The sequence below is a fragment of the Labrys sp. ALF-8 genome (assembly GCF_059699065.1).
In genome coordinates this window covers 1,178,682-1,292,403 of the sequence record NZ_AP048538.1, presented here as the reverse complement: position 1 = coordinate 1,292,403, position 113,722 = coordinate 1,178,682, and the positions used below count along the sequence as shown (strand labels likewise).

Sequence of the window (113,722 nt, the reverse complement as noted above, 5' to 3'; positions counted from 1 at the left end):
GGCGAGATCGCGATGGAGCAGGCCCATCACCGCTATCCGACGGTCGACGACGCCAAGAAGGCGGCGTGGGATTCGGATCTGCTGCATTAGCCCGGCCCGGGCCGCGTTCCCGCCGAAGGCAAGGGGACGTATGGCCGCCCATGGCGGAAATCGTTCGTGAGAGTCCGTGTCTTGCGGCCCATTTTGCCGCGAGAGAGCTTGGGACTTCGGTACGCGGGCGCAGTCCACCTGTGGACGCGGCGACCATCGGCTTGCGGATGTCTTCTCATTCGGGATACCCAGCCGGCGTCATAAGTGTCAGGCGGTGGACTGCGTGCGTAAAGTCGTCAGAATTCTGATCGTTGCAATCGCTGCCGCAATCGGCATCGGGTATTTCACGGTCGGCCCAAACTTCTTTCTTGGCGGTCCCAAGACGAGTGACATCATTGCATTCACACGCTCGGTGATAGCCGCGAGCACGCCATCGACTGCGGGAAAGGTGGAGATATCCCCGCGAGGCCTGTGCAGTCACAATGAAGATGGAAGCTATGCCTGCATCGTCGAGACCTCCATCGACGGTGCGGACGCAAAGCTCTTCGTAGCGGTGATGAAGAGAGGCCACAACGGCGATTGGGTTCCAGCCGAGTAGGTGTTGCAGCCGATTCCGCGGCGCGCTTCGGCGAGAATTCAGCGTGGGATCATTGCTTTTGCCTGTTCGCGCGGCCCTCAGGCCCCGCAAGCGGCCATTGCGTCGCCGATGGCCTTGGCCACGCCCGTCGTGGGAACGGTGGCGGAGCGGCCGACAGGTTCGCCCGCCTTGTTGAGCACCGTAAAGGTAAGGGCGTCGCTCGAAGGAAAGTCTTTCACATCCTGCAGCGCCAGGGATGCCATGACGCTCTGCTCGCCGTTTTCGGGTGCCGCAACGGAGTCGATCGCAACCTCGCGTCCGCCGATCTTGAGAGCCTTGGCAGAGAAAGCGGCGGCCCGGAGCCTCTCGATGTCCAGGGGGGACAGTTCCTTGAAGGAGACGTCCAACTGGGCCGTCTTGCCGTCCCGGCAGGCGAGGGCGACTCTGTATTCGGGGTTGGCGAATTCCGCGGTGACCGGCGCGCCGGTGGCATGAATCACCGTCCAGCTCCCTGCCGAGGCCCTGGGGGAGGCAACGTCGGGGGCCTTGAGGCCGACGCTCGGCTTTGAAATCGAGGAAGTGAGATCGTTCCGCTCCGAGGCGTCGAGGATGACGGACAGCGGCATGGCGCCTTCGGCATCGGGCAGCAAGGCCGTGGCGACGCCGGTGGTGATCCACTGATCCTGGGGGAGTACGTCGAGACTGCTGAAGGGGGTCCGCAGGGTGGTAGTGAAGAAGGCTTCCGTCACGCCCATGGCATGGACGAAATCGTAGACGCTGACCACCTCTCGGCCATAGTCCCGCACGATCTGGTTCATCTCCTGTGCGTCGAAAGTCTCCCCATCCGTGAACTGCGGCGAAAACTGGTGGACGCCCACCTTGGAAAGCGGCACCACGAAACGGCTGGTGCCACCGAGCATCACCATGGTGCAGGCCGAATAGCAGCCCGCGCTCTCGAAGACCGGCTTGCCGGCCGCCAGATGGGCCTGGCCGATCACGGTGGTCCAGCCCGCCTTGCGGATGCGGCGGCCGATGATCAGGGCCGATTGCACCTTCCCGCCGATCGATTCGAAGGCGATGACGACCTTGGGCGAACCAGCCGGCGGCGGCTGTCCGTCGCCGGGCTCGGGCGGCAGGACACCGTCAAGGCGATTTTGCGAAAGGAAGGCGGCGAAACTGCGCGATGTCTCGTCGATGATCTGGCCCGAGGCATTGACCACGACGCAGCCGGGACAGTTCTTGCCGGCCGCGACGATGGTGAAATGCATCGGCGTCTCGTCGTCATCGGCAAGGGCGCTTCCGGTAAAAGGTGCCGCGAGAAACACCGCAACCGCGCAAAGAAGCGTTGCAGATCGCGAGAAAACCTTTCTTCCAATGCTGGCTGCCTGGCTCAAATCCACGGCCCCTTTTTAGTCCCAACGCAATACTCAGATAGGTCTTCATGGCCGGAAGCGCAGTTGCCTTGCAAGTGTGAAATCAGCCGAATTGCCTAGATTCATGAGACAGTTGGAAGACGTGGCAAAGCTGCCACAGATGTGCCGACCAGACCGCAGAAACGGTGAAGATTTCGTGCACATCGGCGCATCGTGGCGCCACATGTGTGTTTTCGCGCGTTCGATGTGGTAACTAGGGGCAATATTCTCGCCCTATGTTCAACAACCGGCCGAGCCACGACAATGCGACGCTCTCTCTGGTGTTTTTTCCTGCTGCTGGGCCTGTTTGCGGCGGGGTGGGCGGAAGCCGCGTCGCGGGCTGCGCTTGTGATCGGGAACGGTGCGTATCGGTCTGTGACGCCGCTGGTGAACCCGCCGAACGATGCGAACGACATGGCGCTGGCGCTGGGGCGGATCGGCTATGCGGTGACGTTGGTGAAGGATGGCGACCTGCAGGCGATGAATGACGGGCTTCGGGCGTTTTTGCGGGATGCGGACCATGCGGACAGCGTGGTGGTGTTCTATTCGGGGCATGGCGTGCAGGTGAAGGGTCGGAACTATCTGATCCCGGTGTCGGCGAAGATCTCGGACGAGCTGGACCTGGACACGCAGGCGCTTTCGCTGGACAAGCTTCTGGAGCTTGTGGACGGGGCGTCGCCGAAGGTGAAGGTGGTGATCCTGGATTCGTGCCGGGACAATCCGTTGACGCGCACGCTGGTGCGGGGTGCGGGGACACGGGGTCTGGCGCGCATCGACCTCGACGCGTCCTCGGCCAAGGGGACGCTGATTGCGTTTTCGACGGCGCCCGGATCGGTGGCGCAGGACGGGACGGGGCGCAATTCGCCGTTCACGACGGCGCTTCTGGCGCATATGGAGACGCCGGGGCTGGACATCCGCCAGATGTTCGGACAGGTGCGGGCGGACGTGGACCAGGAGACGCAGGGCGCGCAGACGCCGTGGGTGAACGAGGCGATCATCGGCTCCTTCGCCATGACCGGCACGGTGAGCGCTCCCCAGCCGGTGAAGACCATCGCCGTGGAACCCCAGCCGCAACCCCAACCTCAGTTCCAGCCCCAGCCGCAACAGGACTTCCAGCAGCAGGCTTCCACCGAACCGCCGCCCGAGCCGAGCCGGCCGGAATTCATCCTGCCCGACTCCGGCACCAGGCGGCTGAACTGGAACGACATCGCCAATCTCAGCGGCCAGCAACTGCGCCTTGCGCGCAACGAGATCTACGCCCGCCGCGGCCGCTACATGAAGGACGCACAGCTGCGCGCCTATTTCTCGCAGTTCTCCTGGTATCGGCCCTGGACATGGGACATCGAGCTCAGCGCCGTCGAGAAGGCCAACGTCGCCCTGATCCAGCGCGCCGAGGCCGGTCAATGAGGGCAATCCTCCGCCTCGCTTTCATGGCGATCGCGACGTCCGGCGCCCTGATCACCACGGCGCAGGCAGATCCGGCGCTCGATGCTCTCGTGGCGGCCTATCCCGACGTGATTGCGGCCTATGACGCCACGGATCTCATCCTGAAGAACGGCAATCACATTCCGCTCTCCAACGGCGTCGCGAACAAGACGCCGGAACAGCGCGTCATCAATTCCGACATCATGGACATGTTCGCGATGCCCTATACGCTGGGCGCGAACTATCCCATTCCGAAGACGCCGGCCGACGATCCCGGCAGAGCGCGTAGCCAGGCGCTCTTCGATGCTCTCTATGGCGACTGCACCAAGGGGCAGGTGAAGATGAAGACGGTTCAGTGGCTGCCCACTCTCAAGGGCGGCACGCTGAAGGTCGCAGCCGTAAACGGCGTGGCAGAGCATCTGGAGGCGGTTTCCCGCGACCTGGAGGCGCTGCCTGCCAGGTTCCAAGTCTATCTCAAGCCATCAGCGGGCACCTACAACTGCCGGGTGATCGCCGGCACCTCGCGCATGAGCATGCATGCCTATGCCGCCGCAATCGACATCAATGTGAAGTATACGGACTATTGGCGCTGGAGCGGCGCGCGGAAGGAAACCGACACCGTCACCTACAAGAACAGGATCCCGATGGAGATCGTCGAGGTGTTCGAGAAGCACGGCTTCATCTGGGGTGGAAAATGGTATCACTACGATACCATGCACTTTGAATATCGACCTGAAATCATTGCCTTGGCCAGGAAATCTCAAGTGAATCAGCAATGAAGAGACTGATGCTGCTGCGCCATGCCAAATCCGACTATCCCGCCGGGGTGTCGGATCATGAACGGCCGCTTGCCCCGCGCGGGCGCCGCGATGCGCCGCGCATGGGCCAGCAGATGGCGCGGCGCGCCCTGCTACCCGACCACGTCGTGGCGTCGACCGCTTCCCGCACGCGCGAGACCCTGATGCTGGTCGAACCCCATCTCGGTCCGCACACGCTGCGCTACGAACGCGCGATCTACGAGGCCTCGCCGGAAGCGATCCTGCGCGTCATCCGCGCCGTGGACGCGGCGGTCAAGAGCCTGCTGGTCGTCGGACATAATCCGGGCCTCGAGCAGACGGCAACCTTCCTGGTCAAGGGCGGTGGCACGGCAGCGGACCCGCTGGATGAGAAGTTTCCCACCGCGGCACTCGCCGTTCTCGATTTCGACATAGACGATTGGGCGGCGATTGCCGGCCATCAGGGCGAATTGGCGCTTTTCCTCACGCCCCGGATGCTCGATCACCACTAGAGCAAAGCGCGTTTAGGTAGAAACGCCGTTTTTCTCTAGCTCTTTGTTTTTCGACGCGTCTTTGCGTTTTGCCGATTCCGTCAAAATACAAAACGCTCTAGCCGGATTTAGCTTATAGGTCCGGCTCGCAATGGCGGGCAGAGTTCCTATCTATAGGCTGGAACTGCACATCAGGAGAGCGTTTCGGTGCGCGCAATCGGCAACTTGATCTGGTTCATCCTCGGCGGGGTGTTCATGGGCCTGGCTTGGTGGCTGCTCGGGCTCATCGCCTTCATCACCATCGTCGGGATCCCGTGGGGACGGGCCTGCTTCGTCATCGGCAATTTCTGCTTCTTTCCCTTCGGCCGGGAAGCAGTAAGCCGGGGGGATCTGCACCAGCGGGAGGATCTCGGCACGGGGCCGCTCGGCCTGATCGGCAATGTCATCTGGTTCGTCTTCGCAGGGCTTTGGCTGGCGCTCGGCCATGTCATCTCGGCCGTCGCCTGCTTCCTCACCATCATCGGCATTCCTTTCGGCATCCAGCACCTCAAGCTCGCGGAGATCGCGCTCGCTCCCATCGGCAAGACGGTGGTGTCGAAGGAGGTTGCGGCAGCGATGCGCCGGGCGAATGCGGAAGCCACGGTGACGGCCATGAGGAACAGGTAGGTCGCCGTGGTGGGGCGCCGGATCAGGCTTCACGCAGGAAGTCGCTGATCCGCGCCAATCCTTCCTGCAGGATCCCGGCGCCGTTCGCATAGCCGATGCGCAGGTACCCCTCCATATCCATGGCGCTGCCCGGCACGAGCAGCACACCTGTTCTCTTCAATAACTCGATGCAGAATGTCTCTGAAGGCATTGTAAAATCATACTTAAGTAGAGCTGTGGTGCCCGAGCGCGGCTTCAGGTAGCTGATCGTCGGTTCCTGCCGGATCCACGCATCGAGGATGGCGAGGTTCTCGCGGACGATCGACCGGCTACGCGCGAGGACCTTGTCGCGGTTTTCCAGCGCCATGGCGGCGAAATGGTCGTCCAGCATGCCAACGCTGATGGTGTTGTAGTCACGATGGATGGAAACGGCCCCTATCAGTGCTTCGGGTCCGGCGATCCAGCCCAGCCGCAACCCGGCCAGGGAATAGGCCTTGGACATGCTGCCGGTACTGATGCCCTTCTCGTAGATGTCGGCCATCGAAGCGGTGAAGCCGTCACCTTCCTGGTCTATGCCGCGATACACCTCGTCGCAGAGGACCCAGGCGCCGCGGGCCCTGGCGATCTCGGCTATTCCGGCAAGCATGGCTTCGTCCATCAGTGAGCCAGTCGGATTGTTGGGATTGTTGATGGCGATCAGCCGGGTGCCGGGAATGGCGAGGCGACTCAGTTCCTGGAGATCCGGGAGGAAGCCGTTCTCTTCCCGCAGCTTCAGGATCTGGACATCCGCGCCGTAACTCGCGGGAATGGAATAGTGCTGCTGGTAGGTCGGCAGCACCGAGATCACACGGTCGCCGGGCTCGACGAGCGCCTGGTGCACGAGCGCATTGGCGCCTATCGCACCGTGCGTGACGACGACGTTGCCGGCTTCCTGCTTCGCATAGGTTGCCGCAATGGCGCGGCGGAGCCTCTCGCTGCCCTCGATGGCGCCGTAGGTCATCTTCAGGGGGAGCAGTTCCGCAAGCGCGCCTTCGGGCAGGCCGGCTATGTCGAGCAATTGCGCGACGGTCAGTGATTCGACGCAGGTTTCGGCCAGGTTGTGCGAGCACCGGGTCTCATAGCCGTTCATCCAGATCTCGACGCCGAAATTGCGGATCTTCATGTGTTGTCCTGATTGTCGCCCTGTGGGATGTGCATTATATTGCTCATCTGTATGTGCATTATATTGCGCAGTCAAGCGACGGAGGTGATGTGGGAGAGGTTCTCGGACATGTCGGCGCCAATGTGCGGCGCCTCCGGTCGGCTGCCGGCTTGAGCCAGTCTGCGCTCGCTGGCGCCACGGGCCTGAGCCGGCGGCTGATCGTGGCGGTGGAGGCGGGCGATGCCAATATTTCCCTTGCCAATCTCGACCGGCTCGCCACCGCGCTGGGCGTCGATTTCGGCACGGTCGTGCGACCGCCTGACATGATCGATAATCGGCGCGTCGACCAGCCCGGATGGCGCGGCCGGCATCCCGACAGCAGGGCCTCCTTCCTGGGGGCGGTCCCCGCGCACGGCTCGGCCGAATTATGGGTATGGAGCCTTGGTCCGGGCGATCGCTACGATGCCTTGCCCGACAGCGAGGGGTGGCGCGAGATGCTCTTTGTGATCGAGGGAGCGCTGCTGGTCGAATCGGCCTCGGGGCAGCATCGCGTCGCCACAGGCGACTTCCTGATCTTCGACAGCGCGCAGAGCTACAGCTACGCGAACGCGGGCGAGGGCACGGTGCGCTTTACGCGGAACGTTGTGTCGTAGCCTTCCCGGGCTCTTTCCAAGCCGCCGCTGGAATTTTGCCCACTTTCCCCCTAAGTGTGCCGCATCATGCCGCCACCGCCCCCTTCCTGGATGTCCGTGTTCGACGAAGCGCTGATTGCGGCCAGGAGTCTGGCTGGTTTTGCGTCTTCCACCTTCAATCCGACCGTCCGGCTAGGCGTCACAGGCCTGTCCCGCGCCGGCAAGACGGTATTCATCACCGCGCTGGTGCAGGCACTGATCGAGGGAGGGCGCCTGCCGGTGTTCCGCGCTCAGGCGGAAGGACGCGTGGCGGGAGCCTATCTTTCTCCCCAGCCTGACGACACGGTGCCGCGTTTCGACTACGAGACCCATCTGGCCGACCTCAGCGGCACCGATCGACACTGGCCGGATTCGACGCGCCAGATATCCGAATTGCGCCTTGTGATCGACTTCCAGTCCAACCGTCGTTTTGCATCGGGCATGTCGCGCCTCACGCTCGACATCGTGGACTATCCCGGCGAATGGCTGCTGGACCTGCCGCTCCTCAACATGAGCTATGCCGAATGGTCCGCGCAGACACTGGCCGCGAGCCGGGAAGGGTCGCGCCTCGCCATTGCCGGTCCCTGGCACGCGTTCCTGTCCTCCCTCGATCCGTCGGCCGCCGAGAGCGAGGCTCTGGCACGCGAAGCCGCCGCGCTGTTCACCGCCTACCTCCGCGCCGGTCGCGATGAGCGATTCGCGCTCTCCACGCTGCCGCCGGGACGCTTCCTCATGCCGGGCGACCTCGAAGGCTCCCCGGCCCTGACCTTTTCGCCGCTCGACCTTTCGCAGGCGGGCGAAGCCCGGCCGGGTTCGTTGCAGGCCATGATGGAGCGGCGTTACGAGGCCTACAAGCACAAGATCGTGCGGCCTTTCTTCACCCAGCATTTCGCTCAGCTCGACCGCCAGATCGTGCTGGTCGATGCGCTGTCGGCCCTCAACGCCGGTCCTCAGGCCGTGCATGATCTCGAAACGGCCCTGACCTCGGTGCTGTCCGCCTTCCGGGTGGGCTCCAATAGCTGGTGGTCGGCGATCTTTCGCCCGCGCATCCAGAAGATCCTGTTCGCCGCCACCAAAGCCGATCACCTTCATCACACCAGCCATGATCGGCTGGAGGCCATTCTGCGCAAGATGGCCGACGGCGCCATAAAGCGTGCCTCTTTTTCGGGCGCTGCGGTCGATGTGGTGGCACTGGCTTCGGTCAGGGCGACTCGGGAAGCCACGGTCAAGCAGGGAAGGCAGGCGCTGCCCTGCATCATCGGCACGCCGCTCGCCGGTGAACGCTCCGCGGATGAAGTGTTCGACGGCGAGTCGGAAATCGCGGTCTTTCCCGGCGAATTGCCGGAAAATCCCAATGCGGTGTTTGCCGGCGGTACCTTCGCGGGCCTCGAAAACGGACAGCGGGACGGAGTCGACTACCGTTTCATCCGCTTTCGACCGCCCAAGCTGGAAGACGGGCAGATCTTTCCCCATATTCGCCTGGACCGCGCTCTCCAATTCCTGATCGGTGACAAGCTGGCTTGAGACAATGACCACGGATCCCCGCAAACCGCGCGCCTTCCGGCTCGACGATCCCAATGTGGTCATGGCCGACACGCCGGTGGCTGCAGTGGCCAGGCGCGACCACGTCGTGGTGACGCCGGAACCCGAGATCTTCGACGACGTGCCAGAGGTGACGCCTCCCCGCCCACGGCGCAGCCGCTGGGCCACGATCTTCTGGTCGGCGGTCGGAGGCCTGGTTTCTCTGGCGTTGGGTCTTTCCGTAACCCGGCTGATCGACGATCTCTTCTCCTACGCCGACTGGCTCGGCTGGGTCGGTGCGGGGCTGGCCGGCATTGCGGCGCTTGCTTTTCTCGTCATTGCCATCCGGGAGACCGTCAGTCTCATGCGGCTGTCGCGCATCGAGCATCTGCACGACAGGGCGACCACCATCATCGCGCGAGATGACCGCGATGCTGCCCGCAGCCTCTCGCGCGATCTGGTGAAGCTCTACAGCGCCAATCCCCGCATGGCCCGGGCTCGAGCCGCCGTGGAGTCCGCCGCGGGCGATATCGTCGACGGGGCAGATCTCATTCGCGTGGCCGAGCGCGAGTTGATGGGGCCGCTCGACGCCGAGGCTCGCCTGATTATCGCCGACGCAGCCAAGCGGGTCTCCCTCGTCACCGCCGTCAGCCCGCGCGCGCTGGTCGACATGTTCTTCGTCGGAGCGGAGACCCTGCGGGTCATCCGCCGTCTCGCGACGCTCTATGGGGGTAGGCCGGGCGGCCTCGGCATGGTCCGCTTGCTGCGCCATGCGCTGGGCAACCTCGCCATCACCGGCGGCATGGCGGCTGGCGATTCCATTCTCAGCCAGGCGCTCGGGCACGGCCTGGCATCGCGGATTTCCGCCAAGCTCGGGGAGGGTGTGCTGAATGGCATCCTAATTGCACGTCTGGGTCTTGCGGCGATGATGGCGACGCGGCCGATGCCGTTCGACGTTCTGCCGCGACCCGGCGTGACGGATGTCGCGGGCGGGCTGATCGCGAAGGACAAGGCCAAGGAGGACTGAGACGACCAATGCCGTGCACAGCTTTCTGTTTTTAGACGAAATGGTGACAACGAAGAATATTGTCGTAGCGCGCCACTACGACTATAGACCTCTCGCCCAGTAGCGGAGTGTTGGGATTCTTACATGCCTTCAATGAGTGTAGATACCAATTATCGGCCGACTGACGACGAGCCCTTCATGAACGAGCGCCAGCGGGATTATTTCCGCCGCAAGCTCAATGCATGGAAGCTCGATATCCTGCGTGAAGCCCAGGATACCATCGCCAATCTGCAAGCCGAGAACGAAAACCATCCCGACCTGGCTGATCGCGCCTCTTCGGAAACGGACCGTGCCATCGAACTGCGCGCCCGTGATCGTCAGCGCAAGCTGATCTCGAAGATAGACGCCGCTCTAGCCCGGATCGACGATGGCTCATATGGTTTTTGCGAAGAGACGGGAGAGCCGATATCGCTCAAGCGTCTCGACGCCAGACCGATCGCTACCCTTTCGCTCGAGGCGCAGGAGCGGCATGAACGCCGTGAGCGCGTCTATCGGGACGATTGATCGACGCCCCGGATGTGCTTGCGCCAAGCCCGCACATCCTCGGCTCTGCGGTCTGCCGCCGCCTTGACTTTCGGCGGCGGCTCCGTTGCATAGGGGTCATGGTCCGGTTCTGCCACGCCCCGCTGCCGCGTTTTTGCCTTGCTGTGCTGATCGCTCTTGCGCTCATGCTCAACGGCATGGGTCGTGTTGTGGCAGCGGCCCAGGACGACGGCGTCGGCAATACCGTCGTCATTGCCGGTACGGTCGTCACGCTCTGTCAGTTCGGCAATGATGCGGACGGCAAGAATGGCATTCATCCCGGCCACGCCTGCGATCAATGCGCGCTGCGGCTCATGCCGCTGTTGCCGCAGACCGGCGCCACTCCAAGCGTCATCCGATTCCCGAATGTCCTGAGGCCTCGCCCGGCTCCGTCCGAAACGGCAGGAGCCGCGCCGGCCTGGAGTGCGGCATGGCCGCGCGGCCCGCCGGCCGCCTGAACGGTCCTCTCATCATCTCTCCCTTTTGCGGGCGTTTCCGTCCGCGTGATTCCGTTCAGGTTCATCATGAAGCTCGTCACCCTTTTCGGCGCCCTGGCGCTTTCCGTCTCGCTCGCCGCTCCTCTCGCCGCGCACGAATACAAGGCCGGCACGCTGGTCATCCATCATCCCTGGGCGAGGGCGACGCCCCAGGGCGCCCCCGTGGGCGGCGGCTATGTCGTCATCGAGAACACCGGCGACCAGCCCGATAAGCTCACCGGCGGAAGCTTTGCCGCTTCTTCCGGCTTTGCGATCCACCAGATGTCGATGAAGGACGGCGTGATGTCGATGGCACCCGTCGAAGGCGGGCTCGACATTCCGGCCCATGGCAAGGTCGAACTCAGCCCGTCCGCCATCCACCTGATGTTCACGGGGCTGAAGCAGCAGCTCAAGAAGGACGACAGGATCGATGGCACGCTGGTGTTCGAGAAGGCGGGCACCGTGGCGGTCCAGTACAAGGTGGAAGCCCTGGGCGCCAAGGAGCCCGGCCATGAAGGACACTGAGGGGGAGGCGAGCATGACGGTTCAGACAAACCGACGCCAGATCATCATCCTTGCCGCGCTGTTCTGCGTCCTCGCGGCCGCATGCGTCACGCTGGCGCTGAGCCTGGGCATCGGCGGGCGGGAACCCCAGCAGACCAGCCTGATCGGCGGGAGCTTCAACCTGGTCGATCAGGACGGCAAGCCGGTCACGGAGAAGACCTTCCTCGGCAAGCCCACGGCCTATTTCTTCGGCTATACCAACTGCCCCGATGCCTGCCCGACGACCCTGACCGACATGACGGACAGGCTGAAGGCGCTCGGTCCTGATGGCGACAAGTTCAATGTCGTCTTCATCACGGTGGATCCGGCGCGCGATACGCCGCAACTCCTCAAATCCTATCTGGAGAGCTTCGATCCGCGCATCACCGCCGCCACCGGCACACCGGAGCAGATCGCCGACGTCGTCAAGAAATTCCGCGTTTATGTGAAGAAGGTTGGGGAGGGTGACAGCTATACCTTCGATCATTCCACCGCCGTCTACATGATGGACGCCAAGGGCAACCTTGTGACGCTGATCGACTACCAGGCGCCGCGCGACGAGGCGATCGAGAAGATGCGCCGGGCACTCACGTCGTGAGCCGGATCATCTGGTTCGGCATGGCGGCGGTGCTCGCGGGGGCGGCGGTCGGGGGGGGCATCGCCGTCCGGACACAGGAGCAGGGGGCGGCCATGCCTCCTCCCGACGGGCCGGCCGTGGTGAATGCCCGCCCACCCGATGCGACCTTCGACCCGGTTTTCGAGCCCTGCGCCCATTGTCACCAGATCGGCTCGGGTGCCCGCATGGCGACGGGACCAGCGCTGGAGAATCTGATCGGGCGGAAGGCAGGGACCTTCGACGGTTATCCCTTCTCGGACGCGATGCGCAGCAGCGGCCTGACCTGGGACAGGGGCACCCTCGATCGCTTCATCGCCAGCCCCCAATCCGTGGTGCCCGGAACCCGCATGATCTATGCCGGCATGGACGATCCCGGGCAGCGCCAGGGACTGATCGAGTTCATCGCCAAGGCCGGAACTGGCCCTTGAGCTCCCATTTCGTAAATCGATTCAATATTGCGCCGCGTTCAACCTGTGCTTGCGCGGCGCAGCCGCAGGAGCCATCATTCCCTTTCAGGGGATGACCGTCCCTCGCCAGGGCTCTCCCCCAAGACCAAGACGCGGCAAGCGCAATGCAGTCGGAGGAGAGTGCTTATGACCGTTGCACATATTCTGAAGGGCAAGGGCAGGGATATTTTCACCCTGTCGCCGGATCACACCATCGCTGAAGCGGCCAGGACATTGGCCGAGAGGCGGATCGGCGCGGTGCTGATCACCAAGAAAGACGGCTCCATCGCCGGTATCCTGTCGGAACGAGACATTGTCCGCGCCTTGGCGAAGAACGCGGCTGAAGGATTCGAGCACAAGGTCAAGGTACACATGACGGCCCGGGTAGAGACGGTACGCGAGAGCGATACCATTCCCTCCATCATGGAACGGATGACCAATGGCAAGTTCCGTCATATGCCGGTGGTCGAGAACGGCAAGCTGGTCGGCATCGTTTCGATTGGCGACGTGGTGAAATTCCGTCTGGCCGAGATGGAAGCGGAAACGCAGGCCATGCGGGACTACATCACCGCCTGACGAGATTGCTCCGGGGGGAAAGGCGAGGGTGGCCTCGCATTTCTCCCCGGCATCGGGAAGCATGGAGCGACAATCGCCCCGGGTCAGGCCGCGCGCTTGCGGAGCGTGGGTTGCCGTAGGCTCTCGCGCATGATCTCGCTGAGCCTGTCGGTGGCCGAGGTCTGCTGGGCCTGCGTGCGATGCAGCAGCAAGGGAACCGAAGGCAGGGCCCCAGGCAGGGCGTTGTCGGCGTCGAGCGTAGCGAGATGGCCGGGCAGGCCGATCTCCGTGCGAAGGGTAACGCCGAGGCCCCCCGCCGCGGCGGCCCAAAGACCCGACAGGCTGGAACTGGTGACTGCGATGCGCCAGGGCATGCTCGCCCGGTCCAGCGCCTCGGTCGCGGCCGTGCGAAAAAGGCAGGGCGCCTCGAACATCACCAGCGGTACCGGTTCGCCCTTCCTCACCACATCTTCGAGCAGGAGGTGATCCGCCGGCCCGATCCACCGCATCGGCACGTCCGTGAGATGCTCGCCGCTGACCCCCGTCAGCGTGGCTCCCGTCGCGTCGCCCCAGGTGATGGCAAGGTCGAGCTCGGCCAGGGCGAGTCTGCGCAGGAGGTCGGCATTGCGGGAAAGGCGGGCTTCGATCTGAGTCTTGGGATGAGCGCGTGCAAAGCGACCGAGTATTTCGGGGAGAAGGGTTTCGCCGAGATCTTCCTGCACGCCGAAACGGATGTTGCCGGCGACATCGCCGCCGCCGAGCGCCGACATGGCTTCATCGTTGAGATCCAGCAGCCGTCGGGCATAGGCGAGGAGGATTTCGCCGGCATCCGTGAGGGCAAGGCCCCGGCCTGCCTTGCGAAAGACCGCGGTGCCGGCCTGGTCTTCCAGTTTCTTCAACTGGGCGCTTATGGCGGAGGTCGAGCGTCCCAGGTGATCGGCGGCCCGCGCGAAGCTGCCGAGCTCCATGCCCGTCACGAAACTGCGCAGGACATCGAGGTCGAGATTGGTATGGCGCATGATAATTGTCCCATTTTATGGGATTGATGATCAAAAATTTCCTGATTTTAAGTACGATTATGGAGGGGCATGATGGGAGGGTCAAGGCAATAGGCCTTTCACCCTCTCGGAGGAACCCATCATGCCTCTCGCCAGAATCTCTCTCACCAAGGGAAAGTCGCCGGACTATCGGCACGCACTTGCCGACAATGTGCACCGCGCCTTGGTCGAGGCCTTCGATGTGCCCGCCAACGACCGCTTCCAGATCATCGACGAACTTGAACCGGGCGCATTGATCTATGATCGCAGCTATTTCGCCGGCCATCGCTCCGATGACTTCGTCTATATCGCGATCATCGCCGGTCGCCCGCGCAGCACCTCGATGAAGAAGCAGTTCTACCAGCGCCTGGCAACGCTCCTGGCGGATGCGCCCGGGTTGCGTCCTGACGACATCATGGTGACGATCACCACCACGGAGCGCGACGGTTGGTCGTTCAGCAACGGCCTGGCCCAGATGGCGCTGGAGGAAGCGGCGTGATGACGGCTCCGACATCGTTGATCCGCGCAGGCTCGGCCATCGAGCGGGCACCGGAGGGCATCGCCTCCGGGCCGTTTTGGGTGGAACATCTCTTCACCGGAGAGCAGGATGGCGACCTCACGGCGATGCGCGCCACCTTCGATCCCGGCATCCGCACGCATTGGCACAGCCATCCGCGCGGGCAGTTGCTTCTCGCCGTCAGCGGCGTTGGCCTGCTGCAGCGGCGAGGCGGGGAGATCGTCGAAATCCGGGCCGGGGACGCAATCTGGTTCCATCCCGGCGAGGAACATTGGCATGGCGCTTCCGAGCGAAGCGTCCTGATCTACGCGAGCATCCAGCCGATGCAGGACGGTGCGGCCGTGCATTGGCTGGAGCCCAGCTGACGCATCCTGCCTTCAAGCCGGATTGTTGTGAATCTTGAAATGCTTGTGATTTCCGTATGTTAGGTCTGGACCCATTCGGGCCGCCTGGCTTTGTCCAGAGGCTGTTACCAATCATGTACGCCATGCATTACGCCATCACGCTCCCGGCCGATTACGACATGGATAACATCCGAGAGCGTATCGCCACCAAGGGCCCGCTCCTGGACGATCTTCCGGGTCTGGGGGTGAAGGCCTATCTGGTCCGCGAAAAAGGAGTCGCCGGCTCCGCCGTCAACCAATACGCCACCTTCTATCTCTGGGCTTCAGCGCAGGGGATGGGAGGGTTCCTTTGGGGTGGGCGCGGCTTTGGCGGCATCGTCTCTTCCTTCGGCAGGCCGCCAGTGCGGCACTGGGCGGGAGCTGCATGCCACCTGGGCAGGCAGGCGCTGTCTGCGGCCAGGAACGCGACGATCAAGGAGGTGGACATCGAGCCCGATGCCGATCCTGCGGCGGCGGTGTCATCCGCTCTTGCTTCTACCGTGCAACGGGCGGGTCAGCCGGAGGTCTGTCTTGCGGCCGTGGCTGTCGATCCCCAGTCCTGGAAGATCGTGACCTTTACGCTATGGGCCGGCGAGCCCTCGGCCGAAAACGAGGCGCGCTATGAGGTCGGGCATATCTCGATGCCGGAGCTCGACGCGATCCTGGGATAGCGGCGGATCGTCCTCAGGCCAGCGCCTCCATCGTCTCCCTGATCGAATCGAGCGACTTAACCGTCGCGTCGGCACCGAGTTCTATGATCTCAGCCGCCTTGTGAAAGTCGAAGGGAGAGATGCGGCCGAGCCGCGGGCCGATCGAGACGTCCGGCGGGTCCCCGGCGAGGCGCGAGCGCGAGATGCGGTCCTGCGTGATGTTGAAGGCTTCCATCATGACCGTATGGATACCGGGCGAGTTGCGCGTCCGCCGCACGGCCGGTTGTGCCGTAAAGCCGAAGCGCCCCCGTACCAGTGATTTCGCCGCGCCGAGTGCTCGGGCGCCGCGGGTGCGACGGCCTGGTATCGGCGGATCGTCATGTTCGGAATCGGCTCCAAACGTATGGATGACGCCGCCGCGGCCGGTGAGCTCGCCATTGAGGTTGACGGCGATCACTGCACGCGCGCCGAGGGCACGAGCGGCCGAGACGGGCACTGGATTGACGAGGGCGCCGTCCATGAGCCAGCGGCCGCCGATGCGAACCGGCTCGAAGATGCCGGGCAGGGCGTAGGAGGCGCGCAGGGCGGTGACGAGATTGCCGCGCGTCAGCCAGATCTCGTGTCCTGGCCCGATCTCCGTCGCGATGGCCGCGAAAGGCATGCGGAGATTCTCGATCTGGATCCCGCTGAGGCCATCCTGCAGCATGCGCGCCAGCTTGGCACCGGAGATCAGCCCGCTGCCGCCGAAGTTGAAATCCAGGAAATTGAGGACCCGGCGCTTGGTCAGGCTGCGCGCCCATTCCTCGATCTCGTCGAGCTTGCCGGCAATGTAGCAGCCGCCGACGACGGCACCGATCGAGGTCCCGGCGATCACATCGACGTCATATCCGGCTTCGCTCAGGACGCGTAGCACACCGATATGGGCAAAGCCGCGCGCGGCGCCCCCGCCCAGCGCCAGGCCGATCACCGGACGCGGAGGCTTGGCAATCTCGTCTTCGGACGGCGGCGGCAGTTCCACGACATTTCCCTGACCCCTCCATGGTAAAGCCTGAAACATGATGAATTCCTGACCGTACAGACGCTGAAAAGAACTAGAGACTATCCAGTCGGTATGAAGCACGCCCGCCTTGTCGAAATGGTGACCGACACCATCATCCACACACAATATCACGTCATTGCCTGGCCGGCTGTTCATCCTAAGGGCTATGGCTTGCCCCGAATCACCTCTTTTTTGTAAGTCAACCGCATGGATGAGACGGAAGATCCGCCGGCGGGCGACGGGATTGAAGCGGTCAACCTGCGCGATGCGCTGGAAGAGCGCTACCTTGCCTATGCGCTCTCCACCATCATGGGCCGGGCCTTGCCGGATGCGCGCGACGGACTCAAGCCCGTGCACCGGCGCATCCTGCACGCAATGCGCCTGCTGCGCCTCGACCCCGACCAGGCCTTCAAGAAATGCGCCCGCGTCGTCGGCGACGTCATCGGTAAGTACCACCCGCATGGCGACCAGGCCGTCTATGATGCGCTGGTGCGCCTCGCGCAGGGGTTTGCGCAGCGCTATCCGCTCGTCGACGGACAGGGCAATTTCGGCAATATCGACGGCGACAACGCCGCTGCCTATCGCTACACCGAAGCACGCCTGACCGATACGGCCATGCTGATCCTGGAGGGGATCAACGAGGACGCGGTGGATTTTCGCGCCACCTACAATGGCGAGGACGAGGAGCCGGTGGTGATGCCCGGCGCCTTTCCGAACCTGCTCGCCAACGGCGCACAGGGCATCGCGGTGGGCATGGCGACCTCGATCCCCCCGCACAATGCCTATGAGCTCTGCCAGGCGGCGCTGCATCTCATCGACAATCCCAAGGCCTCGACCTCCGATCTCCTGCAATTCGTCAAGGGTCCGGATTTTCCTACCGGCGGCATCTGCATCGAGAGCGCGGGCTCGATCGAGGAAAGCTATCGCAGCGGCCGCGGCGGCTTTCGCGTGCGTGCCCGCTGGCACAAGGAGGACCTGGGGCGCGGGACCTGGGTGATCGTCATCACCGAAATTCCGTGGCTCGTGCAGAAAAGCCGGCTTATCGAGAAGCTCGCCGAGCTTCTGGAGGAGCGCAAGCTGCCGCTGGTGGGCGACATCCGGGATGAATCGGCCGAGGATGTGCGCATCGTCATCGAGCCGAAGTCGCGCAATGTCGACGAAGCCGTGCTGATGGAGTCGGTGTTCAAGCTCTCGGAACTCGAGAGCCGTATCCCCCTCAACATGAATGTGCTGGTCGATGGCCAGGTGCCGAGGGTGCTCTCGCTTGGCGAGGCTCTGCAGCAATGGCTGAGCCACCGTCGTGTCGTGCTGATCCGTCGTTCGAAGCATCGCCTGGCCGCCGTCGAAAGGCGCATGGAGGTGCTGGCCGGCTATATCATCGCCTATCTCAACCTCGACGAGGTGATCCGCATCATCCGCTACGAGGACGAGCCCAAGGAAGAGCTCATCAAGGCCTTCGAACTCACCGATGTGCAGGCCGAGGCCATCCTCAACATGCGGCTGCGGAACTTGCGCAAGCTCGAGGAGATGGAGCTTAAGCGGGAGCACGAGGAACTTGCAAAGGAGAAAGAGGGGATCGAAAAGCTCCTCGCCTCCGAAGCTCTTCAATGGAAGACGGTGGGCTGGCAGATCGGCGAGGTCGCCAAGAAGTACGGGCCGGACACGCCGCTCGGCAAGCGCCGGACCGAGATAGATGCATCCAAGGCCGGCAATATCGACCTCTCCACCGTGACGGAGGCGATGGTCGAGCGCGAGCCGATTACCGTCATCGTGTCGGAAAAGGGCTGGATTCGCGCGATGAAGGGCCATCTGAGTGACCTGTCCGGCCTCAGTTTCAAGGCGGACGACCGGCTCAAGCTAGGCTTCCAAACCGAGACCACGGCCAAGCTCCTCGTCATCGCCACCAACGGCAAGGTCTATACGCTCGAGGCTTCCAAGCTGCCTGGTGGACGCAGCATGGGCGAGCCCATCCGTCTGATGGTGGATATCGACGAGGGGGCCGACGTACTCGACGTCTTCGCCTACCAGGGAGGCCGCAAGCTGCTAATCTCGGCGACGGACGGGCGGGGTTTCGTGGTGCTGGAGGACGACATCCTCGCCAATACGCGCAAGGGCAAGTCCGTTCTCAATGTCGATGCGCTGGCCGAAGCCAAGGTCATCGTGCCGGTGGTGGGAGACATGGTGGCCGTTATCGGCGAGAACCGGAAAATGCTGGTCTTCCCGCTGCACCAAATACCGGAGATGTCGAGGGGCAGGGGCGTCCGGCTTCAGAAGTACAAGGATGGCGGTCTTTCCGACATTCGCGTTTTCGACAAGGCCCAGGGATTGACCTGGACCGATTCCTCCGACCGCACCTGGACGGTGACGGACCTCGTGGAATGGACCGGGAACCGTGCCGACGCCGGCCGCCTTCCGCCAAAGGGCTTCCCGAAGAACAACAGGTTCACGGGCAAGTAAGGGTTGCCGTGACACTCGTTGTCGCCTCGGCCGGCTGGCAGCACGTGAGGGCCAGACAGCAGGGAATCACGTTCATCCTGAACCCATGGTGAATAAGTCGTAAAAAAATAGCGGCTTTGTGCCGCTGTCTCTGCCACAATTATGCCCGTCGTCTCCAAGATCGTATTCACACTCTGCCTTGTTTGCGCAAGGGCAACCGGACGCTGGCGCCGGGAAATATGGATTGCATGATGACGGTCAGACTGAAGTTCTTGTTGCCCCTGGCGGCATTGCTCGCGCTGGGTGGGGCGGCGCAGGCCCAGGATTGGGCGTATCCGCGCGGTTATGTCGATATTCCCGACGATGGCGGAGTTTACCAGCCGCGTGGGTCGCATTATTGGCAGGAGCCGCCGGCGGATTATCGCGCGGACCGCCAACTGGACTATCCCTACGACTATCGCGACGATCCCAACGGCTATTACGGCGATGAGGATGGCGATTTCCAGGGTAGGCGTCGGTCCAGCCAACAGCAGAACGCGTCGATCGATCCCGATCAGATCGCTCCGAATTTCGATTCCGGCACCAAGGATGACGAGCAGGCCTCGCTCCTTAAATCGCCGATCCAGCGTACCGTCGTGCCCTTTTCCGGCTATGCGCCCGGTACGATCGTGATTTCCACCAAGGAGCGGCGGCTTTACTACGTGCTCGATGACGGCACGTCGGCGCTGAAATACGGGATCGGAGTCGGCAAGCAGGGATTCTCCTGGAAGGGCACGCAGACCGTCAGCCGCAAGCGCGAGTGGCCGGACTGGACGCCGCCCAAGGAGATGATCGCGCGCCGCCCGGAACTGCCCGATCACATGGACGGCGGGCTCAATAATCCGCTCGGAGCCAGGGCGCTCTATCTCGGCGATACGCTCTATCGCATTCACGGAACCAATGAGCCGAAGTCCATCGGCAAGGCCGTCTCGTCCGGCTGCATCCGCATGGCCAATCCCGACGTGATGGACCTTTACAACCGGGTCGGCGTCGGCACGACCGTGGTCGTGCTGTAGCCGGGAAAGCGGGCGCCGCTCCATCCCCGAAGCGGTATGGCTCCCGGAGGGCGCGCGTTATATCCTCATTCGGTGCTGTTTCAAGGGCGGGCCATGTGTCCGCGCTCCCAGGATGACGATACCGAACCTGATCACCATCTTCCGACTCTGTCTCGTGCCGCTGGCGGTGTGGTGCATCGGCGCGGGCGCGTGGGGCTGGGCGTTCGCCGCTTTCCTGATCGCCGGCCTGTCCGACGGAATCGACGGCTACATCGCCAAGCATTTCAACATGCGTAGCGAACTAGGGGCCGTGCTGGATCCTCTTGCGGACAAGGCGCTACTGGTTTCCGTTTTCGTGACGTTGGGCATCGTCGGCGTCGTGCCGCTCTGGCTCGTGATCCTGGCCGTCTTCCGCGACCTGATGATCATCGGCGCGGTTCTCGTCGCCTGGGTCATGGACCGGCCGATGACGATCGCTCCCCTGCGGCTTTCCAAGGTCAACACGGCCGCGCAGATCGCCTTCGTCGTTTTGGTGCTCTTCGCCAAGGGGACGGGCTGGGCCTTTCCCTTCCTCGTCGAGGTGGGCAGCATCGTCGTCGCGGCCTTGACCATTGCCTCCGCTGCCGCCTATGTGCGCCAGTGGCTCAACCATATGGCGAGCTGACGGCGGATCGGGTTGAAGGTTCGGGGAGTATGGCATGAGCTTTCAACGGCAGATCTATTTCTGGTTGGGTGCGCTGGCGCTGTTCATCGCGCTGGTCTGGCTGCTGCAGAGCATGCTCTTTCCCTTCATAGGCGGATTGGCGATCGCTTATTTTCTCGATCCCATCGCCGACAGGCTGGAGCGCCTTGGCCTGCCGCGCTGGGCCGCCGCCTCCGTGATCCTGCTGTGCTTCATCCTGATCTTCGTGCTCGCGATACTCCTGCTCGTGCCGGTGCTGGGCAGCCAGTTCAACGGCCTGCGCGAGCGCCTGCCGACCTATGTCTCCTCCCTGCAGCGTATTCTGGCCGAGCTCAATCAAGGATGGCTCGGCAGCCTGGTGGGAGACCGGATCCAGGATATCCAGAAGTCCCTGGGCGATTATGTGGGGCAGGGCGCCGCCCTTCTCGGCAGTTTCCTCTCCTCGATCTGGTCCGGCGGGCAGGCGGTGATCGGCGTGGTCAGCGCCTTGATCGTCACGCCGGTGGTGGCCTTCTACATCCTGCTCGACTGGGACCATATGATCGCCAGGGTCGACAGCTGGCTGCCGCGCGACCATGCCGAGTCCATCCGCGGCATCTTCCGCGATATCGATCGCGCGATCGCGGGCTTCGTGCGCGGGCAGGCCACCGTCTGCGTGCTGCTCGGCCTGTTCTACGGCTCCTGCCTGACCTTCATAGGCGTGAGCTTCGGCTTCCTGATCGGGCTGTGCACGGGCCTGGCCTCCTTCATTCCCTATGTCGGATCCATTCTCGGCTTCGTCGTCACGGTCGCGGTGGCGTTGGTGCAGGTCTGGCCGGATTGGCACCTGCCCGTCTATGTCGCCATCATCTTCGGCCTCGGCCAGGTGCTGGAGGGCTACGTGCTTTCCCCGCGCCTGGTGGGCGGATCGGTCGGCCTGCATCCGGTCTGGCTGATGTTCTCGCTGCTGGCGGCCGGTAGCCTTTTCGGCTTCATCGGCCTGCTCGTGGCCGTGCCGGTCGCTGCCGCGATCGGCGTGCTCGTGCGCTTCGCGCTTGGCCGCTATCTCGCAAGCCCCTATTATACCGGTCACATCGCTTCGCCGCCGCCGGAACATCCGCGATGACCGCTCCTCGGCAATTGGCGCTCGACCTGCCGCCGCTGACCTCGTTCAGCCGCGAGGACTTTCTTGTCTCGCCATCCAACGAGGCAGCCTATGCCTTCATCGAGCGCTGGCCCGATTGGCCCGCCAGGCGCACGCTCCTGATCGGACCGAGAGGTTCGGGCAAAAGCCATCTTGCCGCGATCTGGTCGGACATGGCCGGCGCCATTACGATGCCGGCCGGCATGCTGGCCGAGGCGAGTGTGCCGGGACTGGTGGCCCGGAAGGCTGTCGTGATCGAGGATGCCGGAGCCGGCATTGATGAGAGGGCGCTCTTCCATCTCCTCAACCTCGTCGGCGAGACGGGATCCTCACTGCTGGTTACCGCCAACCAGCCGCCCGACCGCTGGTCCCTGAGCCTGCCCGATCTCGTATCCCGCCTTCGAGCCATGACGGTGCTCACCATCGACACGCCGGACGACGACCTGTTCCGCATGCTGCTGGTGAAACTCTTCCTCGACCGCCAGCTCATCGTCGACTCAAGCGTGGTGGATTTCCTGGTCAGGCGCATCGAGCGTTCCTTCGAGGCGGCACGGAGCGCCGTCGCGGTGCTCGATCGCGAGGGCCTGTCGCGCGGGCGGCGCATCACCCGCGCGCTGGCCGGAGAGCTGCTGGAGGAAGTTCTTGCACAATCGAATGAAAATGAGTGACCCTGCGCCGTCCCGTTTGTGACAGTACTGTCACAAAGGCGGCGTAGAGCGACAGCGAACGGCGCGGGCCATGATCAGCGAGACAGATTCGGCAGAGGAAGTTGTGATGCGGACCGAGGAGACGCAGGACGAGCTACGTGAGGTCGCGATCGAGAACGCGATCGCCCTGCGGACCAGCCCGGATCGCTTCATCAACCGCGAACTGTCCTGGCTGCAGTTCAATCGCCGGGTTCTCGAAGAGGCATCGAACAAGAGCCATCCGCTGCTGGAGCAACTGCGTTTCCTGTCGATCTCCGCCAACAACCTTGACGAGTTCTTCATGGTGCGTGTCGCGGGCCTGATCGGCCAGGTTCGCGAAGGCGTGACTGCGCGCAGCCCCGACGGGCTGTCGCCCGCCGAACAGCTCGTGAAGATCGGCGAGGGTGTGTCGCGTCTCGCCTCCGACCAGCAGAAGCGCTGGAACGAGTTGCGCGACGACCTGCTGCTCGAAGGCATCGTGATCACCGAGCCGAAGGATCTCTCGAAGGCGGAGCGAGCTTGGCTCGACGATTATTTCCTCAGCTATATCTTCCCTATCCTCACGCCGCTGGCGGTCGATCCCGCCCATCCGTTCCCCTTCATTCCCAATCTCGGCTTTACCATCGCCCTGCAGCTCAAGCGCGTAAGCGACGGCCGGGTACTGAATGCGTTGATCCGCGCGCCGAACAAGGTCGAACGCTTCATCCGCCTGCCGGATTTCGCGGAGACGGGCGCCGCCCGCTACATCACGCTCGAAAACCTCGCGGTGCTGTTCATCGGCAAGCTCTTCCCCGGTTATACGGTCAAGGGGCAGGGTTCGTTCCGTGTCGTCCGCGACTCCGATCTCGAGGTGGAGGAAGAGGCGGAAGACCTCGTCCTGCTGTTCGAAACCGCCCTCAAACAGCGGCGGCGCGGCGTGGTGATCCGCCTCGAGATCGAGGCCGGCATGCCCGAAAGCATCCGCCAGTTCGTTACCGAGGAGCTCGATGTCGCCGACGATGCGGTCTTCCAGGTCGAGGGTATGCTGGCGCTCAACGAGCTCTCGCAACTGGTGGCCCTGGATCGGCCTGACCTGAAGTTCAAGCCCTACACGCCGCGTTCGCCCGAACGTATCCGGGATCACGGCTCGGACGCATTCGCTGCCATCCGGCAGAAGGACATCGTGGTGCATCACCCCTACGAATCCTTCGATGTGGTGGTCCAGTTTCTCTACCAGGCGGCGCGGGATCCCAATGTGGTCGCCATCAAGCAGACGCTCTACCGCACATCCTCGAACAGTCCGATCGTCAAGGCGCTGGCGGAAGCGGCCGAGGCCGGCAAGTCCGTCACCGCCTTGGTGGAACTGAAGGCCCGCTTCGACGAAGAGGCGAATATCCGCTGGGCGCGGGATTTGGAGCGGGCGGGCGTACAGGTGGTGTTCGGCTTCATCGAGTTGAAGACGCATGCCAAGCTCTCCCTGGTGGTCCGCCGCGAGATGGGACAGCTCGTTTCCTATTGCCATGTGGGGACCGGCAACTATCATCCGATCACGGCGCGCATCTACACGGACCTGTCGTTCTTCACGGCCGATCCGGTGATCGGCCGGGACGTCTCCCGCATCTTCAACTTCATCACCGGCTACGCCGAGCCGGCTGCGCTGGAGCGCATGGCGGTATCGCCGGTTTCGTTGAAGCAGCGTATCCTCGACCATATTTCCGCCGAGATGGAGCATGCCAAGGCCGGGCGTCCTGCCGCGATCTGGTTTAAATGCAATGCGCTCGTCGATCCGATGATCGTCGACGCGCTTTACGCGGCGAGCCAGGCCGGTGTGCAGATCGATCTCGTCGTGCGCGGCATCTGCTGCCTGAGGCCGGGCGTCCCCGGGCTTTCGGACAATATCCGGGTAAAGTCGATCGTAGGGCGCTTCCTCGAGCATGGCCGCATCTATGCATTCGGGGGAGGGCACGGGTTGCCGCACCAGAAAGCGGTAATTTATATTTCCTCCGCCGATCTGATGGAGCGCAATCTGGACCGCCGCGTCGAGGCGCTCTGTCCGATTTTGAATCCCACCGTGCACGAGCAGGTGCTGGATCAGATCATGATCGCCAATCTTATCGACAACCAACAGAGCTGGCGCATCTTGCCCGACGGTTCCGCGGAACGCATAGTTCCCCTACCGGATGAGGAACCGTTCAATGCGCATAAGTATTTCATGACAAATCCCAGCCTATCGGGACGAGGCAAGTCTCTTGAACATAATTCACCCAGAACTCTCCTCAGCCGGCGGCGCTGACATGCCGGATACCGCGGCTACCCAGGCACGGCCTTCGGGCACGCAGATGGCCAGGCCGGGCCAGCCGGGCTTTGCCCAGGGACGCATCTGCCAGGGGCCGCCGATCGCCACGATCGACATCGGCTCCAATTCGGTGCGTCTCGTCGTGTACGAGGGGCTGACGCGCAGCCCGACATCGATCTTCAACGAGAAGGTCCTCGCCGGCCTTGGCCGCGGCGTCATGATGACCCGGCGTCTCGATCCGGCGGCCGTCGCCAAGGCCTATGCAGCGCTGGTGCGTTTCCGGGCGCTCTGCGATACCATGGGCGTCAAGGAGCTCTATGTCCTCGCCACTGCCGCCGCGCGCGATGCCGATGACGGCGAGGAGTTCATCGCCCGCGCCAGCGAGATCTGCCGCACGCAGATCGAGGTCATCTCCGGCAAGAGGGAAGCGCGCCTTTCGGCCTATGGCGTGATTTCCGGCTTCCATATGCCGGATGGCGTCGTCGGCGACATGGGCGGCGGTTCGCTGGAACTGATCGACGTGCATGGCCACCGGGCCGGTGCCGGCATGACGACGCCCCTCGGCGGCCTGGCCCTGCAGGACGCCTCGGTCCAGAACATCCGCAAGGCCTCGAAAATCGCGCAGGATTGGCTGGAAAAGGCCGAGCCGCTGCGGATGCTGAAGGATCGCAGCTTCTACGCGGTCGGCGGCACCTGGCGCTCGCTCGCCAAGCTTCACATGATGCAGCTCGGCTATCCCCTCCATATCATGCACGGCTACAGCGTCCCCGCCAGGGAGATGCTCGACTTCTGCAAGCTGGTCATGCGCGTGGACAATACGACGCTGATCGGTAACGAGACGGTATCGGCGGGCCGCCTGCCGCTGCTCGCCTACGGCGCGGCTGTGCTCGCGGAGATCATCAAGATCGGCAAGCCCCGCGAGATCGTCATCTCGGCCCAGGGTGTGCGGGAGGGCCTGCTTTATTCGCTGCTGAGCGAGGAGGATCGCAAGCTCGATCCGCTCATCACAGCGGCTCGCGAGCTGAATATACTGCGTTCGCGCTCGCCCCAGCACGGCGAGGAACTCGTGCGTTGGGGCGATCGCTTCATGTCGTCGACCAATATCGACGAAACGGCGGACGAGCGGCGCCAGCGCCATGCTGCCTGCCTGGTCGCCGACATAGGCTGGCGCGCCCATCCCGATTATCGAGGCGAGCAGAGCCTCAACATTATCGCCAACGCGGCCTTCGTGGGCATCGACCATCGGGGTCGTGCCTATATGGCGGTTGCCAATTTCTTCCGCCATGTCGGCCTGAACGACGACGAGCTTTCGCCGCGTATCCGCGAGATCGCGACGACGCGCATCCTCGACCGGGCGCGCATCCTCGGCGGCCTGCTGCGGGTGGGCTACATCCTCTCGGCCTCGATGCCAGGCGTGCTGCCGCGCGCTCCGCTCCATGTCAGCCACGGCAAGCTGCTGCTCGACATTCCCAGGGACCTCGAGGGTCTTGCGGGCGAGCGCCTTGCAACCCGCCTGAAGGCTCTCGGCCGCCTGATCGGCCGCGAGCCGCTTGTGCGCATCACGGATCCCGTGGACGTGGCGGCGGAATAGGGCCTCGAGCGCCGACGCACTCGCCCGCTCTTGAAGCGATGGCAACGGCGCGTTCAATTTTCGGACGAAATCGTCGCGAAATGCCGGAAGTTGCCGTGTGTCCGGCTGGGCTAACTGCCCGGCGCGGCGGTTTTTCGGTCAGTTGTAACGGCTCAGTGCGAGGTCGCCGACCTCGATGTCCGGCTTGCGGCCGCTGGCGATGTCGGCGATCACCTGGCCCGAGCCGCAGGCCATGGTCCAGCCGAGCGTACCGTGGCCGGTATTAAGCAGCAGGTTGGAAAAGCGCGTCTTGCCGATCACCGGGGTTCCGTCGGGTGTCATCGGGCGGAGCCCAGACCAGAAGGTCGCCGCGTCCAGATTGCCCGCGCCGCCAAAGAGGTCCGTCACCGATTGCGCCAGCGTATCGCGGCGAGGCGGCGGCAGATCCTTGCTGAAGCCGGAGATCTCTGCCATGCCGCCGACACGGATACGGTCGCCAAGGCGAGTGATGGCGATCTTGTAGGTCTCATCCATGATGGTGGATACGGGCGCCCGGCTCTCGTCGACGATGGGGATCGTGAGCGAGTAGCCCTTTACCGGGTAGACGGGCACCTGCAGGCCGAGCGGCTTCACGAGCGCCGGCGTGTAGCTACCGAAGGCGGCGATGTAGATATCGGCCTGCTCGAGACCTGCTGCCGTCTGCACACCTTCGATGCGATCTGACGTGAAGCGCAACTGCTGCACATGCGTATCGTACCGGAACTGTACGCCGAGCTCCTTCGCCAGCTCCGTAAGGGCGACGGTGAACTTGTAGCAGTCACCGGTCTCGTCATTGGGCAGGCGCAGGCCGCCGCAGATCAACTCCCGCACTTTGGCCAGGGCCGGCTCGGACGCGATGCAGCCGTCGGGATCGAGCACCTCGAAGGGGACGCCGTCGCGTTTCAGGACCTCGACATCCTTGCCGATGCCGTCGAGTTGCTTCTGGGTGCGGAAGAGCTGGAGCGTACCCTGCATGCGCTCGTCATAGCGAAGGCCGGTCGCGGCGCGCAGTTCGATGAGCTTGTCGCGGCTGTATTCGGCGAGGCGAACCATTCGCCCCTTGTTCACGGCGTAGCGCTCCGCCGTGCAGTTCAGCAGCATCTGCCAGACCCATGCCACCATCGCCGGGTCGGCCTTGGGGCGCAGGATCAGCGGCGCATGTTTCATAAGGAGCCAGCGTATCGCCTTCTGTGGAATGCCCGGCGCCGCCCACGGAGAAGCATAGCCCGGCGAAACCTCGCCGGCATTGGCGAAGCTGGTTTCTAGGGCAGGACCGCTCTGGCGGTCCAAGACCACGACCTCGTGCCCGGCCTTGGCGAGATAATAGGCGGAGGTAACCCCGATTACGCCGCTTCCGAGAATCGCGACCTTCATGAAGACCTCAAATTCCTAATGCCCACCGAATGCCTTGCCGCCGAATCTGTTGCACTGCAGCATTCCAGGCATCGGTATCACAAACGGGTACGGTGCCGCTATCGGTTGATCGCGGTCACCTTGCCTCTTTCGATCGCCAGCGCGAGCTTGCCCTGCTTGAGCGCGAGTGCCTTTTCCCCGAAAAGCTCGCGGCGCCAGCCATGGAGGGCAGGGACTTCGGCCTCGTCGTTGTCGGCGATGAGGTCCAGGTCGTCGGTGGTGGCGATGACCTTGGCGGCCACGCCCTGGCTTTCCGCGACCATCTTCAGCAGGACCTTGAGGAGCTCGACCGTGGCGCCGGCGCCGTTGCTGGCGATGCGGGGAGGAGCGACACGGGGGAGGGTGGATGGATCGCGTGCCAATCCCGCCTTCACGGCCTCGATCAGTTCGAGGCCGGGGCGCGAACGCTCCCATCCCTTGGGAATCATGCGGATCGAAGAGAGTTTCTCAGGCGTGTCGGGCGCCTGGAGCGCGACCTCGGTGAGGGCGTCGTCCTTGAGCACGCGCGAGCGCGGCACGTTCTTCGACTGCGCCTCGCGTTCGCGCCACGCCGCCGCCTCGATGAGCACCGCGAGATCGCGTGGCTTGCGTACCCGGCCGCCGACGCGTCGCCATGCATCTTCAGGCGCCTGTCGATAGGTATCGGGCGATGTCAGCACCGACATCTCGTCGAGCACCCAATGCGTTCTCTTGCGCTTTTCCAACTGGGCGGCAAGCTTGAGGTAGACGTCACGAAGATGAGTGACGTCGGAGACCGCATAGTTGACCTGCGCCACCGTGAGAGGTCGCTTCGACCAGTCCGTGAAGCGGGACGACTTGTCGATATGCGCGTTGGTCACGCGCTGGACCAACTGGTCGTAGGCGATGGAGTCGCCATAGCCGAGCACCATGGCGGCGACCTGCGTGTCGAAGACAGGCGTTGGAATGAAGCCGGCAAGATGCCAGACGATCTCAATGTCCTGACGGGCGGCGTGGAAGACCTTGAGCACCTTTTCGTTGCGCAGGAGCTCGAAGAGCGGCACGAGCTCGATTCCGTCGGCGAGCGCATCGATGACAACGGCCTCCTCGCGGCTTGCAACCTGTACGACGCAGAGTTTCGGCCAGAACGTCGTCTCGCGCAGGAATTCGGTATCGACGGTCACGAAGTCATGCGAAGCGAAGCGGCTGCAGGCTTCGGAAAGCGCTTCGGTGGTGGTGATGATGGGAACGGACGCTGATGAAGATTGTGGCATAATCATGCTTATCGACCAGCGGAGGCGCCAACGCAAGGTTGGGCAGCACACAACCCCTTGATACAAGGGCGGATGCTCGGGAATTTCACATCCGTTCCTGTCCGCGGGGCGGTGAATTCTTCCCCGAGCCTTGACGGCGGTGGGGGCGTTGGGGTCTATGGCCGGAAACATGACCCTGAAAGATACTTCGATGCACCGTTACCGCTCGCATACCTGCGCCGATCTTCGCTCCGAGCACGTCGGGCAGGACGTGAGGCTCTCCGGCTGGTGCCACCGCATTCGCGACCATGGCGGCCTGCTTTTCATCGACCTGCGCGATCACTATGGCCTGACGCAATGCGTGGTGGACCCCGATTCCCCGGCGTTCAAGACGGCCGAAACCCTGCGCTCCGAATGGGTGGTGCGCATCGACGGCGGTGCGCGCAGGCGGCCCGAGGGCACCGAGAATCCTGAAATGCCGACCGGCCTCGTCGAGGTCTATGTCCGGGAGATCGAGGTGCTGGGCCAGGCAGCGGAATTGCCCCTGCCGGTGTTCGGCGAGCAGGACTACCCCGAGGAGACGCGGCTCAAGTATCGCTTCCTCGATCTGCGCCGCGAACGCATCCATAACAACATCATGCTGCGCGGCAAGGTCGTCGATTCCATGCGCACCCGCATGAAGGCGGCGGGCTTCAACGAATTCCAGACGCCGATCCTCACGGCTTCCTCGCCCGAAGGCGCGCGCGACTTCCTCGTGCCCTCGCGCATCCATCCCGGCAAGTTCTACGCCCTGCCGCAGGCGCCGCAGCAATACAAGCAGCTCCTGATGATGGCCGGCTTCGACCGCTACTTCCAGATCGCGCCCTGCTTCCGTGACGAAGATCCCCGCGCCGATCGGCTTCCGGGCGAATTCTACCAGCTCGACCTCGAAATGAGCTTCGTCACCCAGGAAGACGTCTTCGAGACGATGGAGCCGGTGATCACGGGCGTGTTCGAGGAATTCGCCAAGGGCAAGAAGGTCACCAAAGGCTGGCCGCGTATTCCCTATGCCGAGGCGATCCGCAAATACGGTTCCGACAAGCCGGACCTGCGCAACCCCTTGGTGATGCAGGACGTTTCCGAGCATTATCGCGGTTCGGGCTTCAAGGTTTTCGCGCGCCTTCTGGAAGATCCCGCCAACCAGGTCTGGGCGATCCCGGCGCCGGGCGGCGGGCAGCGCACCTTCGCGGACCGCATGAACTCCTGGGCGCAGAGCGAGGGCCAGCCCGGCCTCGGCTATATCCTGTTCTTCGACAAGGCTGCTGACGAGACAACCCAGAAGGCCACTCCTGGCGCGACGGGTATCGGAGCGCGCGGGCCGATCGCCAACAATATCGGGCCGGAGCGGGCCGAGGCGATCCGCACGCAGCTTGGCCTGACGGCGGGCGATGCGGCCTTCTTCGTCGCCGGTGCCCCGGACAAGTTCTACAAATTCGCCGGCATGGCGCGCACCAAGGTTGGCACCGACCTCAAGCTGATCGACGAGAACGCGATCGAACTCGCCTGGATCGTCGATTTCCCGATGTATGAGTGGAACGAGGACGAGAAGAAGGTCGACTTCTCCCACAATCCGTTCTCCATGCCGCAGGGCGGGCTGGAAGCACTCAAGAGCCAGGACCCGCTGACGCTCAAGGCTTTCCAGTACGATATCGCCTGCAACGGCTTCGAGATCGCCTCGGGCGGCATCCGCAATCACAAGCCGGAAGCGATGGTGAAGGCTTTCGAGATCGCCGGCTACGGCGAGGAAACCGTGATCGAGCGTTTCGGCGGCATGTATCGCGCCTTCCAGTATGGCGCGCCGCCCCATGGCGGCATGGCGGCCGGCGTCGATCGCATCGTCATGCTGCTGGCGGGCGAGCAGAACCTGCGTGAGGTTGCCCTGTTCCCGATGAACCAGCGCGCCGAGGACATTCTGATGGGCGCTCCTTCGGAAGCAACCCCCAAGCAGTTGCGCGAACTGCATATTCGTTTGAATGTGCAGGAAAAATAGGTCTCTCGCCTCCACCGGGACTATGGCGTGTGACAGCGAGACGAGCATAAGAAGACGTGGCGGGTTCCCCTCAGGGAGCCCGCTCGCACAACAGGATGGAAAACTCCATGTCCGATGGCCAGTCCGGCGCGACGTCTCCCGCAACGCCAAGCGCCTCGACCATGTCCGAGGATCTGCGCACGGGGGCGCTGATCTACCACCGCCACCCGCGGCCCGGCAAGCTGGAGATCCAGGCCACCAAGCCTCTCGGCAACCAGCGCGACCTGGCCCTGGCCTATTCGCCGGGCGTGGCCGCGGCCTGTGAGGCGATCCATGCCGATGCGCGGGAGGCCGCGAACCTCACGGCCCGCGCCAATCTCGTCGCCGTCGTATCGAACGGCACGGCCGTGCTCGGCCTTGGCGACATCGGCCCGCTGGCCTCGAAGCCGGTGATGGAGGGCAAGGCCGTCCTGTTCAAGAAATTCGCCGGCATCGACGTCTTCGACATCGAGATCGCGCCGAAGAACGTCGATGAGATCGTCACGGTGGTAGCGGCTCTCGAACCTACCTTCGGCGGCATCAATCTCGAAGACATCAAGGCGCCTGAGTGTTTCGAGGTCGAGCGCCTGCTTCGCGAGCGCATGTCGATCCCGGTCTTCCACGACGACCAGCATGGCACGGCGATCATCGTCGGCGCAGCGGTGCGCAACGGGTTAGAACTGGCCGGCAAGTCGATCGCCGATGTGAAGATCGTGGCATCGGGAGCGGGGGCGGCGGCGCTTGCCTGCCTCAACCTCCTGGTTTCGCTCGGCGCCAGGCGCGAGAACATCTACGTCTCGGACATCAAGGGCGTGGTCTACAAGGGTCGCACCGAGCTGATGGACCCCTGGAAGGAACCCTACGCGCAGGAGACCTCGGCCCGAACCCTTGGCGAGATCATCGAGGGTGCGGATGTCTTCCTCGGCCTGTCGGCCGGCGGCGTGCTGAAGCCTGAAATGGTGGCCAGCATGGCGCCACGCCCGCTGATCATGGCGCTCGCCAATCCTTTCCCGGAGATCATGCCGGAACTCGCCAAGCAGGTGCGCCCCGATGCGATGATCTGCACCGGCCGGTCCGATTTCGCGAACCAGGTCAACAACGTCCTTTGCTTCCCCTACATCTTCCGGGGAGCGCTGGATTGCGGCGCCACGACCATCAACGAGGAAATGAAGCACGCAGCTGTCGAAGCGATCGCGGCGCTCGCCCGGGAGACGCCGTCCGATGTGGTCGCCCGTGCCTACGGAGGCGAGACGCGCCGCTTCGGCGCGGAGTCGCTCATTCCCTCGCCCTTCGATCCCCGCCTGATCCTGCGCATCGCGCCAGCCGTGGCGCGCGCCGCCAACGAGACGGGCGTCGCCACCCGGCCGATCATCGATCTCGAGGCCTATGCCGAGAGCCTGACACGCTTCGTCTTCCGCTCCGGTTTCCTGATGAAGCCTCTCTTCACGGCGGCCAAGGCCGATCCGAAGCGCGTGGTCTATGCAGAGGGCGAGGATGAGCGTGTGTTGCGTGCGGCGCAGGTCGTCCTGGAGGAGGGGCTCGCCAAGCCGATCCTGATCGGTCGTCCTTCGGTCATCGAGACACGCATCCAGCGCTTCGGGCTCACCATCCGGGCCGGGCGGGACTTCGAGGTCATCGATCCCGCGGACGATCCTCGCTACAAGGATTACTGGTCGCTCTACCACCATCTCGCCGGCCGCGGCGGCGTCACGCCCGATACGGCCCGCACCATCGTGCGCTCCAACACCTCGGTCATCGCCTCGCTGGCGCTGCATCGCGGCGATGCCGATGCGATGATCTGCGGCCTGGAAGGCGCCTATATGCGGCACCTGCGCTATGTCAGGCAGATCATCGGCCTGGCGCCCGGCGTGCGCGATTATTCGGCCCTGTCGCTCGCGCTGACGGCGAAGGGAGCGTATTTCATCTGCGATACGCAGGTGAAGCCCGATCCCTGTCCCGAGGAAATCGCGGAGATGGCCATCCTGGCGGCGGAGCATGTGCGCCGTTTCGGTCTCGATCCCAAGATCGCGCTGCTGTCGCATTCCGATTTCGGCACCTACGATACCGAGTCCGCCCGCAAGATGCGCGGAGCGCTCGACATCATTACTCAATTGCGGCCGGACCTCGAGGCGGATGGCGAGATGCAGGCGGATACGGCGCTGTCGGAATCCCTGCGTGACCTCAAGCTGAGTTCCTCCCGCCTGCGCGGCGAGGCCAATGTGCTGGTGATGCCCAATCTCGACGCCGCCAACATTGCCTTCCAGCTCACCCGCATGCTCGCCGATGCCCTGCCCGTGGGGCCGATCCTGATCGGCGCCGCCAAGCCGGCCCACATTCTCAACCGTGCCATCACGGTACGGGGGGTGGTGAACATGACGGCGGTCGCTGTTGCGGAAGCACAGGCCGCCCAGGGCTGAGATCGGCGCCTCGTCTCCGGTAGCGCTTCCTGCGCGGGCAATCAGTCTGCCCGCGCGTCCACGGTGACGTTGTTCCTGATCTGGTCGAGCAGCCGGTCGGCCCCGCCGAGCACCAAGGGGGCAAGGGAGATCGGCCTCTTCGCATGCATGTCGATCCGCAGGCGAGCAGGATCGGCGAGGAACAGTTCGAGCGCGGCCGATATTTTCTCCGCATTCACGGCGCCGAGCAGCCCCGTCATCCTGGCAGACGCTAGCGCGGCGAGTCCCTTCGGCAGTTGCTGAACATCCACATTGTTTTCGTGGGCTGAAATGTCGAGCATCTTGCGGACGCTGCCCCGCTCATCCAGCCCGAGCGAAAGGCTGCGGATATCGGCGGACAGCAGCGCCGCATAAGAGCCGGCTGGATCCAGAAATACACTCTTAGGCACATTTCCGAGCCTGCCGTCGACGGACAGCTTCGCGAATTGCTCGATCTCTGCCGATGTTGGCCCCAAGGCAAGGGTTCCGTCTGCCTCGTTCCATGCAAGATCGGCATCGGCATTGATGACGATCGTATCGATGCCGAGCTTCCTGAAGGTTTCCCGTCCTCCCGCATCGTTCAAGGTCCGTGCCTGCCCCGAGAGGCCCTTGAGATGGAGGCTCAGCCGGGAGGGCAGCAGGCCCGTCCATTGTGGAGCGTCCAGAGTAAAGCCTTCGATGCGGATCGGCCCCTGATCGGCGGTCTCGCCGCTGAAATCGCTCAAGGCGAAGCCGGCTGCGCGCAATTGAGGATAGTCCGCCAGGGAGATTGCCTTCGGAGGCGTGCCGGCCTCGATGGCGTCGAGGAACTTGTCGAGGTTCCCGACATTGAGGCCCCGCAGGGATACGGATCCCATCGTGAAGGGCTGGTTGTCATCTTTCGACACGCCCGCGAGATCACCGAGGCGGATCTCGCCGACGCCGCTTGCCGAGATGGATTCGATCCGCATCAAGCCGGCGGAGACGGGCTGCTCCTCGTTGCTCCTTATGTCCAGGCCTTCGAGCATGATGCTGTCCAGGGAAAAGGCTGGCGCAACGGCCCTGATGAGGCGGACGATTTCCGCGGGATGTCCGTCCGCATAGGAGGGGTTGGCGCCCAATTGCCCGAGCGTGGCAGCTATTTCCGACGGCTTGCCGCCGGGAGGCGCAAGCTTCAAGCCGGAAATGGTGACTTTCCTGACATCGCTGGTGCCGTCGGGCTCGACGAAATGAAGATCCCCGATCTCGAAGGTATCCCACACCGTCTTCAGGCCGGGCGCCGCCTTCGCCGCGCGTATATCGTCGAGCCAGTTCGCATAGGGGCGGAAGTCCGCACCCGTGACAAGCAGGCGGCTCAGCGCAAGCTGCACGCGGCCGTCGCGAAGACCGGTGATACGTCCGGTCGCGACGCTGTCGAGCTTGCCGCTGTCCAGGCCCGTCAACACGACGTCGCGGTATTCGGCATTGCGGTCATCGGTCTTGAACCGGATCTCGGGAATCTCGATACGTCCGGCCTTGATCGCCAGAAGCATGTCGACAATCGGCGGAAGTCTGCCAGGGGCACCGGCAGCCGATAGCGATGCTTCGTCCGGGACGAAGCCGGTTATGGCATGGAGCGAGGCATGGGGAATCTCAATTGCGGCGTGGTCGCTGCCTGCCAAATTGAGAGTAGCTCCCTCGATCTCAGCGTCGCTAGCCGCAAATTGGCCGTTCCCGCGCTTGACGGCCTTCAGGGTGAGATGCGCGACATGGATGGACAAGCCGTTGGAGGAAATGTCGACATTGTCGAGGACGCTCGTTCCCGAAGCTTCGTCCGAGGACGTCGTGCCGATGACAAGGCCTGGCTCTCGGGCAGGGCCGGTATCCTGAGCATGGGCGCCGCCAGCCACGGCCAGGGAGAGCAGGGCGGGAACGATCCGCTTTCGCAATGCCGTATGAAAGGAAGGCGAACCGGCGAGGCGCGGCAGGCGAATCATCTGTTGTCCTTGTCGAGGCGGAGAAGGCGATCGAGCCGGCTGTAGATCGAAATTTGCGCCGCGCGAGTCAACCCGCGAACCTGCACTCCGATCCGCGATCGCTCACCTCAACCCAGCATCTCGGCCAGACCACGAACCGTATTCCAGTTTCGGAGCGTTCCCGCGCCCAGCCGCCGGGTGGATAGGGCACCAAGCAGGCGGGATTGGCTGGGGCGGTCGTGGAAGGAGACCCACAGGTCGCCGTTTACGATCTGGAGCAGTTCCGCCGGTGCGCGATAGGGTTCCAATATCCCGCTCGCCTCGGCGGGCAACGGCGTCCGCATGACGCGCAGCAAGACGAGGCTGCCGTCACGCTCGGACGCTTCGGAAAAGGGATTGGCAGCCGCGGTCGCGCCCCATGAACGGGCTTCGCGAACCAGGATATCGACGTGCTTGCCGAAGCGCATCCGGAAAGCCGTTTCGAGCCGGTCTTCCAGCGAGTGCACACTGGCCGCCGATGTTTCGAAGACGAGATTACCCGTGGATGCCAGCGTTCGCGGCGCGGCGAGGCCCATCTCGCCTGCCATCGCGCGCAGATCGCTCATGACGACCCGGCGCTGCGGCGTCAGCACGACGCTATGCAGAAGCGCGACATAGGCGGCCATAGGCTCCCCGGCAGCGCTTGCGGTGGCCCGTTCTCACGCCACCGGCACCGGCTGGAACCGCGTCTCGATGGATTCGATGTCGGCGCGGGTCGGCAGCTTGGCTTCGTTGCCCAGATACTGAATCGCGTGGGTGGACGCGGCACGCGCAAAACGGAAGTGCTCCTCCCAGCGCGAGAGCGGGCGGCTGAGATAGGAATACATATAGGCACCATGGAAGATGTCGCCGGCACCGTTGGTATCGACCACGGCGGCCTTGGGTACGTTCAGGGCCGGCAGATGCTGCACCTTGCCGCTCTCGTCATACCAGAGCATGCCGCGTTCACCCGCAGTCACCCCGGCGATCTTGCATCCCTTGTTCTTGAGATAGGCGAGCATCTCGGTCTCGGTGAGATGCATCTGCTCGCACAGGCGCTCGGCCACCACCGCCACGTCTACGAAATTTAGCAGTTCGTCCGTGTTCGAACGCAGGCCACCGCCATCGAGCGATACCAGCCGGCCGAGCTTCCTGAATTCCTTGGCATAGTAGAGCGCCGCGTCGGCGAGATGGCCGTCCAGATGCAGCGCCCGGCAATTGCCGAGATTGAGGTGGGGGTAGGGGTGTAGATACTCGTCGTCGCGTGCGCGCACGATGGCGCGCTTGCCATCCTTCGGCATGATGAAGGAAAGCGAGGAGCGCCGCACCTTGCGCGGATGGACGGAGATGCCGTACTTGGCGGCCATGTCCATGAACATGCGGCCGAGCCAGTCGTTCGAGTTGGTCGTGATGAGATCGGGAATCACGCCCAGCTTGGCGCAGCAGAAGGCAGCCGTCGTAGCGTTGCCACCGAAGGCGACGGCGTAGTCCTTGGCGACGGACTTGTCGTCGCCCTGAGGCATATCGTCCGCGATGAAGGTAACGTCGATATAGGCATGGCCGATGAAGAGCGCTTCCATCGCTTGTCGCTCCGAACGAGATCACACAACCATTCCCGCTTAATGGTCATGGCCCTCCGGCGCAAGCGGCCTCTTCGCAGTTGCGAAGGCAGTTTTGCCGCGAGAAATCCTCTTACAAATAGGGGAAACCGCTGCTGGAACTTGTTTTCGTCGGGGAAGTTTGTATGTCGGTGTCATTCAGCTTGGGTTGAGTCGGTAAGGGAAACCGCCGGCGGGGGCTGGGTGTGGCTACGACGGAAGCAAGGGCAAAGCTTACATCGTCATTCATCTCCGGTTCATGATGTGCATGATGTAAGAATTGGGCTTTGCTCGCAGTTGTATCTGTATATGGTTGATGCGGATCGGCGTTCACGGAGGAACTCTCATGAAGAAGCTTTTGGTCGTAGCAGCTGCGGGACTCCTGCTCGCTGGTTGCTCGGAATATTCGCGGTCTGACCGCGCGCTCGGTGGCGCTGCCATCGGGGCCGGCGGCGGCGCTCTGATCGGTGGCCTGGCTACGCATTCCGCGGGCGGTGCCGTGGTCGGCGGTGTGCTCGGTGGTGCTGCCGGCGCCATCGTCGGCGCTGAGACGACCCCTCGCGCCTGCACCCGCCGTTACTATGACTACTACGGCAACGTGCGTTATCGCCGTGTGCAGTGCCCGTAAGGATACTGGCTTTCAGGCCATCGTCTGACTAGATTACACCCGCGCGGCATGCCTGCGTGGGTGTTTTTGTTTGGAAAGGCCCGTATATCTTGCCGCTGCCGGACTTCAGCGCTCTGACCTGGGCCTATTTCTATTCCGAATGGGCTATCCGGATCATCATGATCGTGGTCGTGCCCTTCCGGCGCACGTCCGAGGCCGCGCGAAGCTGGCTGCTGCTGGTGATGTTCCTTCCCTGGCCCGCGCTCGCGCTCTATCTGCTGATCGGCCGGGCTACCTATCCGCGCTGGCGGCGCAAGCGCTTCGATCGCCTGCCGATCATCCTCAAGCTGTCGGCCGACAAGATCCTGGAACTCACGGAGGTTGCCAGCGAGAAGCTGCCGCGGCGTTTCAGCCGCGCCGCTATCCTGATCGAGAAACTGGGCAAGCTGCCTGTCCTGGAAGGGACCAAGGCTGAGTTCCTGGCGGATTATTCCCACATGGTGGATCGCCTCGTGGCCGATATCGATGCCGCGGAACGCCATGTCCACCTGCTGTTCTACATCTTCGCCAGCGATGCGGTCGGCCAGAGGGTCATGGAGGCGTTGGGGCGGGCGCAAGAGCGAGGCGTCACCTGCCGTGTCCTCGTCGATGCGCTCGGCTCGCGGCCGTGGGTGCGGGAGGTTCGGGCCAAGCTCATGGACTATGGGGTCGAGGTTCATCCCATCCTGCCCATTACCTTCTTCCGCCGGAAGTCGGCGCGTGCCGACCTGCGCAACCATCGTAAGATCGCGGTGATCGATGGACAGATCGCCTATGCGGGTTCGCAGAACATCATTGCCGCCCGCACGCTCATCGATGCCGGTAACCAGGAACTGATGCTGCGGCTTGAAGGGCCCATCGTCCTCGAACTGCAGGCGGTCTTCCTGGCCGACTGGTTCCTGGAGACGGATGAGGCACTGCCGGTCGACAGCGTGATGTCGCCGATGCCCGCCGCCGGGACCGTAACGGCACAGGTCCTGCCGAGCGGTCCCGACTACCGGGTCGGCGGCATAGAAAGCCTCATCGTCACCGCCATCCACTCGGCTCTGCAGCATGTGGTCGTCGTCACGCCTTACTTCGTGCCGAGCGAGCCGGTGCAGAAGGCCATGCAGATCGCTGTTCTGCGCGGTGTCGACGTCCATCTGGTGGTGCCGAAGGTATCAGACCACAAGCTGGTTCGCTTCGCGCAGGAGTCCTACTACACTGGCCTGCTGGCCGTCGGCGTGAAGATCCACCTGTTCCGGGACAAATTCCTGCACGCCAAGAATGTCTCGATCGACACCGATCTTTCCCTGATCGGCTCCAGCAACATGGACATGCGGTCCTTCGTGCTGAATTCCGAGATCACGGTGGTGATCTACGACCGCGAGATCGGCCAGCAGCTGCGGCGGATGCAGGAAAGCTACATCGCCCACAGCGATCTGCTCCAACTGGACGTCTGGCGCCGGCGGCCCTGGATCCGCAAGGTTGCGGAGAATCTCGCACGCCTCGTCAGCCCGCTTCTGTAACCCTGCGCGCGGCGCTCGCGCCCTGTGCGCAGGTCCAGGCCAGTGCCGCGATGATGATCGTTGCCGCCGCCGCGACATAGAAGATGCCGGCGAGCGAGGTTGCATGTGCGACGACGCCCAGCAATGGCGGTGCGGCCAGGAGGCCGGCATAGCCCATTGTGGAAACGGCGGCGATCTGGACTTCGGGGCGAGGCATGGCGCCTGCCGCGCTGAACAGGACCGGCACGACATTGGAGAAGCCTATGCCGGTGAGGGCATAGCCGAGAATGCCGATATATGCATTGCCGGACAGCGGTCCCAGGAGCAGGCCGACAAAGGCGAGGACGCATCCCCAACGAACCAGCGTGACGCCGTCGATATGCCTGCGGATGGCATCGCCGAAGAAGCGCATGGTTGCCATAGAACCGGCAAAGGCCTGGTAGCCGACATTGGCCAGCGCGGGATCGGCGCCGATATGCTCGCGCAGGAAGATGGCGGCCCAGTCGAGCACCACGCCCTCGCCGCTGAAGGTAAGAGCGGCCATCAGGCCTATGAGGATTGCGAGGTAGGCCGGCCTCAGCGAGCCCGAGCGGTGTCCGCCGGCGGCTACGGTGACCCGGCCCGCCCCGAGCCCCCTCTGGCCCCAGGCAAAGATGATGAAGAGGAAGGTCGCCATCACCAGGGCCTGGACGGAGCCGTCGGTCCACTTCAACAGCAGGGTGGCAAGGCCCGCGCCCACGAAGCCGCCCAGGCTCCACATGCCGTGGAAGGAAGACATGTAGGGTCGTGCCGCTTCCTTCTCCACCCGGGCTGCGTCTGCGTTCATGGCCACATCCATGCAGCCGCCGCTGGCGCCGAAGAAGAAGACGATGGCACAGAGGAGCGGAGCATCGGGCGCGAGCGGGATCAGGGGCATGAGGGCGCAGAATATGAGACCGCTCATGCGGATCAGGGCTGCCGTGCCGAGGCGCTGGATGATCCAGCCGCTGCCGGTCATGGCGATGACCGCGCCGGCGCCGAGCATCAGCAACGCCGTGCTCAGCACGATGGGGTCGAGGCCGAGCCGGATCTGCGCGAGCGGGATCTGCGTGGCCCAGACGCCGTAGAGCGCGCCGTTGACGAAGAAGATGGCGGCGGTCGGATGCCAGACCGGCCAGCCGGTGAGGGGACGCGTGGTATCAGGCAAGGTGGATCTCCACGCCGCTGTTCGAGTAGCGCTGCAGGATGGTGTCGGAAACCCCGCGCTCCGTGATCATGTGGTCGAGGCGGCTGAATGGGGCGACCTTGTAGGCCGAACTGGTGTCGAGCTTGTCCGCCGTGATCAAGGCAATCACGGAGCGGGAAGCGGCGACCATGGCCCGCTTCAGGCAGGTATCCTCATAGTCCACGGCTGTCACCCCATCGATGAGGTCGACGGCGCAGGCGCCGAGGAAGCAGAGGTCCGGCTTCATTCCGGCCACCTGTTCGAGGGCTCCAGCGCCGCTTGCGCTTCGCGAGGAAGGGTCGATCATGCCTCCGATCAGCATGAGCCTGGTCCTGGTCAAGCCCCGGTCCAGCGCCGCAACCGCGATATCGGGAGAGGGCGTGATGACGGTAAGGCCAGCATCGATGGGCAATTGCCGGGCGAGCATCAGGTTACTGGTGCTCTGGTCGAGCAGAACGACCATGTCCGGTGCAACGAAAGGGAGTGCGCGAGCCGCAAGCTGGGTCTTCTGGGACTCGTTGGTGACCACCCGTCTGTCAAAGCGATGGGAAGCTTTCGATTTTCGCAGGGCGCCGCCATGGACCCGGTCGACGAGACCGGCATCGGCGAGTTCGCGCATGTCGCGGCGAATCGTGTCCTCGGAAACGCCGAAGTCGAGGGCTGCCTGCGCGGATGCAATGCGGCCGTCCTGCTCGATCCGTTCGAGCAGCAGGCGCTGTCTTTCGGCGGGGATAAGGCCGCCATCGAGGAGGATGTCGGAATCCATGGGCGATCAACCTTCCGTGTGTGCTTGCCTTATGTCGCGTCATGTTGCGTGAATCAAGTGCAATCGTGCAAATAAACGCAAAAACAAGCGCGCCTTCCTGCGCAAGTTTACGGCGTGGCCATGCCTGCCTGCATGCTTGAGGATGACTCTCGACAATGACCGGCTATAGTCGCGGCGGAGAGTGATTCATGGTTGCACAATCCGGCGGGCCTCCTGCCGACGAGCCGAGCAACGAACCCGACAAGGCCGGGCAGTCCGAACAATCCATGGGTGGGCTGCTGTTGCAGCTCAACATGATGGCCCGTGCCTTCATAAACTCGCCCCATCGCAACCAGTTGCTCCTCCTGATCGTCGGCGTCTTCCTGGTCATCGCCGTCACCGCCTATTTCCAGATCCTGCTCAATGCCTGGAACCAGCCCTTCTACGATGCGCTGGCGCGCAAGGACCTGTCCGAGTTCCTCCAGCAGATCCTCGTCTTCCTGGCCATCGCCGGCGGGCTGCTGATCCTGAACGTGACGCAGACCTGGCTGAACTACATGGTCAAGCTCAAGCTCCGACAGGGGCTTGTGGAAGATCTCATCAACCAATGGATGAAGCCTCGTCGGGCCTTTCGTCTCGCCAACTCCAGCAAGATCGGCGTCAACCCCGACCAGCGCCTGCATGAGGATGCCCGTCATCTGACGGAATTGTCGACGGACCTCGGCATCGGCCTTCTGTCGGCCTCCATCCTGCTGGTCAGTTTCATCGCGGTGCTCTGGAACGCTTCGAGCGGCTTCGTCTTCGAGGTCTATGGCTACAGTATCGCCATCCCCGGTTACATGGTCTGGGCGGCCGTCTTCTATGCCATCACCGCTTCGCTGCTGTCGTGGCATGTCGGCGGCCCGCTGATCAGCCTCAACGCCGACCGCTATGCCCGCGAGGCGGAGTTTCGCTTCTCGCTGGTGCGCGTCAGCGAGCATGTCGACGCCATCTCGCTCAACAACGGCGAGAAGGATGAGGAGCGCCAGCTCAACCTCGACCTCAAGGCGGTGCTGATGGCGATGCGGCGCCTTGTCACCGCCACCACGAAGCTTGCCTGGGTGACATCCGGCTATGGCTGGTTCACCAACCTTGCCCCCTTTCTGGTGGCTGCACCGATCTATTTCGCCGGCAACCTGACCTTTGGTGGCCTGATGCTGGCCGTCGGGGCCTTCAACCAGGTTCAGTCTCAGCTTCGCTGGTTCGTCGACAATTTCAGCCAGATCGCCGACTGGCGCGCCACGCTGCTCCGCGTCGCCAATTTCCGCCATGCGGTCACCGAGGTCGACAAGCTGCAATCCAATGTCAGCCGCATCGAATTCTCCGAATCCGAGGACAGCGAGATCAAGCTCGACGGTCTTATGATCGAATCTCCAACGGGGCGGACCAGGCTTCAGGAGCAGAAAATCGAGCTCAAGAGCGGGGAGAGGATGCTGGTCGTGAGCGAGCCTGGAACCAACAAGACGCTGTTGTTCCGGACCATCGCGGGCCTGTGGCCGTTCGGTGAGGGGAGTGTCAGCATGCCCAAGGGTGAGCAGGTCACCTTCATGCCGCGCCGTCCCTATCTCCCGCAAGGCAGCCTGCGACAGGTGCTTTCCTATCCCCAGCCCGTCGCCAAGTTCGAGCAGGACGATTTCAAGAACGCCCTGACGGCGATCGGCCTCGGGCATCTGACATCCGATCTTGACCGCAATATCCGCTGGGACAAGGATCTCGGCGACGAGGAGCAGCAGGCACTTGCCTTCGCACGCCTCGCCCTGCAGAAGCCGGCGTGGATCGTCATCGACGAGGCACTTGAAGGACTGGATGAGGAAACACGGGAAAAGGCCTACAGGATCATTCAGAACGATCTGGCCAAGTCCGCGATCATGCATATTGGCCGGGTGGGCGCGAAAGCCGAGGTGTTTCCCCGGACAGTGCATCTGGTCAACGACCGCGGAGATGTCGAGGCCGAGGAACCGGAACCGGCCGAGGACACCCGACAGTCCTTCTGGGGATTTGGAAATGACATATGATTTCAAAATGAAATCATGACTTCTTGAACTGAAACATCAAAAACACAACGCTGACGGGCGGAAGCATCGACATGGCGAAAGACAAGAGCACGAAGAAGAAGGCTCCCAAGGGTGGCAAGGACGGCGGAAAAGCCGTCTCCAAGGCGGCAGAGGGCAAGGGCGTGAAGTCCGGCCTCTACACCGCTGCCGATCTTGCCGATCTGACGGACGATGATTTGCTGGAGGCGGTGCAACGTCAGACCTTCCGCTTCTTCTGGGAGGGGGCGGAGCCTGTCAGCGGCATGGCCCGGGACCGCACCACCCGCACGGCCGATACGCCCGGCGACCTGGTCACGACCGGTGGCACCGGCTTCGGGATCATGTCGATGATCGTGGCGATGGAACGTGGCTGGATTTCCCGGGAGGAGGGGCTGGCCCGGCTTGTCCGCATCATCGACATCATCGAACCCACCACCTGCTTCCACGGCGCCTATTCACATTTCATGCATGGCGAGACCGGCAAGGTGTGGCCGTTCAGCCGCAAGGATGATGGCGGAGACCTGGTCGAGACGGCGTTCCTGTTCCAGGGGCTGCTTTGCGCGCGCCAATATTTCGTTGCTGATACCCCCGCTGAAAGGCGCCTGCGCGAGCGCATAACGGGGCTTTGGGGCGAGATCGAGTGGAACTGGTACACCCAGGGGCGGCATTCGCTCTACTGGCACTGGAGCCCCAACAACGGCTTCGTGCTGGATCATGACATCCATGGCTGGAATGAGTGCCTGATCGTCTATCTGATGGCGGTATCGGCGCCGCGCTACCCTATCGATCCCGCTGCCTATCACCGTGGCTTCGTCCAGGCGCGCGACTATGGTGCGCCACGCAGCTATTACGGCATCGAATTGCCGATCGGCCCCGATCGCGGCGGGCCGCTGTTCTGGGCGCATTATTCCTTCCTCGGCCTCGATCCGCGCGGCCTGAAGGACGCCTATGCGGACTATTGGCGGCAGAATGTGGCGCATACGCTGATCAATTATCAGCACTGCGTCATCAATCCGCACGGTCACGCGGGTTATGGTCCGGACTGCTGGGGACTGACGGCGAGCGACGATCCCGCCGGCTACGACGCCCACATGCCCAGCAACGACAATGGCGTGATCAGCCCGACGGCCGCCCTGTCCAGCTTTCCCTACGCCCCCAGGGAGGCCATGGCCGCACTGCGGCATTTCCTGAGGAAATATGGCGACAAGATCTGGGGCCGCTTCGGCTTCGTGGACGCGTTCTGCGAGGGAAAGGACTGGTTCGCCGATACCTTCCTCTCCATCGACCAGGGGCCGATCGTCGTGATGATCGAGAATTATCGCACCGGCCTGATCTGGGATCTTTTCATGAAGATACCGGAGATTCAGGCCGGCCTGCGGAAACTCGGCTTCGAAAGCCCGCATTTGAAATAACCGGGGAAGAGCTCCAGGCTAAGCCTTGCCGCCGAGATTGCGCACCAGGACGGCTGCCAGGATGATCATGCCCGTCAAGATGTCCTGAAGATAATTGGGCACGCCGAGGACGGTGAGCCCGTTGGCCACGACCGTGATGATGACTGCGCCCAGCAACGTGCCGAGCGCATTGGCGTCGCCGCCGCGAAAGGCGGTCATCCCCAGGAACGCCGCCGCGTAAGCCTGCAGGAGGAAGCCGTTTCCGCCCGTCGGTTGGGCGCTGCCGAGCCTGGCGGTCAGCAGCAGACCCACCACGCCGGCGAAAAGGGTACAGGCGCCGAACCCGAGGACCGTGGTGGAGATCATCGGCACTCCGGTGAGGCGTGCAGCCTCGCGGTTGCCGCCGATCGCGGCCATGCGCCTGCCGGCCTCGGTATAGTCCAGCACGAAGATCGACAGGAGGGTCATGGCTATCGCCCATATCGTCGGCACCGGAATGCCCGCAAGCGTTCCGCGCCCCATGTCACGGAAGGCGATCGGGATATTGCCGAACAGCGTCGCACCGTCACTGATCCAGAAGGTCGCGCCTCCGACGATGGTGCCGATGGCCAGGGTGGCGATGAAGCTGGGCACCCGAAGGCGCGATACGAAATAGCCGTTCACGCAACCGACAGCGGCGGAGGAAGCAAGGGTGAGGGCAATCGTCTCGGGCATTCCCCAGCCCAGCTTGAACAGGCTGACGCAGAGGATCGCTGCCCAGGATACCACCGCCCCGACCGACAGGTCGAACTCCGACAGCACCATCACATAGGTGGCACCCAGCGCCACGATGGCGAGGAGCGACGATTGCTGGGTGATATTGACGAGGTTGGAGGCCTTGGCAAAGGAGTCCGGCGAGAGAATCGCAAAGGCCGCCATGATGGCGGCAAGCCCGAAAAGCGTGCCGAAACGGGCAGGGGAACTCATGCGCTCCTCCGGTTGCTGTGGGACAGGTCCCCGAAGGTCGCTCCCAGCACCTGCTTGCGGTCGAGGGCCGCTGCAGGGGCGTCGAGCACGATTGCGCCGCCGGCCATCGCCACGATGCGGCCGGCCAGGGCAAACAGTTCCTCGATATCGCTGGTGGCGAAGATGACAGTCGTGCCGTTCCTGGCCAGCGTGCGGCACAGATCGTGAATTTCCGCCTTGGACCGAACATCGACGCCACGCGTGGGCTCATCGAGCAGGTAGAGATGCACCTTGTCGCTGAACCAGCGCCCAACCAGGATTTTTTGCTGGTTGCCGCCGGAAAGCGTGCCGATGCGATCAGCGAGGCGGCCATATTTGACGTTCAGCCGCGCGAGCATGCCACCGACGCGCAGGCGCGCCTTGGACCAGGACAGGATCGGCAGGCGAGGCACGGCGCGGGCCATGCCGAGGCGGGGCAGGAGCGTATTGTCGAGGATGGACTGGTGCAGCATCAGACCCGCATTGCGCCGGTCCTCGGGCGCAAAGGCCACACCGGCCCTGATACGTGGGGCGATGCCCCGGGTCGGCAGGGACACGCCGTTCAATATCATCCGGCCGCTTGCCTGGGGCCGTGCTCCCCAGATTGCCTGGAGCAGGCTGGATCGCCCGCTGCCGACCATGCCGTAGAGGCCGATGATCTCGCCTTTCGCCGCCGCGAGGTCGACTGGCCTGCGGTGACGACCGGCCGAGAAGGCCTGCAGTTCCAGCATTGTCCCGCCTTGCACTGCCGGGGCGCCGGCGGGGATATGGCTGAAGGCTTCACCCGCCATCCGGGCGACTACCTCCTGCGGGGTCGTCTGGGAGAGCTTGCCCGTGCCGACGGTAAGGCCGTTTCTCAGGATCGTATAATCCTGCGCGAGTTCGAAGACCTCTTCCATGCGATGGGAGACGAAGATGACGGCGCATCCCGAGGCGGCGAGATCGGACACCACCTTGCGCAGCGTTCGTGCCTCCTTTTCGCTGAGGGAGGCCGTGGGCTCGTCGAGCACGAGGATGCGGGCATTGTCGACCAGTGCACGCAGGATCTCGACAAGCTGGCACTGAGCGACCGACAGGTGACGAACCGGCACGTCCAGCGGCAGTTCGATGCCGAGCCGTTCCCGAGCCGCCGCCAGTTTCCGATGCATGCCCTTCCAGTCGATGAGGCCGAAACGCCGAGGGTATCGTCGTCCGACGAACGCATTCTCGTAGGCCGTGAAGGCGGGCACGAGGTTGAGTTCCTGATGGACGAAACGCAGCCCCGCCGCCTCGGCCTGGCGCGGAGTCTGCGGTGCATAGATCTCACCGGCGAGCCGGATTTCGCCGCCGTCCGGGCGGTAGACGCCGCAAAGCACTTTCAGGAGGCTCGACTTGCCGGCCCCGTTCTCGCCAAGCAGGGCATGGACGCGGCCGGCCGCAACCGACATGTCCACGCCGTCTAGGGCGCGCACGCCGTCGAAGTGCTTCCTCACCCCGGTAATCTCAAGCATGCGCGTGCTCGCTCAGGGGCAGTGCACGCCGAGACTGTCTCGATCGATCACCTTCGCGTCGACCTGGATCTCCTGCTTGCTCACGGGCTTGCCAGCCAGCGCGTTCCCGATCTCCGCGACGGCGGCATGGGCTATGCCGGGGAAGTCCTGGCGTACCGTGGCGACCAGGTTGCTGCATTGCTTGATGAGGTCCACTGCCTGCGGATTGCCGTCGATCCCGGCGATGATCATCCGGGAATCGGGGGCATCGGCCTGCTGTGCCAGAACTGCGCCGATGGCCGGTTCGTCCCAGGCAGCCCAGACACCGTCTATCTTGTCGCCATACTGGCGAATGAAGGTCTCCATCGCCTTCCGGCTATCATCGATCGGGCCCGGTACCTGGACGTAATGATCGGCGATGACCTTGATGCCTGGATTGGCGGCGAGGGCCTTGTCGAGCGCGAGTTCACGCTGGTGAACGCCGGGATGAGCGGAGTAGTAGAACTTGACGATGTTGCCCTTGCCGCCAAGCTGCTTGAACAACTTATCCGAGAGGATTGTTCCCAAAGAGAAATTGTCCGTCGCAATGCTCGCGGAGATGCCCGGGGCGAGGGCGCCGTCAAGCGCGAAGACCGGGATCTTCTTGGCTGCGGCAGCCGCTACCTGGTCAGCGATCTGGTTGGGATCGACGCTCACCAATACGATGGCTTTCACCCCCGCATTGGTGACGTCTTCCACGCGGCTCGCCAATTGCTGCATGTCGCCTCGCGTATCGACGACGTTGACGCTCCAGCCCTTGGCTTCCGCGTCCTTCCTGAAGGTGTCGACGATCTCATTCGTGGCAACGGAGGAGATGTAGGGCGTAAGCACCGCGACATCCTCGGCCTGGGCAGTGGAGGCGAGAAGGCCGGCGAAAGTCGCGGCCAGAACGGAAATGCCAAGTTTCACGAGGTCCTCTCCAGTTTGAATCCTGTCAGCTCAGGTCTTGCGCGATGCTCCGCGCGAATCCTGACGCCGAGAGATAGGTCTGATAGCGCCGTTCGGCGCGGGCGACATGGGAAATTCGCGGATTGACGGTCGCGCCTTCCTCAAAGTCCTGGACAGGTGCGAGATCGGCACCGAGCGTCAACATCCGATAGGTGCCGAGCGCCGGCATGTCCTGGCTGGCGGTGGGAGCACGGACCGGTCGGTTGAGCGCATCCGCGATCAATTGGAGTTGCAGGGTGCCGCGGGCACCGCCACCGATCACGGTAAGGGGTATAGGCGGAAGATTGGCGGCCTCGAGATTATGGCGGACGGCGAACGCGATGCCTTCCAGCACCGAGCGGCAGAGCGCACCAGGGCCGTGACTTTTGTCCAGGCCGATGAACGCACCGCGGACGGCCTGATCTTCGAAGGGGGAGCGCTCACCGAGAAGGTAGGGAAGGAAGATCGGTGCCGCGCCAACCTCGCCCGCTTGCAGCAGCAGTTCCCCGAGAGGGAGATTCGTGAGTTCAGCAAGCCAGTCGAGCGCCGAGCCGGCATTGAGCATCGGCGCGATCACGATGGCCCGCTCTGCATGGCAGGGATCGGACAGGGTGTAGGTATCGCGCGGGGGCCTGGCATCTTCGAGCCTCATGGTGGCTGCCACCCAGCCCGTGGTCCCCAGATAGACATAGGCCGAATTCAACTCGTCTGCGAAGGCGCCCCATGTGGCGGCAGCCCCGTCGCCGGCTCCGTGGTAGACGGGAACCCCGGCCGGCAGGCCGAGTTCGTGTGCCGGCTGCGGGAGCAGGACGCCGGCGGAGACGAAGGCCTCGCCGATGGTGGGCAGTTGCGTCGGGCCGATGCCGGCGGCCGCCACGAGGTCTGGATCCCAACGGCCGGCACGGATATTGTAGAGACCGGTCGTCGTCGCCGTGGTCGGATCGATGACGGCCTTGCCTGTCATTCGATGGATTACTGCGTCCTTTGCGCCGAACAGAACGGTGCCGGCTTCGGCGAGGCCGCGCCCCGGGAAGAAGCGATCCAAGTGCATCAGTTTCAGGATGCAATGCGCGGGATCGAGCTGATTGCCTGTACGGTCGCCATAATCGGCGGGCAGGCGCGAGCGCACGGCTTCTATGTCGTCGGCACTGAGACGTCGGTCGGAATAAAGGATGGCCGGCCCTAGCGGGCGGCCGTCTTGCGCGAGTGCGATCACGTTCTGCATCGAGCCCGTGAGTCCCACGGATCCGACCGCCTCGCGATGAGGCAGCCTGGCGACGGCGAGGCAGGCAGCCTGCCACCAGTCCTCGACATTCTGCTCCACGGAGCGGTCGGCGTCGGTCTGGGTTGCAAGAGGTTCTGAGGCAGAGCCGACCACAGTGCCGCCATCGCCGAACAACACCGCCTTCAGGGCGGAAGTGCCGACATCGAGGATCAGAACATGTTGGCGCACACCATTGCCCTTCGTCTGCCTGAAACACGGGCAACGCAGCCGATCGGCAAATTCATAGCCAGCGCAAATCAGTGTTTCAACCGTTGGATGGCGACCCGCATTCGAAGGCAGCCGGGGCTGTGCGCCCCTTGCGGGTCCTCTATCGCAAGCCGCCGTCCACGGTGAGACATTGCTTGGTGATCATGAAGCTGTCGTCGGCCGCGAGGAACAGGACTGCTCGTGCGATATCTTCCGGCAACAGGGAGCGCTTCATGCATTGGCGGTCGATGAAATTCTTCATGTCCTCCTCGCTTACCCATAGCCGTCTTTGCCGTTGGGTGATGACGGCACCGGGCGCAATGGCATTGACGCGGATGTTCGAGGGACCCAGTTCGCGGGCGAGCGAGTTGGTGAGACCGATGACGGCAGCCTTGGCGGTGGTATAGGTCGTCATCGGTCCGGATCCTTCCATCCAGGCGACGGAGGAGAAGTTGATGATCGATCCCGCGCCCAGTTCTCGCATCTGCCGGCCCGCTGCCTGGGCGGCGAAGAACTGATGCTTGACGTTGAGGCCCATGGTGCGCTCCCAATCCGCCTCGGTCACTTCGTCGACGGGCTGGCGCATGTCGTTGGCGGCATTGTTCACCAGCACCTGGATGGGCCCGAGCCTGTTTCGGACTTCGAGAATGGCTGCGTCGAGCGCGTGGACATCGAGCAGGTCGCACGAAATGAAGAGAGGTTTTTCACCTTTGACAGCAAGGCGTTCGGCAAGATTTCTCGACTCATCTTCGAGGATGTCGACGAAGGCGACTTTCGCGCCTTGATCGACAAAGGCCTCGACCATGCCGGCTCCGATGCCTGAGCCGCCGCCGGTGATGAAGGTGACGCGATTTCGAAGACTTGGGAAACGGGCAGACGGCACGAGAGCGAACCTTGCTGAAATGACCATTGGAGCCGGGGCGGGATCGCCCGCGACCTGTCTTCTGATCAGGCAATGGCCTGACGATTGGCATCGAGCGATTGGCGCGAGCCTGTAGCCAACAGTTCCAGATCCGAGGTCGTCGTCAGGATCAGGACGCCACGTTCGATCAGTGCGCGCTGGTCCGCCGGCCTGGTGTTGATGCCGAGGCTAACCGGCACGCCTGCCTCCCGGGCTCGATCGATTATCAGGTCGATCGCGTTCTTGTTGGTGGGATGCAGGTGCTGGCGGAAGAGCCCGGTCGTGCCCGACAGGTCGTTTGGACCGATCGCCACTGCGTCGATGCCCGGCACCGCCAGGAACTCGTCGAGTACGTCGAGCGTGGCGATGTCCTCGATCTGCGGCATCACGAATAGCGCCTCGTTGGCGACGGCAACATAATCCTCGATGTTGCGATAGTAGTTGGAAGCCCGACGCGGCCCGAAGCCGCGCGTGCCGACCGGCGGGTAGCGGCAGGCGCGTACCAGGGCCCGGCATTCCTCCACGGTGCGCACCATGGGGGCCATGATGCCCTCGACGCCCATGTCGAGCACCTGCTTGATGCGGACATGATCGTTCCAGGGCACGCGCACCATCGGGACGGTTTCAGTGCCGTTGAAGCCCATCAGCGTGTGCTGCAGCGTCACCAGGTCCCAGGGGCCATGCTCCATGTCGATGAGGAGGAAGTCGAAGCCGGTACGGGCGAGGATCTCGGCGGCTACCGGGTCGTTCAAGCCCAGCCAGGCACCGAACACCGGCCGCCCGGCCCTGAGGCGTTCCTTCATCGCCCTGACCCGCGCGAGCGTTCCCCAGCCGCCGCTGACCGGAGCGCTCGTCGCCTGCAGTCCCTCTGCTTCAGACACGGACTTCTTCCTCGCGTTCGATCTTGGCCGGGTCGATTTCCATGTCGACGCCGGGCGCATGGGGCAGGTTGATGTCGCCATTCACCGGCCAGAGCGGGTTCTTCAGGAAATGCATGTTCACGGCGTTCCACTTCACCAGGAACTCCTGGTACGGGGTATGAATCGGCGACTGCGTAACGCTGAAGTGGATACCGATCGGCGTGGAATGACCATGCGGGATGGTGATGAGGTCGTGCACCGTGGCGTAGGCGGCGATCTTCAGTGTCTCGCTCAACCCGCCGCACCAATAGATGTCGGGCTGGTAGATATCGAGCGCCTCCTTTTCGATGAAGCGCTTGAAACCCCAGCGCGTATATTCGTGCTCGGCGCCCGAGAGCGGAATCCTGGTCTTGGCTTTCAGCTTGGCATGGCTGTCGATGCGGTCCGGCATGAAGCACTCTTCGATCCAGCGCGGGCGGAATTCCTCGATGCGGGAGCAGAAGTCGATGGCATAGTCGAGGTTGAGGCTCTGCCAGCAGTCGATCATGATGTCGTAGTCGTCTCCGAGCGTCTCCCGCAGCGTGCGCACGAGGGCGACGTTCTGCATGAGGCCATCATGGCCCGCCATCGGTCCGTGCCGGATGAACCATTTCTGGGCCTTGTATCCCTTCGCCTTGTATTCGAGCGCCCGCTCGCGCACCTTGCCGGGGTCGAGCACGGCGTAGCCGAGCATCGAGGCATAGGCGGGGATGCTCTCCCGCGTCGGCCCGCCGAGAATGCGCCAAAGGGGCTGGTTGAAGACCTTTCCCTTCAAATCCCATAGCGCGCAGTCGATCGCCGATATCGCCACCATCGGAATCCCCTGGCGTCCATGCACCTGCAGGCGGTGCATCTGATCCCAGAGCAGCTCGATCGCTAGTGGGTCCTTGCCCATGACGATGGGTTTCAACTGGGTGAGGATGAGATGCGAGCAGTCCTGCCAGATCGGTCCGGCCGTACCCACGACGCCCTCGTCGGTGTGGATCTCGAGGAAGTCCTGAACCAGCCGGAGGCCGCCGTCGTCGATCTGTTCGCCGCCTTCCCAGGGGCCCTGGTCACGATATTCGGGATAGATATCGATGGGGCGGACGAGGCGTTCCTCCCAGAACCTCCCTTCCGTCGCCATGGTGCCGTGAACGCGGCGGATCCTTATGCCGGTAATCTTCATTGCTGCCGATCTCCCTGAGGCTTCGGTTCGAAATCGAACGCAGACCGGCAATATCGAGGGCCCGCGCCTAGGCTTGGCCCTCCACGCTTCCGCCCTTCAGTTCGCCCATGCGGCGGAAGAGTTCGTAGGGATTGTAGACATGCAGGCCCAGGCTCGTGACGGCCTCGGCATCGCGTCCGGCTCTTATGGCCTCGACGATCTCGCGATGGCTTGCGCGCGAGTCCGCAAGCTGTTGCGGGGTACGCGTCAGGCGATAGCGAATGGTGCGCACCCGGCCGGAAATGCGGGCATAGGCCTCGATCAGTTCCCTGTTCTCGCTGGCCTTGACCAGGGCCTCGTGGAAGGCGTTATCCAGTGACTGATAATCAGCCAGGTTCGGCGTGGATTCGGTTTCGCTGAGACTGGCTACCTTGTCGAGCTGGCTTACCAGCGCCTCGCGGTTGCGTGATATCGCGATGCGAAGAGCGCCCGTCTCCAGCACCTCGCGCAGTTCGCAGATATCTCGCAGCTGGGCCTCGTTGTACTGGAAAACGAAGGTGCCGCGCTGCGGACGCACCTCGACCAGATGCTCCGTTTCGAGACGCAGGAAGGCCTCCCGTACCGGCGTCCGGCTGACGCCCAGTTGCTCGGCCAGCACGCTCTCCGAGAGCTGCTCGCCCGGCCCCAGCCGTCCGGAGACGATGAGCTCTCGGATCTCGTGGATCACCAGTTCGGCGAGGGAACGCGGACGGGCCAGGCGTTCGAGCGGGGTGAGAGCTGCCGGATTGGATATGATCACGGGCGCTCCTCAGGTTACCGAGGTGAGGGCGCCTCGTCCGGAAAACCAGCTGACGAGGTTGTCTATGACGCAGGCCCCCATGGCCCGCATCGTTTCTTCCGTCGAGGAGGCGATATGCGGCGTGAGCACGGCATTGTCGAGCTGCCTCAGTGCGGCCGGCACGCGCGGTTCGTCGTAGAAGACATCGAGGCCCGCTGCCCCGAGACGCTTTTCTTGCAAGGCCTTTATCAATTCGGGCTCGTTCACCAGCCAGCCGCGGGCAATGTTGACGAAGATGCCGCGCGGCCCGAGTGCATCGAAGATCTCGCGGCCTATCATCGGCGGCGCGCCCCTGGGATTGCCGGCCGCGCAGAGGAAGAAGATGTCGACGGTCGAGGCCAGCGTGCTCGCATCCGCCACCCGCGTATAGGGAACGTCCGTACGTTCGACGGGGTCGGCATAGAATATCTGGGTCTTGAAGGCCTCCAGGCGCCGTGCGACCTCAAGGCCGATGCGGCCGAGGCCCAGGATCCCCACGCGTGAGCCGGTGAGCTTGCGACCGAGCGGCAGGCGTTCCTTTTCCCATTCCTGGCTGCGTACGAAACGATCGGCGAGGGGGATCTGCCGACAGCAGGAGAGGGCGAGGCTGACGGCCAGGTCGGCGACATCATCGAAGAGGACCGGCGTCGTGGTAAGCTTGATGCCGCGCTTGCGAATGGCCGGAAGGTCGCTGGTTTCCAGGCCGACGCCGTTCAGCGCACAGATCTCCAGTCGAGGCATCAGCTCGATGTGGCGCCGCGTCAATCCCGCCATGCCGTGGCTGACGGCGCCGCGAATAGAGCTGCCTATGCGGTCCAGGGCAGCAAACGGGTCGGCTTCCGCGTAGACGAGGTGGATCTTGAAGCGTCTCTTCAGCTCCTCGATCACGAAGGGCTGCTGCCCCCCGATCAAGGCGAGTTCGACATCGGGAAACGACGCTGCCGAAGTCATGGCACCCACCTTGTTTCCGTCCCGAAAGCGGCCGGCTATCGCGGCCTTGCATCTGGTATGTAACATATCAGTCGGGAGGGCGACAAGGGGTGAAACCCCTCGCGATGCGCCTCAGAAGGCTGGAGTGCTGGCCATACATGCGAGCCGGCTTGAGGCACGACGCAACATCCGAGGAGCGCGGGGCTGCTCTTGCCGCCGCACTCTCCACATTTGCCCGATCGCCTTCCAGCGAAAAGCAGCCTGGGATTATTCCGCCTGGAAGAACGCCACGCAGGTCGGCGTGCCCGTCTGCACCTCAATGCCGGTCGGCGTCAGTTCGCCGGTGTCGCGGCTCACCGCGAACACTACGAGCTTGTCGTTGTTCTGACCCGCCACCACCATGAAATTGCCGGAAGGGTCGATGGCGAAGTGGCGCGGGAACTGGGCGATCGAGGGCACGTTGTGCTCGAGCGTCAGGCCGCCCTCGCTGTCGACTGCAAAGACTGCGATGCTGTCATGCCCGCGATTGGCGACGTAGAGATAGGCGCCGTCGGCCGAAATGGCGATTTCCGCACAATAGCTTTCGGTGCCGGCCGATTCCGGCAGGGTCGAGACCGTCGCAATGGCCGTGAGCTTGGCCTGCTCGGGCTCGAAGGTGAAGGACGTGACGCTCGATCCCATTTCGTTGGCAACGAACAGGAACTGACCGCGGGGGTGGAAGACGAAATGGCGTGGGCCGGCACCAGGAGGGAGGGAGGCGGCCCCCGCCCGGCTGATGCCGCCGGTCTGGCTATCGAAGCGGTAGATCACCAGGAGGTCGAGGCCGAGATCCGATACGACGACGTAACGATTGTCGGGGGTGGTCCTCACGCAATGCGGGTGCGGGCGTTCCTGGCGTTCAGGGTCCGGGCCGGTGCCTGAATGGGTGGCATCGCTCACCGGAGGCTTCAGGCCGCCATCCTCCCTGATCGGGAGAATGGCGATGGCCTTGTTGGGGAGTTCGCTCTCCGGCATCAGGCTGTAGTTGGCGACCAGCAGGAAATTGCCGGTGCGATCGCGGCTGTCATGGGCTGCAATACTGCCGAGCGTGGGCTGCTTGTTGATGTAGCTGAGGTTGCCGGTGGCGGGATCGATCGCATAGGCGGAGACCGTGCCCTCGTTCCAGCCCACCACCTCGCTCGTGACGTGGAGTGCCTTGTGCTTGGCATCCACGCCGATCCAGGTGGGATTGTCGATGCCCTCGATCAGGCCGATCGAGGCGATCGCACCTGTCGCCGGGTCGAACGTAAAGGCGGAAATACCCTTGGCATTGTTGGTGGGGTAGTAGGGAGTGGGACGCGTCGCGCCGCCGACATAAAGATAGGTACGCTGTCCGGACATGAAACCCCGCCTGTAGACTCGATCGCTTTTGCAGGCCGACCATATTGGACGGGGAAAGCCCGGGCAACCGCGGGGCCGGAAAAGCTGCGCAGAGGCATGACGTCGCGCTGCTGATCAGGGTTTGAATTATTCATACAAAAGCCGTTATCAGTTCATGATGACAATCCAGAAAATCGAGAACGGAGAGCGAGATGTCCCATTCCCTGCAAGGCAAGACGGCGCTGGTGACGGCGGCGGCCCAAGGCATAGGCCGGGCCTCGGCCGAAGCGTTGGCAGCGGCCGGCGCGCGCGTGATCGCCACCGATATCGCCGTGGACAAGATGACTGACCTCGCCTCGGACCGAATCACGGTCGAGCGCCTGGATGTGTTGTCCCCGGATGCCATCGCGGCCATCGCCGAACGCCATGGAGCGGCGGTGGACATTCTCTTCAATTGCGCCGGTGTGGTACACGCCGGCACCATCCTCGACTGCAGCGAGAAGGATTGGACCTTCGCCTTCGACCTCAACGCGACGGCGATGTTCCGCATGATCCGGGCGTTCCTCCCGCACATGCTGGAAAAGGGCGATGGTGCCATCATCAACATGTCATCGGTCGCCTCCAGCGTGAAGGGCATCTCCAATCGCTTTGCCTACCAGGCTTCCAAGGCCGCAGTGGTCGGGATCACCAAGTCGGTGGCGGCGGACTATGTCGGCAAGGGCATCCGCTGCAACGCCATCGCGCCTGGCACGGTGGAGAGCCCGTCCTTGCGCGATCGTTTGGCGGCGACGGGCGACTATGAGGCGGCACGGGCCGCATTCACCGCCCGTCAGCCGATCGGCCGCATCGGCCAGCCCGAGGAAATCGCCGATCTCGTCGTCTACCTGGCGGGAGCCACTTACACGACCGGCCAGGTGCACATCATCGACGGCGGCTGGACGGGCTGACGACGCTGTTCTCCGAACAGGTGTGATCAAAGCCCTCTTCGATTTTCGAGGAGGGCTTTTTTGCATGAATTGCGATCGATCTCGCTTTGCAATGGCTCAATTTTGCAAGGGACAATCCTCCGAATTGCCCGTGAGGTCGGTAGAATATGACAATTTCATCTGCCATAGGTCCAGAATGTCATCAAAGTGTCACTCGGGAGATTCCTCCGCCGTAAGGTGGAGTGGCGTGGAGTAAAATTGTGGAAACAGGCAGTAAAAATGATTTGGGTGCACCGGCCACGGGGGCGTTGCTGCCACCTCCCGCGGCAAATCGCGAAATCGAGCTGAAGCTTCTTGTACCCGAAGGTGGGCTGGACGCCCTATCGAATGTTCCGATCATTGCCCAGCACGCTCGCAATCGGGGCATTTTTCGCAATTTCGAAAGCGCTTATTTCGATACCCCGGATCGTCAACTTTATCGCAACAAGATAGCGCTCCGGGTTCGCAAGAGCGGGAAGACCTTCATCCAGACCCTCAAGCGGCCCGTGGATGGCGCAAATCCGCTTGTGCGCCACGAGTGGGAAGTTCCCGTGGCGGGCCTGGCGCCGGATCTGGAGAGCCTGCCGCCCGAGGCGCGGGAGATCGGCCTGGAGGGCATCACCGATGCGGTGCTCGAAACGGTGTTCGTCACCAAATTCCGCCGTCGCATCCAGGCGCTGGACCTGCCGGCGGCGAATCTCGAGCTTGCTTATGACAATGGCGGCATAGTTGCCGGCGATCGCCGCGAACCCATCAACGAGATCGAGCTCGAACTGAAGGCCGGAGATGCGGCTACGCTCTACGATGTGGCCCTGGCGCTGCTCGATTCGGCGCCCCTGCGCGTCGGGACGCTTGCCAAGGCCGACCGGGGCTATCATCTGGCCTATGAGCCGCCGGGAGAGGGGGTTCGCGCATCCAAGGCCGTGATCGACGCGCAGGACAATGTCGACGAGATCGTGGTCAAGCTGCTCGGCGATTGCTGCCAGCACATGGTCGCCAACCAGGCAGTGGTAGAGGCGGGCCGGACGCCGGAGGGAGTGCACCAGATGAGGGTCGCCCTTCGCCGCATGCGCACCGCGATTTCCATCCTGCAGCGCCAGATCGGTTCTCCGGCGCTTGCCCTCGTGGCGAACGAGGCGAAATGGCTGGCCTCGACGCTCGGTTCCGTGCGCAACTGGGATGTGCTGGATGTCGATACCATCGCCGGCATCGAGGCGCAGTGCCCCGATCATCAGGCTTTCGCCGCCTTGCGGGAGAGTATCCAACCCAGGCGAAGCAGCAATTACAGCCATCTGCGGGAAGTCTTCGCCGGCCCGCGTTACAATCGGTTTCTGCTCACGCTTGGGCGCACGATCGAGCGCCGCGCCTGGCGCAACGATATTGCCAGCGCCTCGTTGGGCATCCTTGCCGAGACGGCGGACAGCTTCGCCCGGCAGGCCCTGGAGCGGCTCCACCGACGTGCTCTCAAGGGCGGTGCCCACTTCAGCCGCCTGCAGCCCGAAGCCCAGCACGAACTGCGCCTCAAGTTGAAGAAGCTGCGCTATGGCGTGGAGTTCTTCCGCAGTGTCTTCGGCGCCAAGGAGGAGGCGCAGCGCTATCTCGTTCGCCTGGCCGAGTTGCAGGAAAGCCTGGGCCTTGCCAACGATGTCGCCACCACGGGCGGCCTGCTTCTCGAACTGACGGAAAGCTCCGCCAGTCCGGCAGTTCACAGAGGCGCCGGACTGATCACCGGCTGGCAGGCCAGGGACAAGCAGGTTGCCTCCGCCAAGCTGCACAAGGTCTGGAAGCGCTTCAGGGAGGGGGCGCCATTCTGGCAACAATAGGCGGGTGAGACGATCCTTCAGGTTGTCAGGCGCGTAAATCTGCGGCAAACCGGTTCTTGCAAACTCCCCACGCCCTTCCTATTGCCTGAGCTGGAATTCCGATGAGCCGCATCGCCTATGTCAATGGACTCTATACGCCGCTTCGCGATGCATGCGTCCATGTGGAGGATCGTGGCTTCCAGTTCGCCGATGGCGTCTATGAGGTCTGCGAGATCTTCAACGGCGATATCATCGACGAGACCCGGCATCTGGTCCGACTGAAGCGGTCGCTGTCGGAACTCGGCATCCGCATGCCGGTGGAGGAGGGCGCCCTCAAGGTCATCCTCCGCGAGACCGTCCGGCGCAATCGCGTGCGCAACGGACTTGTCTATTTCCAGGTCACGCGTGGCGCCGCCAAGCGCGACTTCGTCTTTCCTGCCGCGGATACGCCACCCACCCTCGTCGTCATCGCTCGTTCGGTCGATAGGACCAAGGTGGAAGCGGGGGCCGCGGCCGGTATTTCCGTCATCACCGTACCCGACAATCGGTGGGAGCGCGTCGACATCAAGTCGACGGGCTTGTTGCCCAATGCGCTGGCCCGCCAGAAGGCGAAGTTGCAGGGTGCGAAGGAAGCCTGGTTCTTCGACGAGGAGGGCTATGTGACCGAGGGAGCCGCCAGCAACGCCTGGATCGTCACCAAGGAAAACACGCTGATCACGCGTCCGGCCGAAACGGGAATTCTGCGCGGCGTCACACGCACCACGCTGATCGACCTCGCCCGGCGGGACAATATCATCGTCTCGGAACGCCCCTTCACCGTGGCCGAGGCCAAGGCGGCGAAGGAGGCCTTCATCACGGCCGCCACAGCGCTGATCACGCCCGTGGTCAAGATCGACGATGTCGTGCTGGGGGACGGCAGGCCCGGCGCCTTTGCCACGAAGCTGCGGGCTCATTTCCATAGCGTGGCAGAACATTCGGCATAAGTTGCCCTCGATTGCGTTTTTTGCCGCAATCACGCCGTTGTTATGTTCCTTAAACGATACAGAAGGCGGCATGCCGCGTACGAACCGCAAACTTTTGCTTGCGCGACGCAGCATCCACGTCGACTATGTGGGTTGATTGCATGAAGGCAAGCATGTCGGCTTTGCCGTGCTTGTTTGCGAATATCCGCGGGCTAACCGCGGTCTAAGGAGTTTCGGGGGTATTATGGCGGCGGAGCGAACCCAAAATCTACAGGACACCTTCCTCAACAATGTCCGCAAGAACAAGATCCCGCTCACGATCTTCCTGGTGAATGGCGTTAAGTTGCAAGGTGTTGTGACCTGGTTTGACAATTTTTGCGTGCTTTTGCGGCGCGATGGTCATTCTCAGCTGGTCTACAAGCACGCAATTTCGACCATCATGCCGGGCCATCCCGTCCAACTCTTCGAAGGTGGCGAGATCGAGGGAGCGGATAAGCTCTGATTCTTGCCGTAACACCGGCGGCGGGAGTGGTCCCGCCCGAAAGCTGACGTTTGACACCAGAATTCTTCAAGGATCCGGCGCATCGTATCGATGCGCATGAGCTGGAAGTCGCCTCGGGCACACGCACCTACGTCGTGGCGCCGGTGCTTGCGCGCCGCGCTGAAAGCGAACTCGTGCGTTCGCCGGCGGCCAAGCTCGAGGAGGCGGTAGGCCTCGCCGCTGCCATCGACCTCAATGTCGTTGGTTCGGCCGTGGTGACTCTCGCCGAGATTCGCCCCTCGACCTATATCGGCAAGGGCAAGGTCGACGAGATCAAAGCGATCGTGGAAACCGAGCAGGTGACGCTCGTGCTAATGGACTGCGCGCTCTCGCCCGTACAGCAGCGTAATCTGGAGAAGGCCTGGGGCGCGAAGGTGATCGACCGCACCGGCTTGATTCTGGAGATCTTCGGCCGTCGCGCCCGGACCAGGGAAGGCACGCTGCAGGTCGAGCTTGCCCATCTGAACTACCAGAAGGGGCGCCTGGTGCGGTCCTGGACCCATCTCGAGCGGCAGCGCGGCGGAGGCGGCTTCCTCGGCGGTCCCGGCGAAACCCAGATCGAGTCGGATCGGCGCCTGCTCCAGGACCGAATCGTCAAGCTCGAGCGCGAACTGGAGCAGGTGAAGCGCACCCGCGCCCTGCATCGCGTCAGCCGCCGCAAGGTGCCTTATCCGATCGTCGCCCTCGTCGGCTATACCAATGCGGGCAAGTCCACCCTGTTCAACCGGCTCACCCGGGCGGAGGTGATGGCCGAGGACATGCTGTTCGCCACGCTGGATCCCACTCTGCGTGCGCTCAAGTTGCCGCACGGCACAAAGGCCATTCTGTCGGATACGGTAGGCTTCATCTCCGAGTTGCCGACGATGCTGGTGGCCGCCTTCCGGGCAACGCTCGAAGAGGTGCTGGAAGCCGACGTCGTCCTGCACGTGCGGGATATTTCCCATGGCGACACCGAGGCCCAGGCCTCCGATGTGCGCGGCATCCTCGAAAGCCTCGGTGTCGACGAAACGGCGGAGCGCGCCATCATCGAGGTCTGGAACAAGGTCGACCTGCTCGATGCTCCGGCGCGCGATGCCCTGCTCAATGCCACGCGCCGCAGCGGCTCGAATCGACCTGTCGTTGTCTCCGCCGTCAGCGGCGAAGGCATCGACGCCCTGCTGGAGCGCATAGAGGCTGCAGTTGCGGCCGGCCGGCTGACATTCACGATCGACATCCCGCCCTCCGATGGAGCCGGCCTCGCCTGGCTCTACGCCAACGCCGATGTGATGGCGCGCGAATCCGACGAGGAGGGGGTGACCAGAGTGACAGTTCGCGTCGCTCCCGAACGAGCCGACCTGGTGCGCCGGCGCTTCGGCCTGACCGTCGTCGACATGGGCGATGCCGACGACATTCGTCGCCACGGGTGACGAATGGCGCCAGGGGCGAGGCGCTCAGAACCAACTGGGTGATGGAGAACTCGGCGTGGTCACCACGCCGATGACAGCGCCGGTTGCGGCCCCTATGGCGCCGCCCACGACTGCCCCTGCCGTGGGTTGACGAGAGACGAGGCTGCCGACGATCGCACCGCTGGTGCCGCCGATGAGGGCGCCGTTGAAGGCGCGGCCTCCCGGACTATTGCTGCAGGACGCGGCGCTCGCGCCGAGACCACAGATCAGGACGAAGCTAAACACTCTTTTCATTCCTGAGCATCCTTACGCTACGCAACTTGAATGGCTCATTTACTGAAAATTAACTTTCGGCATTGAATGAGTCAGAAGAAAGGCTTCGTCCTTCACGCTTTCGCCGTAGAAGTTAATATGGTAAGACGGCGCTGTAGAATGAACTTGCATTCAGGTATTATTTGGCCGTTAGGAACGTATTGTGCAGTTTTATTCTTCTCGTATTGCCTGATTCTGCTGTTGGAATTCATGTTTGGATTATAGTTAACGCGAGCGATGGCGGCGGTCTTCTGACATGCCCTTCAATGAAGAAGGAGAGGGTGACGAGCCATATGGGCGGATGACCGCGGCGCGCGATACAGGAAGATGCAGGCATTTCAGCCAGTTCGACGACGCATGTGATCAAAGGCCTCGTCGTTTGGCTTCGTTCCACAATGCGTCCATTGCCTCCAGCGTGGAATCGGCCGGCCCGGTGCCTCGTTCTGCGAGGCGCTCCTCGATGAAATGGAAGCGTCTTTCGAACTTGGCATTCGCGCCGCGAAGCACGGCCTCCGGATCCGCGTGGGCATGGCGGGCGACGTTGGCGACAGCAAAAAGCAGATCGCCGATTTCGGCGCTGATTTCCGCCTCGCTCGCCTCGGAGTCCAGTGCCGCTTCGATCTCGTCGGCTTCCTCCCGCACTTTGGCGAGAACCGTGCGGATGTCATTCCAGTCGAAGCCGACCCTGCCGGCTTTTTCCTGCAGCTTTACGGCGCGGGTGAGGGCGGGCATCGCCGCGGGAATACCTTCCAGGACGCTCACCCTTTCCTGGGGCGGATGGCGCTTGGCGCGCTCGGCCTTCTCCGCGGATTTGATCTCGGCCCAGAGCTTCTTCACCTCCGTGGGCGGCAGGTTGCGGGCTTCTCCAAAGACATGGGGATGGCGGCGAATCAGTTTTTCGGTGATCGCCCTTACGACGTCGCCGAAATCGAACAAGCCTTGCTCCTCCGCCATGCGGGCATGGAAGACGACCTGCAGGAGAAGGTCCCCGAGTTCATCGTTGAGATCGGCCATGTCGCCGCGCTGGATGGCATCGGCAACTTCGTAAGCCTCCTCGACCGTATAGGGCGCGATGCTGGCAAAGTCCTGCTCCAGATCCCAGGGACATCCCGTACCAGGCGTGCGCAGCGCCGCCATGATGTCGAGGAGACGCTGGAGGTCGCGGCTTGGCGTAAGGGGGGCAGAAGGGGCTTTGTTGTCCATGACGATCTCCTCGTGGCGTCATAGCGCAAAAGCGCCGCGATTCCTTCCTGTCGTGGAGTGTCGAACGGCCGTTTCAGGAGGCTCGATCATCTCTGCATTGGGGGAAATTGCGATTTTGCCTTGATTGCGGGAACGGGATTGTCTATCCGGGTCGTAACGGAGACGTGGCCGAGAGGCTGAAGGCACTCGTTTGCTAAATGAGCATACCCCACAAGGGTATCCAGGGTTCGAATCCCTGCGTCTCCGCCAATGCCCCTTGATTTCATTAGCGTTTTTCCGATAACCCCCTTCATACCCACCAAAAAACCCACCAACGTGGGGCAGGCAGCGCTTGAGGGGGTAGGCTAGTGGACCAACCCGCCAACACGCCGGGCATGAGCGGGGGACCAGACCGACACCATGGCACGGCGGATTTTTCCCGTGTCCCCATTTTCTCCTCGGAACGCACTTTCAGCCTGCCGTGATGTGATGGCGGCGGGGGCATCCGGCCCAAGGGCGACTCAGGCGCGGGGCGTGACTGGGCTCGGCGGTAGCGCCGGCTACCCAAGTAGCCGTTACGCTTTCAAGCCTGCCAGCGGACTCGGCGGGCCACTTACTTTCGATTTGGTATCGGGACACCCCCATGCCCCCGGGGTATGATGCCCAAGGCCCGGGGGTGGTGGCCACCCTCCTTTACCCCACCGCGAATTACATGGCCTGAAAAAAGTCCGATCCAAAAATTTCTGGGTTAGAAAAATCCCTTTTCCAAAAAATTCTGGGGGTAATTTTCGCTTTGGGCCCCGTGAGGGGGCCCCACAGGCCCTATCTAGAGATCGTCGGGCAGAGGTCGAACTTTAAACCCTATGTCCGACTGGCCAACTGGCGTGGCTTCGGATGCATCTGTCCCACCGCTCTTTGGTGCCGCTAGCGAGGTCGAAGGTTTTGCGCTCGCCCATATAGAAATAAATGAGCCAAGCAAAAGCAGAAGCGCGATTGTCATTTGCCCCGCGAGGACAACGCCGAGGTCAATCGTCGGCCATTGCGAGAAGTCGAGGCCTGAGTAGGCGAAGTTGGCATCGTTCTCCCTTTTCAAGAACTCACCGACAAACCCCGCAGCCGCAATTATTCCAACAAGAGACGCAAGGTTACGATATATGTAATATACCCACCTCTTACTGTAGAACAAAAAGCCTACCAGAAGAGAGATGGCTAGCACCGCACCAACTGAGGCAGGAGCTAGGAGGATGGCATTCAGGATATGCCTGCCGAGCCCCTCGCTCACATAGTAGGCCTGCGCGAAGATTACGACGAGCCAGACAACCATCAGGCGATTGAGGAATGTATTCCGCATGGGGACACTCGCAGCTCCTTGCCCAAGATCAATGCCGAGCTTCAAATACCGCAAAGATATTCCGCAGGGAACGGCCATCCCACCGTGGCGACGCGACACTATCGTCTAATCCACCCCCAATCCACCGGGTCCGGAACGTCAGATTGTCCTGTCCTCTATCAGGCTGGGCTATGTTGGGAACGATAACAGGGTCTCACGGAATGACTGCGTTTTTCGACAAAGGCAAGCTTGAAGAGCTTCATACAGGCCGCGCGGAGATGCACCGCAATTTTGCGGGGCTACGTGAGCGCTTCATTGTGCGAAACTATAGGTCTGAGCGGGGTCGAGAATTCGCCTGTCGGGGCTTCTCTCGCCGTCTGGGCGACATGGTCCGAGCAGTGGACATTGTGTTCAACGCCCTACCTCCGGAGCTTGAGGACATCCCCAAGCGGGAGGCTGTCCTTGACGCCACAATCGCTATCCAGTCCTTTGTACTGAATGCCTTCGGTTGTCTTGACAATCTGGCATGGCTGTGGGTGTGCGAGAAGCCTGTAGTCAATGCGGATGGTACGCAACTTAGCCCTCTGAGGGTCGGCTTGGGGCCTAAATGTCAGGAAGTGAGGCGGACCTTCTCCAAGGAGTTTATCGACTATCTCAATAGCCGGCAGATCTGGATCGACAAGCACCTAAAAGGTTTTCGGGATAGCCTGTCCCATCGCATCCCCTTATATATCCCGCCGTTCATTGTCCCGCCCGAAAGGGAGGATAAATACAATAGGCTTGAGAGGGAATCAGCAAACGCTCTGCGCAACGTCGATCTGGGAACGTATGAAAAGCTACAGGCGCAGCAATGGGCACTTGGGGTCTGGCGACCGTGGATGACGCATTCGGAGACAGAAAAAGCACCAATAGCCGTTTTTCACTTTCAGCTTCTGCAAGACTGCCTGACGATAGATGAGTTTGGCCGGGAAATGTTAAATGAACTCGCCCGGCAGAACGTATGAGCGAACCAATTCGAGTGCTCGGCAACTATGGGCCGAGCGGTGCGGTGCGACGGGTGCCACTATTCCCCCTCACGCCCACGCGCCGTCCAGCGGGTCGCTCCACCCCGACGCGAGCGGTATGGCCTGCTTTGGGAGAGCCTGAGCAAACTGTGGCCCCTCATCTCCGCCGTCCGACGCGTCTTGCTGCACAGGCGTGGGCACCGGGATCGCGGTGGTGTATCGGGTGGGGGATGAATAGTCGATAGCATCCCCCGTGGGCAGGCGTGGTGCAGTGGCTGCGGTTTTTGGCGGGTCGATGGTCGGTGCCGACGACATGGACAGCGGCATGGCTCGTCCGCTGGGGTCCACCTCTCTCCCGGCATCGCTGGTCGGCGCTGGCGCGGACTGGGGCTGCCCGGCAGAAGGCAGGTCCGTGGAGGTGACCGGGGCGGAGGCGACTGTGTTGCCCGTGCTGTCCGCGTTCTCGACATACTGCCGGTGCTGGTCGAACCCCTCATCCCAGAGGCGCTTGATCTCGGCATCCGACTTGCCCGCCCAGCTCACCCACTGCTTGCGGATCAATTCGGGGTTGCCGTTGGTGTTCTTAAGGTTCTGCCATGCCAGCCGGTCCTGCATGGAAGGCGAGAACAGCTCGTTACCCGTCAGGCCCATCTGGTCGCGCAGGCCGCGCAGCGTCGAGGCGACGAACTGGTAGCGACCGACCGGCCCGGCATTGGTGGGCGTGCCGTCATACTTCACGTTGGCCGGGTTGCGGCGGATGCGGTCAGCCAAGTCGATGGCCTGATTGATGGTCATCTGCGAGACGGGCTTACCCCCCACGCCGAATTTCCCGTCCGCGAACACCTTGTCGTAGTTCTGGCCACTGCCGCTCTCGCCCAGCGCCACAGCGTCGAGCAAGACATTGCTCTCGCCGGGACCGGATGAGGTGGCGGACGCTTGCCCCGAGCTGCCGGTGCTGCCGGTGCGCTGCCGGAATTCGCGCTCGGCATCCAGCCCGGCCTGGGTGGCGGGGTCCACGGTGGTCTGAGCGCCCTGAGCCGCTTTGCGGTCATTGTAGGCCTGACGGGCAGCAAGATAATCCGTTTGTGCCTTGAGTTTCTGGCGCTCAAGATCGATCCGTTGGGATTGCTGGCTCATATTCATGCCTGTCTGGAAGGCATTGATGAAGTCTTTTATTTCTGTTCCGAATGACATGTTCTTCCGTCCAGAGGTTCGCGCTGGACATAAACTATCATATTGGCAAGAGGCACGCGAATTGACGTGACTGCGTGCATGAGGTGTACACGGATATTGGCATTTTACCAGCGTGGGTAACTCCTGCACCGGCATCGCGGCGGTTCGCACCTGTCGCCCAGACGCTCACACAAATGCCTATAGGTAGGGGCGGCGTGATGCCGGGTGCCCCCATCGGAAGGAGCTTGAGTATGGGAACCGTGGTCGAGGCGCGCTGCACCTGTGGCTATCGCGAGCGAGCGGTCATCGGAGCGGGAATGCGGGGGCATGACATCATGGCGGGATGGCCGGTGCTATGCGGGGACTGTCAGGCAGTGACGGGCACCAACACCAAGGCGAGTCCGCTGACCTGCCTCATGTGCAACGGCACAAACGTGGTGCTCTATGTTGAAGGCCCGCTCATGCACTCGGGCAGTTCGGTGGCGCCATGGGGTGACCTGACGATGACGGATGGCGCGGCGCTCTGTCCGAAGTGCCGGACGTTCGGGATGAGGTTCGGGCGGAGGGGGCCGATGTTTGATTGAGGGATGGCCTCGGAAATGGCCTGCGGAGGCCCGTGGGACTCGTCTCGCTGTAGTAGGTGTGGGGGAGGCTCGTCAAGGTGACTTGCCCGCCAGCGGACTCCGCAGGCCCTTCGGCAGCATGTTCCATCAAACTGGATATGCCTTGGCGCGAAAGTGTGGCCTCAGTTCGGAATCTGGCTCCTTGACTAGCCTGTCCAAACCCAGACAAAGCCTTATGCGCCCAGCGATGACCATGGAGAAGGCTATGCCGACGGCAACAGATTTTCGCAATGCCCTTCGGACGGAAATCATGAGAGCAGTTGCGCGAGGCGAGTCCTTCGTAGACGTCACCGCGCGAAACCTTCATCAGGTCGTCGGAGGTTACCCCCAGCCAATGCCTCGAATGCCGAATTGCTGTGGTGTCATGCGTCAGGAATGGCGCAAGGGGGATGAGATCATTTCGGATCGTTTGAGCGACGGGCCGGACTTTGCAATTCGATATAAGCTGCCGAGGACCAGCGACGCCAACCAGACCTAAGACCAGGAGCGCGTTGGCGACATGGTCAGTGACGATGTTCATGCGATAAAGACCTCGGGGGCCGGACGGCGGAACTAGGCGGCGAGGCCTCCACTGCCCACGTCCACATCAGCCTCGGGTGGGTCTGCCGGCGCACTTGGCAGGAGGCGCTCCCATCCACGCCTGCACCCCGTTGCCCGATGCACTGCCCCGGTGAAGTAGGCGGGCTTCCAGCCATGCGCCCGCATCGCATCCGACAGCAGCCGGTTGAACTCCCTGCCGCGTTTGGCCGGCGCGTCGAGAGATAGCGTGAGGGCGCGATGCGCGAGCCGCTCCATGCCATCCTTGCAAGGGTAGCCGCGCACGTCCGCGATCTGGGCGAGCCACTCGGGGGGATCGTCCGGGCGGGGCGCGGTGGTGGTGGGTTTGGAGGCTTGAAGTTTGGCGAGGTACGACATGATGGTGTGATCCGATGGTTTGCTAACTGACTAACTATTGAGGCGAGGATGCAACAGAGTGGGGCTCATCAGGGAACACCATATCTGGTACAGTGACGGGGTGAGGCGACCCGCAACTTCTCCCGCAATATCTCCTGCGATTGAGGGGGGCGGAGAAGTGGGTTTGAGGGGGCTAAAACAGGCCCGACCCCGCGCAAGTGCCTGTACGGTGGGCTTCTCGACCGCAACATCATCCCCGCAGCAACTTCCCCCCATATACCCTAAAAGAAGTTGCTGCGCTAAAGCGGCAGCACTTCTTAGGGTTAGGGTATGAGCGCGCACCATTGCGCAATTGCGAGAAGTTGCGGAAATTGCGATGTCGTTACGGCATGTACTTTTTAATACCATATATGGTATTGCGTCGCCCCCGGGAATGATTGCCAAAATCTCTCGAATTGGCAGAAATGAGTGGCGTTGGCATGGTTCTACGTCACGCATTTCCCACCCCCCTCATCCCCACCACTCACGCCTTGCGCGCTCTCCGGGGCGCGTGCGATGAGCGCCTTGCGCCCATACGTGCCACCCCCGTCTTGACGTGGCACCTTGGCCTCGCCTTGCACAACCTTGCCGATCCGCATCAACTCTCTCAGCACGGCATCGCCGTCAGCCGGCGAGGGTTGCCCTCCACGCAGTGGGGCGATGGCAGTGGCGATAGCGTCGGCAGCGCGCGGAGCGGCACCACGCGGACTTGCCGCGAAGGGTGGGTTGGCGCTCGCAATCACGCCATAGGCAGCGTCAAGAATTGCTTGGGTGAAAGCGCCACCTGTTACCACCGGGGTAAACGTTTCGATGACCGCAACGCTATCACCGTTCATGTAGATGGGCGGTTCGGCGTTGGGCAGTTCCACGCTACCCAGATGAAACCAGCGCTTTTCCTTGTTGGCAGGGGACAGGTTCGCCTTGGTTGAGACAACGCGGAAGTAGGCCCACGCATCCGATGGCATGATGCCAATCGTCCGCGCCTCATCCTCCCCCAGCACCTCAATCGACAACGCGATGCGGGCAAGGTTGACCAGAGACGCAGCGCCCATCGCAGCCTCAGCTGACGCCGGGTCCGCGCCCTTGCGGGCATGGTGGGCGATTACGATGGAGATACTCTTTGCGGCGGCGATCTTGGCGAGCCGCCCCATGAGAAGGCCAGCCGCCGCGTTGTCGTTGACCGAAACGCCCCCCATCAGGGTTACGAGCGGATCGAGGAACACCACATCAGGGTGAGCTTGTCCGATAGCCCCCTCAAGCCATTGCCAGCCGGGCTCATTGAGTATGGCCTGTCCCTTTACGGAGGTGAGCAGTGCGGTGCCGCATCTCTCCGCGCCGACAAGGTGCAGCCCGACCAGATCAGCCGCACTGAGGCCGTGGCGCGTCATCGCGGCGTGGACGCGTCGCGCTACTTCTTCCCTGCCATCCTCTGCACTGATGAAAAGCGCCTTCAAGCCGGTGCCGAAAATGTGGGAGTTGAGCAGGTTGCGGCCCGACGCGATGGCCATGGCCATGGTCAGCAGCAACGTGGACTTGCCGCGTCCACCCGGCGCTACCAGCAGCGTAACGTAACCCCGAGCGCAATCCATGCCATGTATCCACGCACGATGGCGGGATACCTGGGGCAGGTCGTCAACCTTGAAGATGCCTACGGGGTTGGCCGGCGCCGGGCTGACATCCGATCCAAACAGCTGCGAAATGGGTATGATGGGGGTCGGGGCCGCATGGCCAGCCGATGTCGGACTGGTGCCCGTCTGAGCCGCCGCGTCCGCAGTACGCCCCACTGCCCAAGGATCATACCCGGGATTGCCCGCCGCGCTGGCTGCCTGATTCGCCACCTCAACCAGTGTGCCAACTGCGATCTTCCCGGGCCTGAACGAACGCCACACGGCATTGAATGCAGCCTCCTCGGACAGGCCACGCCCACCAGCCTTCGTCCAGCCTGCTCCTTTCCGACTCCATCCAAGCGCGAGGTCGCGGGCATCGGCGCAGCCCTGCATCTCGGCATCGCAGCAGGCCCAGATCACATTGCGCCACTTATCGTAGGGAAGGTCGGTAACTGTGTTATCCAGCTTGCCCAGCCAGTCGTTCACCGCCGCTGACTTACCAGCGGGGGTAAGCTCGTCAAAGGGTCCATCGCTGATACCAGCGCTTAACTCGTCATCCCCACCGACGATGGGGGCACGCCGGGGCAGGGCGCTTACACAGGCAGCCGGGGACTGAGGGTGGAAGGGCACCACATTGCCCGGGATCGCACCGACGTGGGGCTCGCAGGCAGCGAGGAAATCCTCAACCTGCTTTTCGGTGATCGCTAACAGGTCATCCCTGCGCACGGTCGCTGGGGAGCGACCATTCAGCCATTGCAACTCTGCACCGGTAGGGTGGGTGCCATCAACGACAATCTGCTGACCTGCGCCCATGATCTCGACCTTGTCATTCGAGCCCGAGACAGATCGCTTGTCGGGCTCCCCCTCAGCCGCGCGGTAGAGCAAAGTGATGCGGGCGCTGTTGGCCCGGAAGCGGATGGGCGGGTTACTGCCAAGGAGCTGGGTCGCGAGCTTGAATATGCTCTCGACAGTCGCTTCGTCGTCTACATCAATATCGATGGCACGCAGCCCCGCAGTGAGCATGCCCGTGTTCATAGCCTCAGGCGTGACGTTGAGGAGCGCAGCGGTGCGCTCACCCTGCGTCCACTTGTTAGCTACGGGGTTCTTGGCACCGGTGTGCACGCGCACGGGCTGATAACCGTTGGTGAGCATGGCCTGACGGAAGTTCGCAACGGTTTGCGCGTCGCCGGGCGCAGGAATATTATGTGGGTTGTTCATGCTGAATTACCTGAAACTGTCGAGGGTTTTAGGCGTCCCCGGTCGGCGGCACCGGGACTTCTCAATCAACGGGCTCCGGCGCGTCTGCCGGGGCCTGTTTCGTTTTCGGGCGGCACGGGAATGCCGCCCTTCATCGCGATCCAGTCCTCGCGTTTCTGCCGAAAATGGCCAATGGTGGCGTCAACCGATTCCCAGTCGAACGCGTCCGGCCCACGCTTCGGATCGAACTTGCCTAACTTGAGGACGCTGAGCGCCCGATCGAGACCACCGAGCAGCACTCGGTCGCTGAGGCTGGCCGCACCCCCAATCAGGCGGCGGAACTCGCCGCGCGCCGGAGCGCTGTGCACCAGTTCGGAACTGTCTCCCTGAAGGGGCTCGATGATCCCCATCTGGGTCATGTTCGAGGTCTGACGGACGCATTTCTGGGCTAGTGTTCTGGAACTCCGCTCGGCCCATAGGCCAAGGGCGAACGCTTCCAATTGCCTGACAAGCAGGCTGCGGCGCTGGGGATCTCCCTCGCGGAAGGCGACAAGGAAATTTTGACCTACCTCCTCAACCAACAGGCGCTCCTGCGCCCAAAGACGGGGCGTGGTAGTGTATTCGGGGGCCATCTTACGCGGCCTCCCCAACATGGGCCTTCACCGTTTCGCGGGTCACGCGCCCCGGCTTGGCAGGTCCGGAGCTGCGCTTCGGCAGGCTGGCAGCAAACGCTTCCAACTCGGCACGGGGGATGAGGACACGGCGACCGAGGCGCACAGCCTTGATCTGGTCAGCGGCGAGCAGTTCAAAGAGCAGGCTACGCCCGATGCCAAGCGCCTTGGCGGCTTCGGCAGGGGGCAGCATAATCGGATCGGTCATTCCATAACCTCCAGTGGAACCTCGCGGTATTGCGAGGACTTGGAGGCAAGCATTGCGCGAGCTTCTGCCGCTCGCCACCGGGATTAATTACGGGATAATTAAAAGACATATTACGTAGTATTACGAACAGCTTACCAGATAGATACCCCTATGATCACCATTGGGGTTCTCGCCCCATGGCCCGCTCGATCGCAGCAAGCTTCTCGGCGTATTCCTTCGCGAGCTGGAGGGCGCGGTCCTTGTCGCGCATCATCCCATCCCGAGCCCGGTCAGCTACTTCCGTCCCCACAATGGCATCCAGCTTGGCCCCATGCTCTAGCATCATCGCGTCCCCTAGCACCATGCGAGCTTGGGCGGCGGTTTCTATCCAGCGCCATTCGGCTCCGTTCGCCTTTTTCAAGCGTGAGTATTTCCGCTGCACCCGGTCCACAATGCTGTCCTTATACGCCTTGGGCGTGTTCCGGTATGTCGCATCGGCCGGCACAACCCAAAGCTCGTTGGCACCATCGGGGAAACGATCCGCTGGCAGGTAGCGACGACCGTTCCACTGCGGTTGCACTGGCGGCGCGAATGTTTGCACACCATCGGCCTCCATCAACTCCGCCACCACCACAATTTGGATCGCGTTAGTAGGGTCGATGATGGCGCCTCGCCGCTCGGCTTGGAGGACGACCGCATGGGCGTGGGCAGCGATCCAGCGGTCCCCATCGTCTAAGAAATGGAGCTTGTGCCGGCCCGGCTTCCCCTTTGGGTGCGGCCCCGGCTTCCCCTTTGGGTGCGGCCCCGGCTTGTCCTTGGGGTGCGGCCCCGGCTTGTCCTTGGGGTGCGGTCCCGGTTTTCCCTTTGATGCTGGTACGCCGCGTATGACGCGCACCCGGGGTGCCCTACCCCCACTCATGCCCATCACTCCTGCCCACTTACCATTCAGGTAAACTCACGCCCGCTTGAGCTGGCTGACATTCGACTCGGCACGGGGCTCGACGTACAAAGCCCACGCATCCATCAGCTTGCGGCGTTTCTCAAAAAGATCGCCGCGACGGTAAGCAGCCTCGACCTTGTCAGCGACGGCGTGGGCGAGAGCGGCCTCGCTGACCTGATTGGGGAAGGGCGTGCACTCGCTGGCCCAGTCCTTGAAGCTCGACCGGAAGCCATGCGTGACGCATCCTGCCTCCATCCCGCGCAGCATCATCGTCAACGTCATGTCGCTCATGGGTCGGCCCTTGCGAGCGCCGGGGAACACGTATCCATCGTCGCTCTGCCTGATGGCCTTGGCCCTTTCGAGCACGGCCAGCACAGCGCCAGACAAGGGCACGCGGTGTTCGCGCTTCGCTTTCATGCGCTCTGCGGGAACTGTCCAGATCCTCGCCTGTAGGTCGATCTCGCTCCATGTCGCCCCAAGCACCTCACCTGAACGTGCCGCCGTCAGAATAGTGAACTCCAAGGCGAGCGGAGTGACGCCCTCACGTTCCCGCAGGCGCTTCACGAAGTCAGCCACGTCCTTGTACGGCATTGCGGGGTGATGGCCACGTGCCAGCTTTTTCCGGGCGGGTAATAGATGCTGTAGGTTGCCTCGCCACGCGGCGGGGTTCTCGCCCGAGCGATGCCCCTGCGCCTTGGCGGCGTCCAGCACAGCCTCAATCCGGCCCCGTACCCGGCTCGCCGTCTCGGGGCGCTTGAGCCAAACCGGCTTGAGCACCTCCAGCACGTCGCCGGTCGCGATCACGTCAACCCGCTTACTCTGCAGTTTCTTGCAATAGGCATCGCCCAGCGTCATGCGCCACTGCGCCACGTGCTTGGCGTTCCGCCAACCAGCCTCATGCGCCTTGATGTAGTCGTCGGCAGCCTCCGCAAAGGTAGGCACAGGCACGGGCTCGGCAGCGCGCTTCGCCTCTATCGGGTCAACCCCGTTCTGCAACGCGGCGCGGTGGGCGGTGACCAACTCGCGGGCCTCTGCCAGCTTGACCTTGGGGTATGAGCCCAGCCCCAACTCACGCCTGCGCCCAGCGAATGAGTAGCGAAAAACCCATGACCGCGCCCCGACCGGCTTGCTCTCATGCGGCTTACTGACCTGCAAGTACAGCCCGCCGCTTACGGCATGAAGGCCCGGGCGAACCAGTGCTTCGACCTCCTTCGACGTGAGTGACTTTATCTGCTTTGGCATCGTCCGCTCCGGCCTACCCATCAACCTATCCACCAATATGGTAGCGGCTTATGGTGAATACAAGAGGACGGCAGTGGACGACATCGAAGATTATCGTGCTATATCAATACCATATATGGTATGTAAGAGACTGTTGCGGACTGCGGTGGTCTGATTTTCTACGGACTGCGTCTCCGCCATTTCTCAAATGCCCGATCTGGATCAGTGCGTGACGGATTGTGCCTAGGACATAGGTTGCAACCTCGTACCTTGCCGAGGGTCATCGCGTCTTCGGTCCGTCGGCGTCCAACTGGGCGATGGTCCGATTTTGATGAGACCCAACTGAAGCAAAGTGCATTCGAATCGAAGCGCTTATCCAGCCTAACATGCAGAACTCACGGATAATTTTCAATTCGTGACGATTTCGTCTGAAAGCGAAACTAACAAGATCGCAGACGGATGAAATCAAAAAGAAAGCCCGACTTTCGCCGGGCTTCTCGCAACATAGCCGTATCGCCAGGGATCAGAAGGTCCGCTTCAGGCGAATACCACCCTGCCAGGCGCTGGCGCTCGGGCTATATTTCGCCCCTGGCGCGCTGTAATCCCATTCGCCATGCGTATAGGCAACCTCGGCAGCAGCCGTCAGGCCCTTGGTGATTGTGTAGGTCAGGTTGCCGGCGATCGTGTATTCCTTGATCTGGTAGTCAACGAAACCGAGCCAGTTATCGGATTTCATGCCGATGTAGCTGCCGACGAGATTGGCATTCAGGACGGGCGTGATGTTGCCGCCAAGTTCGGCCACGATCGACCAACCCTTGCCGGTGTCATAGCTTCCGCTGCCGAAGAGGCTCGACAGATAGAGGTCCGCCGGGGCCGTGCCGAAGAATGTGTTGTTGGCACCGAGATATTCGGTGGCGCCATTGGCATATTGGCCTTCGACGATGAAGTGCCCGCCATCGACGAAGGGCAGCTTGATCAGCGCAGTGGCGCCGATCGCGTAGCCCCATTTGTTGTAGCTGGCCAAGGGAATGTCCTGGGTATCGCCGCCGGGCGAGACCGTCCAGGTCGAGCCCGTGCGATTCTGGTGCAGGGCGCCCTGAACGGCGAGCGCACCCCAGTCCTGGTCGTAGCGCAGTTGTGCCACGATATCGGGAACCTGCTGGCCACCCTGCAATGAGCCGATGGTCACGTCTTCCGCGCCCCCGATGATGACGGACGTATATGCCGTCCCGTAGGGATTGTTCACGCGGTGGTCGCGGCCGTCTTCGATCGTGTAGCGCACTTGATGGGAGGGATTGCTGCTTTGCGCCCCCTCTCTAGCGGGCGGCTGGGGCAGACAAGCCGGGCGGTGGCTGCAGGTGATCCGGCGTTTGCCGTTGAAACTGGGCGCATCCAGCGAGGACGATTGCAATTCCCAGTAGAAGAATGTGCCTCATGGTACTCTCCATCAACATGTCGACAACAGTGGCCCGCGCGGATCTCGCCTCGGCCATGCCTGGACGCCCCAAATTTCCCAACCTTCTTGCAGCCAAAGCACGGCAGGGCAGGGCAGGGCGACGTCTTCAAGTTAGTCATTGGGGAGCATTTGGCCAAGAAGCAGGCACGGTTCACAAGCACCTTTCGGCGACGAGGCCTTCGTAGAACCGGAGCTCCGTCACCCGTGCAGACCGATCTGCTTCGGTGTTCAATTGAGCAGTCCCGCATTGCTGCATCACCGGTGCCGCCTCCTTCAGAACATCGACACGTCGCCGGTAGACCTGGCAGATCGCTAATTCATCATCGGCGCGGATAGTGCTAAGTTCTTGATTTGATTTCTGGATTTCCTGTTCTGCCTTTACCACGAGAGTGGTGCATGAGGATCGCAGATGGGAAAATGCGAACCAGCACATCAGGAAGGAGATCATTCCAGCCACGAGTGTCAAAGCATATAGAAACTTCCTGAACTGCGTCATGTGGCCTCGTATTTCGACCAGATTCGCATTGAGCAAGATAGCGACACACCTAGTTGGAAGCCGCGGTGCCTCGATGTCCATCGAAATTTGCCCTCGAACGGCCGTCCGATCTCTCATTGCCAGCGTTATTTGCTGGCCAGAGGCAAATAGGGATGCCGACGGTCTTAGAAGCGCTTGGCGGCCAAATCCGGGTACGACGACTTCCACAGCCGTCGCGCCGCGGCGAACGTGGATCTCGCACAGCCAGGTTCGAGCTGATGCTCAGGGCGGAAGAAAAAGCACGATCTCGAAGGAGAGTTCGTCTACCTGGTAGGTTTCACGCGCAAGCGCGATCTTTTCAACGTCACACGAAAAAGGGAAGAGCCTTTCAGTTCTTCCCTCTCTATGAAGTATAGGTACCAACTATGAAGTATAGGTACCAAAAGTGGAGCGACAGGTCTTCAAAGCCCAAAATCTACACTGGTCGCTGCCGATATGGCAGCGGCACTTGGTAAAAGACGTGCCCAAATCCCATGTCGCTTTGCGCTAGCGTACTTCCATACTATTCGGCCATGCGCCTATGTCGAGAAATTTCGTTAGGGAAATCAAATCATAAGAGAAATTTAAGATATCAATAATCTGCGGAAGCTTTCGGATTATTACAGGCTTCTGAAATCCGTGAATTTTGTAACGCCTGGGCCGATTCTGTGAGGCGGCGTCTCATCAGGCGTTCGACAGCACGAACTCTATCACGGCGGTTCGCAGGGCACGTCGAGGCTGGGTTTCCTCGATCTCATGAAGCAGGCATTCCACGCTTCTGCGCCTACGCTTTGCTATCTGCTCCAGCGCGGACCAAAAGCTCCGCTCCAGAGTGAGGCCGGTCTCTTGTCCGTTGAGCCAAACTCTCTCGTGCCGGAGTTTGCTCGCCATGTCTCGTTCTCCGCATGATCCGCCCCAGCACACGCACTGGCTGAGGTTACCCTTTGATGCACGCCAGCGAAGAACAGATGACAGATCCTCGCTCGACGCACTTTTAATCCCCTTGTTTATTTCAAGCAAGAATGATGCCAGTTCGCATCCGGTCAATATCCCGAATGCGGGTGTGGAAACCGGTCTCCGGCAATTTAGACGGATTGCTGCCAGGCGGTACGAAGGTACGATCAGCCTGCCTCCGCGGGCAGACCCTGGTTGATGGCGTCCCCCCAAGTCTCCGCCTTCGGCCAGGGAAGGCCCGGCGCCGTCCCCCAACCACGGCGCCGGGCCGTCTCGCGCCGCCCGACGCGAACAGGCGTTTGCGGCAAGTTCGTCGGTTCGGCCTGAACCGGCTATGGGTCTCGCGCGTTATGCGGCCAGTTGCGAGAGGGGGAGGGGCGAGGTCCTCGCTAACCCCATGGCGGAGGGCCTCATCATGAAACTGGGCGAGATGTTCGAGAAAGTCGCCGACAGGGTCTCCCGGAAGATGGGGCATCCTGCGGCCTTCATGGTCTGCTGCACGATCGTGGTCGTATGGGCGATTTCAGGACCAATCTTCGGCTTTTCCGATACCTGGCAGCTCCTCATCAACACCGGCACGACCATCGTGACATTCCTGATGGTCTTTCTCATCCAGAATACTCAGAACCGCGACACCGCGGCCCTGCACGCAAAGCTTGACGAACTCCTGCTGACCAGCGCCGCGCAGGACAGCTTCGTCGGGATAGAGCATCTGAGCGAGGAAGAAGTCCAGAAGTTCAGGGATATATGCGCGGCGGCGGCGGAGAAGGCCGGCAAGGCGCGGCTGGCGTCCGGCAGCGGCGAGCCCGCAGCATCTGCCGAAAAGAGGTCATCATCAAGGACAGGCCGGGTCTCGGGAGGGACTACATATAAAAAGGAGCCCACCGATCATGATGGGACTCCCGCCTAAGCGTTGCCGCATTCCGGCTCATGCACGACGCACAACACGGCGCTCGCCCGTGCCGTGAACGGTCCGTTCGATCCTTCCTGCTCAGCGCGGGAACGGGGAATTCGGCTGTACGACATAAGCCGGCGTGTGGTCTGCCTGACCGTAGTCGCTTGCGCAGGCTGCCAGGCCTGTCAGGATGAAGACGGCGGTAAGGATCTTGAGGACTTTCATTGTCGCTTCCAATTCTACAGGCGGCAGGAATGCAAATTTAACACCGAACCGCCATCGAGGGCACATGTTTCCTTCGCATAATGCTGCCAAGGCGTAAATGCTTTCTCGCCGCAAATCTCTCTTGCAATGAGGTTCCTCGTGAGGCAATTGCCCGAAGGTACCATATCGGGGTCCCCGATGCCGTCGCGCGAGCGATTAACGCCCTTGTCACGCGCGGAACAGTCAAAGCATGGTACCAACTATAATTCGCTGGCGCAGGCCGGATCGAGCGCCGGGCGTCACCACCAGGGAGACTATGCAGTGTGTCCTGTGCGTTTGAGCACCCCTTTTCTCCCTCCGTCCAGATCTAGTGCTGCTGCGCCGGCTTCATCAGGCCGGCGCTGATCGTTTGCAGTTTTCATGAAGCCGAGCGTGCGTGCCGCGTCGTTTTACGCTAACAATGCGGCCGTGTGATCGGCTCCCTCTCACCGAAGGAAAATCCATGCACGCCTATCGCATGAAACGTCGCAACCTTGCCTCCCTGGCTATGCTGAAGGGAACCCTGTTGGCGGCGACCCTGCTTGCTGCCCCCGCCTTCGCGCAGAACGCGTCGGCGGATGGGGCCAAGCAGCTCCAGGATTCCCTGACCAAGACCTTCGGCCCGGCCCTGTTCGAAAAGGGCATCCTCAGCATCACCGCGCAGGGCTCTGCCTATGCCGTGAAGCTCGATCTCAACCCGGCCTTCGAGCATGCCAAGAAGAACGGCGTCACCGTCAGTATCGATCCGCTCACCTATATGGCGACCCCGAATGCCGACGGCACCTATGCGGTAACGAGCGAGTCTCCGTTCAACTACAGCTTCGCCAAGACCGAAGGCGAGGACCAGGCAAGTGCCAAGTTCTCCGCTTCGTGCAAGAGCTCGGGCACCTTCGACCCCAAGATCGCGATTTTCTCGAATTACGAGACGAGTTGCCCCTCGGCCTCAATGACGGTGAATTCGCCGGAGAACGATGTTTCCGTCTCCACGGGCGCCATTTCCTCGAAGATAACCGGAGCGGCCGGAAGCGCCGGTGGCGTGACGATTTCAACCGCAGGTATGGTGGCTGATTTTGTCGAGACCATCACGGGCAAGGACAAGCCGCTCAGCATCAAGGTCACTGCCAAGCAAGCCACCAGCGATGGTTCCGTCGAGAACTTCCAGGTCGGCGCCGCCATCGAACTCATCGGCATCGCTGCCAAGGCGGGCAATAAGGACGAGATCGCGGCCCAGCAGAACGAGATCAAGCAGAAGCTGCTCGCCGCGCTGCCATTGTGGAACAATCTGGCCGGGAAGGCTACGCTGAGCGGCGTCAATGTCGAGACGCCGATCGGTCCCGTCGCGCTTGACTCCTTTGAGGAAAGCGTTGGCCTCACGGGTGCCGTGAAGCAGGCCTCCTATGGCATTGGCATCAAATATAGCGGCCTGAAGCTTCCCGAGAATCCGGCGATTCCCTCCTGGGCTGGGCCTCTCATCCCCGCTCAGGGCAACATCGACGTGAAATTCGAAGGCGTCGACCTTGACGCCCTGGCGCGTCTCGCCATCCAGAACTTCGATGTGACGAAGGAACCGCCGATCCCGGACGAAGTGACGGCGCAGGCGCTTCAGATCGTGATGGGCGGGCAGCCTCGGGTGACGCTGTCGCCGTCCACGTTCTCGGCACCGGCCGGTGCGCTGAGCGCCGAGGGATCGATGAACGTGTTCCCGAACAAGAAGGGGACGGTGACCATCTCGACCAGCGATCTCGACAAGCTCTCGGATGCGCTGGGCAAGGCGCAGATCCCGAACATGCCGATGCTCGTGGCCTTCGCAAAGGGCCTCGCCAAGTCCGGTGCTGACGGTAAGGCGACCTGGGCCATCGATTTCGACGGCGACACGAAGGCCGTCAGCATCAACGGCCAGGTTCTCAATCCCGGCTCCGCACCCGGAGGCGAGGAGGACGAGGGCGGCGATGCCGGTCAAGACGGGAACGCACCGCAGCAATAGTTGAGTGCCGGAATTCGAGATAAGGCGGGAGGAATTTCGCCTTTTTCGCAGGCCCGGTCATCCGGCTGGTATCGGATGAGGCAAATGAAAAGCCCCGGCGGATCGGATCCGCCGGGGCTTTTGTCGATTGCCTGGGGAAGTCGGCCCTATTCGGCGTCGCCCTTCGACTCGCCGGCCGAAGCATCCGCCGTCGCGGCCTGCTGAGGCTCAGCGGCGCGTGCATTGTGAAGGGGGCGGATCGTCTGGAAAGAGGCTCGCTCCTGGGTTGCGGGGCGTGCGGTGAGGCTCACGACGTCGCGACGGATCGAGGCGATCAGTTCGCGGATCGAGCCGCTGTCGCCATCCGGGCGATATTCCTCGCCCAGCACGTCCAGCTTGGCGCAGAGCTCGACGGCATTCTTGGCCGGCGCGCGGGAGATCGAGTTGGCGATGGAGCGCAGTTCGCTGACGAGTTCGTCGCGCAGGCCCTTCTGGTCATCGGCATCGATGATTGGGGAAGCGAGCATGCCGCGCAAAGCTGCACGCCGCAAACCCAGAGCCGCCACCGTGTTGGCGCCATCGGTTGCTTCGCGCTGTTGTCCAAGTCCTGCCATGTTGCTGCCCTCGTAAAAAAGCTCTTCTTCTTGAGCGGTGCGCTCCCCTGCACGTCCAATGTGGCAAAAGCGCGATGGGGAGCCTCGTTGGGGTGTTTTCCGGCCTGCTTGTTGAGCGGCTCATCAGTCGAAAGCAAGGCCTCGTTGCCTCAAAATAGCAGGTTCCCACATGATTCGTGCGTTCTCCACGGCTTCTTGCCGATTGGCTCGGATGGTTAGCCAGACGTTAAAGGGAGAGCTTGCATCGCATGAACAAATGTGGAACAAGTGGGCTCGCTGTCGAAGGGATCCATTTCCTTGGGGATAGCAGGAGGCGAGGGCGAACATGCCGGCATCTCGCTGGTCGGGCCGTGCTAGAGCTGTGCGAAGGATGCGTCCCCTTTGGGGAGTTGGGCATGTTCGCGTCGAACGACGTTGCATGCTGTTGAGCGAAGGAAGGAAGCCTCGATGTCAGGCTCGGTAAACAAGGTCATTCTGGTGGGCAACCTCGGGCGCGACCCGGAGGTGCGGCGCCTCAATTCGGGCGAGCCCGTCGTCAATCTGCGTGTCGCAACTGCGGAGACCTGGCGCGACAAGGCGACCGGTGAGCGCAAGGAGCGTACCGAGTGGCACAATGTGGTGATTTTCAACGAGAATCTCGCCCGTGTCGCCGAGCAGTATCTGAAGAAGGGCTCGAAGGTCTATATCGAGGGCCAGCTACAGACCCGCAAATACAACGACGCCTCCGGCGCCGAGAAATATTCCACCGAAATCGTCCTGCAGCGTTATCGCGGCGAGATGACGCTCCTGGATTCCCGCAATGGCGGTGAAGGCGGCAGCGTGGGTGGCTATCAGGGCAATGATTTCGGCTCATCGAGTCCGATGGAGCGTCGCCCGGCGCAGAGCGGTGGGGGTGGGAGCAAGTATTCGTCCGCCGACATGGACGACGATATTCCGTTCTGATGACCGGCGACCTTGACGGGCTCGGGTAGAATTCCGGGGCGGCCGCAAGGCCGCCCTTCTTGATTCCGGGAAGGGAAGCCGGCCCTTTCAGAATTCGGTGAGGACATCGCATCCAGGATGGCGAGGACTCTTACGTCCGATTGGCTATCCCGCCACGATCGCCCGCACGCCGTCCACCATGAATTGCACAGCCAGTGCCGCAAGCACGATACCGAGCAGGCGGGTGAGGACGACATTGCCGGTTACCCCCAGAAGCTTGTTGATTACGTCCGCCAGCTTGAACGAAATGAAGCAGCAGAGCGTGACGAAGGCGAGAACCAGGAACAGCACGCCGAATTTCAGGAGATCGCCGCGGGCCTGAGCCGAAAGCAGCATCACGCCGGTAATGGCCCCCGGGCCGGCGATCAGGGGAATGGCGAGGGGAAAGGCCGCGACGTTGGAGATGAAATCCTTGGTGATGGCCGTCTCCGCCGTTTCGTTCTTGCGCACCTGCGAGCGGTCGAACACCATCTCGAAGGCGATGGCGAAGAGAAGCAGGCCGCCGGCAATGCGGAAGGCCGGTGTCGTGATGCCGAGAAGGCGCAGGAAGGGCTCTCCCGCCAGTGCGAAGAAAGCGAGCACACCGAAGCCGATCACGCTGGCCCGCAAGCCCACGGAATGGCGTTGCGCCCTCGTCATGCCTCGGGTCACTCCCAGGAAGATCGGCCCGAGGCCGGGCGGATCGACGACCACCAGCATGGTGACGATGGCAGCGGTGAAATAGTCGAAGGTGGTCATCTGTCCGCTACTGCTCTCTTACCGCCACGGCGGTTCCCGCCATGGCTTGGATCGTTCGTTCCGGACGAACCAGAAGGAAGAGAGGGGATCGCGCGTTTTCTGTCAAACGGACATGGCGAGTTGTCGATTCCGGCCGACCGCAATGCCCGGAGCGGATCGGGATCGCTCGGCCCGTGTTTCATCATGTCTCGACGGCCTTATCGTGATTGACGCTTTGGCGCTGCCTGAATATGGCTGTGCCTTCGCTCGTGGTGCGAAAATCCTTCGTTTCACGCATCGCATGATCGGTCGCCCGACGACCGGCAGAAAATATCGGATCTGACATGTCGAACCTCTTTCCGGCCGAGCTCGTAGCGGCCGCCAATGTCTCCGCCGCCTGGCCATTCGAGGAGGCGAGAAAACTCGTCACCCGTCTGCAGAAGCGGGCAGGGGACAAAAAAGAGGTCCTGTTCGAGACCGGCTACGGCCCCTCGGGCCTGCCGCATATCGGCACGTTCGGTGAGGTTGCGCGCACCTCCATGGTACGCCATGCCTTCGAGGTGATTACCGAGGGCAAGGTGCCGACGCGCCTCGTCGCCTTCTCGGACGACATGGACGGACTGCGCAAGGTGCCCGGCAATGTGCCGAACCAGGCCTTGCTGCAGGCCAATCTCGGCAAGCCGCTTACCAAGGTGCCGGATCCTTTCGGGGAATATGAGAGCTTCGCGCATCACAACAATGCGATGCTGCGCCGCTTTCTCGACAGTTTCGGCTTCCGGTACGAGTTTCTCTCGTCGACCTCCTGCTATGCCTCGGGCATGTTCGATGCCGCCCTGCTTCACATGCTGCGCAACATCGACAAGGTGATGGCGGTGATGCTGCCGAGCCTGCGCGAGGAGCGCGCCTCCACCTATTCGCCCTTCCTGCCGATCCATCCGAAGACCGGCATCGTGATGCAGGTTCCGGTCGAGGCCTCCAACCCGGAGGCCGGCACCATCGTATGGCGTGATCCCGAGACGGGCGAGCGCTTCGAGACGCCGGTCACCGGCGGCCATTGCAAGCTGCAGTGGAAGCCGGACTGGGCGATGCGGTGGTACGCCCTCGATGTCGACTACGAAATGGCCGGCAAGGATCTCATCGATTCGGTGAAGCTGTCGTCCGAGATCGTGCGCGCCCTCGGCGGCACGCCGCCGGACGGCTTCAACTATGAGCTCTTCCTCGACGAGAAGGGCCAGAAGATCTCGAAGACCAAGGGCAACGGCCTGTCGATCGACGAATGGCTGACCTACGCCTCGCCCGACAGCCTGGCTCTCTACATGTACCAGAAGCCGCGCGAGGCGAAGCGTCTCTATTTCGACGTGATTCCCCGCGCGGTGGACGAGTACCTGCAATTCCTCTCGGGCTATGAGAAGCAGGACTGGAAGAACAGGCTTGGCAATCCGGTATGGCATATCCATGGGGGCCATCCGCCTGCGCCGGAACTCGTCGGCGGGGAGGGGGAACGCAGTTCGGTGACCTTTGCCCTGCTGCTCAATCTCGTGGCGGTGGCCAACGCGGAGTCCAAGGACGTCCTTTGGGCGTTTCTCCAGCGCTATGCGCCGGGCGTCAGCCCGGCGACACATCCGCGCCTCGACGCTCTGGTCGGCTATGCCATCCGCTATTTCCAGGATTTCGTGAAACCGGCGAAGGTCTACTCCCAGCCGACCGCCGAGGAGCGGACCGCCCTGGAGCAGCTTTCCCAGGCCCTTGCCGCGCTGCCCCCGGGCGCCGATGCCGCGGCGATTCAGGAAGCAGTCTACGATGTCGGCCGTGCCTTGCCGCCCTATCAGGACTTCAAGGCCAAGGGCGCCACTCCCGAACGACCCGGTGTTTCCCTCGAATGGTTCAACACACTCTATCGCATCCTGCTGGGCGAGCAGCGCGGACCGCGCTTCGGTTCCTTCGCCGCGATCTACGGCATCCAGGAGACGCGCGAGCTCATCGCCAAGGCGCTCTCGGGCGAACTGGTGAAGGACCATGAGTCGTTTCTGAACGGGCGTCAGAAGTCGTCAAGCTAGGATGCCTTGCGATCCGGCTATATCGCCGCAGATCGCAAAGACGTGCTCGAACAACGGGTTGGGGCAGGACGATGGCCCCGCCCAAATCCATTTCTTCGCGGGGGCTGGCATAATTGCCTGCCCCCAACCATATGGGCGGGGTAGCCAGCGGCTTCTGCATCGTGTAGGAACGCGCGCGAATTATATCCGGATCAGACAATGCAAACCGTTCTCATCACGATCCACCTGTTGGTGGTGATCGCCCTTGTCGTCGTGGTGCTATTGCAGCGCTCGGAAGGCGGCGGCCTCGGCATTGGCGGGGGAACGGGCGGCTTCATGACCGGCCGCGGCCAGGCCAATCTTTTGACCCGCGCGACGGCGGGCCTTGCGACGGCTTTCTTCATCACCAGCCTGCTGCTGACGATTCTCGCCAACCACCAAGGCAACTCAGGGTCGCTGCTCGATCGCTTCAGCCCGCCGGCTCCGGCAACGCAGGCGCAGCCCCAGGGCGCTCCGGCCGCGCCGCAGCAGCCGGCGGCACCGCCCGCCAGCAATGGCGGCGGCACGGTGTTCGACCAGCTCCAGGGCGGGCCTTCGCAGTCCCAGCCGGCGCCGTCCAATCCGTAGCCGATCGCCCGGCCGAGGGCCGGGCATTGCATTGATTGTAAAATAATCCTGCGGGCAGCGATTGCCCGCTCGTCGAATCATTGTGTTTTTGTCTAAGTGGGGGTCCATGACGCGGTACATTTTCATCACCGGCGGCGTGGTCTCCTCGCTTGGCAAAGGTTTGGCTTCAGCCGCCCTCGGCGCGCTCCTGCAGGCGCGCGGTTACAAGGTTCGCTTGCGCAAGCTCGATCCTTATCTCAATGTCGATCCGGGCACGATGAGCCCGTATGAGCATGGCGAAGTCTTCGTCACAGACGATGGTGCGGAGACCGATCTCGATCTCGGCCATTATGAGCGCTTCACCGGTACGCCGGCTTCCAAGCTCGACAATATCACCACCGGCCGGATCTATCTCGACATCATCACCAAGGAACGTCGCGGCGACTATCTCGGTGCGACCATCCAGGTCATTCCCCACGTCACGAACGCCATCAAGGACTTCGTGGTCAAGGGCAACGAGGGGATCGATTTCGTCCTCGTCGAGATCGGCGGCACGGTGGGCGACATCGAGGGCCTGCCCTTCTTCGAGGCGATCCGGCAGATCAAGAACGACCTGCCGCGGGGCGCCTGCATCTACACCCATCTGACGCTGCTTCCCTTCATTCCATCGGCCGGCGAACTCAAGACGAAGCCGACGCAGCATTCGGTGGCCGAGCTTCGTTCGATCGGCATCCAGCCCGACATCCTGCTTTGCCGCTCCGACCGGGCAATCCCCAAGGAAGAGCGCCGCAAGCTGGCCTTGTTTTGTAATGTTCGGGAAACAGCGGTGATCGAGGCGCGCGACGTTGCCTCCATCTACGACGTGCCGGTCGCCTACCACGAGCAGGGGCTCGACACCGAGGTATTGGCCGCATTCGGCATCACGGACGCACCAGCGCCGGATCTCACGCGCTGGAAGAAGATTTCGCAGACCATCCATAATCCGGAAGGCGAAGTCACCATTGCCATCGTTGGCAAATATACCGGCTTGAAGGATGCTTATAAATCGCTCACCGAGGCCCTTACCCATGGCGGCATCGCCAATGGCGTAAAGGTCAAGCTCGACTGGATCGAAAGCGAGATCTTCGAGCAGGGCGACCCCACTCCCTATCTCGAGCATGTGCATGGCATTCTCGTGCCTGGCGGCTTCGGCCAGCGTGGTGCCGAGGGCAAGATCAAGGCCGTAACCTTCGCGCGCGAGCGCAAGGTGCCGTATTTCGGAATCTGCTTCGGCATGCAGATGGCGGTGATCGAAGGGGCTCGCTCGCTCGCGGGCATCAAGGAAGCCAATTCCACGGAGTTCGGCCCGGCCAAGGAACCGGTCGTCGGCCTCATGACCGAGTGGATGAAGGGGAACGAACTGGAGCAGCGCGCCCAGGGCGGCGATCTCGGGGGCACCATGCGGCTCGGCGCCTATCAGGCGACATTGAAGCGTGGGACCAAGATTTCGCAGATCTACAATTCGACCTCGATCTCCGAGCGCCATCGCCATCGCTACGAAGTCAACATGTCCTACCGCGATCGCCTCGAGGACAAGGGTATGGTTTTCTGCGGCACGTCTCCCGATGGCTTGTTGCCGGAGACGATCGAGTACAAGGACCATCCCTGGTTCATCGGCGTGCAGTACCACCCGGAACTGAAGTCGCGGCCCTTCGAGCCGCATCCGTTGTTCTCCAGCTTCATTGCTGCTGCCGTGGAGCAGAGCCGGCTGTTCTGAAAAGCGGCGCCTTCAGAATGTGATCCGGACGCCGCGACGTTTCGATCTGGTTCCGGAGAGCTGCTTACCCGAGGAGTATGCCATGCCGCGTGGTCTCGATCACCTCGTCCTCGCCACGCGCGATCTTGAAGCTGCCGCCGCACACTACCAGGCGATGGGCTTCATCGTCGGCGCCCGCAACCGCCACCCCTGGGGCACGGAAAACCGTATCGTGCAGTTTCCAGGCACGTTCCTGGAATTGATCACGGTGGGCGAGGGGGCGGCGATCGATGCACCGGAGCCTGGCCGGTTCAGTTTCGCCTGGGCGGTTAATCACTACCTGGATGCCTTCGGCGACGGCTTTGCCATGCTCGTGGTGGAATCCCAGGATGCTGCCGGCGACGAAGAGGCGTTCGATTCGGCGGGCATCGGTGGGTTCGAACCCTTTTTCTTCGAACGCTTTGCCGTAAAGCCTGACGGCTCCAGGGTGCGCGTGGCCTTCACGCTCACCTTCGCCGCCGATCGGGCCATGCCTGAGGTCGGGTGCTTTTCCTGCCAGCAACATGAGCCGCAGAATTTCTGGAATCCCGCCTTCCAGGCGCACCCCAACGGCGTGAGCAAGCTTGGTGGCGTCGTCCTGCTGTCGGACGCGCCGGGGGCAACAGTGCCGTTCTTCGAAGCCTTTACTGGATCGCGGGCGGCGTGCACGGGCGCGCGCAACATGGCGATCGTCACGCCGCGCGGAACGGTGGAGGCGATGTCACCGGACTGCTATCGCGACGTGATCGGTCTTGAACCGGCCCTTTCGCTGGCCCAGGGACCCCGGCTCGCCGCCTTCAAGGTTACGACGCCCCTGGAGGCGATGGCTGCGCGACTGGAAGGGGCCGGCATTCCCTTCATCCGCCATCGCAAGCATCTTGCCGTGGCCGGCATGCATAATTTCGGTACCGCGCTGATCTTCGAGGAGCCCAAGGCGATGTGATCGGCGGCGCAGGGAAGCGTCGCCAACCCATGGGTTGTGTTTACGCATCGAGCGCTCTATCTGCAGTCCAATCTCGTTGACCCCTCTTCAATCCGGATCGATCATGACCGCTGCCAATTCCGTCGTTTCGCTCGGCAAGCTCCGCATCGGCAATGAGTTGCCCTTCACCCTGATCGCCGGACCCTGCCAGATGGAGAGCCGCGATCACGCGATGGAAATGGCCTCGGGCATCAAGGAGATCACCGACAGGCTCGGCATCGGCCTGATCTACAAGACCTCTTTCGACAAGGCGAACCGGACTTCGGCCTCAGGGGCTCGCGGCGTAGGCCTCGAAAAATCCCTGCCGGTCTTCGCTGAGGTCAAGGAGAAGTTCGGCCTGCCGGTCCTGACGGATATTCACGAGATCGAGCAATGCGCCAAGGTTGCGCAGGTGGTCGACGTTCTGCAGATACCCGCCTTCCTCTCGCGCCAGACCGATCTCCTGGTGGCAGCGGCGCGCACTGGCCGGGTGGTCAACGTCAAGAAAGGCCAGTTTCTGGCCCCCTGGGACATGCGCAACGTCGTGGCAAAGATTACCGATGCCGGCAATCCCAACGTGCTGGTAACCGAGCGCGGTGCCTCGTTCGGTTACAACACATTGGTTACGGACTTCCGCGGCCTGCCGATCATGGCCCAGCAGACGGGAGCCCCCGTGGTGTTCGATGCCACCCACTCCGTGCAGCAGCCCGGTGGGCAGGGCACTTCTTCGGGGGGGCAGCGCGAATTCGTGCCGGTGCTGGCCCGTGCGGCCGTCGCGGTTGGCGTTGCTGCCGTGTTCATCGAGACGCATCAGGATCCCGACAAGGCACCCTCCGATGGTCCGAACATGGTGCCGCTTGGCCAGTTGGAGGCGCTTCTGAAGCGCTTGAAGCAGTTCGACGAGATCGCCAAGAGCTGACCCGGACTGCCGGCTTGTGCCGGCTCCCGGAACCACTGCGTCAAGACGAAGGGAAGACCGGCGAGCCAGCGTTCCCGGAGCCGTCATCCTCTGCCGCGATAGGTCGGCACGCCCTGGTCGGGAAGCCACAGTTCTTCCGGCGGCTTTCCCGTCTGCCAGAACACGTCGATCGGGATGCCCCCGCGCGGATACCAGTAACCGCCGATGCGCAGCCAATGCGGATCCAGCAATTCGACCAGCTTGCGGCCAACGGCCACCGTGCAGTCCTCGTGGAAGGCTCCGTGGTTGCGGAAGCTGGTGAGATAGAGCTTGAGCGACTTGGACTCCACCAGCCAGTCCCTCGGCGCATAGTCGATGACGAGATGCGCGAAATCGGGCTGGCCGGTCACGGGACAGAGGGAGGTGAACTCTGGGCAGGTGAAGCGGGTGAGGTAGAGCGTGTCGGCCTGCGGATTAGGCACGCGATCGAGCCGGGCTTCCTCCGGCGAGGCGGGAATGCGGGTTGCACTGCCTAGCTGCAGCGTGGTGGGGTCGAAGGAGGACATCGTGATCTCCAAGAAGCGTAATCGGGCATGCCAATCGGCTATTTCCGGCGTTGACGCAAGCTTCGCTGCCTTCGCCCGATGATTGATCGCCCACAGTCTCAAAGGTGTTGATCTGTCTCCGCAGGAGCAGTTCTCTGTCGTGACACTGCAAAGATCTCACGGCAGAACGTCTTGGGCTGCCGATGGGAAATGTCATGAGGCGGCCGGTGGCTGGACGCCGGTGCGCCAGGCGCTGATCGACGAGGTGAGGAGCAGGCCGCTGCCACAAAAGCCGGGTCGGCAGACAGTGTAACGGCGGAGATGCTCCTGGGAGGGCGGGCGTCTCGCCTGCTCGTTCCTTCCTGCATTCCGGCGTCCGGGATGTAGGAGAGATACCGATCCCGGGGCTCCATGGCGTTTCGATGACGTTCTTTTGGTCTTCCGCCCGGACGCTTCATCCGCTATGAGCCGGGCGCACGATCCGTCATCCCAAACAGGAGCAGCCTCATGACCGCTATCAGCGACATCATCGCGCGCGAAATTCTCGACAGCCGCGGCAATCCCACGGTTGAGGTTGATGTCTTGCTGGAGGACGGTTCCACGGGTCGCGCTGCGGTTCCCTCGGGGGCCTCGACGGGAGCCCATGAAGCGGTTGAGCTGCGCGATGGCGGCAAGCGTTATGGCGGCAAGGGTGTCGAGAAGGCTGTCGAAGCCGTCAACGGCGAGATCTATGAGGCGCTTGGCGGTCTCGACGCCGAAGACCAGATCCAGATCGACCAGACGATGATCGATCTCGATGGCACCAAGAACAAGTCGCGCCTGGGCGCGAACGCCATTCTCGGCGTCTCGCTCGCTGTAGCCAAGGCTGCCGCCCAATCTTCCGGCCTGCCGCTGTGGCGCTATATCGGCGGCCCGGCCGCCCGGACCCTCCCGGTCCCGATGATGAACATCGTCAACGGCGGCGTGCATGCCGACAATCCGATCGACTTCCAGGAGTTCATGGTGATGCCGGTGGGTGCGCCGACCTTCGCCGAGGGCCTGCGCATGGGTGCCGAGATCTTCCACACCCTGAAGAAGGGGCTGAAGGACGCCGGCCACAACACCAATGTCGGTGACGAGGGCGGCTTCGCCCCGAACCTGCCGTCGGCGAAGGCCGCGCTCGACTTCGTGATGAGCGCCATCGAGAAGGCCGGCTACAAGCCGGGCGAGGATGTGATGCTGGCGCTGGACTGCGCCGCGACCGAATTCTTCAAGGACGGCGTCTACGACTATTCCGGCGAGGGCGTGAAGCGCTCCATCGCCGAGCAGGCCGATTATCTCGCCTCGCTGGCGGGCGCCTATCCCATCGTCTCCATCGAGGACGGCCTGTCCGAGGACGACTTCGAAGGCTGGAAGCTGCTCACGGACAAGATCGGCAGCAAGGTTCAGCTCGTTGGCGACGATCTGTTCGTCACCAACACCGAGCGGTTGTCCATGGGCATCAAGCAGGGCCTGGGCAATGCCATCCTGGTCAAGGTGAACCAGATCGGTACGCTCACCGAAACGCTTGCTGCCGTCGAGATGGCGCATAAGGCCGGCTATCGCGCGGTGATGTCCCACCGCTCGGGCGAGACGGAGGATTCGACCATCGCCGATCTCGCTGTGGCGACCAATTGCGGGCAGATCAAGACCGGCTCGCTTGCCCGTTCCGACCGCACGGCAAAGTACAATCAGCTTTTGCGGATCGAGGAAGCTCTCGGCACGCAGTCGATCTATGGTGGTCGCGCGGCCCTCAAGGCTCTCGCCTGACGGTATCCGCGATCTCCTGAGCTATGCAGAGGCCGGGAAGCACGCCGCTTCCCGGCCTTTTTATGTTCCGATTTTGCATGGCGGGCCTGCCGGTCCGGCATGGTTGAGGGTGAAAGCAGGACGGTTTTTGCGCTGCAGCACGGCGCATCAACACAAAATCAACCATCCTTGGCTAGCGTGCATACATGGTCATTCGTACACGCATCCGTGCAATCCTTAACCAGTTGGCTCTCCTCCTGGGAACCGCCGCTGCCATCGCCTATTTCTCCTACCAGGCCTTCAATGGAGATCATGGCATACAGGCGCAGCACCAATTTGATCGGCAAAGGCAGGATTTGACCAACGAACTCGCGCAGTTGCAGGACGAGCATCAGGCCCTCGAGCGTCGTGTGAACCTTCTCAAATCCCAGACCATAGATCCCGACATGCTCGAGGAGAAAACGCGGGAACTCCTGGGTCTCGTCGATCCGAGCGATGTGGTAGTGTTGCTGGGCAAATAGGTTCGGCTTTTCGGTTGTTGCGCTTCACCCCAGGGTAAATCGATTTTCGTTGCCAAGCGCGCTCGTGGCGCCTGAAAACTGCAACGAAATTGTGTCGATGGATAACTGAATTTCAGTTTATTATGAAATGAACCGGAATTTGGTTTATTTCTAATTCTATTGTTCGTTCAATATGTTGCAGTGCAACATAAGGGCCAGCCTCTCGCTTTTTAGGATGGGATGCGCTAGCTGTCTTGCAGCTAAGCCATCAATATTCGGAGGGTCCATGGCCGCTACAGCCGCAAAGGCCGTTGCTACTGCTAGCAAAGCTTCCAAACCAGCTGCCCGGGCGGGCAAGACTGCGGGGGCGAGCAAGGCGACATCGTCGTTCTCCCATGCCCAGGAACTGCAGGCTTATCGGGAAATGCTGCTGATCCGCCGCTTCGAGGAGAAGGCGGGCCAGATGTATGGCATGGGGCTGATCGGCGGCTTCTGCCACCTCTATATCGGCCAGGAAGCGGTGGTCGTCGGTATGCAGGCCGCTGCCCGCGACGGCGATCAGGTCATCACCGGCTATCGCGACCACGGCCACATGATCGCCGCCGGCATGGCTGCGCGCGGCGTGATGGCTGAGCTGACCGGGCGCCGCGGCGGCTATTCGCGTGGCAAGGGCGGCTCCATGCACATGTTCTCGGTCGAGAAGGCCTTCTACGGCGGCCACGGCATCGTCGGGGCGCAGGTTTCTCTCGGCACCGGCCTGGCGTTCGCCAACGCCTACCGCAGCGACGGCAAGGTCAGCATGACCTATTTCGGCGACGGCGCTGCCAACCAGGGGCAGGTCTACGAGAGCTTCAACATGGCGGCCCTCTGGAAGCTGCCCGTGGTCTATGTCATCGAGAACAACAAATATGCCATGGGCACCTCGGTGAACCGCGCTTCCGCGCAGACCGATTTCTCCCGCCGCGGCGTATCCTTCAACATTCCCGGTGAGCAGGTCGACGGCATGGACGTGCGCGCCGTCTACGCCGCCGCCAAGAAGGCGATCGAGCATGCCCGCTCGGGCAAAGGCCCCTACATCCTGGAAATGCTGACCTACCGCTATCGTGGCCACTCCATGTCAGATCCTGCGAAGTACCGCTCCAAGGACGAAGTGCAGAAGATGCGTACCGAGCACGACCCGATCGAGCAGAGCCGCGCGCGCCTGCTCGGCGAACATGGCGTCTCGGAAGAGGAATTGAAGAAGATCGATTCCGAGATCCGCGATGTCGTGAACGATGCCGCCGATTTCGCCACCAATGACCCCGAGCCCGATCCGTCGGAATTGTGGACCGATATCCTGAAGTGATCTTCGGGACGTTTCCTTCGCTCGCAAAAGTTACTCTCCAGAATTCGAGGCACCAATGCCTGATATCCTGATGCCCGCTCTGTCGCCGACCATGGAGCAGGGCAAGCTCTCCAAATGGTTGAAGAAAGAAGGCGACACCATCAAGTCCGGCGACGTGATCGCCGAGATCGAGACCGACAAGGCGACCATGGAAGTCGAGGCGGTCGACGAGGGCGTGCTCACCCAGATCCTCGTGCCCGAGGGCACGGATAATGTCGCCGTGAACACCAAGATCGCCTTCGTCCAGGGCGAGGGAGAGACGGCACCGTCGCCTGTTGCTGCCCCATCCCCAGCTGCCGCGCCTGCGGCCGCTCCCGCACCAGCCGCGGCTCCGGCCGCGCCGGCCGTGGTGCAGTCGGCGCCTGCTCCGGTCGAAGCGCACGATGCTTCCGGCGAAGTTCCGGCTGGAACGGAATTCGTCACGATGACGGTGCGCGAAGCGTTGCGTGATGCGATGGCCGAAGAGATGCGTCTCGACGGCGATGTCTTCGTGATCGGCGAGGAAGTCGCCGAATATCAGGGCGCCTACAAGATCACGCAGGGGCTCCTGCAGGAGTTTGGCCCCCGCCGGGTGGTCGATACGCCCATCACCGAGCACGGTTTTGCCGGTGTTGCCGTGGGTGCCGCCATGACGGGCCTTCGCCCGGTGGTCGAGTTCATGACCTTCAACTTCGCCATGCAGGCCATCGACCAGATCATCAATTCGGCTGCCAAGACGCTCTATATGTCCGGCGGCCAGATGGGCTGCCCGATCGTGTTCCGCGGCCCGAATGGTGCGGCTGCCCGCGTAGCGGCCCAGCACAGCCAGGATTACGGTTCCTGGTACTCGCATATCCCCGGGCTCAAGGTGGTGGCTCCCTATTCCGCCGCGGACGCCAAGGGGCTGCTCAAGGCGGCCATTCGCGACCCGAACCCCGTCATTTTCCTGGAAAACGAGATCCTCTACGGCCACAGCAACCCCGTACCCAAGCTCGACGACTTCGTGCTGCCGATCGGCAAGGCGAAGGTGGTCAAGCCTGGCAAGGACGTGACGCTGGTCGCCTGGTCGATCGGCATGACCTATGCGCTCAAGGCGGCCGAGGCGCTGGCGGGAGAGGGAATCGACGCGGAAGTGATCGACATGCGTTCCTTGCGCCCGCTCGACACCGCCACGGTGGTTGCTTCGGTTCAAAAGACGGCACGTTGCGTGGTGATCGAAGAGGGGTGGCAGCAATCCGGCGTGGGCTCGGAGATCGCCGCCCGCGTGAACGAGCAGGCATTCGACTACCTCGATGCGCCGGTCGCACGCGTGTCGGGCAAGGATGTGCCGATGCCTTACGCGGCCAACCTCGAAAAGCTGGCCCTGCCGAGCGTGGCTGAAGTCGTCGGGGCGGCCAAGGCCGTCCTCTATCGCTGAGGAGTTCCCCCGATGCCCGTGAATGTGCTGATGCCGGCCCTGTCTCCCACCATGGAGAAGGGGAATCTCGCCAAATGGCTCAAGAAGGAAGGCGACGCCGTCAAGTCCGGCGATGTCCTGGCCGAAATCGAGACCGATAAGGCGACGATGGAAGTCGAGGCGATCGACGAGGGCGTGCTGGCGAAGATCGTCGTGCCCGAGGGCACCGCGGACGTGCCTGTCAACGAACTCATCGCCGTGATCGCGAGTGAGGGCGAAGACGCCAAGGCGGTGGCAGCCGGAGGCGGTGCGCCGTCCCCCAAGGCGGCACCGGCGCCGACTGCTGCGGCTCCCGCGGCAACGGCTCCTGCCGCGGCAGCGCCTGCTCCCGCTCCGGCGGCTCCTCCTGCTCCTGCAGTCGCGCCCGCGGCAGCCCCTGCCGGTTCGCGGGTGTTCGCTTCGCCGCTCGCCAAGCGCATCGCGAAGGAGGCGGGCCTCGACATTGCCGCCGTCACGGGTTCCGGCCCGCATGGCCGCATTGTCGAGCGGGACGTCCAGGCAGCGATTGCCGCCGGCGGTGCCAAAGCTGCTGCTCCAGCCGCTGCGCCGCAGGCCGCCGAAGCGTCCAAGCCCGCCGCTGCTCCGGCGCCGGCACTTGCCGGCGCCTCGGACGAGGCCACGAAGAAGCTCTTCGCGCCGGGCTCCTACGAGGAGATCCCGCACGACGGCATGCGCAAGACCATTGCCCGGCGCCTGACGGAAGCCAAGTCCACGATTCCGCATTTCTACCTGACGGTGGATGTCGAGATCGACGAGCTCCTGACTCTCCGCGAGCAGATCAATCACGGCGCGCCGTTGACCAAGGATGGCAAGCCCTCCTTCAAGGTTTCGGTCAACGACATGGTGATCAAGGCCTACGCGCTGGCGCTCAAGGCGGTGCCCGACGCCAATGTTTCCTGGACCGATGGCGCTATGCTGAAGCACAAGAACGCCGATGTGGGCGTCGCCGTCTCGATCCCGGGCGGCCTGATCACGCCGATTATCCGCGATGCCGGCAGCAAGACGCTCTCCGCCATCTCCAACGAGATGAAGGACCTCGCGACCCGCGCCAAGAGCCGCAAGCTCAAGCCGGAGGAATATCAGGGCGGCACCGGTTCGGTGTCCAACCTCGGCATGTTCGGCGTGAAGTCCTTCGCGGCGATCGTCAATCCGCCGCATGCCACCATCCTGGCCGTCGGCGCCGGCATCAAGCAGCCGGTAGTGAGGGGCGGAGAGATCAAGGTCGCCACCATCATGTCTCTGACTCTCTCCACCGACCATCGTGCCGTGGACGGTGCCCTCGGCGCTGAGCTGATGCAGGCGTTCAGGGGCTATATCGAGAAGCCGATGAGCATGCTGGTGTGAGGGCAGCGTCGACCTTATCTGAAGGTCGACGCTTTCTTCCCCCTCTTGCGCTCCTCCTGAACCAGGAGGGGCATGCTCCATGCAGCTCCATTCAGGAGACTTTTCATGAGTTCCTACGACGTCATCATCATCGGCTCCGGCCCCGGCGGCTACGTCACCGCCATCCGTTCTGCCCAGCTCGGCCTGAAGACCGCCGTGGTGGAGCGCGAGCATCTGGGAGGCATCTGCCTCAACTGGGGTTGCATCCCCACCAAGGCGCTGCTGCGCTCGGCCGAGGTTCTGCATAATTCTCAGCACGCCAAGGACTACGGCCTGACGTTGAACGGCACCATCACGCCCGACGTCGGTGCCGTAGTGAAGCGTTCGCGCGGCGTGTCCAGCCAGCTTGCAACCGGCGTCGGCTTCCTTCTGAAGAAGAACAAGGTCGACGTGATCTGGGGCGAGGCCGAGATCACCAAGCCGGGTGAGATCTCGGTGAAGGCCTCGACCAAGTCGGTGCAGGGACCCGCCATTCCCGCACCCAAGGGAGCACTTGGGCCAGGAACCTACCAGGCGAAGAACATCATCGTCGCTACCGGCGCCCGCCCGCGCGTGCTGCCGGGGCTGGAGCCTGACCGGAAGCTGATCTGGACCTATTTCGACGCCATGGTTCCGCAGGAAATGCCGAAGTCGCTGATCGTCGTCGGCTCCGGCGCCATCGGCATCGAATTCGCCTCCTTCTACCGTACGCTCGGTGCCGAAGTGACCGTGGTCGAGGTGCTGCCGCAGATCCTGCCGGTGGAGGACGAGGAGATCGCCGCTCACGCCCGCAAGCGCTTCGAGAAGGCCGGCATCAAGATCCTTTCGGGCGCCAAGGTGACCAAGGTCGAAAAGGGTGCCAATTCGGTCAAGGCGACCGTCGAGACCGGTGACGGCAAGTCCCAGGTGATCGAGGCCGACCGCATGATTTCGGCTGTCGGGGTGGTTGGAAATATCGAGAATCTCGGCCTCGAGAAGCTCGGTGTGAAGACTGATCGCGGCTGCGTGGTCATCGATGGATTCGGCAAGACCAACGTTCCCGGCATCTATGCGATCGGCGATGTTGCCGGCCCTCCCATGCTCGCGCACAAGGCCGAGCATGAAGGCGTGGTCTGCGTGGAGGCGATCGCGGGCAAGAATCCGCATGCCTTCGAGAAGGACAAGATTCCCGGTTGCACATACTGCACGCCCCAAATCGCCAGCGTGGGCCTTACCGAGAAGAAGGCCAAGGATGCCGGCTTTACCGTCAAGGTCGGCCGTTTCCCCTTCATCGGCAATGGCAAGGCGATCGCGTTGGGTGAGCCGGAGGGCCTGGTCAAGACCGTGTTCGATGCCAAGACCGGCAAGTTGCTCGGTGCACACTTGGTGGGCGCCGAGGTAACCGAACTCATCCAGGGCTTCGTCATCGCCATGAATCTGGAGACGACCGAGGAAGAACTCATGCATGCGGTCTTCCCGCATCCGACCCTCTCCGAAATGATGCATGAAAGCGTACTGGACGCCTACGGTCGGGCCATCCATATTTGAAGGTGCTTCCTTCTCCCGCCAGGGAGAAGGAGATAATCGAAAGACATGACATGGCCGTCGTCCTTGATCTCCTGAACAACGACAACCGTCCGCGCCATCCGGAAAAGGCGCATCGGCCGGATCAGCCGGTGCTGCGCAAGCCTGACTGGATTCGCGTGAGAGCCCCGGGTTCGCCGGGGTGGCGGGATACGCAGGCGATCGTGAAGGAGAACAAGCTCGTCACCGTCTGCGAGGAAGCCGGCTGCCCCAACATCGGCGAATGCTGGGACAAGAAGCACGCCACTTTCATGATCATGGGTGACACCTGCACGAGAGCCTGCGCCTTCTGCAATGTGAGGACGGGTTTGCCGGGACCTCTGGATCCGAACGAGCCGGAGAATACCGGGATTGCCGTGGCCAAGCTCGGTCTCAGCCACGTGGTGATCACGTCGGTCGACCGGGATGACCTTGCGGATGGCGGTGCCGAGCATTTCGCCCAGGTGATCAGGGCGATCCGCCGCCTTTCGCCTGGTACCACCATCGAGGTCCTGACACCGGACTTCCTTCGCAAGGAGGGCGCGCTGGAAGTGGTGGTCGCCGCCAAGCCCGACGTCTTCAACCATAATATGGAGACGGTGGCTTCGAACTATCTGACGGTTCGTCCGGGAGCCCGCTACTTCCATTCGATGCGTCTGTTGCAGCGCGTGAAGGAGATCGATCCGTCCATCTTCACCAAGTCCGGCATCATGGTCGGCCTTGGTGAAAAGCGGAACGAAGTGCTGCAACTCATGGATGACCTGCGTTCGGCCAATGTCGATTTCATCACCATCGGCCAGTATCTGGCGCCCTCGCGCAAACATCATCCGGTGGTCGCCTACATCACGCCCGACGAGTTCAAGAGCTACGAGACGGTAGCCTACACCAAGGGCTTCCTGATGGTGTCCTCGTCCCCGCTGACGCGCTCGTCGCATCATGCGGGCGACGACTTCGCCAAGCTGAAGGCGAACCGGATCGCGAGGCTTGGACGCTGAAGGAACGCGCGATATCTCCACATTGGAGCGCGGGCAGTCTGGTTCGTGCGGCGTCGTTGCTCAGGTAGCGGGTAGACTCAGACTCCAGGTCTGGCCGACGAGGTCCTTGCCAAAGGAGTGATGGGTGTTCTCGCTTTGCAGCAGGAAACCCTCGTCCTGATAGATCCGGCGTGCAGCCGTCAGGATGTCGTTCGTCCACAGCGTGAGCGTGGCATAGCCGTGTTCCCTCGCGCGCTCGATGCAGGCGCGGACCAGCTGGCGCCCAAGGCCGTGGCCGCGCGCGAAGGGTTCCACATAGAGCAGGCGCAATTTCGCCGTCGCGGCATCGTCGCTCTTCATCAGGAATATCGACCCCGCAATACGGCCGTCGAGTTCTGCGATCCAGGCATCCTCGCAGGTGGGATCGAACTGCGAGACGAACTGGCCGAGGATGGTGGCGACGAGACCCTCATAGGTCCAGTCCCAACCATATTCCTCATGATAGAGTTCGGCCTGGCGATGCATGATCCAGCCGAGGTCGCCGGGCCGGGGCTTGCGGAGGATGGGTCTTCCGAGCGGGCAGGCATCGGTGTCGAGCAATCGCTTGATCTGGCGCATGGCGTCGACGAGTCTGTCTCGCCCCGCCTTGTCGACCTCGGCCAGGAGTCCGTCGAGTTGCGAGACGGTGCCGGCCTCCATCCTGGCGAAAACGGCTTGCCCCTCGGGAGAGAGCGAAAGCAGTGTCCGTCGCGCATGGGCGGGATCCGTGCGGGTGGCGACGAGCCGGCTGGCGCGCAGGCGAGCCACGATGCGGCTGAGGTGCGCCTTGTCCATTTCGAGCCGCCGTCCGATATCGGCAGCCGTCTGCTCGCCGCCCTTGGCAAGCTCGTAGACAATGCGCGCTTCCGGCAGCGGTAGGGAACTGGCCGGGAGATTGCGGTCCAGCAGCCGGATCTTCTGCGTATAGAAGCGGTTGAAATCCCTCACTTCGTCGACGGTGGACATGCGCTCATCATCCTCAATGTTGACTCAGTCAACATATCTCATCGCGATGCCCTCGTTCAAGCAGATCGCTCTTTCCGTCGGGCGATCTTGTCGCAGACACACCGGAAAGACGCGGATAAGCTGTTACCACAATGCCAGGATGCCTATATGGAGGCATCGGAGTTTCAAGATGCCTTCGTTTCGCACCACCCGCCGCGTGAAGCATTCGCCGGCCGACATGTTCGAGCTCGTTGCCGACGTCGAAAAATACCCTCTGTTCGTGCCCCTGTGCTCGGCCCTGCGAGTGCGCAGCCGTCAGCCCCAGGCAAACGGCAGACTGGTGATGATCGCCGACATGACGGTGGCGTACAAATTGATCCGCGAAACCTTCGGCAGCCGCGTGACCATGGACAGGGAAAAGCTCCAGATTCTGGTGGAGTATCTCGATGGCCCCTTCAGTCACCTCGAGAATCGCTGGGGCTTCAAGGACGACGGGGCAGGGGGGTGCGTCGTCGAGTTCTTCATCGACTATTCATTCCGCTCCCGGACCCTTGGCATGCTGATGGGCGCCATGTTCGAAGCGGCTTTTCGCCGTTTTGCCGAGGCGTTCGAGAAGCGGGCCGACATCGTCTACGGCCGCAAGGCTATCGGGGCTGCCTGAGGCGCAAGCGGCCTACGCCACGACCTTGATCTCGCCCACCAGCTTCATCAGCAGTTCAAGCGCCTGTTCGACGGAGTGCCTGCGGATTTCCGAGCGGGAGAGATCGCCGAAACGTCGCTCCACATGCAGGCGAGGACCCTGCTTGCTCCAGGCGGCGAAGTGGACGAGGCCGACCGGCTTCGTCGCCGTCCCACCGCCCGGGCCGGCGACGCCCGTGGTCGAGACGGCAACGTGCGCGCGCGAATGGTTGACCGCGCCTTCCGCCATGGCGAAGGAGACGCTCTCGCTCACGGCGCCGTCGCGGGCGATCAGAGCCGGAGGCACGCTCAGCATCTGCGCCTTCGCTTCATTCGAGTAGGTGACGAAGCCGCGATCGACGACATCGGACGAGCCGGGGACCGCGGTGAGGGCGCCTGCGACCAGACCGCCGGTGCAGGATTCCGCGGTCGCGACAAGTAGGCCCTTGGCCCGGCAGGCGGCCAGCAGGGCCTTTGCCTGCTCGAGGAAAATCTCGTCGTTCATCGTCGCCTCCGCCTCGATCGGCCGTGTTGCGAATATTTCAAGCTGGGCGCAGACGGCAGCGCCGTCAATGCCAGGGCAGGCGCACGGTTGCGGAGGCCATGGCCGCTATGCCCTCCCGCCGACCCGTGAAACCGAGCCCCTCGGTCGTCGTCGCTTTCACGCCCACGCGATCCACCGGAATGCCGGCGATCCCGGCGATGCGCGCTCGCATGGCCTCACGATGCGGACCGATCTTCGGAGCCTCGCACAAAAGCGTGACGTCGAGATGGGCAATGGCGCCGCCTCGCTCCTTCACCAGCGAGACGGCATGAGCCAGGAAGCGATCGGAAGCGGCTCCTTTCCATTGGGGGTCGGACGGCGGGAAATGGGAACCGATATCGCCATCGCCGATGGCGCCGAGGATGGCGTCCGTCAGGGCATGCAGGCCGACATCCGCGTCGGAATGTCCCTTCAGCGCCCGCTCATGCGGGATCTTGAGGCCATTCAGCCAGACATGGTCGCCGTCCGTGAAGGCATGCACGTCGAATCCGGTGCCGGTGCGTACATCGCCGAGGGCGGCGAGATCGGAGACGAACTGTTCGGCGCGCTGAAAATCGCTCTCTGTCGTCAGTTTCATGTTGGTGGTTTCGCCTTCGAAGATGAAGAGGGGATGTCCGGCCCACTCGGCGACCGCGCCGTCGTCGGTCAGGCCATCGATGCCGGCGGCGGCCGCCGCGAGATGCGACGCCAGGATAGCATCGAACGAGAAGGCCTGCGGCGTCTGTACCGAGCGCAGGGAGGAGCGGACGGGCGTGGCAGTCACGAGGCCGTCCGCATCGATTTGCTTGATCGTGTCCGTAACCGCGAGTCCCGGCACGGCTGCGCCATGATCCCGTGCAGCTTCGATTGCTCGGGTTAAAAGGTCCGGCGTCGCGAAGGGACGGGCTGCATCGTGCAACAGTATAATGTCGGGCTTTTCGGCCTCCAGTGCCTTAAGTCCGGCCAGACAGGATGCCTGCCGGGTGCTGCCGCCTGTGACGGACCCTTTCAGCTTGCTGATTCCAGCTGCGCTCGCCTGGAAAAGGGACTCGTCGCCAGGGCCGATCACGACTGTGATGCTGTCCACGGCAGGATGATGCTCGAAGAGCTCCAGGGTCCTTGCGAGAACGCTTCGTCCGCCCAGCAGCCGATATTGCTTCGGCAGGGGGCCGCCCATGCGCGAACCCCGTCCTGCAGCGACAATCAAGGCTGCGACGCGCAACCTCGCTTTACCATCGATCATCTGAATAACACGGTCCTGCTTAGAATTCCCTATCGCCACGGGCATGGAACTTGTTACACTCCTAGGCGAAGTGGCGAAATGCCTGTGGCGCGTGAAAACTGCGACCGGGCAGTGTCAAGGTTAGATTTTGGTGGATCGTAGTTTGGAGGCTCAGGGGCCTTGGTCGAATAATGGTGGAAACGCGCCCGTGCCGCAGCTGCGGCATGGCGAGCAATTGCGTCGCCACCATACTTATGCCGCCCTTGATCTTGGTACGAATAATTGCCGGCTTCTGGTTGCTCGGCCGGCGGGCGACGGTTTCCGCGTCATCGATGCATTTTCGCGTATCGTGCGGCTGGGCGAAGGGCTCGGGGCCAGTGGCAGCCTGCATGTGAACGCCATGAGTCGCGCCGTCGAGGCTCTCGCGGTCTGTGCGCAGAAGATGCGCGATCGCCGAGTCGATCGTGCGCGCCTGATCGCGACAGAGGCCTGCCGTGCCGCCGACAACGGCCTGGCCTTCGTGGAACGTGTCCTGAGGGAGACCGGACTGGACCTCGAAATCGTGGACCGGGAAACCGAAGCGCGCCTCGCGGCTGCCGGCTGCATCCCGCTCATCGACAGACATCTGGATGGAGTGGTTCTGTTCGACATCGGCGGTGGCTCGTCGGAAGTGGTCTGGCTCGACATCGATGCCAGTGATCGCTCCCGCCAGCCGCGGGTACGTGGCTGGACGTCGTTGCCCGTCGGCGTGGTGACGCTTTCGGAGCGCCACGGCGGCGTGCGGGTGACGCGCGAGAGCTTCGAGAAGATGGTGGATGACGTTTCGACCATGCTGGCGCCTTTCGAGCACCGAGAAGCCGTCGCTTCCCGCGTGGGTAGGCTGCACTTGCTCGGCACCTCAGGCACGGTGACCACCATGGCTGGCATCCATCTCCAGCTCCCACGATATGACCGTCGCCGCGTGGATGGGCTTTGGATGTCGCGCGGCGAGGTGGATACCGTTTTGGAGAGCCTTCTGGGCATGACCTATGAGCAGCGCGTGGCCAATGCCTGCATAGGTCCGGAGCGCGCAGATCTCGTGATGGCTGGCTGTGCCATCTTCGAGGCCATCCGGCGGGCTTTCCCTTGTGAGCGCCTTCGCGTGGCCGATCGCGGCCTGCGTGAAGGCTTGCTCGTACAGATGATGCAGGAAGATCACGTGTGGCGGCATAACGGTTCGGGGCCACATCCGTGAGCGGCGGTGCAGGCAAGGGCGGCGGGAAGGGCGGCCCCGGCAAAGGCAAGAACAGTTCGGGGCGGGGCAGCGGCGCGCGTGAACTCGGCGTGCGCCTGAAATCGGCGCGCGGGCGCACCCATTCGTCCCAGCTCTGGCTGGAACGCCAGCTCAACGACCCCTATGTCGCCCGCGCCAAGCGGGAGGGGCGTCGTTCGAGGGCGATCTACAAACTCATCGAGATCAACGATAAGGCGAGGCTCCTCAAGCCCGGCCAGCGCGTGCTCGATCTTGGCGCTGCACCCGGCGGCTGGTCGCAACTCGCGGCGGAGATCACCGATTCCATCAACGGCCGGGGGAAGGTGGTGGCCATCGATCTCCTACCGATCGATCCCCTGCCGGGCGTCGATTTCGTGCAGATGGATTTCATGGATGATGCCGCGCCCGATCGCTTGAAGGAAATGCTCGGTGGCCCTGCCGATCTCGTGCTTTCCGATATGGCGGCGAATACCGTGGGCCATCGGGCCACGGATCACCTTCGCATCGTCGCGCTGGTCGAGGCGGCCGCTCACTTCGCCGTCGAAGTCCTCTCGCCGGGGGGCGCTTTCCTGGCCAAGGTATTCCAGGGCGGTACCGAGGGAGACATTCTCACCCTGTTGAAACGCGACTTTGCCGTCGTGAAACATATCAAGCCCGCGGCCAGCCGAGCCGGTTCCAGTGAGATCTATGTGCTGGCTACGGGCTTTCGCGGGCAGGGCGCGAACTGAACGGACGTCCGATCGCTGCCTGGGAGGGCGAGGGGCGGGATGGGAGAACCGATCACATCATGGCGATCGTTCAGAAATTGCCATCATTGCCGATATGAATGGCGGAAATCCTTCCGAGATCCAGCCATGGCCTTCGCACCGCTCTTGAACCGTCGCTCCCTCTTTCTGGGCGCCGCCGCTTCTTTACTGCCCTTGCCGGCGGGAGCTGCGAGGACGAGTGTCTCAGTGCCCCCTTCGATCGACCGAGACTACGCGCTCGACCGGCGGAGCTTCCACACCCGCATACTCAAGGCCGGTCCTGCGCCCGACGGTGGCGATCCCCTCAGCCCGCCACCGGAAGGAGCCTTGGTGCAGTCTTACAGGTCGGGGGCACTCGACCTCCTGGCCTGGCGATCGCGCCCTGTTGGAAATGGAAAGAAACCCGCTTTGCTGTTCCTCCATGGCGGCAATGCACTTGGGGGCGGCCATTGGGAATTGACCTGGCCATATCGGAAGGCGGGGTATGTGGTGATGGTGCCGGCCTTCCGCGCCGAGAATGGCCAGAGGGGAGTTTTTTCCGGTTTCTATGACGAGACGAGCGATGCGATCGCCGCCGCCGAGGTGCTGGCGGCACAGCCCGACGTCGATCCCTCGCGCGTTTTCGTCAGCGGCCACAGCGTGGGCGGGACGCTTACATTGCTTGCGGCATTGAGCAGCAAGCTGTTCCGCGGAGCCTCGTCCTTTTCCGGCAATCCCAGCGCCTACGCCTTCTTCGAGCGTTTTCCGGAAGACATCCGCTTCGATGTCTCCAACCCGCGTGAATTCGAGATGCGTTCCGCCGTGTGCTACGCCACCAGTTTCAAATGCCCGTTGCTGATACAGCATGGAACCTTGGAGACACGCTCGCGTGAAATGTCGGAGTTGACAGTGAACCGCGCCAGGACGGCAAGCCTTTCCATCGACTATGCGCCTGCGCGGGGCGATCACTTCTCGGCCTTGCCGGAGGAGACGATACGCAGCCTTTCCTTCTTTGCGAAACTGGGGAGTGGTGTCGCCGGATGATGGGCCTCATTGGGCACTATCGCGCAATGGCGCATAACAACGCCTACTCCAACGCTCGTCTGCTACGGGCTTGCTGCCAGCTCGACGACGATGCCTTTGCCGCCAGGAGGGTGAGTTTCTTTCCCTCGCTGGTCGCAACCCTCAATCATATCCTGGTCGTGGATCGTTTCTACATTGCCTCCCTGCGCGGCGAGGTCCTCGACTATCACTATTTCGATGACGAGATGCCTTTCCCGCAGGCAGCCGTGCTGCTTGCCGAGCAGGAAAAATCCGACAGGGAACTCATTGTCCTGTGCGAGACCCTGGAGGAACAGGATCTCGACCGTCAGGTGCGGCTCGATCGGGGCTTGCGTGGCATCCATGTGGAGACCGTCGGCTCCGTCCTGCCTCACCTGTTCGTGCATCAGATCCATCATCGTGGCCAGGCCCATGCCATGCTGGCCGGAACGAAGATCCCGCCACCCCAGCTTGATGAATTCTTCCTCCTCAATGACCGGTTCTTGCGGGCCGAGGACGAGACGTCCTTCAACGCTCGAGGGTGAACCGACCGCTCTCGAGGGGCTCTTCCTGCCAGGCTGGAAAGTTCATCGCGAGAAATCAGCGCTGCGGTGACTTGATCCCAGCCTCGCGGCATTGCACAAGAGCGCACCTTCACTTTCGGACTGACTATGGCTGATCCTCTCAAAATCGGTATCGCCGGCCTCGGCACTGTCGGCGCCGCCACAATCCATCTTCTCGATCGTCGGGCCAACGCGCTGGCCGCCAGTTGCGGCCGCGCCATCGCGGTAACGGCGGTATCGGCCCGCAATCGCAGCCGCGACCGCGGCCTGCCGCTGGAGCGTTACCGCTGGTTCGACAATCCGGTCGAACTTGCCCGCGATCCCGACGTCGACGTTTTCGTCGAACTGATGGGTGGCGAGGAGGGAGCGGCGCATGAGGCCGTGAAGGCGGCGCTCGATGCCGGAAAGCCCGTCATCACGGCCAACAAGGCATTGCTTGCTCGCCATGGCGTCGACCTGGCCCGCCGTGCGGAAAAGGCGGGCGTCGCACTCAACTTCGAAGCTGCTGTGGCCGGCGGCGTGCCGATCATCAAGACGCTTCGAGAGGCCCTGATCGGCAATAATATCGACCGCGTCTACGGTATCCTCAATGGTACCTGCAATTACATCCTCACCAAGATGGAAGCCGAGGGCCTTTCCTTCGATGCCTGCCTGAAGGAGGCGCAGCGCCTCGGCTATGCCGAAGCCGATCCAACCTTCGATATCGGTGGCTTCGATACTGCCCACAAGCTGGCCATCCTGACGAGCCTCGCCTTCGGTACTCAGGTCAACGCCGATGCCATCCATGTCGAGGGCATCGAGCGCATCACTACGGAAGATCTCGTCGCGGCCGATGAACTCGGCTACCGCATCAAGCTGCTGGGTGTTGCCACCCGGACGGAGGCGGGCGTGGAGCAGCGCGTGCATCCGACCATGGTCCCGAAATCGACGCCGATCGCGCAGGTCGACGGCGTCACCAACGCGGTCGCGGTGGACGCCGACGCCGTCCCGGAACTGACCCTCGTGGGGCCGGGCGCCGGCGGCGAGGCAACGGCCTCGGCCGTGGTCGGCGACATTGCCGATGTCGCCCGCGGACGCGTCCTGGCTCCTTTCGGCCGCAGAAGCAGCGATCTGGAAGCTTTGGCATCCGCTGCCATGCAGGCCCACAAGGGGGGCTATTACGTCCGTCTGTCGGTCGCCGACCGGCCAGGCGCCGCTGCCGGCATCGCCACCCGCATGGCGGAGCGGGGGATCTCGCTGGAGTCGATCGTGCAGAAGCATCGTGGCGGCCGGGTCTTCGGGGGAGACGACCCGAGCAAGGTCGCAGGTGCCGTTCCTGTCGTACTGATCACCTACGCAACGACCGAGGCGGACATTCGTGACGCGCTCGATGCGATGGTGTCCGACGGCTACATCGTCGAGACACCCCAACTGATCCGGATCGAGCGGGAATAGGGCTCGTCCAAGGCACAAATATCGGAGGAAGCGATGTCGGAGATTATTCAGGTCAAGCCAACGGATGTCATCGAGCGCATCCTCTCCCTCGAACTCGTGCGCGTCACCGAGCGCGCGGCGGTGGCTTCCGCGCTGCTGCGCGGGCGGGGCGACGAGAAGGCGGCGGACAAGGCCGCCGTCGATGCCATGCGGCGCGAACTCAACAAGATGCCGATCGACGGCACCGTCGTCATCGGCGAGGGCGAGCGCGACGAGGCGCCGATGCTGTTCATCGGCGAGCGGGTCGGCAACGGCCTCGGCCCGAAGGTCGACATTGCCGTCGATCCGCTCGAAGGCACCACGCTCTGCGCCAAGGACATGCCTGGCTCGATCGCCGTGATGGCCATGGCCTCGGCGGGCTCGCTGCTCAACGCTCCCGATGTCTACATGGACAAGATCGCCATCGGTCCGGGCTATCCGCAGGGTGTGGTCGATCTCGATGCCACCGTGGAAGAGAATCTCCACGCCCTCGCGAAGGCGAAAGGTGTCAAGCCGCGCGAGTTGACGGCCCTGGTGCTGGATCGTCCCCGCCACGCGCCGATCATCGACGCGATCCGCAAGGTTGGAGCTTCCATCCGCGTGATTACGGACGGCGACGTTGCCGGCGTGATCTTCACGACCAACCCGCTCGACACGGGAATCGACATCTATCTCGGCATCGGCGGTGCACCGGAAGGCGTTTTGGCGGCGGCAGCCCTGCGCTGCGTCGGCGGCCAGATGCAGGGGCGCCTCATTCTCGACACCGAGGCGAAGCGGGAACGAGCCCTGAAGATGGGCGTTACCGATCCCAACAAGAAATATCGGATGGAGGAACTCGCTTCGGGCGACGTCATCGTGGCGGCCACCGGAGTCACCGATGGCGCCTTGCTGCAGGGCGTGAAGTTCCGTGGCTCCGTGATCACGACGGAGACCGTGATCTACCGGTCGCTCAACGGCACCGTTCGCCGCATTCATGGCGAGCATCGTCAGATGTCGAAGTTCAACCTGGACTGAGGAAGCGCGCGCTCCCTCCAGGGGAGCGCCATCTCCGCATCTTGTTCAGAGCCTTGCCTCGAGGATGAGGTTGAAGGGGGTCTCCGTGGCGCGGCGGAAGCGGGAGAAACCGGCTTCCGCCGCGACCTTGCGCAGACGGGCCTCGCCGGCCTGGGCGCCAAGGGCCAGGCCGACTTCCTGGTCGAGCGACGCCGGCGTGCAGATCACGGTTGAGGCAGCATAGTACACCCGTCCGACCGGCGTGAGGTTGTCCTCCAGGCTGTCGTTGGCGAAAGGCTCCACCAGCATGCAGGTACCGTCCTGCGCCATGATGCTGCGTATGTGGCGCAGCGCGCCCACCGGGTCGCCCATGTCGTGCAGGCAGTCGAAGAAGCAGACGAGATCATAGCGATGGGCCGGTACGGTCTTTGCCGTGCTCACCTCGAACGTCACTCGATCGGCCATGCCTGCCTCCTTGGCCGCACGGCGGGCATCCTCGATCGATTCCTCGTGATAGTCGAAGCCGTAGAATTTCGACTTCGGGAACGCCTGGGCCATGATCATGGTGGAAACGCCGTGGCCGCAGCCGACATCGGCGACGATGGCGCCCTGCTCGAGCTTTTCCACCACGCCTTCCAACGCCGGCAGCCACTCCTGGACGAGGTGGTGACGATAACCGGTGCGGAAGAAGCGCGCGGTGCCGCAGAACAGGCATTTGCTGCGCCTGTTCCAACCCACGCCCCTGCCGGTTCTGAAGGCCTCGGAGATGGCCGGCTCGTCCAGCATGGTCGCCGCCACCAGATCCCCGACGGCCCCGAGAAAGACCGGACTGTCAGCATCGGCGAAGACGGCTGCCTGCTCGGGTTCCATGGAGAACTTCCCGTTCGCCGCGTCGTAGATGATGTAGCCGGAGGCTGCCTGGGCCGAAAGCCATTCCCGGATATAGCGTTCGGCCGTGCCGGTTTTCGCGGCAAGCTCGCCCGAGGTCATCGGGCCATGCGTGGCGAGGGATTTGTAGAGGCCGAGCTTGTCGCCGATGAGAAGGAGCGACGCATTCATCGCGGCGCCCACGTCATTGAGCATCTTGCCCATGAAGGTATTGAGCTTGTCGGGATTTATGGTCTGCGCAGTAGCGTTCATCGTCCGATCCTCGTCTTGTGATTGAACTGGCAGGAAGCGGGTCGATCGGGCGCGATCCTTTGGCTGAAGGCCTCGCGGTCCGGGACATCGCGGAAAGTTTGGTTGCTCATTCGGTGGCCTCGACGGCCGTTCAGACGGGAGAGAGGGTGTGCGGCCTTGCCTGGCAAGAACCGCGGAGCCCCAATCCGGCACGAGCGATGCGAAGCCCTGAAGAGCGACCTGCCCGCGGCGTTGCGAGGGGGGCACGAACCGGCCCGATACATCGCCACATTACAGGAAAGCACAGGCCGTCGCCCTTGCCCAAAGGACGTAAGCCGAAAGGGATGACACACCTGCCGGTTTCCTCTAGGGCGATGTCAGGCTGGCCATTTCGGAGCGGTTCGATTAGATCACGCGCATGTCAACGCCGAAATTCAACGCCGTGCCCCCAAGTCCGCTGCCGCTGTCCGTCTTCATCATCACCTTCAACGAGGCCGACCGCATCGGGCCTACGATCGAGGCTGTCCGCGACCTCACCGACGATCTCATCGTGGTCGATTCCGGCTCGACGGACGGCACGCAGGAGATCGCTGCACGGCTCGGCGCTCGTGTCATCCACAACAACTGGCCGGGCTACGGTCCGCAGAAGCGCTTTGCCGAAGACCAGTGCCGGCATAACTGGATCCTGAACGTCGATGCGGACGAGGTCGTCTCGCCTCGTCTTGCCGCCTCGATAAGAGCCGCATTCGCGGGAAGCGGGCCGGTCGCCGACGGCTACGAGACCACGATCGCCGAGATCTTTCCGGGTGAGCGGGAACCTCACCCCTGGGGACACACGCTCTCGCCGGTGCGGCTCTACAGGCTCGACCGCGGCCGCTACGCCGAATCGACCGTGCATGACCGGGTTCATTTCACCGGTACGCCCCGCATCGAGCGGCTCAAGGGCAAGATCCACCATTTCTCCGTGCGTTCCCTTGGCGATGAGATCGCGAAGCTGAACTCCTACACCGAACAGCAGGCTGAAGATCTCGATTCGCGCGGCAAGACGCTCAACTCCTGGCGGATCCTGACCGAATTTCCCCTGAACTTCCTCAAGGCCTACATTGGCCGCCGGCATTTCGTGCGGGGGCTCTACGGCATCGCCACCGCCACGAACTACGCATATTTCCGTTTCCTGCGCCTCGCCAAGCACATGGAGAGGCGGCGAATCCGCAAGCTCCACTGACAGTCTCAACATGGGGCTTGTCATCGTGCGGGGAAGGGGGGACAGTCCTCTGGTCATCCTGCTAGGGGGCTGCCACATGGGCGACAAACCGGACTTCGATGCGCTGGCTGTGATCGACGCGGTCGGGCCGATGATCGCGATCCCGATCGCCCCGGAATACCGGGAGGGCGTGGCGCTCAATCTCAAGATCACCGCCGGGTTTGCCGAGATCGTGCTCGGCTTCCATCTGGACGACGCCAATCAACCGGCGCCGGTGTTCGAAGCATGACCGGCCTTCTCGACGCCGGCTGCTCGCCCAGCCTTGGGATCCTGGAAATTTCGATGAGCGTGCGCAGTGGGCGCTTCACTGCAAGGGCGATGGTCGAGCACGCGCTGGTTCGCATCCGGAAATTCGACGGTAGAATAGGGGCTTTCACCGCGATTCTGGCGGAGCGCGCTTTGGCCAAGGCCGATGCCATCGACGCGCGCCATGCCGCAGGCAAGCCGGTCGGTGCCCTCGCCGGCGTGCCCTTCGCCGTGAAGAACCTCTACGATATCGAAGGCGTCGTCACGCTAGCCGGCTCCAAGATCAACCGGAGCAACCAGCAGGCCGCGCGCGACGCCACGCTGATCGAGCGCCTGGAAGGGCAGGGAGCCATCTGTCTCGGCGCTCTCAACATGGGCGAGTACGCCTACGACTTCACGGGCGAGAACGTGCATGACGGTCCCTCCCGCAATCCTCACGATCTCGACCACATGGCCGGTGGTTCGTCGAGCGGTTCGGCCAGCGCGGTCGCAGCCGGCTTCGTGCCTCTGACGCTCGGGACAGACACCAATGGTTCGATTCGCGTACCGTCCTCGCTTTGCGGGTTGTTCGGCCTGAAGCCGACCTTCGGACGGCTGAGCAGAGCGCGATCCTTCCCGTTCGTCGCGAGCCTCGACCACATGGGCCCGCTGGCGCGTTCGACCCGCGATCTCGCCCTCGCCTACGATGTCATGCAAGGGCCGGACCCCGACGATCCCACACTCGCCGAACGTCCCGCGCAGCCCACCCTGTTCGAACTTGGCCGGGGTGTCGAAGGCCTCCGCATTGCCGTCGCGGACGAGTATTTCGCGCAATCGGCCAATGCCGATGTGCTGGAGGCTGTGCGCCGCTGTGCAAAGGTCCTGGATGCCACTGAGGTAGTCACGGTGCCGCAAGCAGCGGTGGCCCGCGCTGCGGCCTTCCTGATTACCACGACGGAAGGAGGGGCCCTCCACCGCGAGCGCCTGCAAACCCGAGCGCAGGATTTCGATCCCGCCGTACGGGACAGGCTAATCGCTGGAAACATGGTGCCGGCGACGTGGGTGGCCCAGGCGCACAGGTTCCGTCAGTGGTTCAAGGGGGAGATGCATCGCATCTTCGAGCGAATCGACATCATCCTCGCTCCGGCTACCCCCTGCCGGGCGCCGAAGCTCGGCCAGACCATGATGGACGTCGGCGGCAAGTCGCTGCCGGTGCGCGCCAATCTGGGGCTGTTCACCCAACCGATCTCCTTCATCGGGCTGCCGGTCGTCACCGTTCCGCTCTGGAGCGAAAGCGAGAAGCTGCCCATCGGCGTCCAGGTGATCGCGCCGGCCTGGCGCGAGGATCTTGCCTTGCGTGCTGCATGGGCGCTGGAGACGGCGGGCGTTGCGCGCGCTCCCGTCGCGAATCTCGATTAGCGCCGGGAACTGCCAGCCAAGGGAACGCATGCTGTCTTCCGTTTTACGCATGTTCGGCGTGGCCTCGCTTGCCGCTGTGGTCCTTTGTGGACCTTCACCGATTGCGGCACACGCCGCGGCCATGGACTTCGAGACGTTGGACCTTTCCCCGGGAGGCAGATGCAAGGCTCGCCGCTGCCCGATCGTCATGGTCGCGGCCGGAGAGATCACGCCGGGAACCACGCAACGATTCATCACGTTCGTCCAACAGGCGGCGCGCCAGGGCGCGAACGACGTGCTCATCATCGATTCGCCGGGAGGCCGTCTCGTCGAGAGCCTGAATCTGGGTCTGGTGCTGCGCAAATTGAGGACCAGCGTCTTCGTCGGCCGGGCGGTCACCTCGAATGGCGAGAACTTCGTGGTGAATGGCTCATGCATGTCGGCCTGCGTCTACATGTTGATGGGCGGTGCCAGGCGATTCGTGACGGTGGAGTCGCGCTTGGGAGTGCATCGGGAATTTCTGCCGAACAGCTCGGGCAGCGATCCTCTGTCCGTCCTGCGCAGCACCCAGCGATTCCCGGAGGCCACCATGGTGCTGCGAGCTTATTCCCGGTGGATGGGGGTGAGCCCGGCTCTGATCGACCTTGCCGAGCAATATGGCGTCGGTGGCATCCGGATTCTGACACCGCAGGACATCGTTCGCTTTCGGCTCGCAAAAATTGCGAAATGAATTTTGGGGGCGGGGCGAATTCGGCTTGACACTGCGCATGCCGGCACATAAACACCGCGCCACGCCAGCACGGTTCGCCGCCGCTGACGGGACGGGGGAGTAGCTCAGTTGGTTAGAGCGTCGGCCTGTCACGCCGAAGGTCGCGGGTTCAAGTCCCGTCTCTCTCGCCATTATGTGACCAAAAAGCCAGCCTTCGGGCTGGCTTTTGCATTTCGGGCCTCGCCGATCCCGTTGCTGGAAATCGGGTGTGGACCCAAGGCCGGTATTTGCCTTGAGCCCCCGGCGGGTACCATCGGCGGAAGCCGGGCGGAATAACCGGGGCGTCGTATTCCAGGCGTTTTTTGCAGGTGCAGCACGGCTGACAGCTATTCCAGGGCGTGTCTTGCCCGCGTCTTCACGCAAAAGTGGGTATGCGCCTTCATCATGCCAGAATTGCCGGATTGTTTGCCGCATTGCGGTAGGAATCTCCTGGCTGGAACGCTTCCAAGCTTGCGCCTCCCATGGCCGTGGTTTAAGGCTCGCTGCAGGTTGTCCATGACCATGCGCGAGGGAGCTTTTCCAAAGCGTTACGGCGGGGCAGCCGGTATGATCGCCGCTTTCGACGCGGCATCATGCCCGTATCGTCCAAACCGTGGCAGCCAGCGCTCCAGGCGCCCCCGGCCAGCCACAGCCAGGGTTCGTTCCGATGGACAATCTTCTCGCCGGCTATCTGCCGCTCATCATCTTTATCGGGGTCTCGGCCGTGATCGGCCTGGCGCTTCTGGTGGCGCCCTTCATCGTGGCCTTCCAGCGCCCGGACCCGGAGAAGCTCTCGGCTTATGAGTGCGGATTCAATGCCTTCGACGACGCACGCATGAAGTTCGACGTGCGCTTCTATTTGCTGTCGATCCTCTTCGTCGTCTTCGATCTGGAAGTGGCGTTTCTGTTTCCCTGGGCCATCACCTTCAAGGATCTGGGGCCCGTCGGCTTCATTTCGATGATGATTTTCCTCGCCGAACTCGTCCTCGGCTATGTCTATGTCTGGAAGAAGGGCGCTCTCGAATGGGATTGAACCTCAATTCTGCCGGCGGAACGCTGGTTGCGCCGGCGCCCAAAGGCATTATCGACCCGAATACCGGCAAGCCGGTCGGCTCGACGGACCCGTTCTTCGTCAACATCAACAATGAACTGGCCGATCGCGGCTTCCTGGTGACCACCGCCGACAACCTCATCAACTGGGCTCGCACGGGCTCGCTGATGTGGATGACCTTCGGTCTCGCCTGCTGCGCGGTGGAGATGATGCAGGTCTCCATGCCGCGCTATGACGTCGAGCGCTTCGGCTTCGCCCCGCGCGCCTCACCGCGTCAGTCGGACGTGATGATCGTCGCTGGCACGCTGACCAACAAGATGGCGCCGGCCCTGCGCAAGGTCTACGACCAGATGCCGGAGCCCCGCTACGTTATTTCCATGGGTTCCTGTGCGAACGGTGGCGGCTACTATCACTACTCCTACGCGGTGGTTCGCGGCTGTGATCGCATCGTCCCGGTCGACATCTACGTTCCTGGCTGCCCGCCCACGGCCGAAGCGTTGCTGTATGGTGTGCTGCTGCTGCAGAAGAAGATCCGCCGCACCGGCACGATCGAGCGTTGAGCGGAGCTGACATGGCTACTTCAGAAGTTCTGCAATCGATCGGCGAAGCCCTGCAGGCGGCCTTCCCCGAAGGCGTTACCGGCGTGGTGCATGCCTATGGCGAACTGACGGTCACCACCGATCCAGACAACGTCCTTGCCGTGCTCAAGCGCCTGCGCGACGACGCCGGTTCGCGCTTCGTATCGATCATCGACGTGTGCGGCGCCGACTATCCGGCCCGAGAGAAGCGTTTCGACGTCG

General features: G+C 62.8%; 109 protein-coding genes and 2 tRNA genes (2 of these 111 only partly in view). 68 read left to right on the top strand and 43 right to left on the bottom strand.

The genetic code is table 11. The features are described from left to right. Positions 1–90: the 3' end of a universal stress protein gene (locus tag AC6H34_RS25945; RefSeq protein ID WP_448147818.1), read on the top strand. Its footprint begins 453 nt before the window's first position; the window shows 90 of its 543 coding nt (coding positions 454–543); the start codon falls outside the window, past its left edge; its stop codon occupies positions 88–90. A gap of 223 nt (positions 91–313) precedes the next feature. Beyond that, complete coding sequence (locus AC6H34_RS25940; protein WP_497540699.1) at positions 314–628, top strand: hypothetical protein; 315 nt, start codon at positions 314–316, stop codon at positions 626–628. 77 nt (positions 629–705) lie between these two features. Here AC6H34_RS25940 and AC6H34_RS25935 read toward each other — a convergent pair whose 3' ends face one another. Next, positions 706–1,875, bottom strand: a complete 1,170-nt coding sequence (locus tag AC6H34_RS25935) for a hypothetical protein (protein ID WP_497540698.1) — start codon at positions 1,873–1,875, stop codon at positions 706–708. 408 nt (positions 1,876–2,283) lie between these two features. Here AC6H34_RS25935 and AC6H34_RS25930 point away from each other — a divergent pair, with 408 nt between their 5' ends. The 4 genes from AC6H34_RS25930 (at position 2,284) to AC6H34_RS25915 (ending at position 5,377) form a co-directional block, all read left to right on the top strand. Continuing rightward, the gene (locus AC6H34_RS25930) at positions 2,284–3,426 is read left to right on the top strand and encodes a caspase family protein (protein ID WP_497540697.1); all 1,143 of its coding nucleotides are present in this window, start codon (positions 2,284–2,286) and stop codon (positions 3,424–3,426) included. Beyond that, the gene (locus AC6H34_RS25925; protein WP_497540696.1) at positions 3,423–4,223 is read left to right on the top strand and encodes a M15 family metallopeptidase; all 801 of its coding nucleotides are present in this window, start codon (positions 3,423–3,425) and stop codon (positions 4,221–4,223) included. The genes AC6H34_RS25930 and AC6H34_RS25925 overlap by 4 nt, the downstream gene beginning before the upstream one ends. Then, positions 4,220–4,732, top strand: coding sequence for a SixA phosphatase family protein (locus tag AC6H34_RS25920; RefSeq protein WP_497540695.1), 513 nt, complete (start codon positions 4,220–4,222; stop codon positions 4,730–4,732). The genes AC6H34_RS25925 and AC6H34_RS25920 overlap by 4 nt, the downstream gene beginning before the upstream one ends. 186 nt (positions 4,733–4,918) lie before the next feature. After that, positions 4,919–5,377: a YccF domain-containing protein gene (locus tag AC6H34_RS25915; RefSeq protein ID WP_448147812.1), complete on the top strand. Its 459-nt coding sequence runs from the start codon at positions 4,919–4,921 to the stop codon at positions 5,375–5,377. 22 nt (positions 5,378–5,399) lie between these two features. Here AC6H34_RS25915 and AC6H34_RS25910 read toward each other — a convergent pair whose 3' ends face one another. Then, on the bottom strand, positions 5,400–6,518 hold the full coding sequence (locus AC6H34_RS25910; protein WP_497540694.1) for an aminotransferase: 1,119 nt from the start codon (positions 6,516–6,518) through the stop codon (positions 5,400–5,402). Between the two features lie 89 nt (positions 6,519–6,607). Between AC6H34_RS25910 and AC6H34_RS25905 the strand changes: the two genes are divergently transcribed. The 4 genes from AC6H34_RS25905 (at position 6,608) to dksA (ending at position 10,259) form a co-directional block, all read left to right on the top strand. Beyond that, a complete protein-coding gene (locus tag AC6H34_RS25905; protein WP_497540693.1) occupies positions 6,608–7,150 on the top strand; it encodes a helix-turn-helix domain-containing protein in 543 nt (180 codons plus the stop codon). A gap of 66 nt (positions 7,151–7,216) precedes the next feature. Further along, positions 7,217–8,692, top strand: coding sequence for a YcjX family GTP-binding protein (locus tag AC6H34_RS25900; RefSeq protein WP_497540692.1), 1,476 nt, complete (start codon positions 7,217–7,219; stop codon positions 8,690–8,692). Between the two features lie 4 nt (positions 8,693–8,696). Then, positions 8,697–9,716 (top strand): YcjF family protein, encoded by a 1,020-nt coding sequence (locus tag AC6H34_RS25895; protein ID WP_497540691.1) that lies wholly within the window; start codon positions 8,697–8,699, stop codon positions 9,714–9,716. Positions 9,717–9,848: 132 nt separating this feature from the next. Continuing rightward, positions 9,849–10,259: an RNA polymerase-binding protein DksA gene (gene dksA / locus AC6H34_RS25890; RefSeq protein ID WP_448151290.1), complete on the top strand. Its 411-nt coding sequence runs from the start codon at positions 9,849–9,851 to the stop codon at positions 10,257–10,259. On the opposite strand, the gene AC6H34_RS25885 is transcribed toward dksA, so the two are convergent. After that, positions 10,244–10,555, bottom strand: a complete 312-nt coding sequence (locus AC6H34_RS25885) for a hypothetical protein (protein WP_497540690.1) — start codon at positions 10,553–10,555, stop codon at positions 10,244–10,246. The genes dksA and AC6H34_RS25885 overlap by 16 nt on opposite strands. A 246-nt stretch (positions 10,556–10,801) precedes the next feature. Between AC6H34_RS25885 and AC6H34_RS25880 the strand changes: the two genes are divergently transcribed. From AC6H34_RS25880 to AC6H34_RS25865, 4 genes are all read left to right on the top strand, one after another. Beyond that, positions 10,802–11,278: a copper chaperone PCu(A)C gene (locus AC6H34_RS25880; RefSeq protein WP_497540689.1), complete on the top strand. Its 477-nt coding sequence runs from the start codon at positions 10,802–10,804 to the stop codon at positions 11,276–11,278. Between the two features lie 13 nt (positions 11,279–11,291). Beyond that, entirely contained in the window at positions 11,292–11,894 is a 603-nt protein-coding gene (locus AC6H34_RS25875) for an SCO family protein (RefSeq protein WP_448147805.1), read from the top strand. Beyond that, positions 11,891–12,340, top strand: a complete 450-nt coding sequence (locus AC6H34_RS25870; RefSeq protein WP_497540688.1) for a c-type cytochrome — start codon at positions 11,891–11,893, stop codon at positions 12,338–12,340. Before AC6H34_RS25875 ends, AC6H34_RS25870 begins: the two co-directional genes overlap by 4 nt. A gap of 165 nt (positions 12,341–12,505) precedes the next feature. Beyond that, positions 12,506–12,934 (top strand): CBS domain-containing protein, encoded by a 429-nt coding sequence (locus AC6H34_RS25865; protein WP_448147803.1) that lies wholly within the window; start codon positions 12,506–12,508, stop codon positions 12,932–12,934. 83 nt (positions 12,935–13,017) lie between these two features. Here AC6H34_RS25865 and AC6H34_RS25860 read toward each other — a convergent pair whose 3' ends face one another. After that, on the bottom strand, positions 13,018–13,932 hold the full coding sequence (locus AC6H34_RS25860; RefSeq protein WP_497540687.1) for a LysR substrate-binding domain-containing protein: 915 nt from the start codon (positions 13,930–13,932) through the stop codon (positions 13,018–13,020). Between the two features lie 121 nt (positions 13,933–14,053). On the opposite strand from AC6H34_RS25860, the gene AC6H34_RS25855 reads away from it, so the two are divergent. The 3 genes from AC6H34_RS25855 (at position 14,054) to AC6H34_RS25845 (ending at position 15,521) form a co-directional block, all read left to right on the top strand. Further along, the gene (locus AC6H34_RS25855) at positions 14,054–14,449 is read left to right on the top strand and encodes a tautomerase family protein (RefSeq protein ID WP_448147801.1); all 396 of its coding nucleotides are present in this window, start codon (positions 14,054–14,056) and stop codon (positions 14,447–14,449) included. After that, on the top strand, positions 14,449–14,832 hold the full coding sequence (locus tag AC6H34_RS25850; protein WP_497540686.1) for a cupin domain-containing protein: 384 nt from the start codon (positions 14,449–14,451) through the stop codon (positions 14,830–14,832). The genes AC6H34_RS25855 and AC6H34_RS25850 overlap by 1 nt, the downstream gene beginning before the upstream one ends. Positions 14,833–14,945: 113 nt before the next feature. After that, complete coding sequence (locus tag AC6H34_RS25845; protein WP_497540685.1) at positions 14,946–15,521, top strand: DUF4865 family protein; 576 nt, start codon at positions 14,946–14,948, stop codon at positions 15,519–15,521. A gap of 13 nt (positions 15,522–15,534) precedes the next feature. Here AC6H34_RS25845 and AC6H34_RS25840 read toward each other — a convergent pair whose 3' ends face one another. Then, a complete protein-coding gene (locus AC6H34_RS25840; RefSeq protein ID WP_448147798.1) occupies positions 15,535–16,518 on the bottom strand; it encodes a patatin-like phospholipase family protein in 984 nt (327 codons plus the stop codon). A gap of 228 nt (positions 16,519–16,746) precedes the next feature. Between AC6H34_RS25840 and parC the strand changes: the two genes are divergently transcribed. The 7 genes from parC to AC6H34_RS25805 all read left to right on the top strand — a co-directional run bounded on the left by parC (position 16,747) and on the right by AC6H34_RS25805 (position 26,366). Further along, entirely contained in the window at positions 16,747–18,996 is a 2,250-nt protein-coding gene (gene parC / locus AC6H34_RS25835) for a DNA topoisomerase IV subunit A (protein ID WP_497540684.1), read from the top strand. Between the two features lie 227 nt (positions 18,997–19,223). Further along, a complete protein-coding gene (locus tag AC6H34_RS25830) occupies positions 19,224–20,030 on the top strand; it encodes a L,D-transpeptidase (RefSeq protein WP_497540683.1) in 807 nt (268 codons plus the stop codon). A 112-nt stretch (positions 20,031–20,142) separates the two neighbouring features. Further along, positions 20,143–20,673 carry a CDP-alcohol phosphatidyltransferase family protein gene (locus AC6H34_RS25825; RefSeq protein ID WP_497540682.1) on the top strand — a complete coding sequence of 177 codons (531 nt, stop codon included), beginning with the start codon at positions 20,143–20,145 and terminating at the stop codon, positions 20,671–20,673. Positions 20,674–20,707: 34 nt separating this feature from the next. Further along, positions 20,708–21,796, top strand: coding sequence for an AI-2E family transporter (locus tag AC6H34_RS25820; RefSeq protein WP_448147794.1), 1,089 nt, complete (start codon positions 20,708–20,710; stop codon positions 21,794–21,796). After that, entirely contained in the window at positions 21,793–22,482 is a 690-nt protein-coding gene (locus tag AC6H34_RS25815) for a P-loop NTPase family protein (RefSeq protein ID WP_497540681.1), read from the top strand. Before AC6H34_RS25820 ends, AC6H34_RS25815 begins: the two co-directional genes overlap by 4 nt. A 106-nt stretch (positions 22,483–22,588) precedes the next feature. Beyond that, a complete protein-coding gene (locus tag AC6H34_RS25810; RefSeq protein ID WP_448147792.1) occupies positions 22,589–24,772 on the top strand; it encodes an RNA degradosome polyphosphate kinase in 2,184 nt (727 codons plus the stop codon). A gap of 1 nt (position 24,773) precedes the next feature. Then, positions 24,774–26,366: a Ppx/GppA family phosphatase gene (locus AC6H34_RS25805; RefSeq protein ID WP_448147791.1), complete on the top strand. Its 1,593-nt coding sequence runs from the start codon at positions 24,774–24,776 to the stop codon at positions 26,364–26,366. 138 nt (positions 26,367–26,504) lie between these two features. On the opposite strand, the gene AC6H34_RS25800 is transcribed toward AC6H34_RS25805, so the two are convergent. Together AC6H34_RS25800 and rnd are read right to left on the bottom strand one after the other, a co-directional pair. After that, positions 26,505–27,758: a D-amino acid dehydrogenase gene (locus tag AC6H34_RS25800; RefSeq protein ID WP_448147790.1), complete on the bottom strand. Its 1,254-nt coding sequence runs from the start codon at positions 27,756–27,758 to the stop codon at positions 26,505–26,507. A gap of 98 nt (positions 27,759–27,856) precedes the next feature. Next, the gene (gene rnd, locus AC6H34_RS25795; RefSeq protein ID WP_497540680.1) at positions 27,857–29,029 is read right to left on the bottom strand and encodes a ribonuclease D; all 1,173 of its coding nucleotides are present in this window, start codon (positions 29,027–29,029) and stop codon (positions 27,857–27,859) included. Between the two features lie 190 nt (positions 29,030–29,219). Here rnd and aspS point away from each other — a divergent pair, with 190 nt between their 5' ends. Both aspS and AC6H34_RS25785 read left to right on the top strand, forming a co-directional pair. Beyond that, the gene (gene aspS, locus AC6H34_RS25790) at positions 29,220–31,037 is read left to right on the top strand and encodes an aspartate--tRNA ligase (protein WP_448147788.1); all 1,818 of its coding nucleotides are present in this window, start codon (positions 29,220–29,222) and stop codon (positions 31,035–31,037) included. A 107-nt stretch (positions 31,038–31,144) separates the two neighbouring features. After that, entirely contained in the window at positions 31,145–33,472 is a 2,328-nt protein-coding gene (locus AC6H34_RS25785; RefSeq protein WP_497540679.1) for an NADP-dependent malic enzyme, read from the top strand. Between the two features lie 41 nt (positions 33,473–33,513). Here the strand turns inward: AC6H34_RS25785 and AC6H34_RS25780 are convergent, their stop codons facing one another. From AC6H34_RS25780 to AC6H34_RS25770, 3 genes are all read right to left on the bottom strand, one after another. Then, a complete protein-coding gene (locus AC6H34_RS25780) occupies positions 33,514–35,445 on the bottom strand; it encodes an aq_1923 C-terminal domain (protein WP_497540678.1) in 1,932 nt (643 codons plus the stop codon). A 107-nt stretch (positions 35,446–35,552) separates the two neighbouring features. Next, positions 35,553–36,089 carry a DUF1697 domain-containing protein gene (locus AC6H34_RS25775; protein WP_497540677.1) on the bottom strand — a complete coding sequence of 179 codons (537 nt, stop codon included), beginning with the start codon at positions 36,087–36,089 and terminating at the stop codon, positions 35,553–35,555. A gap of 33 nt (positions 36,090–36,122) precedes the next feature. Beyond that, positions 36,123–37,022, bottom strand: a complete 900-nt coding sequence (locus tag AC6H34_RS25770) for a sugar kinase (RefSeq protein ID WP_448147784.1) — start codon at positions 37,020–37,022, stop codon at positions 36,123–36,125. 364 nt (positions 37,023–37,386) lie between these two features. Between AC6H34_RS25770 and AC6H34_RS25765 the strand changes: the two genes are divergently transcribed. Beyond that, positions 37,387–37,668, top strand: coding sequence for a YMGG-like glycine zipper-containing protein (locus AC6H34_RS25765; RefSeq protein ID WP_413993479.1), 282 nt, complete (start codon positions 37,387–37,389; stop codon positions 37,666–37,668). A gap of 89 nt (positions 37,669–37,757) precedes the next feature. After that, positions 37,758–39,194 carry a cardiolipin synthase gene (cls, locus tag AC6H34_RS25760; RefSeq protein WP_448147783.1) on the top strand — a complete coding sequence of 479 codons (1,437 nt, stop codon included), beginning with the start codon at positions 37,758–37,760 and terminating at the stop codon, positions 39,192–39,194. Here cls and AC6H34_RS25755 read toward each other — a convergent pair. Together AC6H34_RS25755 and AC6H34_RS25750 are read right to left on the bottom strand one after the other, a co-directional pair. Continuing rightward, a complete protein-coding gene (locus AC6H34_RS25755) occupies positions 39,178–40,359 on the bottom strand; it encodes an MFS transporter (protein WP_497540676.1) in 1,182 nt (393 codons plus the stop codon). The genes cls and AC6H34_RS25755 overlap by 17 nt on opposite strands. Beyond that, entirely contained in the window at positions 40,352–41,143 is a 792-nt protein-coding gene (locus AC6H34_RS25750; RefSeq protein ID WP_497540675.1) for a DeoR/GlpR family DNA-binding transcription regulator, read from the bottom strand. The genes AC6H34_RS25755 and AC6H34_RS25750 overlap by 8 nt, the downstream gene beginning before the upstream one ends. A gap of 266 nt (positions 41,144–41,409) precedes the next feature. Between AC6H34_RS25750 and AC6H34_RS25745 the strand changes: the two genes are divergently transcribed. Together AC6H34_RS25745 and AC6H34_RS25740 are read left to right on the top strand one after the other, a co-directional pair. Further along, positions 41,410–43,176, top strand: coding sequence for an ABC transporter ATP-binding protein/permease (locus AC6H34_RS25745; protein WP_497541282.1), 1,767 nt, complete (start codon positions 41,410–41,412; stop codon positions 43,174–43,176). Between the two features lie 71 nt (positions 43,177–43,247). Continuing rightward, complete coding sequence (locus tag AC6H34_RS25740; RefSeq protein WP_497540674.1) at positions 43,248–44,606, top strand: glucoamylase family protein; 1,359 nt, start codon at positions 43,248–43,250, stop codon at positions 44,604–44,606. Positions 44,607–44,624: 18 nt separating this feature from the next. Here AC6H34_RS25740 and AC6H34_RS25735 read toward each other — a convergent pair whose 3' ends face one another. From AC6H34_RS25735 to AC6H34_RS25690, 10 genes are all read right to left on the bottom strand, one after another. Beyond that, positions 44,625–45,551: an ABC transporter permease gene (locus AC6H34_RS25735; protein WP_497540673.1), complete on the bottom strand. Its 927-nt coding sequence runs from the start codon at positions 45,549–45,551 to the stop codon at positions 44,625–44,627. Further along, the gene (locus AC6H34_RS25730; RefSeq protein ID WP_497540672.1) at positions 45,548–47,059 is read right to left on the bottom strand and encodes a sugar ABC transporter ATP-binding protein; all 1,512 of its coding nucleotides are present in this window, start codon (positions 47,057–47,059) and stop codon (positions 45,548–45,550) included. The genes AC6H34_RS25735 and AC6H34_RS25730 overlap by 4 nt, the downstream gene beginning before the upstream one ends. 12 nt (positions 47,060–47,071) lie before the next feature. After that, entirely contained in the window at positions 47,072–47,986 is a 915-nt protein-coding gene (locus AC6H34_RS25725; RefSeq protein WP_448147776.1) for a sugar ABC transporter substrate-binding protein, read from the bottom strand. A gap of 25 nt (positions 47,987–48,011) precedes the next feature. Next, a complete protein-coding gene (locus AC6H34_RS25720) occupies positions 48,012–49,457 on the bottom strand; it encodes a xylulokinase (protein WP_497540671.1) in 1,446 nt (481 codons plus the stop codon). A 139-nt stretch (positions 49,458–49,596) separates the two neighbouring features. Beyond that, positions 49,597–50,358 (bottom strand): SDR family NAD(P)-dependent oxidoreductase, encoded by a 762-nt coding sequence (locus AC6H34_RS25715; RefSeq protein WP_497540670.1) that lies wholly within the window; start codon positions 50,356–50,358, stop codon positions 49,597–49,599. A gap of 65 nt (positions 50,359–50,423) precedes the next feature. Continuing rightward, the gene (locus tag AC6H34_RS25710) at positions 50,424–51,257 is read right to left on the bottom strand and encodes an HpcH/HpaI aldolase family protein (protein WP_497540669.1); all 834 of its coding nucleotides are present in this window, start codon (positions 51,255–51,257) and stop codon (positions 50,424–50,426) included. Then, on the bottom strand, positions 51,250–52,443 hold the full coding sequence (locus AC6H34_RS25705) for an enolase C-terminal domain-like protein (RefSeq protein ID WP_497540668.1): 1,194 nt from the start codon (positions 52,441–52,443) through the stop codon (positions 51,250–51,252). Before AC6H34_RS25705 ends, AC6H34_RS25710 begins: the two co-directional genes overlap by 8 nt. A gap of 67 nt (positions 52,444–52,510) precedes the next feature. Beyond that, positions 52,511–53,221 carry a GntR family transcriptional regulator gene (locus tag AC6H34_RS25700; protein ID WP_448147771.1) on the bottom strand — a complete coding sequence of 237 codons (711 nt, stop codon included), beginning with the start codon at positions 53,219–53,221 and terminating at the stop codon, positions 52,511–52,513. Between the two features lie 9 nt (positions 53,222–53,230). Then, positions 53,231–54,190, bottom strand: coding sequence for a 2-hydroxyacid dehydrogenase (locus AC6H34_RS25695; protein ID WP_497540667.1), 960 nt, complete (start codon positions 54,188–54,190; stop codon positions 53,231–53,233). A 246-nt stretch (positions 54,191–54,436) separates the two neighbouring features. Continuing rightward, positions 54,437–55,549, bottom strand: coding sequence for a lactonase family protein (locus tag AC6H34_RS25690; protein ID WP_497540666.1), 1,113 nt, complete (start codon positions 55,547–55,549; stop codon positions 54,437–54,439). Positions 55,550–55,740: 191 nt separating this feature from the next. On the opposite strand from AC6H34_RS25690, the gene AC6H34_RS25685 reads away from it, so the two are divergent. The 5 genes from AC6H34_RS25685 (at position 55,741) to hflX (ending at position 61,204) form a co-directional block, all read left to right on the top strand. Then, positions 55,741–56,475, top strand: coding sequence for an SDR family oxidoreductase (locus tag AC6H34_RS25685; RefSeq protein ID WP_497540665.1), 735 nt, complete (start codon positions 55,741–55,743; stop codon positions 56,473–56,475). A 287-nt stretch (positions 56,476–56,762) separates the two neighbouring features. Then, positions 56,763–58,316, top strand: coding sequence for a CYTH and CHAD domain-containing protein (locus AC6H34_RS25680; RefSeq protein ID WP_497540664.1), 1,554 nt, complete (start codon positions 56,763–56,765; stop codon positions 58,314–58,316). Between the two features lie 101 nt (positions 58,317–58,417). Continuing rightward, positions 58,418–59,278 carry a D-amino-acid transaminase gene (locus AC6H34_RS25675; RefSeq protein WP_497540663.1) on the top strand — a complete coding sequence of 287 codons (861 nt, stop codon included), beginning with the start codon at positions 58,418–58,420 and terminating at the stop codon, positions 59,276–59,278. Between the two features lie 223 nt (positions 59,279–59,501). Continuing rightward, positions 59,502–59,759, top strand: a complete 258-nt coding sequence (hfq, locus tag AC6H34_RS25670) for an RNA chaperone Hfq (protein ID WP_068290859.1) — start codon at positions 59,502–59,504, stop codon at positions 59,757–59,759. A gap of 50 nt (positions 59,760–59,809) precedes the next feature. After that, positions 59,810–61,204 carry a GTPase HflX gene (gene hflX, locus AC6H34_RS25665; protein ID WP_497540662.1) on the top strand — a complete coding sequence of 465 codons (1,395 nt, stop codon included), beginning with the start codon at positions 59,810–59,812 and terminating at the stop codon, positions 61,202–61,204. A 24-nt stretch (positions 61,205–61,228) separates the two neighbouring features. On the opposite strand, the gene AC6H34_RS25660 is transcribed toward hflX, so the two are convergent. Both AC6H34_RS25660 and mazG read right to left on the bottom strand, forming a co-directional pair. Further along, entirely contained in the window at positions 61,229–61,477 is a 249-nt protein-coding gene (locus AC6H34_RS25660; protein WP_448147764.1) for a YMGG-like glycine zipper-containing protein, read from the bottom strand. A 381-nt stretch (positions 61,478–61,858) separates the two neighbouring features. Further along, a complete protein-coding gene (gene mazG, locus AC6H34_RS25655; RefSeq protein ID WP_497540661.1) occupies positions 61,859–62,698 on the bottom strand; it encodes a nucleoside triphosphate pyrophosphohydrolase in 840 nt (279 codons plus the stop codon). Positions 62,699–62,856: 158 nt separating this feature from the next. Here mazG and AC6H34_RS25650 point away from each other — a divergent pair. Next, a tRNA-Ser gene (locus tag AC6H34_RS25650) sits at positions 62,857–62,947 on the top strand. A 556-nt stretch (positions 62,948–63,503) separates the two neighbouring features. Here AC6H34_RS25650 and AC6H34_RS25645 read toward each other — a convergent pair. Further along, positions 63,504–64,028: a hypothetical protein gene (locus AC6H34_RS25645; RefSeq protein WP_497540660.1), complete on the bottom strand. Its 525-nt coding sequence runs from the start codon at positions 64,026–64,028 to the stop codon at positions 63,504–63,506. 200 nt (positions 64,029–64,228) lie between these two features. Here AC6H34_RS25645 and AC6H34_RS25640 point away from each other — a divergent pair, with 200 nt between their 5' ends. Then, the gene (locus AC6H34_RS25640) at positions 64,229–65,011 is read left to right on the top strand and encodes a hypothetical protein (RefSeq protein WP_497540659.1); all 783 of its coding nucleotides are present in this window, start codon (positions 64,229–64,231) and stop codon (positions 65,009–65,011) included. A 69-nt stretch (positions 65,012–65,080) separates the two neighbouring features. On the opposite strand, the gene AC6H34_RS25635 is transcribed toward AC6H34_RS25640, so the two are convergent. Further along, positions 65,081–66,205 carry a hypothetical protein gene (locus AC6H34_RS25635; protein ID WP_497540658.1) on the bottom strand — a complete coding sequence of 375 codons (1,125 nt, stop codon included), beginning with the start codon at positions 66,203–66,205 and terminating at the stop codon, positions 65,081–65,083. Positions 66,206–66,429: 224 nt separating this feature from the next. On the opposite strand from AC6H34_RS25635, the gene AC6H34_RS25630 reads away from it, so the two are divergent. Continuing rightward, on the top strand, positions 66,430–66,768 hold the full coding sequence (locus AC6H34_RS25630) for a hypothetical protein (RefSeq protein WP_497540657.1): 339 nt from the start codon (positions 66,430–66,432) through the stop codon (positions 66,766–66,768). Positions 66,769–67,359: 591 nt separating this feature from the next. On the opposite strand, the gene AC6H34_RS25625 is transcribed toward AC6H34_RS25630, so the two are convergent. From AC6H34_RS25625 to AC6H34_RS25585, 9 genes are all read right to left on the bottom strand, one after another. Continuing rightward, positions 67,360–67,722: a hypothetical protein gene (locus AC6H34_RS25625; RefSeq protein WP_497540656.1), complete on the bottom strand. Its 363-nt coding sequence runs from the start codon at positions 67,720–67,722 to the stop codon at positions 67,360–67,362. Positions 67,723–68,186: 464 nt separating this feature from the next. Next, positions 68,187–70,565 carry an AAA family ATPase gene (locus tag AC6H34_RS25620; RefSeq protein WP_497540655.1) on the bottom strand — a complete coding sequence of 793 codons (2,379 nt, stop codon included), beginning with the start codon at positions 70,563–70,565 and terminating at the stop codon, positions 68,187–68,189. Between the two features lie 65 nt (positions 70,566–70,630). Beyond that, on the bottom strand, positions 70,631–71,176 hold the full coding sequence (locus AC6H34_RS25615; RefSeq protein ID WP_497540654.1) for a hypothetical protein: 546 nt from the start codon (positions 71,174–71,176) through the stop codon (positions 70,631–70,633). Between the two features lies 1 nt (position 71,177). Further along, a complete protein-coding gene (locus AC6H34_RS25610; protein WP_497540653.1) occupies positions 71,178–71,423 on the bottom strand; it encodes an excisionase family DNA-binding protein in 246 nt (81 codons plus the stop codon). Positions 71,424–71,577: 154 nt separating this feature from the next. Further along, entirely contained in the window at positions 71,578–72,018 is a 441-nt protein-coding gene (locus tag AC6H34_RS25605; protein ID WP_497540652.1) for a hypothetical protein, read from the bottom strand. A 339-nt stretch (positions 72,019–72,357) separates the two neighbouring features. Further along, positions 72,358–73,584 carry a tyrosine-type recombinase/integrase gene (locus tag AC6H34_RS25600; protein ID WP_497540651.1) on the bottom strand — a complete coding sequence of 409 codons (1,227 nt, stop codon included), beginning with the start codon at positions 73,582–73,584 and terminating at the stop codon, positions 72,358–72,360. Positions 73,585–74,086: 502 nt separating this feature from the next. Further along, positions 74,087–74,845 carry a porin gene (locus tag AC6H34_RS25595; protein WP_497540650.1) on the bottom strand — a complete coding sequence of 253 codons (759 nt, stop codon included), beginning with the start codon at positions 74,843–74,845 and terminating at the stop codon, positions 74,087–74,089. Between the two features lie 325 nt (positions 74,846–75,170). Next, positions 75,171–75,515, bottom strand: coding sequence for a hypothetical protein (locus tag AC6H34_RS25590; RefSeq protein WP_497540649.1), 345 nt, complete (start codon positions 75,513–75,515; stop codon positions 75,171–75,173). 702 nt (positions 75,516–76,217) lie between these two features. Continuing rightward, positions 76,218–76,424, bottom strand: coding sequence for a ribbon-helix-helix domain-containing protein (locus AC6H34_RS25585; RefSeq protein ID WP_448147760.1), 207 nt, complete (start codon positions 76,422–76,424; stop codon positions 76,218–76,220). Between the two features lie 478 nt (positions 76,425–76,902). On the opposite strand from AC6H34_RS25585, the gene AC6H34_RS25580 reads away from it, so the two are divergent. After that, a complete protein-coding gene (locus AC6H34_RS25580; RefSeq protein ID WP_448147759.1) occupies positions 76,903–77,397 on the top strand; it encodes a low affinity iron permease family protein in 495 nt (164 codons plus the stop codon). Between the two features lie 81 nt (positions 77,398–77,478). Here the strand turns inward: AC6H34_RS25580 and AC6H34_RS25575 are convergent, their stop codons facing one another. Next, a complete protein-coding gene (locus AC6H34_RS25575) occupies positions 77,479–77,607 on the bottom strand; it encodes a YgdI/YgdR family lipoprotein (protein WP_448147758.1) in 129 nt (42 codons plus the stop codon). Positions 77,608–78,088: 481 nt separating this feature from the next. Between AC6H34_RS25575 and AC6H34_RS25570 the strand changes: the two genes are divergently transcribed. Then, entirely contained in the window at positions 78,089–79,609 is a 1,521-nt protein-coding gene (locus AC6H34_RS25570) for a hypothetical protein (RefSeq protein ID WP_497540648.1), read from the top strand. Positions 79,610–79,755: 146 nt separating this feature from the next. On the opposite strand, the gene AC6H34_RS25565 is transcribed toward AC6H34_RS25570, so the two are convergent. Next, positions 79,756–80,202, bottom strand: a complete 447-nt coding sequence (locus AC6H34_RS25565; RefSeq protein ID WP_448147756.1) for a hypothetical protein — start codon at positions 80,200–80,202, stop codon at positions 79,756–79,758. A 447-nt stretch (positions 80,203–80,649) separates the two neighbouring features. Here AC6H34_RS25565 and ssb point away from each other — a divergent pair, with 447 nt between their 5' ends. After that, positions 80,650–81,144 (top strand): single-stranded DNA-binding protein, encoded by a 495-nt coding sequence (gene ssb, locus AC6H34_RS25560; RefSeq protein WP_448147755.1) that lies wholly within the window; start codon positions 80,650–80,652, stop codon positions 81,142–81,144. A 144-nt stretch (positions 81,145–81,288) separates the two neighbouring features. Here ssb and AC6H34_RS25555 read toward each other — a convergent pair whose 3' ends face one another. Further along, positions 81,289–81,921 carry a MarC family protein gene (locus AC6H34_RS25555; RefSeq protein WP_448147754.1) on the bottom strand — a complete coding sequence of 211 codons (633 nt, stop codon included), beginning with the start codon at positions 81,919–81,921 and terminating at the stop codon, positions 81,289–81,291. Positions 81,922–82,244: 323 nt separating this feature from the next. On the opposite strand from AC6H34_RS25555, the gene AC6H34_RS25550 reads away from it, so the two are divergent. The 5 genes from AC6H34_RS25550 to kdsA all read left to right on the top strand — a co-directional run bounded on the left by AC6H34_RS25550 (position 82,245) and on the right by kdsA (position 88,196). Then, positions 82,245–83,957, top strand: a complete 1,713-nt coding sequence (locus tag AC6H34_RS25550) for a lysine--tRNA ligase (protein WP_448147753.1) — start codon at positions 82,245–82,247, stop codon at positions 83,955–83,957. 198 nt (positions 83,958–84,155) lie between these two features. Next, positions 84,156–84,563, top strand: a complete 408-nt coding sequence (gene secG, locus AC6H34_RS25545; protein WP_497540647.1) for a preprotein translocase subunit SecG — start codon at positions 84,156–84,158, stop codon at positions 84,561–84,563. Between the two features lie 106 nt (positions 84,564–84,669). Next, a complete protein-coding gene (gene pyrG / locus AC6H34_RS25540) occupies positions 84,670–86,298 on the top strand; it encodes a CTP synthase (protein ID WP_448147751.1) in 1,629 nt (542 codons plus the stop codon). Positions 86,299–86,380: 82 nt separating this feature from the next. Continuing rightward, positions 86,381–87,259, top strand: coding sequence for a VOC family protein (locus tag AC6H34_RS25535; RefSeq protein WP_497540646.1), 879 nt, complete (start codon positions 86,381–86,383; stop codon positions 87,257–87,259). A 103-nt stretch (positions 87,260–87,362) separates the two neighbouring features. Further along, the gene (gene kdsA, locus AC6H34_RS25530) at positions 87,363–88,196 is read left to right on the top strand and encodes a 3-deoxy-8-phosphooctulonate synthase (RefSeq protein ID WP_448147749.1); all 834 of its coding nucleotides are present in this window, start codon (positions 87,363–87,365) and stop codon (positions 88,194–88,196) included. 83 nt (positions 88,197–88,279) lie between these two features. On the opposite strand, the gene queF is transcribed toward kdsA, so the two are convergent. Then, positions 88,280–88,741, bottom strand: coding sequence for a preQ(1) synthase (queF, locus tag AC6H34_RS25525; protein WP_448147748.1), 462 nt, complete (start codon positions 88,739–88,741; stop codon positions 88,280–88,282). A gap of 486 nt (positions 88,742–89,227) precedes the next feature. Between queF and eno the strand changes: the two genes are divergently transcribed. The 7 genes from eno (at position 89,228) to lipA (ending at position 97,705) form a co-directional block, all read left to right on the top strand. Beyond that, the gene (gene eno / locus AC6H34_RS25520) at positions 89,228–90,508 is read left to right on the top strand and encodes a phosphopyruvate hydratase (protein WP_448147747.1); all 1,281 of its coding nucleotides are present in this window, start codon (positions 89,228–89,230) and stop codon (positions 90,506–90,508) included. 185 nt (positions 90,509–90,693) lie between these two features. Next, positions 90,694–91,008, top strand: a complete 315-nt coding sequence (locus tag AC6H34_RS25515; RefSeq protein WP_448147746.1) for an FtsB family cell division protein — start codon at positions 90,694–90,696, stop codon at positions 91,006–91,008. A gap of 265 nt (positions 91,009–91,273) precedes the next feature. Beyond that, positions 91,274–92,332: a pyruvate dehydrogenase (acetyl-transferring) E1 component subunit alpha gene (pdhA, locus tag AC6H34_RS25510; RefSeq protein WP_497540645.1), complete on the top strand. Its 1,059-nt coding sequence runs from the start codon at positions 91,274–91,276 to the stop codon at positions 92,330–92,332. A 55-nt stretch (positions 92,333–92,387) separates the two neighbouring features. Beyond that, a complete protein-coding gene (locus tag AC6H34_RS25505; protein ID WP_497540644.1) occupies positions 92,388–93,767 on the top strand; it encodes a pyruvate dehydrogenase complex E1 component subunit beta in 1,380 nt (459 codons plus the stop codon). A gap of 12 nt (positions 93,768–93,779) precedes the next feature. Further along, positions 93,780–95,150, top strand: coding sequence for a pyruvate dehydrogenase complex dihydrolipoamide acetyltransferase (locus AC6H34_RS25500; protein ID WP_497540643.1), 1,371 nt, complete (start codon positions 93,780–93,782; stop codon positions 95,148–95,150). 72 nt (positions 95,151–95,222) lie between these two features. Beyond that, on the top strand, positions 95,223–96,695 hold the full coding sequence (gene lpdA, locus AC6H34_RS25495) for a dihydrolipoyl dehydrogenase (RefSeq protein ID WP_497540642.1): 1,473 nt from the start codon (positions 95,223–95,225) through the stop codon (positions 96,693–96,695). Between the two features lie 50 nt (positions 96,696–96,745). Next, on the top strand, positions 96,746–97,705 hold the full coding sequence (lipA, locus tag AC6H34_RS25490; protein WP_448147741.1) for a lipoyl synthase: 960 nt from the start codon (positions 96,746–96,748) through the stop codon (positions 97,703–97,705). Between the two features lie 60 nt (positions 97,706–97,765). Here lipA and AC6H34_RS25485 read toward each other — a convergent pair whose 3' ends face one another. Further along, the gene (locus AC6H34_RS25485) at positions 97,766–98,689 is read right to left on the bottom strand and encodes a bifunctional helix-turn-helix transcriptional regulator/GNAT family N-acetyltransferase (RefSeq protein ID WP_497540641.1); all 924 of its coding nucleotides are present in this window, start codon (positions 98,687–98,689) and stop codon (positions 97,766–97,768) included. A gap of 169 nt (positions 98,690–98,858) precedes the next feature. Between AC6H34_RS25485 and AC6H34_RS25480 the strand changes: the two genes are divergently transcribed. Next, on the top strand, positions 98,859–99,329 hold the full coding sequence (locus AC6H34_RS25480; RefSeq protein ID WP_448147740.1) for a type II toxin-antitoxin system RatA family toxin: 471 nt from the start codon (positions 98,859–98,861) through the stop codon (positions 99,327–99,329). 12 nt (positions 99,330–99,341) lie between these two features. Here AC6H34_RS25480 and AC6H34_RS25475 read toward each other — a convergent pair whose 3' ends face one another. Next, complete coding sequence (locus tag AC6H34_RS25475) at positions 99,342–99,851, bottom strand: CinA family protein (RefSeq protein WP_448147739.1); 510 nt, start codon at positions 99,849–99,851, stop codon at positions 99,342–99,344. A gap of 64 nt (positions 99,852–99,915) precedes the next feature. Then, a complete protein-coding gene (locus tag AC6H34_RS25470; RefSeq protein ID WP_497540640.1) occupies positions 99,916–101,112 on the bottom strand; it encodes a bifunctional 2-C-methyl-D-erythritol 4-phosphate cytidylyltransferase/2-C-methyl-D-erythritol 2,4-cyclodiphosphate synthase in 1,197 nt (398 codons plus the stop codon). A gap of 187 nt (positions 101,113–101,299) precedes the next feature. Between AC6H34_RS25470 and AC6H34_RS25465 the strand changes: the two genes are divergently transcribed. The 6 genes from AC6H34_RS25465 (at position 101,300) to glpX (ending at position 107,138) form a co-directional block, all read left to right on the top strand. Continuing rightward, complete coding sequence (locus AC6H34_RS25465) at positions 101,300–102,325, top strand: Ppx/GppA phosphatase family protein (RefSeq protein WP_448147737.1); 1,026 nt, start codon at positions 101,300–101,302, stop codon at positions 102,323–102,325. After that, positions 102,322–103,071, top strand: a complete 750-nt coding sequence (locus AC6H34_RS25460) for an RlmE family RNA methyltransferase (RefSeq protein ID WP_497540639.1) — start codon at positions 102,322–102,324, stop codon at positions 103,069–103,071. The genes AC6H34_RS25465 and AC6H34_RS25460 overlap by 4 nt, the downstream gene beginning before the upstream one ends. A 126-nt stretch (positions 103,072–103,197) precedes the next feature. Further along, entirely contained in the window at positions 103,198–104,112 is a 915-nt protein-coding gene (locus AC6H34_RS25455) for an alpha/beta hydrolase family protein (protein WP_497540638.1), read from the top strand. After that, complete coding sequence (locus AC6H34_RS25450; protein ID WP_497540637.1) at positions 104,109–104,654, top strand: DinB family protein; 546 nt, start codon at positions 104,109–104,111, stop codon at positions 104,652–104,654. The genes AC6H34_RS25455 and AC6H34_RS25450 overlap by 4 nt, the downstream gene beginning before the upstream one ends. Before the next feature lie 126 nt (positions 104,655–104,780). Continuing rightward, positions 104,781–106,106: a homoserine dehydrogenase gene (locus AC6H34_RS25445; protein ID WP_448147733.1), complete on the top strand. Its 1,326-nt coding sequence runs from the start codon at positions 104,781–104,783 to the stop codon at positions 106,104–106,106. A 33-nt stretch (positions 106,107–106,139) separates the two neighbouring features. Then, positions 106,140–107,138 (top strand): class II fructose-bisphosphatase, encoded by a 999-nt coding sequence (glpX, locus tag AC6H34_RS25440; protein ID WP_448147732.1) that lies wholly within the window; start codon positions 106,140–106,142, stop codon positions 107,136–107,138. A gap of 45 nt (positions 107,139–107,183) precedes the next feature. On the opposite strand, the gene AC6H34_RS25435 is transcribed toward glpX, so the two are convergent. Further along, positions 107,184–108,257, bottom strand: a complete 1,074-nt coding sequence (locus AC6H34_RS25435) for a class I SAM-dependent methyltransferase (RefSeq protein WP_497540636.1) — start codon at positions 108,255–108,257, stop codon at positions 107,184–107,186. Between the two features lie 397 nt (positions 108,258–108,654). On the opposite strand from AC6H34_RS25435, the gene AC6H34_RS25430 reads away from it, so the two are divergent. From AC6H34_RS25430 to AC6H34_RS25395, 8 genes are all read left to right on the top strand, one after another. Further along, positions 108,655–109,461 (top strand): glycosyltransferase family 2 protein, encoded by an 807-nt coding sequence (locus AC6H34_RS25430; protein ID WP_497540635.1) that lies wholly within the window; start codon positions 108,655–108,657, stop codon positions 109,459–109,461. A gap of 76 nt (positions 109,462–109,537) precedes the next feature. Beyond that, entirely contained in the window at positions 109,538–109,729 is a 192-nt protein-coding gene (locus AC6H34_RS25425) for a DUF4089 domain-containing protein (protein ID WP_448147729.1), read from the top strand. Next, positions 109,726–111,144, top strand: a complete 1,419-nt coding sequence (locus AC6H34_RS25420; RefSeq protein ID WP_497540634.1) for an AtzE family amidohydrolase — start codon at positions 109,726–109,728, stop codon at positions 111,142–111,144. The genes AC6H34_RS25425 and AC6H34_RS25420 overlap by 4 nt, the downstream gene beginning before the upstream one ends. A gap of 28 nt (positions 111,145–111,172) precedes the next feature. Next, entirely contained in the window at positions 111,173–111,853 is a 681-nt protein-coding gene (locus tag AC6H34_RS25415; RefSeq protein ID WP_497540633.1) for a COG3904 family protein, read from the top strand. A gap of 93 nt (positions 111,854–111,946) precedes the next feature. Further along, positions 111,947–112,023, top strand: a tRNA-Asp gene (locus tag AC6H34_RS25410). Between the two features lie 515 nt (positions 112,024–112,538). After that, entirely contained in the window at positions 112,539–112,904 is a 366-nt protein-coding gene (locus AC6H34_RS25405; RefSeq protein ID WP_448147726.1) for an NADH-quinone oxidoreductase subunit A, read from the top strand. Then, complete coding sequence (locus AC6H34_RS25400) at positions 112,895–113,482, top strand: NuoB/complex I 20 kDa subunit family protein (RefSeq protein WP_448147725.1); 588 nt, start codon at positions 112,895–112,897, stop codon at positions 113,480–113,482. The genes AC6H34_RS25405 and AC6H34_RS25400 overlap by 10 nt, the downstream gene beginning before the upstream one ends. Positions 113,483–113,493: 11 nt before the next feature. Then, positions 113,494–113,722: the 5' portion of an NADH-quinone oxidoreductase subunit C gene (locus AC6H34_RS25395; protein WP_497540632.1), read on the top strand. It continues 383 nt past the right edge of the window; the window shows 229 of its 612 coding nt (coding positions 1–229); it begins with the start codon at positions 113,494–113,496; the stop codon falls past the right edge of the window.

Bases quoted from the DNA above. Each gene is read 5' to 3' on its own strand.
- AC6H34_RS25935 (WP_497540698.1), bottom strand. From the start codon at position 1,875: ATGCATTTCACCATCGTCGCGGCCGGCAAGAACTGTCCCGGCTGCGTC.
- AC6H34_RS25930 (WP_497540697.1), top strand. From the start codon at position 2,284: ATGCGACGCTCTCTCTGGTGTTTTTTCCTGCTGCTGGGCCTGTTTGCG.
- AC6H34_RS25925 (WP_497540696.1), top strand. From the start codon at position 3,423: ATGAGGGCAATCCTCCGCCTCGCTTTCATGGCGATCGCGACGTCCGGC.
- AC6H34_RS25920 (WP_497540695.1), top strand. From the start codon at position 4,220: ATGAAGAGACTGATGCTGCTGCGCCATGCCAAATCCGACTATCCCGCC.
- AC6H34_RS25910 (WP_497540694.1), bottom strand. From the start codon at position 6,518: ATGAAGATCCGCAATTTCGGCGTCGAGATCTGGATGAACGGCTATGAG.
- AC6H34_RS25900 (WP_497540692.1), top strand. From the start codon at position 7,217: ATGCCGCCACCGCCCCCTTCCTGGATGTCCGTGTTCGACGAAGCGCTG.
- AC6H34_RS25895 (WP_497540691.1), top strand. From the start codon at position 8,697: ATGACCACGGATCCCCGCAAACCGCGCGCCTTCCGGCTCGACGATCCC.
- dksA (WP_448151290.1), top strand. From the start codon at position 9,849: ATGAGTGTAGATACCAATTATCGGCCGACTGACGACGAGCCCTTCATG.
- AC6H34_RS25885 (WP_497540690.1), bottom strand. From the start codon at position 10,555: ATGAATGCCATTCTTGCCGTCCGCATCATTGCCGAACTGACAGAGCGT.
- AC6H34_RS25880 (WP_497540689.1), top strand. From the start codon at position 10,802: ATGAAGCTCGTCACCCTTTTCGGCGCCCTGGCGCTTTCCGTCTCGCTC.
- AC6H34_RS25875 (WP_448147805.1), top strand. From the start codon at position 11,292: ATGACGGTTCAGACAAACCGACGCCAGATCATCATCCTTGCCGCGCTG.
- AC6H34_RS25865 (WP_448147803.1), top strand. From the start codon at position 12,506: ATGACCGTTGCACATATTCTGAAGGGCAAGGGCAGGGATATTTTCACC.
- AC6H34_RS25860 (WP_497540687.1), bottom strand. From the start codon at position 13,932: ATGCGCCATACCAATCTCGACCTCGATGTCCTGCGCAGTTTCGTGACG.
- AC6H34_RS25855 (WP_448147801.1), top strand. From the start codon at position 14,054: ATGCCTCTCGCCAGAATCTCTCTCACCAAGGGAAAGTCGCCGGACTAT.
- AC6H34_RS25850 (WP_497540686.1), top strand. From the start codon at position 14,449: ATGACGGCTCCGACATCGTTGATCCGCGCAGGCTCGGCCATCGAGCGG.
- AC6H34_RS25845 (WP_497540685.1), top strand. From the start codon at position 14,946: ATGTACGCCATGCATTACGCCATCACGCTCCCGGCCGATTACGACATG.
- parC (WP_497540684.1), top strand. From the start codon at position 16,747: ATGGATGAGACGGAAGATCCGCCGGCGGGCGACGGGATTGAAGCGGTC.
- AC6H34_RS25830 (WP_497540683.1), top strand. From the start codon at position 19,224: ATGATGACGGTCAGACTGAAGTTCTTGTTGCCCCTGGCGGCATTGCTC.
- AC6H34_RS25825 (WP_497540682.1), top strand. From the start codon at position 20,143: ATGACGATACCGAACCTGATCACCATCTTCCGACTCTGTCTCGTGCCG.
- AC6H34_RS25820 (WP_448147794.1), top strand. From the start codon at position 20,708: ATGAGCTTTCAACGGCAGATCTATTTCTGGTTGGGTGCGCTGGCGCTG.
- AC6H34_RS25815 (WP_497540681.1), top strand. From the start codon at position 21,793: ATGACCGCTCCTCGGCAATTGGCGCTCGACCTGCCGCCGCTGACCTCG.
- AC6H34_RS25810 (WP_448147792.1), top strand. From the start codon at position 22,589: ATGCGGACCGAGGAGACGCAGGACGAGCTACGTGAGGTCGCGATCGAG.
- AC6H34_RS25805 (WP_448147791.1), top strand. From the start codon at position 24,774: ATGCCGGATACCGCGGCTACCCAGGCACGGCCTTCGGGCACGCAGATG.
- AC6H34_RS25800 (WP_448147790.1), bottom strand. From the start codon at position 27,758: ATGAAGGTCGCGATTCTCGGAAGCGGCGTAATCGGGGTTACCTCCGCC.
- rnd (WP_497540680.1), bottom strand. From the start codon at position 29,029: ATGCCACAATCTTCATCAGCGTCCGTTCCCATCATCACCACCACCGAA.
- aspS (WP_448147788.1), top strand. From the start codon at position 29,220: ATGCACCGTTACCGCTCGCATACCTGCGCCGATCTTCGCTCCGAGCAC.
- AC6H34_RS25785 (WP_497540679.1), top strand. From the start codon at position 31,145: ATGTCCGATGGCCAGTCCGGCGCGACGTCTCCCGCAACGCCAAGCGCC.
- AC6H34_RS25780 (WP_497540678.1), bottom strand. From the start codon at position 35,445: ATGATTCGCCTGCCGCGCCTCGCCGGTTCGCCTTCCTTTCATACGGCA.
- AC6H34_RS25775 (WP_497540677.1), bottom strand. From the start codon at position 36,089: ATGGCCGCCTATGTCGCGCTTCTGCATAGCGTCGTGCTGACGCCGCAG.
- AC6H34_RS25770 (WP_448147784.1), bottom strand. From the start codon at position 37,022: ATGGAAGCGCTCTTCATCGGCCATGCCTATATCGACGTTACCTTCATC.
- AC6H34_RS25765 (WP_413993479.1), top strand. From the start codon at position 37,387: ATGAAGAAGCTTTTGGTCGTAGCAGCTGCGGGACTCCTGCTCGCTGGT.
- AC6H34_RS25750 (WP_497540675.1), bottom strand. From the start codon at position 41,143: ATGGATTCCGACATCCTCCTCGATGGCGGCCTTATCCCCGCCGAAAGA.
- AC6H34_RS25745 (WP_497541282.1), top strand. From the start codon at position 41,410: ATGGGTGGGCTGCTGTTGCAGCTCAACATGATGGCCCGTGCCTTCATA.
- AC6H34_RS25740 (WP_497540674.1), top strand. From the start codon at position 43,248: ATGGCGAAAGACAAGAGCACGAAGAAGAAGGCTCCCAAGGGTGGCAAG.
- AC6H34_RS25735 (WP_497540673.1), bottom strand. From the start codon at position 45,551: ATGAGTTCCCCTGCCCGTTTCGGCACGCTTTTCGGGCTTGCCGCCATC.
- AC6H34_RS25730 (WP_497540672.1), bottom strand. From the start codon at position 47,059: ATGCTTGAGATTACCGGGGTGAGGAAGCACTTCGACGGCGTGCGCGCC.
- AC6H34_RS25705 (WP_497540668.1), bottom strand. From the start codon at position 52,443: ATGAAGATTACCGGCATAAGGATCCGCCGCGTTCACGGCACCATGGCG.
- AC6H34_RS25695 (WP_497540667.1), bottom strand. From the start codon at position 54,190: ATGACTTCGGCAGCGTCGTTTCCCGATGTCGAACTCGCCTTGATCGGG.
- AC6H34_RS25690 (WP_497540666.1), bottom strand. From the start codon at position 55,549: ATGTCCGGACAGCGTACCTATCTTTATGTCGGCGGCGCGACGCGTCCC.
- AC6H34_RS25685 (WP_497540665.1), top strand. From the start codon at position 55,741: ATGTCCCATTCCCTGCAAGGCAAGACGGCGCTGGTGACGGCGGCGGCC.
- AC6H34_RS25675 (WP_497540663.1), top strand. From the start codon at position 58,418: ATGAGCCGCATCGCCTATGTCAATGGACTCTATACGCCGCTTCGCGAT.
- hfq (WP_068290859.1), top strand. From the start codon at position 59,502: ATGGCGGCGGAGCGAACCCAAAATCTACAGGACACCTTCCTCAACAAT.
- AC6H34_RS25660 (WP_448147764.1), bottom strand. From the start codon at position 61,477: ATGAAAAGAGTGTTTAGCTTCGTCCTGATCTGTGGTCTCGGCGCGAGC.
- mazG (WP_497540661.1), bottom strand. From the start codon at position 62,698: ATGGACAACAAAGCCCCTTCTGCCCCCCTTACGCCAAGCCGCGACCTC.
- AC6H34_RS25645 (WP_497540660.1), bottom strand. From the start codon at position 64,028: ATGCGGAATACATTCCTCAATCGCCTGATGGTTGTCTGGCTCGTCGTA.
- AC6H34_RS25640 (WP_497540659.1), top strand. From the start codon at position 64,229: ATGACTGCGTTTTTCGACAAAGGCAAGCTTGAAGAGCTTCATACAGGC.
- AC6H34_RS25635 (WP_497540658.1), bottom strand. From the start codon at position 66,205: ATGTCATTCGGAACAGAAATAAAAGACTTCATCAATGCCTTCCAGACA.
- AC6H34_RS25625 (WP_497540656.1), bottom strand. From the start codon at position 67,722: ATGTCGTACCTCGCCAAACTTCAAGCCTCCAAACCCACCACCACCGCG.
- AC6H34_RS25620 (WP_497540655.1), bottom strand. From the start codon at position 70,565: ATGAACAACCCACATAATATTCCTGCGCCCGGCGACGCGCAAACCGTT.
- AC6H34_RS25615 (WP_497540654.1), bottom strand. From the start codon at position 71,176: ATGGCCCCCGAATACACTACCACGCCCCGTCTTTGGGCGCAGGAGCGC.
- AC6H34_RS25610 (WP_497540653.1), bottom strand. From the start codon at position 71,423: ATGACCGATCCGATTATGCTGCCCCCTGCCGAAGCCGCCAAGGCGCTT.
- AC6H34_RS25605 (WP_497540652.1), bottom strand. From the start codon at position 72,018: ATGGAGGCCGATGGTGTGCAAACATTCGCGCCGCCAGTGCAACCGCAG.
- AC6H34_RS25600 (WP_497540651.1), bottom strand. From the start codon at position 73,584: ATGCCAAAGCAGATAAAGTCACTCACGTCGAAGGAGGTCGAAGCACTG.
- AC6H34_RS25590 (WP_497540649.1), bottom strand. From the start codon at position 75,515: ATGACGCAGTTCAGGAAGTTTCTATATGCTTTGACACTCGTGGCTGGA.
- AC6H34_RS25585 (WP_448147760.1), bottom strand. From the start codon at position 76,424: ATGGCGAGCAAACTCCGGCACGAGAGAGTTTGGCTCAACGGACAAGAG.
- AC6H34_RS25580 (WP_448147759.1), top strand. From the start codon at position 76,903: ATGAAACTGGGCGAGATGTTCGAGAAAGTCGCCGACAGGGTCTCCCGG.
- AC6H34_RS25575 (WP_448147758.1), bottom strand. From the start codon at position 77,607: ATGAAAGTCCTCAAGATCCTTACCGCCGTCTTCATCCTGACAGGCCTG.
- AC6H34_RS25570 (WP_497540648.1), top strand. From the start codon at position 78,089: ATGCACGCCTATCGCATGAAACGTCGCAACCTTGCCTCCCTGGCTATG.
- AC6H34_RS25565 (WP_448147756.1), bottom strand. From the start codon at position 80,202: ATGGCAGGACTTGGACAACAGCGCGAAGCAACCGATGGCGCCAACACG.
- ssb (WP_448147755.1), top strand. From the start codon at position 80,650: ATGTCAGGCTCGGTAAACAAGGTCATTCTGGTGGGCAACCTCGGGCGC.
- AC6H34_RS25555 (WP_448147754.1), bottom strand. From the start codon at position 81,921: ATGACCACCTTCGACTATTTCACCGCTGCCATCGTCACCATGCTGGTG.
- AC6H34_RS25550 (WP_448147753.1), top strand. From the start codon at position 82,245: ATGTCGAACCTCTTTCCGGCCGAGCTCGTAGCGGCCGCCAATGTCTCC.
- secG (WP_497540647.1), top strand. From the start codon at position 84,156: ATGCAAACCGTTCTCATCACGATCCACCTGTTGGTGGTGATCGCCCTT.
- pyrG (WP_448147751.1), top strand. From the start codon at position 84,670: ATGACGCGGTACATTTTCATCACCGGCGGCGTGGTCTCCTCGCTTGGC.
- AC6H34_RS25535 (WP_497540646.1), top strand. From the start codon at position 86,381: ATGCCGCGTGGTCTCGATCACCTCGTCCTCGCCACGCGCGATCTTGAA.
- kdsA (WP_448147749.1), top strand. From the start codon at position 87,363: ATGACCGCTGCCAATTCCGTCGTTTCGCTCGGCAAGCTCCGCATCGGC.
- queF (WP_448147748.1), bottom strand. From the start codon at position 88,741: ATGTCCTCCTTCGACCCCACCACGCTGCAGCTAGGCAGTGCAACCCGC.
- eno (WP_448147747.1), top strand. From the start codon at position 89,228: ATGACCGCTATCAGCGACATCATCGCGCGCGAAATTCTCGACAGCCGC.
- AC6H34_RS25515 (WP_448147746.1), top strand. From the start codon at position 90,694: ATGGTCATTCGTACACGCATCCGTGCAATCCTTAACCAGTTGGCTCTC.
- pdhA (WP_497540645.1), top strand. From the start codon at position 91,274: ATGGCCGCTACAGCCGCAAAGGCCGTTGCTACTGCTAGCAAAGCTTCC.
- AC6H34_RS25505 (WP_497540644.1), top strand. From the start codon at position 92,388: ATGCCTGATATCCTGATGCCCGCTCTGTCGCCGACCATGGAGCAGGGC.
- AC6H34_RS25500 (WP_497540643.1), top strand. From the start codon at position 93,780: ATGCCCGTGAATGTGCTGATGCCGGCCCTGTCTCCCACCATGGAGAAG.
- lpdA (WP_497540642.1), top strand. From the start codon at position 95,223: ATGCTCCATGCAGCTCCATTCAGGAGACTTTTCATGAGTTCCTACGAC.
- lipA (WP_448147741.1), top strand. From the start codon at position 96,746: ATGGCCGTCGTCCTTGATCTCCTGAACAACGACAACCGTCCGCGCCAT.
- AC6H34_RS25485 (WP_497540641.1), bottom strand. From the start codon at position 98,689: ATGTCCACCGTCGACGAAGTGAGGGATTTCAACCGCTTCTATACGCAG.
- AC6H34_RS25480 (WP_448147740.1), top strand. From the start codon at position 98,859: ATGCCTTCGTTTCGCACCACCCGCCGCGTGAAGCATTCGCCGGCCGAC.
- AC6H34_RS25475 (WP_448147739.1), bottom strand. From the start codon at position 99,851: ATGAACGACGAGATTTTCCTCGAGCAGGCAAAGGCCCTGCTGGCCGCC.
- AC6H34_RS25470 (WP_497540640.1), bottom strand. From the start codon at position 101,112: ATGATCGATGGTAAAGCGAGGTTGCGCGTCGCAGCCTTGATTGTCGCT.
- AC6H34_RS25455 (WP_497540638.1), top strand. From the start codon at position 103,198: ATGGCCTTCGCACCGCTCTTGAACCGTCGCTCCCTCTTTCTGGGCGCC.
- AC6H34_RS25450 (WP_497540637.1), top strand. From the start codon at position 104,109: ATGATGGGCCTCATTGGGCACTATCGCGCAATGGCGCATAACAACGCC.
- AC6H34_RS25445 (WP_448147733.1), top strand. From the start codon at position 104,781: ATGGCTGATCCTCTCAAAATCGGTATCGCCGGCCTCGGCACTGTCGGC.
- glpX (WP_448147732.1), top strand. From the start codon at position 106,140: ATGTCGGAGATTATTCAGGTCAAGCCAACGGATGTCATCGAGCGCATC.
- AC6H34_RS25435 (WP_497540636.1), bottom strand. From the start codon at position 108,257: ATGAACGCTACTGCGCAGACCATAAATCCCGACAAGCTCAATACCTTC.
- AC6H34_RS25430 (WP_497540635.1), top strand. From the start codon at position 108,655: ATGTCAACGCCGAAATTCAACGCCGTGCCCCCAAGTCCGCTGCCGCTG.
- AC6H34_RS25425 (WP_448147729.1), top strand. From the start codon at position 109,538: ATGGGCGACAAACCGGACTTCGATGCGCTGGCTGTGATCGACGCGGTC.
- AC6H34_RS25420 (WP_497540634.1), top strand. From the start codon at position 109,726: ATGACCGGCCTTCTCGACGCCGGCTGCTCGCCCAGCCTTGGGATCCTG.
- AC6H34_RS25415 (WP_497540633.1), top strand. From the start codon at position 111,173: ATGCTGTCTTCCGTTTTACGCATGTTCGGCGTGGCCTCGCTTGCCGCT.
- AC6H34_RS25405 (WP_448147726.1), top strand. From the start codon at position 112,539: ATGGACAATCTTCTCGCCGGCTATCTGCCGCTCATCATCTTTATCGGG.
- AC6H34_RS25400 (WP_448147725.1), top strand. From the start codon at position 112,895: ATGGGATTGAACCTCAATTCTGCCGGCGGAACGCTGGTTGCGCCGGCG.